The sequence below is a fragment of the Bradyrhizobium sp. JHI2711 genome (assembly GCF_056156565.1).
The window spans coordinates 340,338-451,256 of sequence record NZ_JBPZPT010000003.1 but is presented as its reverse complement, the minus strand read 5'-3'; the positions used below and the strand labels follow the sequence as shown (position 1 = coordinate 451,256).

Here is a 110,919-nt window from a genome sequence, read left to right as displayed (position 1 = left end):
GCGATGCGATTTCGTGCGGCGTGCTTAAGGCGCGGTTGCGTGCAAGCGTAAGGCTTTCGGATGATTTTAAAGCATGATCCGGAAAAGTGTGAAGCGGTTTTCCGAAAAGATCATGCTCAAACAATAACCTAAAGCGCGATGACGATTCATCCTAATCGCATCGCGCTTTAGACCATGTGCGCGCGCTGCTGCAGCGTCGGCGCATGCAGCGTCGACGTGCCCGTGCCCTTGCGCGTGCCGACGATGATCAGCAGCGAGGCCGCGACCAGGATGGCCGCAGTCAGGGTGATTGCAACGACTACCACAGGTGATTTCATCGACGTCCTGTCGCGATGCCGGTCGGCGCGGGCCGCACGGCGCCCTGAAGGCTGGTCCAGGATGAAACGGGAATCAGACCGGCAGGCCCATCGCCATGGTCGCCTTGGTCGACAACAACGTCAGGGTGACGATCAGGCACAGCGAAAGCGCGGCGACGGCGAGCGAAGCCGCGACCGCATGGGTGAGCCGGGAAGACGCGACGGTAGCGGATGGGCTCTGAAACCCCGCTGTGCCGGACGCCCGCATCATGGTCTAAATCCTTCAACACGCGAGCGAATCACCCGCGACTTTCCAGAATTTCCCAGTTTCAACCGGCAACATTGCGGCGGCGACCGCGCCGAAAGTGGCGGGATTGCGGCAAAGGCGGCCCTTATGCCCGCTATTCGCCGGAGCGGACGCGCCGTCAGGCGCTCGCGGCGATGCTGGCGGGGTCGTCGATGTCGGCCGGGCGCCAGTCCATGGTCACGAAGCCGGGCGCGGCTTCGACGCGTTTGAGCCAGTCCCGGATCGCCGGGAAGGCCTGGAGGTCGAAGTCGCAGCGGTCGGCGAGGTGGGTGTAGCCGTACAGCGCGATGTCGGCGACCGTGAGCTGGCGCGCGGCGAAATAGGAATTGGTCTTGAGGTGGTTCTCCATCACCTGGAGCGCGCCATAGCCGCGCTCCATCCAGTCCTCCAGCGAATGGGTCTGCAGGTCGCGGCCGCCCTTGACCAGCGACAGCCAGAAATAGGCCGCGCCGATGTTCGGCTCGAGCGCGTGCTGCTCGAAGAACATCCATTGCAGCGCCTCGGCGCGGTCGATGCGGTTTTCCGGCGCGAGCGGCGTGCCGACGGCAACGTACCAGAGGATGGCGTTGGACTCGGCGAGATAGCGGTCCTCGCCGACCTCGAGCAGCGGCACCTGCCCCGACGGGTTCTTGGACAGGAAATCCGGCGTGCGGCTCTCGCCGCGCAGAATGTCCACCTCCACCGCTTCGTAAGGCAGGTTGAGCAGCGCCAGCGCAAGGCGGACCTTGTAGCTGTTGCCCGAGCGTTGCATCGAATAGAGCTTGTACATTCTGGCGTTCGAAATCCGAGGACGAGAAGACGCGGCGCCCGTTGCCCCGCGAGGCGGCTAAACAATGATGCCGATGCGAATCCGCCGCAAGTGCCGGCCGATAGAAAAACTCGAAAACCCTACCGCACTGCAATGGAGAGGAAGATCATTTCGCGACGATGCAGTTCAGTTCACATGTACGTCAATCTGCGGACACATCGCTCTACGTAGGCTACCGCATAGACGATCGAGATTAGGACGCCAGTGTTTCCGCATCGTCATGGCCGGGCTTGACCCGGCCATCCACGTCTCACTTGGCGCACGAAGAACGTGGATGCCCGGGACAAGCCCGGGCATGACGACGAGCGGTTTCCTGGAGACGTGCATCATCTAGAATTGCTCCGAGGACAGGCCTTGTCGGATATGAGCAATTCCGGAGGCAAAAGTTACGGAATATTGCGGGAAACCGCGCCTCGCAGCGCTCCAACTCGTAAACTTTTCCGGGATCGGGCCGAAGTTTCTTGCGGCCCAGCGGCACACGTTTTAGGGTGGCTCATTCCCACAATTGGAGTCGTGAGGCGAAGGGCTTCACGACGCTCGCCAGGAGATGATGATGTCCTTCCTTGCCGCTGCGCTCGACCGTGTGAAGCCGTCCGCGACCATCGCGGTCACGGATAAAGCACGCGCGCTGAAAGCGGCGGGCCGCAACGTCATCGGCCTCGGTGCCGGCGAGCCCGACTTCGACACGCCCGCCAACATCAAGCTGGCGGCGATCCGCGCCATCGAGGCCGGCAAGACCAAGTACACCGCGGTCGACGGCATCCCCGAGCTGAAGGAAGCCATCATCGCGAAGTTTCAGCGCGAGAACGGCGTCGCCTACAAGCCGAACCAGATCATCGTCGGCACCGGCGGCAAGCAGGTGCTCTACAACGCGTTGATGGCGACCATCAATCCGGGCGACGAGGTGATCATTCCCGCGCCCTATTGGGTCAGCTATCCCGAGATGGTCGCGCTCGCGGGCGGCGAGCCGGTGCCGGTGGTCTGCACCGCCGCGACCGGCTTCAAGCTCCAGGCCGAGGCGCTCGAGCGCGCGATCACGCCGAAGACCAAATGGGTCATCCTGTGCTCGCCGTCGAACCCGACCGGAGCTGCCTACACGCGTTCGGAACTGAAAGCGCTCACCGACGTGCTGGTGAAGCATCCCCACGTCTGGGTGATGACCGACGACATGTACGAGCATCTCGTCTATGACGACTTCCAGTTCACCACGGTCGCGCAGGTCGAGCCGAAACTCTACGACCGCACGCTCACCGTGAACGGCGTCTCGAAGGCCTATTGCATGACCGGCTGGCGCATCGGCTACGCGGGCGGTCCCGCGCAGCTCATCAAGGCGATGTCGACGATCCAGTCGCAGTCGACCTCGAACCCGTCGTCGATCGCACAATGGGCCGCGGTCGAGGCGCTGAACGGTCCGCAGGACTTCATCCCCGCCAACAACAAGGTGTTCAAGGAGCGGCGGGACCTCGTCGTCTCCATGCTCAATCAGGCCAAGGGAATCGAGTGCCCGCGTCCCGAAGGCGCGTTCTACGTCTATCCGTCGTGCGCCGGCACGATCGGCAAGACCGCGCCGTCGGGCAAGGTGATCGCCAATGACGAGGACTTCGTCACCGAGCTCCTGGAGACCGAAGGCGTCGCCGTGGTGCAGGGGTCGGCCTTCGGCCTTGGACCGGCGTTCCGCATATCCTACGCGACCAAGACCTCGGACCTCGAAGACGCCTGCAAGCGCATCCAGCGCTTCTGCGGCAATCTGCGGTAAGACGGTCGCGACAAGAATCGGAAAGGCCCGCTTCGGCGGGCCTTTTTTGTTGTTTTTCGATAAGAGGAGTCGGATGGACTTTTTGTTTCTGGTCGGCGTTGTGCCCGGCCCCTCACCCGGATCACATCTGCGATGTGATCCGACCTCTCCCCGCGGAAGAGCGGGGAGAGGCTAAGCAAGGCCGGCGACGTTGCATTGTGAGGGACGCACGGCTCTCTCACTCCCTCGCCCCGTTCTTACGGGGAGAGGGTGGGGTGAGGGGTCTCTCCGCAAGTTCGATTCTAAACGCGCGCGAGCTGGCACGGCCGCGGCTCTTGTGGCATAGACCCGCAACACGGGTGGGGCGCTCTCTCTGCTCGCGTCACATTTTTCGCCGGAGACTTTCATGCGCCGTTCGTTCCTCTTCGCTGCACTCACCGCTGCCAGCCTCATCGCCTCCGTCGTGAACACCGGCGCGCAGCAGCGGATGGCGCGGGTCGGCGTGCTCGAATGCCGCGGCGGCGCCAGCGTCGGCTTCATCGTGGGGTCGGTGACTCATCTCGGCTGCGTGCTGCGCGCCGACGGCTTGCCCGACGACCGCTACGTCGCGACCATCCGTAAAGTGGGCCTCGACATCGGCATCACCCAGGAGACGGCTTTGGCCTGGGGCGTGTTCGCGCCGGTCGACCGGCTCGGCCCCGGCGACCTCTCCGGCAATTACGTCGGCGCGCAGGGCAGCGCCTCCGTCGGTGTCGGCTTGGGGGGCAACGTGCTGGTCGGCGGCTCCAACAATTCGATCGCGCTGCAGCCGCTGAGCGTGCAGGGCCAGGTCGGCCTCAACATCGCCGCCGGCCTCGAGAGCCTGGAACTCCGTCCGGGCCGTTGAGATATACGGGCGAAGCTCTCTCCTTACCTCTCCCTTCGGGAGGGTGGAACACCGAGCCTGCAGTCCGTGGAATTATAAGACTTGATCCAACTGACGACGCACCGCAGCGACGTTTGATGCTTGCCAAATCTCGGGGAGGGGCAGAGCATCGGCGTTTGCCGACCCAATCACGGGCCGAGCTCCACACCAAGGAGGCGGCGAAATGGGACAAGACGTCAGAAGTCCCCGAGGTCCACGGTGCATCGCGCTGGTGGGCCCTTTCCAAAGCGGTAAAACCACACTTCTGGAAGCAATATTGGCGCGAACGGGTGTAATCCCGCGCGCCGGCAGCGTCGATGCCGGAACGTGCGTCGGCGACGCCACGCCCGAGGCCCGTCATCACAAGATGACCGTCGGCCTCACTGCCGCCACCACGAGTTTCATGGGCGACAGCTACACCTTCCTCGATTGTCCCGGTTCCGTCGAGTTTGCCCACGACATGCGCGCCGCGTTGCCGGCGGTCGACGCCGCAATCGTGGTCTGCGAGGCCGACGAGAAGAAGCTGCCGCAGCTTCAGATCATCCTGCGCGAGCTGGAGGAGCTGAAGATCCCGCGTTTCCTGTTCCTCAACAAGATCGACCGCGCCAGTCAGCGCATCCGCGAGACGCTGGCGATGCTGCAGCCCGCCTCGCGCGTGCCGCTGGTGCTGCGCCAGATCCCGATCTGGAAGGGCGAGCTGATCGAGGGCTTCGTCGATCTCGCGCTGGAGCGCGCCTTCATCTATCGCGAGCACAAGGCCTCCGAGGTGATCGCGCTCGAAGGCGGCGATCTCGATCGCGAGAAGGAAGCCCGCTTCTCGATGCTGGAGAAGCTCGCCGATCACGACGATGCGCTGATGGAGCAGCTGCTCGAGGACATCCAGCCGCCGCGCGATGCCGTCTTCGACGATCTCGCCCGCGAATTGCGGGAAGGGCTGATTTGCCCGGTGCTGCTGGGCGCCGCCGTGCGCGAAAACGGCGTGTTGCGCCTGATGAAGGCGTTGCGTCACGAGGCGCCCGGCGTTGCGGAGACCGCAAAACGTCTTGGCGTACCCGAGGCTAAGGACGCGCTCGGCTATGTCTTCAAGACGCTGCATTCGCAGCACGGCGGAAAGTTGTCGCTGACGCGGCTGCTCGCTGGCCATCTCGACGACGGCGCCACGCTGCAATCCTCATCCGGCGGTGCCGGGCGCATCTCCGGCATCCTCGCCGTCAACGGCGCCTACGACACCAAGCGCGCCTCGGCCGAAGCCGGCGAGACCGTGGCCCTCGCCAAGCTTGATCCGGTCAAGACCGGTGACACGGTTTCGAGCGGCAAGACGGCGCCCGCGGCATTGATCACGATCGAGCCGACGCCGCCGGTGCTCGCGATCTCGGTCGCGGCCACCGACCGCAAGGACGACGTCAAGCTCGGCCAGGCGCTGACGCGCCTGCATGAGGAGGATCCCTCGCTCATGATCGTGCAGAACGCCAAGACTCACGACACTGTGCTGTGGGGCCAGGGCGAGATGCATCTGCGCGTCGCCAGCGAGCGCTTGCGCGACCGCTTCGGCGTCAAGATCACCTCGCATCCGCCTGCGATCGGCTATCAGGAGACCATCCGCAAGCCGATCACCCAGCGCGGCCGTCACAAGAAGCAGTCCGGCGGCCACGGCCAGTTCGGCGATGTCGTGCTCGACATCACGCCGCTGCCGCGCGGCGACGGCTTCAAGTTCGCCGAGAAGGTGGTGGGCGGCGCGGTGCCGCGCAACTACATCCCGGCGGTGGAGGAGGGCGTCGTCGATGGATTGGCGCGCGGTCCGCTCGGCTTCCCCGTCACCGACGTGCAGGTGACGCTGACCGACGGCTCCTATCACAGCGTCGATAGCTCCGATCTCGCCTTCCGCACGGCCGCGCGGGTCGGGCTCAACGAAGGCCTGCCGCAATGCCAGCCGGTGCTGCTGGAGCCGATCCACATGGTCGAGATCGTCTGCCCGACCGACGCCACCGCCAAGATCAACGCGATCCTGTCGGCGCGGCGCGGCCAGATTCTCGGCTTTGACACCCGCGAGGGCTGGACCGGCTGGGACTGTGTCCGCGCCATGATGCCGGAAGCGGAGATCGGCGAGCTGATCGTGGAGCTGCGCTCGGCCACCGCCGGCGCCGGCAGCTTCACGCGCCAGTTCGACCACATGGCCGAAGTCACCGGCCGCGCCGCCGACCAGATCATCGCCGCACATCAGCACGCGGCGTGAGGCGGCTCCCGCTGTAAGGGCCGCACGCCCTCTCACTCCCTCTCCCCGTTCTTACGGGGAGAGGGGTGAAGTGAGCGGCTGTATCCACGCGTGCGGTGAACGTTGGACTCTCGCGCTCTCCTCGCCTTCGTCATTGCGAGCGCAGCGAAGCAATCCAGGCAATCTCCGAGGAGGCGGCCTGGACTTCGTCGCAAGGGCTCCTCGCAATGACGGAGGAGCCAGACGGGCAGTCGCTTGCATTCATCCCGAGATGATGTATTTTACATCATTGTATATGTTCCAGATATCACTTATAACTGCTCGTAAGTGAGGCCAAGGTGATCACCTCGTTCCAGATGCGGGCAGCCCGCGCGTTGCTCGGCATCGACCAGAAAACCCTGGCCGAGCTCGCCGGCGTGTCGCTGCCGACCATCCAGCGGATGGAGGCCTCCACCGGCAATGTTCGTGGCGTGGTCGAGACCTTGATCAAGGTGGTCGAGGCGTTCGACCGGGCCGGCGTCGAGCTGATCGGCGAGCAGGCCCGCAGCGACAGCGGCGGACGTGGCGTTCGCTTGAAGGAGCCGGGGCCGCCGCGCCGTGTCGGAGCATGATCGCGCGTTGATCATGCCCGGGATCAAGATGGGCTAGCGCATCGTCGCACCTTAGGACGCACGATGCTTCGGAGCATTGTGGGGCCAGCGGAGCACCTTGCTGACATGAGCATCACGAGCGATCAGGCAGGACGGCTGCACCAGCTGCGTCAGCCGACCTTTGCCGAACTGTATTTGCCGAAGCTCGTCACCGTCTTTCGCGAAGGTTACGGCCTTGCGGATTTCCGCGCCGACGTCTTCGCAGGCCTGACGGTCGCGATCGTCGCGCTGCCGCTGTCGATGGCGATCGCGATTGCCTCGGGCGTGACGCCGGACCGCGGCCTCTACACCGCCGTCGCCGGCGGCTTCATCGCCTCCCTACTCGGCGGCAGCCGGTTCCAGATCGGCGGCCCTGCCGGTGCGTTCATCGTTCTGGTCGCGGCGACTGCGGAGCGGCATGGCGTCGATGGCGTCATCCTCGCCACCATGATGGCGGGCCTGTTCCTGATCGGCGCAGGGCTGCTCAGGGTCGGCACCTACATCAAGTTCATTCCCTATCCCGTCACCGTCGGCTTCACCGCCGGCATCGCCGTCATCATCTTTGCCAGCCAGCTCCGCGATCTCTCCGGCATCACGCTCGCGGGCAAGGAGCCCAGCGAGTTCGTGCCCAAGCTCGTCGCGCTCGCCGGCGGCCTCAACACGATCAATCCGTCCGCCGTCGCGGTCGCCCTCGTCAGCATCGGCATTATCGCCGCCTTGCGTCGCTGGCGGCCGTCCTGGCCCGGGATCCTGATCGCGGTCGTGTTTGCAGCCGTCGCCAGCGCGGTGCTGTCGTTGCCGGTCGAGACCATCGGCTCGCGCTTCGGCGGCATCCCGCGCGAATTGCCATCGCCGGCGCTGCCCGCGTTCTCACTGGAAAAGGCAAGGGCGGTGTTGCCGGATGCGATCGCGTTCGCGCTGCTGGCGGCGATCGAATCGCTGCTGTCGGCGGTGGTGGCCGACGGCATGACCGGCCGCCGTCATCGCTCCAATTGCGAGCTGGTGGCGCAAGGCGCGGCCAATATCGGCTCGGCGCTGTTCGGCGGCATCTGCGTCACCGGGCTGATCGCGCGCACCGCGACCAACATCCGCGCCGGCGCGCGCGGGCCGCTCGCGGGCATGCTGCATTCGGTGTTCCTGCTGCTGTTCATGCTGGTCGCGGCGCCGCTTGCAAGCTACATCCCTCTGGCCGCGCTCGCCGCGGTGCTGGTGGTGGTGGCCTGGACCATGGCGGAGAAGCATGAATTCGCAACTCTGCTGCGCTCGTCATGGGGCGATGCCGTGGTGCTGCTCGCGACCTTCCTGCTCACGATCTTCCGCGATCTCACCGAGGGCATCCTGGTCGGCTTCGCGCTGGGCGCGGTCCTGTTCATCCATCGCATGGCGGAGATGACCGGCATCGAGGAGCGGACGCCACTGGTTGCGGATGATCGCCCCGACGACGGCAACGGCGACCGTGTGCGTTACGATCCCGCGCTTGCGGTCGACCGCGACGTGCTGGTCTATCGCATCACCGGCGCGTTCTTCTTCGGCGCGGCCTCGGCGATCGGCAGCGTGCTCGACGGCATTGCCGACAGGCGTAAGGCCTTCGTGGTCGATTTCGCCGCGGTGCCGTTCCTGGATTCGACCGCGGCCAACGTGATCGGCCGCGTCGCCGCCAAGGCGCACCGCCAGGGCATCAGGCTGTTCATCACGGGGGCCTCGCCCACGGTCCGCCGCGCGCTGCTCACCCATGGCGTCACGCCGCCGCGCGCGCGCTACCGCACGAGCCTCGAGCGCGCCATCGCCGACATCAAGGGCCGGGCCGCCGACGAGACCGCTGCGAGCTGACCGCGCGCGCTTGACAGAGCGGGCGCGACGCGAAATGGATCGCCTCGGAAACGACCCGAGGGAAAGATGACCGCGCCCAAGCCCCCTGCAGCCTGTCTGATCGGATGGCCGGCCGCGCATTCGCGCTCGCCGCTGATCCACCATCACTGGCTGCGCACGCTCGGCATCGAGGGCGGCTATGTCATCGAGGCGGTGCCGCCCGAGGATCTGCGCGATTTCGTGCTGCGGCTGTCGCTGCGCGGCTTCGTCGGCGCCAACGTCACCATCCCGCACAAGGAAGCCGTGCTGGCGCTGTCAACGCCCGACGCGCGCGCCAGGGCGGTCGGCGCCGCCAACACGCTGTGGTTTGCCGACGGCGAGCTGCGCTCCACCAACACCGATGTCGAAGGCTTCATCAACAATCTCGACGCCAGCGCGCCCGGCTGGGACATGGCCGAGGAAGCGCTGGTGCTGGGGGCCGGCGGCTCCTCGCGCGCGGTCGTGTTTGGGTTGCTGGAACGCGGCATCAGCTGCGTACATGTCGCCAATCGCACCATGGCGCGGGCCGAGACGCTGGCACAACAGTTCGGATCGAACGTGCATCCGCTGCCGTGGGACGCGATCGGCGACGTGCTGCCGCGCGCAAAGCTTCTCGTGAACACGACCTCGCTCGGCATGCATGGCCAGCCTTCACTCGACGTCGACCTCGCGCGCCTGCCGCAAGATGCCGTCGTCGCCGACCTCGTCTACGTTCCCCTGGTGACGCCGCTGCTCGCTGCGGCGACGGCGCGCGGCCTGAAGACCGCCGATGGGCTCGGCATGCTGCTGCATCAGGCGGTGCGCGGCTTCGAGCTGTGGTTCGGGCGGCGGCCCGAGGTCACCGCCGAGCTGCGCGCATTGGTCGAAGCCGATCTCACGAAGACTTGAGAGGGGCGCGGCGAATAGCACACCATCTCTGGAGTTCTACGTCGTGGGACAATCGGAGACCGTCATGCCTGTTCAACGTGCAACTTTCACACGCCCCCTGATCGCCGTCGCGATGGTGGTCGTCTCGACCTACTGCGCCTTCGCCCAGAGAGCGCCGGTGCCGACGCGCGTGCGCGGCACCATCGAAAGCGTCAATGGCGACACCATGCAGGTCAAGTCGCGCAGCGGTGAAGAGGTCAAGCTTCGCCTCGCCTCCGACGTGAACGTGTCGGGCGTCACGAAGATTTCACTCGCCGACATCAAGCCGGGCTCGTTCATCGGCGCCACCACCGTGCCGGGACCGGACGGCAGCCAGAACGCCGTCGAGGTGCACGTGTTTCCGGAAAGCATGCGCGGCACCGGCGAAGGCTCGCGACCCTGGGACCTCAAGCCCAACTCCAGCATGACCAATGCGACCGTCGCGGAGAGCGTCGTCGGCAATGACGGTCACACGCTGCTGGTCAAGTACAAGGACGGCGAGAAGAAGGTGTTCGTCGCCGACGACACGCCGGTCGTGACCTTCGTGCCCGGCGACAAATCCGAGCTGAAGCCCGGCGCCAAGGTCATCGCCTTCATGAAGCAATTGCCCGACGGCTCGTTCGAGACCAACCGCGTCAGCGTCGGCCGAGACGGCCTGACGCCGCCGATGTGAGGGGCTGTGAGACGCGCACCTGCCGCCTGAAATGCCGCCGTCGTCCCGGACAAGCGTCAGCGCAGGTCCGGGACCCATAACCACAGGGAAAAGTTGTTGCGCGAAGCAGGCCACTCCGAGCCCCCATAGCCACACCCTTCTGTGGCTATGGGTCCCGGATCGGCGCGCGCTTTGGGCGCGCTTGTCCGGGACGACAGTGATTATTGCTGCGGCATCCCGGCAGACGCACTCACACCGCAATCACGTGATCGTCGATCTCGTCCACCCGGTTGACGCCGCACAGGCCCATCGTGGTGAGCAGCTCCTTCTGGATGATGTCGATCGCCTTGGCGACGCCGGCCTGGCCGCCGGCACCGAGGCCATAGGCATAGGCGCGGCCGATCATGCACGACTTTGCGCCGAGCGCCAGCGCGCGCATCACGTCCTGGCCGGAGCGGATGCCGCCGTCGAACATGATCTCCATCCTGTCGCCCACCGCGTCCGCGATCTCGGGCAGGACCTCGATCGAGGACGGCGCGCCGTCGAGCTGGCGGCCGCCGTGGTTGGAGACCACCAGCGCCTGCGCGCCGGTCTTGGCGGCTTCCTCGGCGTCCTCGACGTCGAGGATGCCCTTAATGATCAGCTTGCCCGGCCAGATGCTGCGGACCCACTCGACGTCCTTCCAGTTCAAGGAGGTGTCGAACTGCGAGGCCGTCCATTCGGCGAGGCGGTTGAGATCTTCAGTGTTCTTCACGTGGCCGGCGATATTGCCGAAGGTGCGGCGCTTGCCCTGCAGCACGCCGGAGACCCAGGCGGGCTTGCTGGCGAAGTCCAGCAGCTTCGACAGCGACCATTCCGGTGGCACCGTCATGCCGTTCTTGATGTCGGCGTGGCGCTGGCCGATCACCTGCAGGTCCACCGTGAGCACCAGCGCGCTGCACTTGGCGGCCATCGCGCGCTGGATCAATTCCTTGATGAAGCCGCGGTCCTTCATGACGTAGAGCTGGAACCAGAACGGCTTCTCGACGCTGGCGGCGATGTCCTCGATCGAGCAGATCGACATCGTCGATTGCGTGAACGGGATGCCGGCGGCCTGCGCGGCGCGGCAGGCGTGGATCTCGCCGTCGCCGTGCTGCATGCCGAGCAGGCCGACCGGCGCGAGGATCAGCGGCATCGTCGACGGCTCGCCGAGGATCGTGGTCGAGGTGTCGCGCTTGGAGACGTCGACCAGGATGCGCTGGCGGAACTTGATCGCCTGCATGTCCTCGCGGTTGGCGCGCAGCGTCTCCTCGGCGTAGGAGCCGCGGTCGCAATAGTCGAAGAATGCCTTCGGCACGCGGCGCCGATGCAGCGTGCGAAGATCGTCGATACAGGTAATATGCTTCATGTCGTTTCCCCGGCCCGTCACGTACCAAACAGTCTTGCATCGGAAGATTTCGGGGTCATCTAGCATGGTTGGATGCACAGCCAAATCGTTTGCAGAACGTTTTGGAAGGAGAGTGCCAAGGAGAGCGTCATGACGAAGCCGCACGCAGGACCTTCGCCGGAAGAGATCAAGGAGAAGCATGATCTCGAGGAGGCGCTCGAAGAGGGGCTGGAGGAGACCTTCCCGGGCTCCGATCCCGTCAATGTCACCCAGCCGGCGCCCAGCCGCGCGGACGGCCATGTGAAGCGCTCGGATTAAGGCGAGTTCCACCGCTTTTCGCTGGTCACGCCGGAATTGCAATGTTAACAATGTGTTATCGGGGGCGGTCGCGGCGCCGGTTCCGTAATGATTCATCATATTTTTTGAAGCCAAGTTAGCCGCGATAGCTTTATAAGACCTCGGCAAATCAGGGATGCGGGTCCCGTTGGGGCAGCCCGTGGTTGTAGAGGGGAGTCCCTGGTTGCTGCTTGGGGGACGATATGAGCCGCAAATATTTCGGGACGGACGGGATTAGGGGCCGCGCCAACGGACTGATCACGCCGGAGCTCGCGCTCAAGGTCGGCCAGGCCGCGGGCCTTGCGTTTCAGCGCGGCGACCACCGCCACCGCGTCGTGATCGGCAAGGACACCCGTTTGTCCGGCTACATGATCGAATACGCCATGGTCGCAGGCTTCACCTCGGTCGGTATGGACGTGCTGCTGGTCGGCCCGATGCCGACGCCGGCGGTCGCGATGCTGACCAAGTCGATGCGCGCCGATCTCGGCGTGATGATCTCGGCCTCGCACAATCTGTTCGAGGACAACGGCATCAAGCTGTTCGGCCCGCAGGGCTTCAAGCTCTCCGACGATGTCGAGCGGCAGATCGAGCAGCTGCTCGACGAATCCCTCGACAAGCGGCTCGCCCAGAGCGCGAGCCTCGGCCGCGCCCGCCGCATCGACGGCGTGCATGACCGCTACATCGAATTCGCCAAGCGCACGCTGCCGCGCGACCTTTCGCTCGAGGGCCTGCGCGTCGTGATCGATTGCGCCAACGGCGCCGCCTACAAGGTGGTGCCCGAGGCGCTGTGGGAATTGGGCGCCGACGTGGTGCCGATCGGCGTCGAGCCCGACGGCTTCAACATCAACAAGGATTGCGGCTCGACCTCGCCGGAGGCGCTGTCGAAGAAGGTGCGCGAGATGCGCGCCGACATCGGCATTGCGCTGGACGGCGACGCCGATCGCGTCATCCTGGTCGACGAGCGCGGCCATGTCGTCGACGGCGACCAGCTGCTCGCGGTGATCGCGCAGAGCTGGAAGGAGGACGGACGCCTTTCGCGTCCCGGCATCGTCGCCACCGTGATGTCCAATCTCGGGCTGGAGCGCTTCCTGCAAGGGCAGGGGCTCGAGCTGGTGCGCACGCCGGTCGGCGACCGCTACGTGCTCGAGCAGATGCTGAACGGCGGCTACAATCTCGGCGGCGAGCAGTCCGGCCACATCATCCTGTCCGACTACGCCACGACCGGCGACGGTTTCGTCGCCGCATTGCAGGTGCTCGCCGTGGTGCAGAAGCTGCGCCGCCCGGTGTCAGAAGTCTGCCACCGCTTCGATCCGCTGCCGCAGATCCTCAAGAACGTACGCCACAAGGGCGGCAAGCCGCTCGATGATTCCGACGTCAAGTCGGCGATCTCCGACGGCGAGAAGCGCCTCAACGGCCACGGCCGCCTCTTGATTCGCTCCTCCGGCACCGAGCCCGTGATCCGCGTCATGGGCGAAGGCGAGGACCGTCACCTCGTCGAGGACGTCGTCGACACCATTGTTTCGGCATTGGGGCAGGCCGCGGCTTGAGTCCTTCCTTCTCCCCTTGCGGGAGAAGGTGGCGCGAAGCGCCGGATGAGGGGTTCTATCCGCTCGCAACACAGCTCGTGAGGATAGAAACCCCTCACCCGTCTCGCCGCTAACGCGGCGAGCCACCCTCTCCCACAAGGGGAGAGGGTAAGAGGCGCATCCCAGCCATTTGCGATTGACGCTGGTCCCACCGTCGCTTGCGTCGTAATCAGCACCTCGCGGCAATCTGCCGCGCCGGATTGCCGCCTTGAACAAGCCTGTCGTCGTCTCAGAGGAAACGCTGACCGAGCCCGTCGTCGTCGCCGAATTGGCGCCGGCCGCCGCCAAGGGGCCGGCCTATATCGTGCTCGCCGGCATCAGCGTCTCGCACTTCCTCAACGACACCATGCAGTCGCTGATCGCCTCGGTGTACCCGATCCTGAAGGACGCCTACGCGCTCGACTTCGCGCAGATCGGCATGATCACGCTGGCATTCCAGTTCACGGCCTCGCTGCTGCAGCCGGTGGTCGGGCACTACACCGACAAGAAGGCGCAGCCCTATTCGCTCGCGGTCGGCATGGCCTCGACCTTCTTCGGCCTGCTGCTGCTTAGCGTCGCGCACCAATATCTCGTCATCCTCGTCGCCGCCGCGCTGGTCGGCCTCGGCTCGGCGGTGTTTCACCCGGAATCGGCGCGCATCGCGCGGCTCGCCTCGGGCGGACGCTACGGCTTTGCGCAATCGGTGTTCCAGCTCGGCGGCAGCTTCGGCACCTCGATGGGGCCGGTGCTCGCCGCGTTGATCGTGGTGCCGTTCGGGCAGGGCAGCATCGCCTGGTTCTCCTCGATCGCGTTTCTCGCCATCCTGATTCTCTGGCGCATCGGGCGCTGGTACGCGCCGCAGATCGCGACGAAGAAAGCGGCGCCCGTCCACAGCCAGCCCGGCGCGCCGAGCTCGCGCCGTGTCGCGGTAGCGCTCGCAGTGCTCGTCGTGCTGTTGTTCTCCAAACAGCTCTACGTCTCGAGCCTGTCGAGCTATTACATCTTCTACCTGATCGACCGTTTCGGCGTCTCGACGCAGGCAGCCCAGATCTATCTCTTCGTCTTTCTCGCGGCGAACGCCGTGGGTGCGTTTCTCGGCGGTCCGCTGGGCGACCGCTTCGGCCGCAAGATCGTGATCTGGATCTCGATCCTCGGCGCGCTGCCGTTCACGCTGGCGCTGCCCTATGCCGGGCTCGTTGCGAGCGCGGTGCTCAGCGTCGCCATCGGCCTGATCATCTCCTCGACGACGTCGTCGATCATCGTGTTTGCGCAGGAGCTGGTGCCGCACCGCTTCGGCTTGATCTCCGGCGTGTTCTTCGGCGTCGCCTTCGGCATCGGGGGCCTGGGCGCGGCCGTGCTCGGCAAGCTCGCCGACCACACCTCGATCGAGTTCGTCTACCAGGTCTGCGCCTATCTGCCGGCGATCGGGCTGCTCGCGGTGTTCCTGCCCAAGCTGCCGCGAAACGCGCGTTAACGCATCCTCTCTTGCCGCGTTGCGGCTTCACACATCGTTAGGGAATGCGGCGGCCGGTGTCGCATTTGGCGCGGCATTTTTGCAACGCTCGCACGGCGCGCGCGTGTAGGGTGAGAAAAAATCAACCTTAAAAATTAGGGTTAAGTGGCGCTTAAACATTTGCTGGCATCGTCCCCCCGTGAGTTTCCAGAACGTGAGGCGCTCGTATTCAGCCTCACCGGCCATAAGGACGAAGCCAATGCGTAGCGTTAAGTCTCTCCTTGCCGCGGGTGCGGCAACCCTGATCTCGTCTATGGCGTTCGCCGCCGATATGCCGATCGCCGCCCCCCCTCCGATGTACGCGCCGCCGGCTCCGCCCGCCGACTTCGGCGGCTGGTATCTGCGCGGCGACATCGGCATGACCAACCAGAGCGCGAAGCGCATCGAGAGCGCCCTGCCGGCCGGGTACTCGAAGACGACGGAAGGCCTCGGCTTCGACTCCTCGCCGCTGTTCGGCCTCGGCGTCGGCTATCGCTTCAACAACTGGTTCCGCGCCGACGTCATCGGCCAGTACCGGGGCAAGGCCAATTTGCACGGTAGCGACAATGTCGTGGGACCCGGCTTCGTCGGCGTCAACAACTACAGCGGCAGCAAGTCCGAGTGGCTCGTGATGGCCAACGCCTATGTCGACCTCGGCACCTGGTGGTGCGTCACTCCGTTCATCGGCGCGGGCGTCGGCGGCTCCTACAACAAGCTCAGCGGCTTCCGCGACGACGGCGTGTCCTACAGCCCGCTGCTCAACAACAGCGTCGCCTACTTTGCCGACAACGGAAAGTGGAACCTCGCCTGGGCCGCTCACGCCGGTCTTGCCTACAAGGTCAATCCCGGCTTCACCGTCGAACTGGCCTACAGCTACATGAACCTCGGCGATGCCGCGCCCGGCAACTACCGTTTGTTCGACAACAGCGCTTCCGGCCCGACCTCGATCAAGGTCAGGGACATCACCTCGCACGACGTCAAGCTCGGCGTGCGCTGGGATCTCAACAGCCCGCCGGCCTACGTGCCGCCGCCGCTGGTCACCAAGGGCTGATCGCAACCTGATCGGTTAGGACTCCTTAACGGCGCGGGATCATCCCGCGCCGTTTTGCTTTGCGTATTTTTCATGGCGAGGTGCGGCGAAGGCGCCCGGCGCAACCATTGGTTAAGGTTAACAGGCGATGATCATCGCAACAGTTCGAGTCCGATGGAGCGTGGTGATGCGTAGGCTGGTGTTGGCAGCGGCGATGTTGGGGACGGTGTCTGCCGCGCAAGCGGCCGACATGCCGGACCTGCCCGTGCTGCGCGGCGGCTTCGCGGACGGTCTGTCGAAGACCTCCGTCAATTGGAATGGCTTCTATGTCGGCGGTCATGGCGGTTATACCGCAGATGCCACGGATTTCAGTCAGAGCGTGGTCGGACTGACCAACTACATCTTCCGCGACAGCGTACTCCAGGGGCCGACCTCGACGTGGTCGCTGCTGAACAAGACCAACACTCAAAGCACCAATTTCGGTGGCTTCGTCGGCCGCAACTGGCAATGGTATGATGCCGTTCTCAGTCTCGAGGGCACTTACAGCTACTTCAACGATATGGCGACATTGACGTCAGGAACCAACTCGCTCGTCATCGTCAACCCGCCTGGTGAGGTGCGGGCGCCCGGCGTCACCAACAACTATGCCGTCACGCTGACGGGTGCCGCGGCGGCACAGGTCAAAGACATGGTGACGCTCCGCGGCCGCGTGGGTTGGGACGGCGGCAGCTTCATGCCTTATGCCTTCATGGGCGCTGCCGTCGGGCGAATGGACGTGTCGCGCACCGTGACCAGCAGCGTCTCGATGCGACAGGACACGACGACGACGGATTTCTTCGGCAACACCACGACGATACTTGGAACGTGGGGCCCGGTTCCTGCGCAGTCGGGCACGCAAGGTCAGCACAGGACCAACACGTACGCAGTGGGTTGGACCGCCGGCCTCGGGCTCGAATACTGCGTTTGGGACGGCTTGTTCGCCCGCATCGAATACGAATATGTGAGATTCTCGCCCGTCATGAACACGCAGGTGACGTTGAACAACGCGCGCCTCGGCGTCGGCTACAAGTTCTGAGCCGTCCGCTTCCTGTTGACAGCTGCGCTTCGTCCTGATGCTCTCTCGTTCCGAAAGCGGGGCGGCAGCGATGAAGATCTACGGCGACAGCAATTCCGGCAATTGTCTCAAGGTGAAGTGGGTCTGCGACAAGCTCGCTGTGCCCTACCAGTGGATCGAGATCGACACCCGCAAGGGCGAGACGCGCACGCCGCAATTCCTGAAGATGAACGGCGCCGGCCAGGTGCCGACCGTCGCATTCGACGACGGCCGTACGCTGGCGCAGTCCAACGCCATCGTCCGCTATGTCGCCCGCGACAGCGCGCTGGTTCCGCGCGACGCCTTCACGGCGGCCAAGATGGACGAATGGCTGTTCTGGGAGCAGTACAGCCACGAGCCCTATATCGCCGTGTGCCGCTTCCTCATGGTCTATCTCGGCAAGGATGCCTCCGAGCTCGATCCTGAAAAGGTCAAGCGCGGCCATGCGGCGCTCGACCGCATGGAGCAGCATCTCGCCGCCAGCCGCTTGTTCGCCGGCGAGGAGGTGTCGCTCGCCGACGTGTCGCTGCTCGCCTATACGCGCCTCGCGCATGAAGGCGGCTTCGACCTCGGCCGTTATGCCTCCGTCCGCCGCTGGATCGGCGACGTCGAAGCGTTTCTCGGCCTTCCGCCGGCGCGCTGAGGTGCGGAGTCGCCTGACATGAATGCCGAAGCCGTCTCTATCCGTCCCGCGCGCCGCGAGGACGTCGCCGCAATCGTGGCGATGCTCGCCGACGATCATCTCGGCCGCGCGCGCGAGCGCGTGGAGGATCCGTTGCCGGCCGCCTATTACGACGCATTCGCGCGGATCGCGCGCGATCCGAATCTGACGCTGGTGGTTGCCGAGAGTGAGGGCAGGGTGGTCGGCTGCCTGCAACTCGCGATTCTGCCGGGCCTGAGCTCGCAGGGCGGATCCCGCGGACTGCTCGAGGACGTTCGCGTTGCCACCGAGTGTCGCAGCCGCGGCATCGGCGAGCAATTGGTGCAATGGGCCGTGACGGAAGCAAAGGCGCGCGGCTGCAATCTGGTCGAGTTGCTCACGCATCAGACGCGCGTCGATGCGCAGCGCTTCTACAAGCGGCTCGGCTTCACGGCGAGTCACGTCGGCATGACTGTCCGCTTTTGAGGCAGCGCGACGCGAGCGCTGCGCAGCCGGCGAAAAGCGGGCTTTTCATTCGGTCGTGTTAAGAGCCGGTAAACTACCGCTCCGTCGTTCACATTGATGAAGGAACGAAGGGTGCTACGGGGGCATCTGACACCGGGCTCGCTCGGTTCGGGACATTTCAATGACAAGCTATTCGATGATCAAGGTCGGCAACGACTACGTCGTGCAGGCCAATGACAAATGCATTTTGAAGGTCGGAAGCCGCCGCAAGGCGGCGCAATTGATCAGCGATGCCACGGACTTGCTGAACGCGCTCACTGTTGTCGAATCCCCTGATATTGCACCGGAAGCGCCATCACTGGCGCGTGAGGCCCCGGAACTTCCTTGACGGACCTTCCCGATTCCCGTATCAGCCGCGGCGGGACACCTCCCCCCAACGGGAGGCTTACTATCTGGAAGGGTAGATCATGACTGTAGCGAAGCCCGCTTCGCGGCCGACCGTGCCGCATTTCTCCTCCGGCCCCTGCGCCAAGCGCCCCGGCTGGAACGCCCAAAATCTCAAGGACGCAGCTCTCGGCCGCTCGCATCGCGCGAAGATCGGCAAGGCCAAGCTCAAGCTCGCGATCGACCTGACGCGCGAAGTGCTCGAGGTCCCCGCCGATTACCGCATTGGCATCGTGCCGGCCTCCGATACCGGCGCGGTCGAGATGGCGCTGTGGTCGCTGCTTGGCGCACGGCCGGTCACCACGCTCGCCTGGGAATCCTTCGGCGAGGGCTGGGTCAGCGACATCGTCAAGGAATTGAAGCTCAAGGACGTCACCAAGCTCAATGCGGCCTACGGTGAGATCCCCGATCTGTCGAAGGTCGATCCCAAGAGCGACGTCGTCTTCACCTGGAACGGCACCACGTCGGGCGTGCGCGTTCCGAACGCGGACTGGATCAGCGCGAGCCGCGAAGGCCTGACCATCTGCGATGCGACCTCCGCCGCATTTGCGCAGCCGCTCGACTGGGCCAAGCTCGACGTCGTCACCTTCTCCTGGCAGAAGGCGCTCGGCGGCGAGGCCGCGCATGGCATGCTGATCCTGTCGCCCCGCGCGGTGGAGCGGCTCGAGACCTACAAGCCGGCCTGGCCGCTGCCGAAGATCTTCCGCATGACCAAGGGCGGCAAGCTCAACGAAGGCATCTTCGTCGGCGAGACCATCAACACGCCGTCGATGCTCTGCGTCGAGGATTATCTCGATGCGCTGAACTGGGCCAAGTCGATCGGCGGTCTCAAGGCGCTGATCGCGCGCGCCGATGCCAACACCAAGGTGCTGGCGGACTGGAAGGCGAAGACGCCCTGGATCGACTTCCTCGCCAAGGACGCTTCGATCCGCTCCAACACCTCGGTGTGCCTGAAGTTCACCGATCCCGCGATCACCTCGCTCTCCGAGGACGCGCAGGCGGAGTTCAGCAAGAAGCTGGTGGCCCTCGTCGAGAAGGAAGGCGCGGGCTACGACTTCGCCTATTACCGCGACGCGCCGGCCGGCCTGCGCATCTGGTGCGGCGCCACGGTGGAAGCAAAGGACGTCGAGCTGCTGACGCAGTGGATCGACTGGGCCTTCGCCGAGACCAAGGCCGCTCTGCCCAAGGCAGCGTGATGCTCTGACCCTCCCCTGGAGGGGGAGGGTCGACGCACCGCCAGGTGCGGCGGGGTGGGGTGATCTCTCCACACGACGTACCGGCGACTTTCTTTGTTGCAGCTTCACCCCACCCCGGCGCTTCGCGCCGACCCTCCCCCTCCAGGGGAGGGTGTGAAGGACAAATCCCATGACCAAACCCAAAGTTCTCATTTCCGACGCGCTCTCGCCCGCTGCCGTGCAGATCTTCAGGGATCGCGGCGTCGAGGTCGACTTCCAGCCCAATCTCGGCAAGGACAAGGACAAGCTGGCCGAGATCATCGGCAATTACGACGGCCTTGCGATCCGCTCCGCGACAAAGGCGACCGCCAAGATCCTCGAGAAGGCGGCCAGGCTGAAGGTGATCGGCCGCGCCGGCATCGGCGTCGACAATGTCGAGATCCCGGCCGCGACGGCCAAGGGCATCATCGTGATGAACACGCCGTTCGGCAATTCGATCACGACCGCCGAGCACGCCATCACCCTGATGCTCGCGCTCGCCCGCGAGATCCCGCAGGCCGATGCCTCGACGCAGGCCGGCAAGTGGGAGAAGAACCGCTTCATGGGCGTGGAGATCACCGGCAAGGTGCTGGGCGTCGTCGGCTGCGGCAATATCGGCTCGATCGTCGCCGACCGCGCGCTCGGCCTGCGCATGAAGGTGATCGCGTTCGACCCGTTCCTGTCGCCGGAGCGCGCCAAGGACATCGGCGTCGAGAAGGTCGATCTCGACGATCTGCTCAGGCGCGCCGACTTCATCACGCTGCACACGCCGCTGACCGAGAAGACCAAGAACATCATCGACGCGGCCGCGATCGCCAAGATGAAGAAGGGCGTGCGCCTGATCAATTGCGCCCGCGGCGGTCTCGTCGACGAGCAGGCGGTGGTCGATGCGCTCAACGCCAAGCACATTGCCGGCGCCGCCTTCGACGTCTTCGTCGAGGAGCCCGCGACCAAGAGCGTGCTGTTCGGCCATCCCAACGTGATCTGCACGCCGCATCTCGGCGCCTCCACCACCGAGGCTCAGGAGAACGTCGCGCTGCAGGTTGCCGAGCAGATGTCGGATTACCTGCTCACCGGCGCGATCTCGAACGCGGTCAACTTCCCCTCGATCACGGCGGAAGAAGCGCCGAAGCTGAAACCGTTCATCGCGCTCGCCGAGAAGCTCGGCTCGTTCGCCGGCCAGCTCACCGAGAGCGGCATCCTCAAGGTCGAGATCACCTATGAGGGCCACGTCGCCGAGATGAAGATCAAGGCGATCACCTCCGCGGTGCTGTCGGGCCTGCTGCGGCCCATGCTGGGCGAGGTCAACGTCGTGTCCGCGCCGGTCGTCGCCAAGGAGCGCGGCATGGTGGTGGACGAGATCGTCCGCGCCGCGCAGAGCGATTATGAGAGCCTGATCACCGTCACGGTCACCACCGAGCGGCAGGAGCGGTCGGTCTCGGGCACCGTCTATGCAGACGGCAAGCCGCGCCTCGTCGACATCAAGGGCATCCGCGTCGACGCCGAGTTCGGCAAGTCGATGATCTACGTCACCAACGAGGACAAGCCGGGCTTCATCGGCAAGTTCGCGGGGCTTCTGGGCGACGCCAAGATCAACATCGCGACCTTCCATCTCGGCCGGGTCGCTCCGGGCAGCGATGCCATTGCGCTGGTCGAGGTCGACGGTGTGGTGCCGGCCGATGTGCTCGCCAAGGTGCAGGCCCTGCCGCAGGTCAAGCAGGCCAAGGCGCTGACGTTCTGAGCGGCTCCCACCGGCGTCATGGCCGGGCATAGCTGTCCGAAGGACGGCGTCGCTTCCGCTCGCCTATGACCCGGCCATCCACGTCTTGCCGCTCGGCGCGAAGAACGTGGATGCCCGGGCCTTCGCCGCGCCGAAGCGGCTTCGGCCGCGCAGGCGGGACAAGCCCGGGCATGACGTGTGGATAGAGCGGGCGCGCACGCCCCGGAATGACGATCATCATATCATATATTCCGACACGCGGAACAACGCCGTCTCCATCGCCGGAGGCGGCGTTTTCATTTTCCCCACCCCCAATCTTTGTGTACCAATGGCGTCAGGACGCTCCGTTCCAAATCGTTCGACAAGGGAGAAAACAATGCGTGAAGCCGTCATCGTTTCCTATGCGCGCACGGGCCTGGCGAAATCCGGCCGCGGCGGGTTCAACATCACGCCGCCGATGTCGCTCGCGGCCCACGCCATTCATCACGCGGTGGACCGCGCCGGCGTCGAGAAGGACTATGTCGAGGACTGCTATCTCGGCAATTGCGCCCATGGCGCGCCGAACATCGGCCGCCAGGCCGCGCTGCTCGCGGGGCTGCCGAAGACCACCGCCGGCGTGTCGGTGAACCGCTTCTGCTCGTCGGGCCTGCAGACCATCGCGATGGCCGCGAACTCGATCCGCTCCGACGGCGCCGATTGCATCGTCGCCGGCGGCGTCGAGAGCATCTCGATTCCCGGCGGCGGCACGCCGAAGGAATCGGTCGATCCGGAACTGCTCAAGGTCGCCCCCGACATCTTCATGGCGATGATCGACACCGCCGACATCGTCGCCGAGCGCTACAAGCTCAGCCGTGAATATCAGGACGAGTTCTCGCTGGAATCGCAGCGCCGCATGGCCGCGGCCCAGCAGGCGAACAAGTTCAAGGACGAGATCGTCCCGATGAAGACCAAGATGAAGGTCGTCGACAAGCAGACCAAGGCCGAGTCGATCGTGGACTACACCGTCGATCGCGACGAATGCAATCGCCCCGAAACGACGATGGAAGGATTGGCAAAGCTCGAGCCGGTGAAGGGCCCGGGCAAGTTCGTCACCGCCGGCAATGCCAGCCAGCTCTCCGACGGCGCCGCCGCGGTGGTGCTGATGGAAGCCAAGGACGCCGAGAAGCGCGGCCTCAAGCCGCTCGGCCGCTTCGTCGCCTGGGCCACCGCCGGCTGCGAGCCGGACGAGATGGGCATCGGCCCGGTGTTCGCGATCCCGAAGCTGCTCAAGCGCACCGGCCTCAAGATCGACGACATCGATCTGTGGGAGCTCAACGAGGCCTTCGCCAGCCAGTGCCTGTATTGCCGCGACCAGCTCGGCATCGATCCCGCCAAGTACAACGTCAACGGCGGCTCGATCGCGATCGGCCATCCCTTCGGCATGACCGGCGCCCGTCTCACCGGCCACCTCTTGCAGGAAGGCGCCCGCCGCAAGGCCAAGTGGGGCGTCGTGACGATGTGCATCGGCGGCGGCCAGGGCGGCGCCGGCCTGTTCGAGATCTATCACTAAAGGCCCAAGTCTCGCGCAGACAAGGAAGCACGGCGCTGGTGAAGCGCCGTGCTTCTTTTTTGGAACTGTGCCTGTGCACGTCACCGTGCACAACGGCGAGCATTGTAGTGAAATACACGTATTAATACGTGCCCGCAAATTAACGGAAGCTTTCACCGAATATCGCTTCATTAACGGCATCGCTCACCACCAGCTTGGTTCACGATGCGGCTCCTCTCCCTGCGACTCACTCACAAGATCACCGCGATCGGCGTCATTGGCGTCATCGGCGTCGTCCTGATCGGCGGCATTCACCTCTACGGCGAGCGGAGGATGGGCGTCTATCGCGACGCGGCCGAGGATGCGCGCACCGTGTTCGAGCTGAACAACAGGATCGCGGTCGAGCTGCTCGAGGCGCGCCGCGCCGAGAAGGATTTTCTGCTGCGCAGCGATCCGGCCAGGGCGCAGCGACAGGTCGAGATCGGCCGGCAGGTGGCGCTCGACATCGAGACGCTCCGCGGCAAGATCGCAGCGCTCGGCCAGCCCGAGCTGGCGCAGAAGATCGACGCGATGAATGCGTCGCTGAAGACCTATCAGGCCCGCTTCGCCGCGGTGGTCGAGGAACGGCAGCGGCTCGGCCTCGACGAGAAATCCGGGCTCGAAGGCCGCCTGCGCGCTTCCGTCCACGGCATCGAAAGCCAGGTCGACCAGTTCCAGAATTCCGAGCTCAAGGTGATCATGCTGATGATGCGCCGGCATGAGAAGGATTTCATGCTGCGTCGGAACGCCAGATATGGCGAGGAGATGAAGAAGCGCGCGTCCGAATTTGCCGCAGGCCTCGACGCGGCAGCCATTGCCGACGGCGCCAAGGCCGAGCTGCGCCAGAAGCTCGCCGACTATCAGCGCGACTTCTCCGCCTGGATGGAGACCGCGCTGAAGCTGGCGGCCGAATCGAAGGCGATGTCCGAGGCCTTCGCGTCGGTCGAGCCGGTGATCGAGCAGGTCTCGACATCGGTCGACCGCATCCGTGCCGATGCCGACCGTCTCAACGAGGCCGAGCGCACCAGCATCCAGTTCTGGATTGCGGTGGCGATCGCGCTGATTGCGACGAGCGTGCTCGGCCTCGGCATCTTCATCGGACGTTCGGTCTCGAGGCCTTTGACCGCGATGCGCGCGGCGATGATCGAGCTTGCCAACGGCAATTTCGCCATCGTTCTTCCCGGCCTCGGCCGGCCCGACGAGATCGGCGAGATCGCGCAAGCCGTCGAGACTTTCAAGATCAACGCCGAGCGGAAGGCGCAGGAGGAGGCCGAAGAGAAGATCAGGCAGGACAAGCTCGCCGCCGAGCGCCGCCGCGCTGACATGATCAGGATGGCGGATGATTTCGAAGGCGCGATCGGCGAGATCGTCGAGACCGTGTCGTCGGCGGCCAATGAGCTCGAGGCGTCGGCGACGTCGCTGACCACGACCGCCAGCCGCTCGACCGAGCTTGCCACGCTGGTCGAGGCGGCGTCCGAGGAAGCGGCGACCAACGTGCAGTCGGTGGCGTCCGCCGCCGAGGAGCTGACCGCCTCCGTCAACGAGATCAGCCGCCAGGTGCAGGCCTCCGCGCGCATGGCGGGCGAGGCCGTCACCCAGGCCGGGCAGACCAACGATCGCGTCAGCGAATTGTCCAAGGCGGCCGCGCGTATCGGCGACGTGGTCGAGCTCATCAACGCCATCGCCGGCCAGACCAATCTCTTGGCGCTGAACGCCACCATCGAGGCCGCGCGCGCGGGCGAAGCCGGACGCGGCTTTGCCGTGGTGGCCTCGGAAGTGAAGGCCCTGGCCGAGCAGACCGCGAAGGCGACCGGTGACATCGGTCAGCAGATCTCGAGCATCCAGGTCGCGACGCAAGATTCCGTCGGTGCGATCAAGACCATCGGCGGCACCATCGAGCGCCTGTCCGAAATCTCCTCCACCATCGCGGCCGCGGTGGAAGAGCAGGGCGCCGCGACCAGCGAGATCTCGCGCAACGTCCAGAGCGCCGCCGCCGGCACCACGCAGGTCAGCGCCAACATCTCCAGCGTGCGCCAGGGCGCGACCGAGACGGGATCTGCCTCCTCGCAGGTGCTGTCCGCGGCGCAATCGCTGTCGAACGACAGCAGCCGGCTGAAGATCGAGGTGAGCAGGTTCCTGGAGACGGTGCGGGCGGCGTGAGCCCCCGCCGTTATGCCGGGGCGTCGCGAAGCGACGAGCCCGGAATCCATTGCACCACCATTGATGCGGATCGATGGATTCCGGGCTCGCGCCAAGAGGCGCGCCCCGGAATGACGGCTTGAGCGTGCCGCGCCCTACGCCCCCGCCAGCGCTGGCGCGAGCACCACCTCGATCAGCGTGCCGTGGCCGGCGCTCTTGATGTTGAACCGGGCGCGGTTGGCTTCGACCAGCGCTTTCGTCAGCGACAGGCTCAGCGCCGAGCTGTCGGCGGCATCGCCCGGCGGCGGGGTGCGGAACGGCTCCATCGCGGCGGCGACTTCGCGCTCGGAAAGGCCGTGGCCGGTGTCGCGGATGCGCAGCGCGATCTCGCCGCGGTCGGTCAGCGCGGTCGAGACGATGACCTGGCCGCCGGCGCTGGCGAGCCGGATCGAGTTCGAGATCAGGTTCATGGTGATCTGCCGCATCGCGCGCGCATCGACGCTCACCTGCGGCAGCGCATGGGCGAGCGAGGTGCGGATGATGATGCGCTCGCGGTTGGCCTGCGGCTGCATCACCGTCACGCAGGCTTCGACCAGGTCGTTGAGGTTCAAGTTCGCGAAATTCAGGTCGAGCTTGCCGGTCTCGATCCGCGACAGCTCCAGGAGGTCGTCGATGATGGCGATGACGCGCTCGCCGGAAGCGCGGATGTCCTTCATGTATTCGCCGTAGCGCTCGTTGCCGAGCGCGCCGAAGCGCTCGGAGATCATCACCTCGGCAAAGCCGATGATGGCGTTGAGCGGCGTGCGGATCTCGTGGCTGATCCGCGCCAGCATGTCGGCCTTGGCGTTGGCCGCGCCGTCGACGAGGCGGCGGGCCTTCGTCAATTCGCTCTCGCCCTTCTTGGCGTGCGAGAGATCGCGGAACACGGCGAAGAAGTTCGGCCCGTCGGGGCGGGTGCGGCCCATGATCATCGCAAGCGGAATGACGCCGCCCTTCTTCTCGCGGCCCAGCACCTCGCGGCCGTGATCGAGCAGGCTGGAGATGTCCTGGCTCTTCAGGCTTTCCAGATAATCGGCGACGATCTGCTGGCTCTCGGGGGCGAACAGCGTCAGCAAATTCTGCTGCAGCAGCGCCTCGCCGTCATAGCCGAACAGCGCCTCCGCGCTGCGGTTACAGGCGTGGATGTTGCCTTCGGCGTCGAACATCACGATGCCCTCGGCCGTGGTGTCGAGGATGGCGGCGAGATCCTCGGCATCGGCATCGCCGGCCGCGGGCTCCGCGTCCGCGGCGTCAGGCTCTGCGGCCACCACGGTCTCTGCGACGGCAGCCGCCGCGATCGGCGCCGCCTGCGGCAGCGCGCAGATCAGTGCATGCGCGCTGTCGCCGTCCCAGTCGATCGTGTGCAGATGCGCTTCCGTCGCGGCCGGCGGCGCTTCGCCATTTGGCGCCGTCGCGCTGATCGTGACGGGCGTGCCGCCTTGCGTGGTGCTGCTGGCCGCCGACACACCCGGCTCGACATAGAGCGCATCCAGCCCGCCGGCATGCTCCAGCGCGTTCAGGCCGTCATAGCCCATGCGCGCGAGGAAGGCGGGATTGGCGTAGAGCAGGCGGTCGAGCCGGTAGATCAGGATGCCCGTCGGCAACAGGTCGAGCAGCGTGCGGTCGCGCGCGCTCATCCCGCGCGGCGGCGGTGCGGGCTCGGTCAGCCATTCGGCGGCGGCCTGCGGCGGCTCCGGCTCCGGTGCTTCGGCGCTGGTCTCCGCCACTGGTCCGGCCGCGTCGGTCGTGATGGTCTCGCGCTCGCGTTCGAGCCGCTCGGACAATTGCCGCGCGAGCTCGTTGAAGGCGCTGTTCTCGACCGGCGTCAGCGTCGGAGGCCGCGTATCGCCGGCGACGCGGAATGGCACGACATTGGGAGGCGTTTCCACGGGCGTGTCCAGTTCGGTTGGGTGTGAAGTCTCGCTTGTGGGCTCTGGCAGGTCGGGTTCGGCTTGCGGCTCAGGCTCGGATGGCGCGATCGGCGGTGCCTCTGCTTCGCCCTCCGCCTCAGCTTCCGCCGCCGCTTCAGGCTCGGGCTCCGCATCGGACGCGACGGCCTCAGTGGAGCGATCCTGTGCCGGCGGCTCGACCAGCAGCTCGAAGCGCCTGAGCGCCTCGAGCCGGTTGAGCGCGTCGAGATCGCGGCAGACGCCGAAGCCGCGGAAGCCGGCGAATTCACGGTTGCGGTCGTAGACCGGCAGGCCCGCGAGCTCGACCGGAATGTGCTCGCCGCCGTCGGCCGGCCAGTTCACTGTGATGCCGGCCCAGGTATCCTTGCTTTCGAGCGCCTTCGCCACGCGCCCCTCGGGATCGAGCGAGAATTCCTCGGCGATCTCGCGCCAGGGCCGGCCGAAGCCGGCGGCCGTGTGCGTGCCCATCAGGCGGATGAAGTCATCGGAGCCGAGCACAAAGCGGCCCTCTTCATCCATCTGCCAGAGGAAGCGCAGCGGATGCTGACGCGGTGCGGGCGGCTCTTGGTGGCTAGAAGAGTCCTGGCCCGAAGTCGGCTCGACCATGCCCGCATTGATCGGCGCGGGCTGCGGCGACACAATGGCTTGCGGCTGGTTTTCAACCGGAGTTTTGGCCGCCTCGAGGATGATCGGCGCGGGCGTCGGCGCAATCGTCTCGGCGGGCGGTTCGGCCGGTTCAGTGAAAGCGTCGAACAGCGCAATCGCAGACGGTGCCTCGTCTGGCGCAGGCTGTGCGTCCTCCGGCGCCGCGGCCGGAGGCTGCGCGGGCGTGACGTCGGGCGCGGCCTCGTGCGCCGCCGTGGAGGCGGCCGGCTCGATCAGCGCGACCAGGCCGATATCGGCGCCGCTGCCGACCCGCTGCAGCACCATCTGGCCGATGCCGATCGGCGCCGCGGCGCGGCCGGTTGCCAGCGCATCGCTGCGGGCGCGATCGAGGCCGGCCTCGAGCAGATCGCGGAAGCCGAGCAGGGGGCGCGCGGCCTCGCTCGCGCCGACGAACAGCCCGTCCGGCGCGAATGCCGCCATCGGCACCTTGGCGCCGGCGACCAGCCGATGCAGCCGCTCGACCAGCGGCATGGTGCGCAGCGTCGGGTCAAGCGCGATGACCAGCACGGCATGGCCGCCATCGGCAAAGTCGAGCCGCGCGCAAGCACAGGTCATCAGCGCCCCTAACCGGGCGCCGAAGCCGCGCAGCCGCTGCAGCCGCATTGCGCCGTTCGCAGGCAGCTGGGGGGCGAGCCTGACGATTTGGCGGCGATGGCTGTCGGCGGGGCCGAACACCTTGTCCGCAAGGCCGGCGCTGTTGGCCGCGCCGAACAGCTTTGCGCCGACCGGATTGGCCCACAGCACGCGCGCGCCGTCGGTCGACCACAGCCAGACCGGCAGGGCAGAGGTCGCATGCACGGCCAGCCGCGGATCGCCCACCCCTCGCAACTGGAAATCCGAACGCGTCATCAGGCCGGCTGCATCTCACGCTTCACGAGTGGCGGCTGCCGGGAATGACAGCCTTAAGAAAGGGTTAGTATCGCCCGGAAGGCGCGACCAGGTCCACGGCCCAACGTCCGCAAGCGTCCCCCAAGCGGCGATAACCTTAATCCCGCCAACCCCGCAAGCCGAGCCGACGTTGCATCCAAGGGATTCAAGGGGTGGGGCGCTTGCGAAGAGACGCACCCGCGCGGCATCTCAGGTGCCCATCCTCCCCTGGAGGGTCCGGGACGAGGGTAGCTCGCCCGTGGATCGGTTCGCACGCAGCGAAGCGGAGAGCGAACCGAGGTGGGGTGACAGTCTCTCCCCACAGGCGGTCCCCGAGTGGAGAGCTCACCCCACCCCGGCTCGCATCGCTGACGCGTTGCGAGCCGACCCTCCCCCTGCAGGGGAGGGTTAAGAGCGCGTGTGTTGCCGGGCGCATCCCACTACCTCAACCCCCGGTTCCCCCATACCGGAACCTCATCCTCCCCGAGATTAAATTTCGCATCGCACCCCTCTGCCGCGTTGCGATGCACAATGTTGACATGATAGGCAGCCATAATTCTGGCGCTGGGCGAGCCATCACCTTTGTTTCGCGTTTCCAGTCTTCGTACCCGCTCAATGCGCAGGGCCCATGGTCGGGGCCGGCGGGCGCGCCAGAAAGGCTCACTCCATTTTTTCAATTAGCGTGAGGGACCAACATGACAGGTGCGACTGATCCGTTTTCTGCCTCGATCATCCCGTTCGAGGTTCCCGAGCAGGTGCGTGCGTTCGCCGAGAAGGGCGCGGCGCAGGCCCGCGAGAACTACGCCAAGTTCAAGGACGCCGCCGAGACCCATAACGGCACCGTCGAGGCCGTGTTCACCTCGGCCTCCAAGGGCGCGAGCGAGTACACCGCCAAGCTGGTCGAGTTCATGAAGGCCAATTCGAGCGCCCAGCTCGACTTCGCCCAGCAGCTGTTCGGCGCCAAGTCGCCGACCGAAGCGATGGAGCTGTGGACCGGCCACGCCCGCAAGCAGCTCGAGACCTACCAGGCCCAGGCCAAGGAGCTGGTCGAGCTCACCCAGCGCGTCGCCAATGAGACCGCCGAGCCGATCAAGGCCAGCGCCTCCAAGTACTATCCGTCCGCCGCCTGAGCGGTCGGATCGATGTAAGCCAGCGAAACCCGGGCCCGAAAGGCCCGGGTTTTTTCTTCGCCTCTCCCGCTTCCCCATGCGGAAATCCAAGAATGGTCGTCATGCCCGGGCTTGTCCCGCCTGCGCGGCCGAAGCCGCTTCGGCGCGGCGAAGGCCCGGGCATCCACGTTCTTGGTGCCGCGGGCATAAGCCGTGGATAGCCGGGACAAGCCCGGCCATGACGATGTGGAGGCGAAGCGCCATAACCGCGTCATATGCGGCCGCGCTAGCGGCACAGGGGAGCGCAACACTCCGAGCCCGCCACCCCGCCCGATTTCCCCGCACCGACGATGATTTCACCCGGTTTTTCACCCCATTGCGGCCTTGCCAAACCGGGCCGTTGCACCTAGTTTCCGCCCCGTCCAGCCCCCTCAGGCATCAAGCCTTTTCAGGCAGCCCAAGGCGCGGCTCGCAAGGATGCAGTTGTAGCTCAGTTGGTTAGAGCGCCTGTCTGTGGAACAGGAGGTCGGTGGTTCGAGCCCACCCAACTGTACCAGCGATCGATCGTTTAGCGCACAATGTTTGTTCGATTTAGTAGCGCGACGAGCCGGATGCGCTACAGTTCCATCGTAAAGACTCTTGAACCTTGAACTACGACTTTGAACATTCTTCCGTCCGCCTCGATCTGGAGGATATGTATTGTGGCTCCCTGAACTTGATCCAGTGGCGGGTCAATAGTTGACACGGGACTTCGATCAGCTTGCCATACTTCAGGGGAGTCGTTGACCCAATTTAGGAGCGAGTCGGTGTGATATCCGACAAGACGTACCGTGTCCGGCAATCTGCCGAGGGCCAATCGAAGTCCATCCATCGCAAGTATAGCAGCGCCCTCACGATCGAATATCGCTCCGCGGTCAATAAACGGTCCCAGTCTCTTAAAGAGCTTCTGCCAAGCCTCTATGTTCTCTTCGATCTTCTTGCCGCTGAACAAGACTGCAATGGCTGCAACAACGGGCCATGCATCGGTCAGCACGGTCCAGAAGGCCTGTTCACTAGCGCCTGTGCCGATATCGGTTTCTTCAAAAGGAAGTTGAAACTCAGCGACCAGCGTATCGCGGAACCTTGCAGATGAGTCTTCACACTCGGCGTTAGTTGGGTCAGGGATATAGACTTTCAAAGCGGGCGCTGGGTGCATAAGATTTTCTCATACTCTGCAAATGAATAAGGGCGGCAATTATGGACACGCCTTGCCGTGAATGCGTCCCCGTTGTTACGCCTGCCACCATAGCTCCTCTATCGCAACGACAAACCGAAGGTTGTGAGCTCCAATTGATTGGCAAGCTTCAAGTCTTGTAGTCCGGAGAGAACGCGCGTGACGCCGGTGAAGCGGTCCCCTTTGAATACTCGGTTACGCTGACAGTGCACGGGATTTCCACATATGTTACGGGGACAGTGCACAAATTGGCTATCGTGTAGGTCGCGGTATTCGCGACGCTAGCCACCGAGAATTAACTGCGTCACTCCGCCACTTGCGAGCTGTCCATTCTCTATTCATCGGACTTTAGTTCACCGGCCGATTGTGCAGAGGAATGCACGATGATCGCATTTGTGGTTGTTGCGCGCATAGAGACTGTGATTGTGGTCCCGATTGACGCGACGTGGCAGTCCAGCTTAAACGGAGGCTCTAGCGAGCGCTCAAAGCGCTCAATCTCCCTTTCTAAAAGGTCATAAATCGTTGCGCGCTCAGGCGGTCCCAGCTTTAGCGCGCCCCTGTCGGTTCGATCGGAGCCGAGATGCTGTATCTGCTGGTTGACTTTCTTGACTAGACCTGCGGGCACGAAATTCCCGGCCACTTTATAATCTTGCTTGGTGAAGTATCGAGGATCGAAGCCGCAATCGGTGTCATTCCTGAAGAACGCGACGAGATTTCGGGCGTGCAAGAAAAACGACTCGATAAAGGCATTCGCTTCGAGTTGGTCATGGTTGGATAGAAGCTTGCCGTAGAGTCCCCTGAGCATACTAATTTCGTAAGGTAAGTGCTCGCGTATGCACTCCTCATACTGAGTATCCGTGCCCGTACCGCTCTTGCGGATACGCTTTGCCTTCAACAATGCTTCCTTTCTAGTCATCTCCGCTTCTCGAGAAGTCAGAATTACGATGATAGTGCACTAATCTCCACAGGGCGCGCTATCTGGAAGTCCGACGCAATTTTGTGCGCCGTCACCGCAAATACGCGTAGTTTGTCACGCGATCACCGCTTTGACCTGCGCCGTATCCGCAAACTCGATCAGCTCGACGATCTTGCCATCCTGAAATCTGAACAGGTCCAAAAGCTCGGTGCTGAACGTCTTTCCAGTTGGATGGTAGCGGACGTCAACGCGGGAATGGACCGCGACGCGGTCACCGTCGACCAGCTCGGCAAGGATTTTGCGATTTTCGAAGCCGAAGTCCTCGATCAATTGACCGAAAGCCCCTCGCAGGGCTGGGTGACCCTGCACGCTTCCTGCCAGTTCGAGCGTGCTCTTGTCGCCCTTCAAAGTGAATGCGCCCTCGGGATGAAAGGTCGTCACCAAGCCCTCAACGTCATCGTCGCCGCGTGCGGCGTAGGCGTGCCGGATCGTTGCGAGCATGTCTTCGCGCTGTGCCATGTTACCCTCCCTACGACGTATCAAGGCACACTAGCGACCTTTGCGTGTAAACGCAAAACTATCGCGGGTGGTGCGAGGGCTCCAGCGCGCCGAAGCAGGATCGTTCGTTTTCGTTCCCCGATACTGCAAGAAAACGGCGGCGAGCACCGGCGAACCTTTTCACGACCCCAGGTGTTTGTAGCTGCGGCAGGACTGACAACGCTGAGGGATCTGAGCTATGAACGGTATCATCTATATCATCGGGCTGATCGTCGTGATTGCTGCGGTGCTCTCGTTCTTCGGCCTGCGCTAATGATGGACTGGGCGCAGCTAGGCCGTGAGGCGTCGCCGGCAAAGCCTTCGACGCCTCACCTCGCCACCACCCACACCATCACCGGCAGCGTCGTCGCCGCCAGCAGCGTGCCCAGCGCCACTGCGCCCAACGCCGGGTTCACCAGCCGCTGATACTGCACGCGAAGATGTACGCGTTCGCACCGGGCGGCATCGCCGCGAACAGCACGATGGCGCCGGCGGCGATCGGCGGCAGGCCCGGCAGCCTGGCCAGCATGAACGGATATTTCGGTGACAGTGCACCAACCCCCGATTCCGTAGGGGCGTCCCATTGACCACTGGTGACGACCAATTTTCTGCTGTCACCGTAACTTCCTCACGTCTGGGGCAACGTCCCGAGATCAGCCAACATCGACAACCTTTGGAGCCTGAGAAAATGATCTCAGCCGAATACTGCCGCCTTATGGCCCGCTACAATACTTGGCAGAACGCCTCTTTGGTAACGGCCGCCGACGGGCTGACCCACGAGGATCGCTGGCAAGACCGAGGGGCGTTCTTCCAGTCGATTGCAGCTACGTTGAACCATCTCTATTGGGCTGATGCCTTGATACTGGAGCGGCTGAAAGGGAACGCGCGTCCGGAGGAAACCATCAAGCATTCCCTCACAAGTCCCTCGGATTGGGATTCCTTCAAGGCGCTCCGCTTGCAACGGAACGAGGAAATCGAAGCGTGGTCAGCGCGATTGCGCGACGCGGACCTGAACGGGATGCTTTTCTGGTACCCTGGGGACGGTTCAACTCGAATCGAGAAGCCAAAGACGCTCGTTGCTATTCAACTCTTCAATCACCAGACCCACCATCGAGGTCAGGTCCACGCGATGTTGACGGCCGCGGGTGCAGCCCCGGAGCCGACTGACATTCATCTTCTGGCGTAACGCGAGGACGCTTCGATTCATCCCATTGCGCGTCAGGAGATCATCGCCTTGATCTGCGCCGTATCCGCAAACTCGACCAGCTCCGCGATCTTGCCATCCTGAAATGTGAACAGGTCCACGATCTCGGTGCTGACCGCTTTCCCGGTCGGGTGATAGCGCACGGTGACGCGGGAGTGGACGGCGACGCGATCGCCGTCGACCAGTTCGGCGAGGATCTCGCGGCCTTCGAAGCCGAAGCCTTCGGTGAATTGATGGAAAGCTTCGCGCAGGGTCGGGTGGCCCTGCATGCGTCCTGTCAATTCGAGCGCACTCTTGTCGCCCATCAGGGTGAATGCGCCCTCGGGATGAAAGGCCGTCACCAGACTATCGGTGTCGCCGCCGTCGCGCGCTGCGTAGCCGGCCCTGATCAATGCGAGCATGTCTTCGCGGTTTGCCATGTAGCCCCTCCCTGCAATATGTATCGGAGCAGCCTAGCGACCTTTGCGTGCAAAGGCAAAGTGATTGCAATCGTGCTGCGATTGCTCAGCGTGGCGCGATCCAGGCCCGTTAGCTGGCTGTACGGCGACACCGCCTCAGCGCGCGTTTCGATCCCTACGACCCCAGCCCAATGATCCTCCGCGCCATGCGCACATTGGCGTAGTCGATCATCTTGCCGTCCAGCGTCACCGCGCCCTGTCCCAGCGACTCGGCTTGCTCCATGGCTTCGACGATCCGCCGCGCCTGGGCCAGCTCTTCGGCCGAGGGCGTGAACGCGCGCAGCGTCGGCTCGATCTGGTCGGGGTGGATCACCTGCTTGCCGTCAAAGCCCATCGCCGCGGCCTTTTGCGCGCTGGCCTCGGTCAGCCCGGCATCGCGGAACGCGCCGCAGGGGCCGTCGATCGCGCGCAGGCCGCACGCGCGCGCGGCGACGAGCAGGCGCATCATCGGGTAGGCGAACAGGTCGAGCGGCGCGGAGGCGTAGCCGGTTTGCGCTGAGCCGACGTGGCGGTAGCCATCCGGCGAGATGCCGATGTCGGAGGTGCGGGCGCCGAGCGAGGCCGCGAGGTCGCCGACGCCGAGATGCAGCGCGGCCACGCTGTCGTGGCACGCGGCGAGGGCGTCGACATTGACGAGGCCGAGCGCGGTCTCGATCAGCAGCTCGAGCGTAACAGGCGCGGCCCGATCGGGCGCGGCCGCGTGCAGCTGACCGGCGATGGCGACGATGTCACTCACCCGCTCCGCCTTCGGCACGATCACGGCATCCAGCCGGGGCAGGGCCGCCAGGGTGCGGAGCTCCTCCGCGATGAACGGGCTGTCGACCGCATTGAGCCTGACCGCGACGTGCTTGTGGCCCCAGTCGAGCGAGGACAGCGCGCGGACGGCTTCCGTCAGCGCAACGCCCTTCTCCGCGGGCGGCACGGCGTCTTCGAGGTCCATGAACACCGCGTCCGCCGATGATGCCGCCGCCTTGGCGACGACACGGGCGCGATGTGCGGGGACGGCGAGATAAGCCCGCGTCGGGCGCTGCGAGGCCATTCTCACGCTCCCTCACCGAGGCCGAGTTCGCCGAGGATCTTCGCGTTGTGCTCGCCGACGTCAGGCACCGGATCCATCCGCGGCGTCACGCCGGGAATGGTGAGTGCGGGCAGGAAGCTCATCACCGGTCCGCACGGCGATCCCACGCGTCTCACCCGCGCGCGGGCGTGCAGCTGCTCATGAGCTAAGAAAGCCTCGACCGAGTTCAGGTGCGCGTTGGCAATCGCCGCTTCGTCCAGCAGCCGCAGCACTTCCTCGCTGGTCATCGATGCAAAGCGCTGCTCGATATGCGATTGCAACTCGTCACGGTTCTGCATGCGCAGCGGATTGGTGCGGAAGCGCGGGTCGTCGGCGAAGCCGGCATCATCAAGCACGATGCGGCACAGCGAGCGCCATTCCCGATCGTTCTGGATGCCGAAAAAGATCGTGTTGCCGTCGCCGACGCGGAACGGGCCGTAAGGCGCGATCGTCGCATGCTTGGCGCCGGTGCGCGGCAGCGGCCGGCCGGTACTCATCGTGTAGAACGCGGGATAGCTCATCCAGTCCGTGATGGAATCGAACAGCGAGGCCTGGAAGGCCGTGCCCTTGCCCGTGCGCTCGCGGGCGTACAGCGCCATCAGCACCCCGTTGAGGATGTACATGCCGGTGGCGATGTCGACGACGGATAGCCCGACCTTGGCCGGCTCAGCCTCGGTGCCGTTGATGGCGAGCACGCCGGCCTCGCACTGCACCAGGAGATCATAGGCCTTCTTGTCGCTGTAGGGGCCATCAGTGCCATAGCCGGAGACGTCGCAGGCGATCAGGCGCGGATATTTGCGCGTGAGCGATGCGGCATCGAGGCCGAGCCGCTCGGCCGCGCCGGGCGCGAGGTTCTGGATGAACACATCGGTGCGCGGCAGCAGGGCGTCGAGCACCTTGCGGCCCTCGGGGCTCTTGATGTCGATGGCGAGGCTTTCCTTGGAGCGGTTGGTCCAGACGAACTGGCTCGACATGCCGTTCATCACATGATCGTAGTCGCGGCAGAAATCGCCGCTGCCCGGCCGCTCGATCTTGATCACCCGCGCGCCCCAATCGGCGAGGTGCCGGCTCGCCAGCGGCGCCGCGATCGCCTGCTCCAGCGAAACCACCGTCACACCCGACAGCGGCAGCTCCGCTTCATTCCCCGTCATGTCATTGTCCTCCTCGTGTGCGCTTTTCGACCAGCGCAGGAGACAGGCCGGCCACCCCACGCGCATCTTCTTGAGGGTGACATGATGCCCCTGTTTTGCCCGACAAGTCAAATTTGGCTTCGAAAAATCCTAAAATTTGGCGACCTGAGTGTTTGCAATGACTTGGCTACTGTGCATGGGGTTGTTTTCGCACTTTTGTGTTTGGGGCCGACAGCGGCGCCTTCGTTTCGTTTCCCGGAACTGCCGAGGCCCCTGACCTGTTGCCGAGAGCGCACACGTGCCGGCTTTCGCACTTGCCCTCGGTTGCCAACGAACCGCCGTTCACCCACTATTCGCGCTGACTCGTGATGTGGGGGGATCGATGCCGGCGTTTCGCTTCAAGTCCTTTGCAAAGCCCTTGGCCGTTGCAAGCCTCGCGCTTGCCCTGGCCATCCTGGCGCTGCCGCGCGCCGGTTTCGCCTACACCCAGGAGGAGCAGCAGGCCTGCACGCCGGACGCGATGCGGCTGTGCGGCGAGTTCGTCCCGAACGTCGATGCCATCACCGCCTGCATGATCAAGAAGAAGGCGCAGCTCTCGCCGCAATGCGCGGTGTTCTTCCGCCGCGGACCGGCGCCGCGCGAGCAGCGCGCCGGCAAGCCGACCCAGATCGCGCCCAAGGCTGCGAAGAAGACCGCCAAGCCGGCGCCGAAGAAGAAATCCAGCCAAGGCTGAGCGCCCGGCGACCAAAGCCGCGCCATCGCGCGCTTTCCTCGTTCCGGCCCTGACATCGGCTTCGCGACAGATTGCGGACTCGTTTTGTTCGCACGACGCCGGAAGGCTTGCGTCGATCGACGGGCGCGCCTGAAAAGATGCGTGGGCAGGATTGCGCGGCAAGGTTGCATTCCACTTTGTCCCGCGCGTTGCTTAAAAAGCGCACAGACGCCCCGCACGGGCGGCATTTCGATGCGGCCCGTGTCTCCGTCCTGCGAAGCAGTGTGACTCAAAAGCCAACACGTCTTGTTATTTCGTGGCTGTCGCGCAGCTCCCGACAAATTTTTCTTTCACGAATCAGCGCGCTGATTCATTTTCGCGGCCTGGGGTCAATCTGGAGGCGGAAGGTATGAACGTCATTGTTTTCGCATCACGTAAAGGCGGTTCGGGCAAGAGTACCCTCGCCGCGCATCTCGCCGCGCAGATCAAGGCGAGCAAGCAGGTCATGCTGGTTGACGCCGATCCGCAGGGCTCCCTGACGCTGTGGCACAAGCTCCGCGGCACCAACGAGCCCCCGATCAAGGCTGCCGTCAACTCCGTCAGCGGCATCGTCTCCGCGGCCAAGCGCGACGGTTATGAATGGGTGTTGATCGACACGCCGCCGAACCTGTCGGCCGTCGTCGACGACGCGATCAAGAACGCCACCATGGTGGTCATCCCGGCGCGTCCCGGCGTGTTCGACGTCAACGCCGTGCAGGAAACCATCCAGATGTGCCGCGCGGCGCGCAAGCCCTACGCGGTCGTGCTCAACGGTGCCCCGGCCAAGCGCGACGAAGCCGAAAGCCCGATCGTCACCATCGCCCGCGAAGCACTGGCGAAATTCCGCGCTCCGGTGTGGGGCGGCCAGATCACCAATCGTTCGGATCTGCTGATGGCGCTCAGCCACGGCGAAGGCGCGCGCGAGTATCAGGCCGAGAGCCGTGCGGCTCAGGAAATCGCCAGGCTCTGGGCGGCGATCGAGCGTTCGGTGAAGGCTATCCGCGGCACCGCGTCGGCCTCCGGCGCAATGCACAAGCAGGCAGCTTAATTTTCATTGATCATGTCGAACGGCGAAAAACGCGCGGAAGTCCGCGCGTTTTGCGTTTCTGATTTCGCTCACGCCACCATCAGCATGTAGAACACGATGACCGGCGACAGGGTCAGGATTACCGACCAGATGCCGACGGCCCAGAGAATGTCCTCGGTGCTGAAGCCCTGCTGTTCGGCGTCGAAATGCGACGCCATTTCATTCTGACTATTCACAAACGCCCCCGCGATTTCTTCGCTTATGGACGTCAGTGATAGCAGCGATGTTTTAAGATCCGGATCGCATCTGCCCGTGCATTTTGAACACAGGTGCTACCACGGATTAACCATCCCGCGCGCGAAGCTTCAGCCGACCAGCCAGACACGAAACAGCAGCACCGGCATCAGGCCGAGCATCACGGCCCAGAACCCGAACGACGAGACGACGAGAATTCCCTTCAAGAGATCGGCGGGCGCGAACTGGCTCGCGGCGGTAGGCCGGGTGCGATACCCCATGGTCATTTCCCCTTCGGTAACTTTGGACAGAACGATAGGCGCAGTCACGTAAACGAGACGTGGATACGGATTGCGGCAGCTGCGAAGGCCGTTGGGGCGCGGTTAACCAAACGGGCACGCTTCACCCTCTCCCCTTGTGGGAGAGGGTGGCTCGCCGCGGAGCGGCGAGACGGGTGAGGGGTCTGTCTCCACACAAACAGTCTTGCGCTTGGAGAAAACCCCTCATCCGGCGCTTCGCGCCACCTTCTCCCACAAGGGGAGAAGGAAGAGCAGCGTGCACGGAGAGAAACTACGCCGCGATCGTCACCCGTCGCTCGATCTCGCGATCGATCGTTGCCGCGAGCTCGCTGCTCACTTCCACCATCGGCAGGCGCACCTCCGGGCTGTCGATCAGGCCGGATCGCCACAGCCAGTACTTCGCCGGCGCGGGGCTCGGCTCGGCGAACAACAGCCGCGTCAGCTCGGCGACCTCGTGCCAGCGCGCCAGCGCCGCATCGTGGTTGCCGCGCTTGTGCTCGCTATAGATTGCCGCGAACGTCGCGGTCTCGACATGGGCTGAGAGCACGATGCCGCCGTCAGCGCCGTCACTGAGCGCCACGAAGAAATTGGCGTCCTCGCCGGTGAGCACGCGAAAGCCCTTCGGCCGGTCGCGCAAGAGCGCGATCGATTGCTCCCGGCTCGCGCCGCAATCCTTCAGGCCGACGATGTTCTTGTGCTCGGCAAGGCGCAGCATGGTCTGGTTGGTGATGTTGACGGCGCAGCGATAGGGAATGTTGTAGAGCGCGATCGGCCATGCCGCGTGGTCGGCGAGCGCCTCGAAATGCGCCAGCAGGCCGCGCTGCGACGGCCGCACATAATAGGGGCTGGCGATCAGGTAACCGTCGATCGGCCAGTCCGCGGTCTCGTCGAGGCGCTCCTGCAGACGCGAGGTGTCCGCGCCCGACAGTCCGAGGCAGATCGGCAAGTTGCGGCCGGCGGTCGCCATCTCCTCGCGCACCACGGCGACGAGACGTTCGAGCTCGGCCGCGCGCAGTGTCATGCCTTCACCAGATGTCGCGCCCAGGATGAAGCCGTCGATGCCGTGCGCGCAATAGTGCCGGGTCAGCCGCCGCAGCGACCTCTCGTCCAGCGCGCCGTCCTGGAACGGCGTCACCAGCGGCAACCACAGCCCATGCAAGTGGTCTCGTAGTCCGGTCATGTTTCCATCTCCTTCTCGGGAAAAATGCCTGAGACGGAGGGCACATGAAAAAACCCCGTCCAGGCGGCGGGGTTTTCGGGATTGGCTCGCGATGACGAAGTCAGCTTAGCGCGCGCAATATTCCGAGGCCCCCGGATGGGGGCCTTTTTTCGAAACGATTGCGCACGACTTCGTGATCATGGGCGAATGATGCGGGGTATGCGCGGAACTGTCAACACACGCGGAGAGCGAAGCACATTTTGACGAAAAAAAGCCGGACCCGAGGGCCCGGCTTAGGTATTGGCCACGTGAGGCCGACACAATCACCTTCCAAGAGGGATTACTGAACTCCCGCGCCACTGGAGGAGGGGGACAAATGCGCAACGCGAAGGCTCAGCGTGCAAACATTATGGGCTTGCCGAGTGCCTTGCAGCAACAGCCGAGGCCGCATGTCAGTCATGCGGAAATCAGGACGGCCAGCGTTGCGCCTTGCTCACCACGAAGTCACGGAACACCTGCACGCGCGCGACCGTCTTCAACTCCTCGGGATAGACGAAGTAGGTGTCGAGCTGGATCGAGTCCGACTCGCCGAACAGCTGCACGAGCTTGCTCTGCTCCTCGACCAGGTAATCGGGCAGGGCGGCGATGCCGAGGCCCTGCGCGCAGGCGCGCACGAGACCGAGGATGTTGTTGACCTTGAAGTAGGCTTCGCGCGGACCCGAGCCGTTGCGCCCGGCTTCGATCAGCCAGTTGCGGTTTTGCAGGTGCGGCGCGAAGTTGCCGTCCGAGAGCGTGATGATGCGGTGGGAGTCGAGCTCCTCCAGCGTGCGCGGCGTGCCGAAGCGCTTGATGTATTCCGGCGAGCAATAGGCGTGGAAGCCCATCGCGAACAGCTTGCGCTGGATCAGATCCGGCTGGGTCGGCTTGCGGGTGCGGATCGCGACATCAGCCTCGCGCATCGACAGATCGAGCTCCTCGTCGGTGACGATCAGCGAGATGCGGATCTCCGGATAGAGCGCGGTGAATTCGCCGAGCCGCGGGATCAGCCAGTTGATGCCGACGCCGGGCGTGGTGGTGATCTTGAGATCGCCGCTCGGCCGCTCGCGGCTGTCGGTCAGCTTGGCGCGCGCCGCCTGCAGCTGCATGAACACGTCATGCGCCGTGCGGAACAACAGGTCGCCCTGCTCGGTAAGGATCAGGCCGCGGGCGTGGCGGTGGAACAGCGAGACCGAGAGCTCCTGCTCCAGCGCCGAGACCTGGCGCGACACCGCCGATTGCGACAGGCCAAGCTGCTCGCCCGCATGCGTGAAGCTGCCCGCTTCCGCCGCGGCGTGAAACACCTTCAGCTTGTCCCAGTCCATATCCGTAAATCCGTCGCGTGTTCGGGGCATGATTCTATTCCGCTGCCGCGCGCTCGCTGGCGCGAAGGGCCAAGAAACGTTCGGCTTCGAGTGCGGCCATGCAGCCGAGGCCGGCGGCCGTCACGGCCTGGCGATAGGTTTCGTCGGCGACGTCGCCGGCGGCGAACAGGCCGGGCACCGAGGTCGCGGTCGAGTTCGGGGCGACCTCGATATAGCCGGAGGGTTTCAGCTTGACCTGATCCTTGACCAGCTCGGTCGCGGGCGCATGCCCGATGGCGATGAAGATGCCGTCGGCCTTGACGTCCGTGAGCGCGCCGGTCTTGACGTTCTTGAGCCGGACATGAGTGACCTTGTTGGGATTCTCGGTGCCGCAGATCTCGTCGACCGCGGCGTCCCAGATCACCTTGATCTTCGGATGCTTGAACAGGCGCTCCTGCAGGATGCGCTCGGCCCGGAAATGATCGCGACGATGCACGATCGTGACCTGCGAGGCATGGTTGGTGAGGTACAGGGCTTCCTCGACTGCGGTGTTACCGCCGCCGACCACGATCACCTCCTTGCCACGGTAGAAGAAGCCGTCGCAGGTGGCGCAGGCCGACACGCCGCCGCCCTGGAACTTGGCTTCCGACGGCAGCCCGAGCCAGCGCGCCTGCGCGCCGGTGGCCAGGATCACGGTCTCGGCGAGATAGACGTCGCCAGAGTCGCAGGTGAGGCGGAACGGCCGCTGCGCCGTCTCCAGCTTGGTCACCAGGTCGGAGACGATCTTGGTGCCGACATGGACCGCCTGCTTCTCCATCTGCTCCATCAGCCAAGGGCCCTGGATCACGTCGGCGAAGCCTGGATAGTTCTCGACGTCGGTCGTGATGGTGAGCTGGCCGCCGGGCTGGATGCCCTGGATCAGGATCGGCTCAAGCATCGCGCGCGCGGCGTAGATCGCGGCGGTGTAGCCAGCGGGGCCGGAGCCGATGATGACGACCTTTGCATGAACAGGAGCGGACATTTCGATGGACGCCTTTCACGGGGGATTTGCAGCGCGGGCGCGGAATGTGCCGGGAGGCCTAGCGGAGGCGCTGAAATATCAGAGCTAATCTAAGCAATCTGGCGAGCCATGCAAGAATTGCATTCCCTATCGGCGGATTTTTCCAACAGGGAACAAAAGTCGATTGCGCTGCACGCGCAATAAAATTGCGCCGGCGGTGCGGATTGGGCTATGAGGATTTCGACAAGTCACCCAATACCGCCGCAAAGGCCAGGAGTTCCAATCACGTGTCGCGGAACCTAGACGAGATCGACCTGAAAATTCTCACCGAGATTCAGGCCGACGGTCGAATCACCAATGTCGAGCTGGCCAAGCGCGTCGGCATCTCGCCGCCCCCCTGTCTGCGCCGCGTCCGGGCGCTGGAGGAGGAGGGTTACATCCACGGCTATCGCGGCCTCCTGGACGCACGCAAGCTGGGCTTCGACGTGACCGTTTTCGCCGCCGTGCACCTGTCCAGCCAGGCCGAAGCGGATTTGCGCGCGTTCGAGGAGTTCGTCCGCGCCGAGCCCCTGGTGCGGGAATGCTGGATGCTGTCCGGCGAGGTCGATTTCATCCTGAAATGCGTCGCACCCGACATGGCGACTTTCCAGGATTTCGTCACGCATCTGACGGCGGCACCGCATGTCCGCAACGTGCGCACGTCATTGGTGCTGCACAATTCGAAGTACGAGGCGGCCGTGCCGCTCGAGGTGAAGGGACGACGGTAGGGTCTTCTCCCTCTCCCCGTTCTTACGGGGAGAGGTGAAGACCAGTCCACGGTCCTCTCCGTCATTGCGAGCGGAGCGAAGCAATCCAGTGTCTTTCCGCAGAGGCAGTCTGGATTGCTTCGCTCCGCTCGCAATGACGTGTGGTGAGAACGTGTGTCCGCCACAACTCCAGCAACACGCCAAAAAGGCCGCGCACTGCGCGGCCTTTTCGAAACGTCAGCAGACGCAGCAGCAAGTCCTTACCGCCACTCCACTTTGGTGATCTCGTACGCCTTGGCGCCGCCCGGCGTGTTGACCTCGACCGTGGCGCCCTTCTTCTTGCCGATCAATGCGCGCGCGAGCGGCGAGGTGATCGAGATCCGGCCCTTCTTGGCGTCCGCCTCGACCTCGCCGACGATCTGCCACACCGTCTTCTTCTCGGTATCCTCATCGACCAGCGTCACGGTGGCGCCGAACTTGATGGTGTCGCCGGAGAGCTTGGAGATGTCGATGATGTCGGCGCGCGCGAGCTTGTCCTCGAGCTCGGCGATGCGACCCTCATTGTGCGACTGCTCTTCCTTCGCGGCATGATATTCCGCGTTCTCCGACAGGTCTCCGTGCGAGCGCGCCTCCGCGATATGCTCGATGATCCGCGGACGGTCCACGGACTGGCGCTGCTTCAATTCTTCCCCGAGCGCGACAAAGCCGGCCTGGGTCATCGGAACCTTTTCCATCGTCTCTCTCGTCCTTCGATCGTGCGCCCCAGAATGCGGATGGGCGCCGCAACCTTGATTCGTCAGTCCTCCAGAGCCCAAAGAGGGGCTACCGGACCTTGACAGATATGGGCTTTAGCGCCGGAACAGAACTGCCACCTGGCCGGATCGGTTCCTCCGGCCATTGTGGCTTCATTGCCAATCACTTAGCGGAAGCTTCGCTGCCGCTAGCGATCAGGTTTCCGAAAAGTAGCTCTGCAGGGTACGAACCTCAAGGTCCCCACCCAAATAGGCGCGGATGCCCTGCGCGGCCGCCACGGCCCCGGAAAGAGTGGTGTAATATGGCACTTTATGCAAGAGGGCCGCGCGCCGCAGCGAGCGGCTGTCGGCCAGCGCCTGCGGGCCTTCGGTGGTGTTGAAGACGAGCTGGACGTCGCCATTGGTGATGGCATCGACGATGTGCGGCCGCCCTTCCAGCACCTTGTTCACCTTCTCGGTCGGGATGCCCTGGTCGGTCAGGAAGCGCGCCGTGCCCGAGGTCGCCAGCACCTTGAAGCCGAGCGAATGCAATTCGCGCACGGCATCCGCGATGCGCGTCTTGTCGCTTTCGCGCACCGAGACGAACACAGTGCCCTTGCGCGGCACCCGCGTGCCGCCGCCGAGCTGACTCTTGGCGAAGGCGACCGCAAACGAGCGGTCGATCCCCATGACCTCGCCGGTCGAGCGCATCTCGGGGCCGAGCACGGTATCGACGCCGGGGAAGCGTGCGAACGGGAAGACCGATTCCTTGACGCCGACGTGCTTGAGCGCCGCCTTCTTCAGCTTGAAATCGGCAAGCTTCTCGCCGGCCATGATGCGCGCGGCGATCTTGGCGACCGGCGTGCCGACCACCTTGGCGACGAACGGCACCGTGCGCGAGGCGCGCGGATTGACCTCGAGCACGTAGATCTCGCCGTCCTTGATGGCGTATTGCACGTTCATCAGGCCAATGACGTCGAGGCCGAGCGCGAGCTCGCGGGTCTGCCGCTCCAGCTCCTCGATCATTTCCGCATCGAGCGAGTGCGGCGGCAGCGAGCAGGCGCTGTCGCCGGAATGGATGCCGGCTTCCTCGATGTGCTCCATGATGCCGACGATGAAGGTGTCCTTGCCGTCGCACAGGCAGTCGACGTCGATTTCCGTGGCATCCGACAGATAGCGGTCGAACAGCAGCGGGTTCTTGCCGAGCACGGTGTTGATCTGGCCGGTCTTGTCGTTCGGATAGCGCGCCTTGACGTCGGCCGGCACCAGCTCCGGCAGCGTGCCGAGCAGATAATCGTTGAGCTGGTTCTCCTCGCGGATGATCTGCATCGCGCGGCCGCCGAGCACGTAGGACGGGCGCACCACCAGCGGCAGGCCGAGATCGGCGGAGACGAGGCGGGCCTGCTCGACCGAATAGGCGATGCCGTTCTTCGGTTGCTTGAGGCGCAGCTTGTCGAGCACGCGCTTGAAGCGGTCGCGGTCCTCGGCGAGGTCGATGGCGTCGGGTGAGGTGCCGAGAATCGGCACTTCGGCGGCTTCCAGCGCACGCGCCAGCTTCAGCGGGGTCTGGCCGCCGAACTGCACGATCACGCCGTGCAGGGTGCCGTTGCTGCGCTCCTTGGCGATGATCTCCAGCACGTCCTCGGCGGTGAGCGGCTCGAAATAGAGCCGGTCGGCGGTGTCGTAGTCGGTCGACACCGTCTCCGGATTGCAGTTGACCATGATGGATTCGTAGCCGGCGTCGTGCAGCGCGAAGCAGGCGTGACAGCAGCAATAGTCGAACTCGATGCCCTGGCCGATGCGGTTGGGACCGCCGCCGAGAATGATGACCTTCTTCTTGTCGGACGGCGCGCTCTCGTCCGCGGGCAGGCCGGCGAACGGCGCCTCATAGGTCGAGTACATGTAGGCGGTGGGCGAAGCGAACTCGGCCGCGCAGGTGTCGATGCGCTTGTACACCGGGTGGACGCCGAGCGCGTGGCGCTTGGCCTTGACCTCGGCCTCCGTCGTCTCGGCGAGCACGGCGAGCCGCGCGTCGGAGAAGCCCATGGCCTTCAGCGTGCGCATGCCGAAGGCGTTGCCAGGCAGGCCGTTCTTCCTGACCTTCTCCTCCATCTCGACGATGCCGCGCATCTCGGCGAGGAACCACGGATCGATCTTGCAGGAGTTGAAGATGTCCTCGTTTGACCAGCCGAGCCGCATGGCCTGGGCGACCTGGAGGATGCGGTTCGGCGTCGGAGTGCCGAGCGCGGCGCGGATCGCGTTCTTGTCGTCGTCGCGGCCGAGGCCCTCGATCTCGATCTCGTCGAGGCCGGTCAATCCCGTCTCGAGCCCGCGCAGCGCCTTTTGCAGGCTTTCCTGGAAGGTGCGGCCGATCGCCATGACCTCGCCGACCGATTTCATCGAGGTGGTCAGCGTGGTCGAGGCGCCCGGGAATTTCTCGAAGGCAAAACGCGGCACCTTGGTGACGACGTAGTCGATGGTCGGCTCGAATGACGCCGGCGTGGCACCGCCGGTGATGTCATTGGCGATCTCGTCGAGCGTGTAGCCGACCGCGAGCTTGGCGGCGACCTTGGCGATCGGAAAGCCGGTGGCTTTCGAAGCCAGCGCGGAGGAGCGCGACACGCGCGGATTCATCTCGATGACGACCATGCGGCCGTCTTCGGGATTGACGCCGAACTGAACGTTGGAGCCGCCGGTCTCGACCCCGATCTCGCGCAGCACCGCCAGCGAGGCGTCGCGCATGATCTGATATTCCTTGTCGGTCAGCGTCAGCGCCGGCGCCACCGTGATGGAATCGCCGGTGTGCACGCCCATCGGATCGAGGTTCTCGATCGAGCAGACGATGATGCAATTGTCTTTCTTGTCGCGCACCACCTCCATCTCGTACTCTTTCCAGCCGAGCACGGACTCCTCGATCAGCACTTCGTTGGTGGGAGACGCGTCAAGGCCGCGCTCGATGATGTCGAGGAACTCTTCCTTGTTGTAGGCGATGCCGCCGCCGGTGCCACCCATCGTGAAGGAGGGGCGGATGATCGCGGGCAGGCCGATCTCGGACAGCGCCATCATGGCCTGGCCGAAAGCGTATTCCTGGTAGCGCTTGCGACGCTCGCTCTCGCCGAGCGTCCACTGCCGATCGAGCTCTTCGAGCGCGGCGCCCGACAGCTTCTCGCGTTCAGCCTGGTATTTCTCGCGGAACGACTTCTTCAGCTCGGAGGCGTTGGCGAGCCGAGACTTCGGCGTCTCGAGCCCGATCTTGGTCATGGCCTCGCGGAAGAGCTGGCGGTCTTCCGCCTTGTCGATGGCGTCGGCGGTGGCGCCGATCATCTCGACGTCGAACTTCTCCAGCGTGCCCTGGCGGCGCAGCGACAGCGCGCAGTTCAGCGCGGTCTGGCCGCCCATGGTCGGGAGCAGCGCGAAGCCGCCGGGAATGACGTGACGTTCCTTCTCGATGATCTTGGCAACGATCTCGGGCGTGATCGGCTCGATATAGGTCGCATCCGCCAATTCCGGGTCGGTCATGATGGTGGCCGGGTTGGAATTGACGAGGACGATGCGATAGCCCTCTTCCTTCAGCGTCTTCACCGCCTGCGTGCCCGAATAGTCGAACTCGCAGGCCTGGCCGATCACGATGGGACCGGCGCCGATGATCAGGATGGTCGAGATGTCGGTTCGTTTGGGCATCACCGCTCACGGGCTGGGATCTGGGCACAAAAAAAGGGCGCGCTTGCCGCGCGTCCCCATTTGGCGAGAGCGCGGGGTCTCCCTCGCGCGCGGGTGGGTCTTAAACCAGTTTTTGGAGCGGCGAAACCCCGAAAAACGCCCATCAACCGCCAATTTTCAGGGGTTTGACGGTGCGTTGCCGGCATCGTCGGGGCGGGCGGGCAGTCCGTCTCCGCTTCCGCTATGCTCCAGCTACGCCGGACACGCTTCGCCCCTTCGGGTCTTGCGTGGCTGCGCCACGCGTAGCCCCGCAGGGGCGAAGCGTGGAGACCCGGCCTGGATTTGAACCAGGATGAAGAGCGATGCACCGCCCCCGCGTAGACATTTCCGCCACCGGGCCATCAGGATTATTCCCGATCGGCGTGCGCCAGGCCACCTCAGCTGATCGTTATGCTTAACGGACCAGAGGCGGCCTCGCGATGAAGGTCATGCGCCAGCGGTTGTGCCCGATATTGCTGTGGGCGCGCTGGACCGCGAAGCCCGCCGCCTTCAGCTTGGCCGTGATCTCGTCCTCGCTGTAGCGCTGCAGTCCGATCTTCGAGCGCAGCTGGCGATAATCCGACAGCGCGGTGCTGATCAGCCCGATCAGCGCGTCCTTCAGAAATCCGTGACGCAGGCCGAACCCGAGCAGCGCCATCACATCCCTGACCATGCCGACATTGGGCTGTAGGATGTCGCCCAGCACCAGCTTGCCGGAGGGTTTCAGGATGCGGCGGATGTTCAATAGCGCCGCATCGAGCTCGTCCGGCGTCATGTATTGTGCGACCGAGTTCATCACGACGAGATCGATCGACTGATCCTGCATCTTGCGGACGTCCTCGAGCGAGCGGACGCGGATCTTGGTGTTTGGGGCAAACCGCGCGATCAGCCGGCCGCGCACGCCCGGCGCGGGCTCGGCCAGGATCAGCATGCCGCAGGCGGCTGCCACCTGGCTCGCCGACAGCGCTTCGCCGCAGGCATAGTCCAGCACCGTCGCATCGGGCGAGGGGATGTAGCCGATGATGTCCCGCGCAATGATCTGGAAGTGCAAGTTGCGATGCAGCTTGCTGACATAGATCGTATGCGTCGAGTCGTAATAATCGATCCAATCGTCCATTGGTATCCCGCCCAGGGGTTCCTATTTAGGAACCGCGCTGCCCACCTTGCGTTAGGGGTGCGGCGGCGCGCCGTCAATGTCCGCGTCCTAACAGGAAGGTCTCCCGTGAGCAAAACCAACAACAAGGTCTCGCCCGAACTCGATACCCCCACGGATCTGTCGCCCGACGGGGTCAAGAAAGTCTCTGAGGCGCTCAACGTGCTTCTGGCCGACGCGTTCGCGCTTTATCTGAAGACCAAGAATTTCCACTGGCACATCAGCGGGCGCCACTTCCGCGATTACCACCTGCTGCTCGACGAGCAGTCCGACCAGATCTTCGCCACCACCGACCAGCTCGCCGAGCGCGTCCGCAAGATCGGCGGCACCACGCTGAAGTCGATCGGCCAGGTCGCAAAGCTCCAGACCATCAAGGACAACAACGAGGACTACGTTCCGCCGCGCGAGATGCTGCGCGAGCTGATGCAGGACAACAAGCACGTCGCAGCCGCGATGCGCAAGGCGCACGACGTCTGCGACGAGGCCGGCGACGTCGCCAGCGCCAGCATTTTGGAGAACTTCATCGACGAGACCGAGCGCCGGACCTGGTTCCTGTTTGAAGCGACGAGGCAGGAGGGCGGCAACGAGGCGTAACGGGATGCGTAGGGTGGGTTAGCCTCGCAGAAGCGCGAAGCGCATCTGCAAGGCGTAACCCACCACTGTCTCTGTCCGCGGAAACAGAAGAGGTGGGTTACGCCTTTGGCTAACCCACCCTACTGCACCACGCGTGTGGCTACCGCCACAACCGCATCAGCGCGCCGTCCTTCCCCGTCACGGGATCAGCCGGCGGCAGCGCCACTTGCGGAATCGTCTTCAGCGCTTTCGCATGGTTCTCCGGCGTTGCGCGCGTGATCTCCATTTTTGCGCCTGGCGGATAGGCGCCGATCACGCAAAAATCATCGCTCGCCTTGACGCATTGATGTCCGGTGCCGGCGGGCAGGATCGCAACGTCGCCGGCCTTGATCTGAAGCTCCTGGCCGTGATCGCCGCCGAAACGCACGCGGGCGCTGCCGCGCGCGACGCCGAGCACCTCATGCACCGTCGCATGATAATGCAGATAATCGTAGACGCCGTTGCGCCACGTCCCGCCCCAGCCGTTCGCTTCGAACAGATTCTCGATGGTCTCTTCCGGGCGCTTTGGGTCGAGCTTCACCGCGCCCTGGTAGACCAGGAACGGAAGGATGTTGTTCGGCACGAGCCCGTCATCCTCGAAAACAATGGCGAGCGGCTCGGCCTTGTCGCGGAGGACGGACATGGCTGTGCTCCTGCGCAAGAATAGCAGGGATCAACCAAACGCGTGCGGCGACGTTCCTCGTTCCACCGTCATTCCGGGGCGACGCGCAGCGTCGAGCTATGATGCGCAATTGCGCATCAGAGAATCCATGACACTGCAAGTCTGTTGCCAGATGGATTCCGGGCTCGCGCTACGCGCGCCCCGGAGTGACGAAAAGCCCGGGGCGAGCCCGGGCTTCTGTCGTGAAGTATCCGTGGAGAACGCGCCTTACGCCCTCTTCCTCTGCCGCATCAGGTCGGCGAAGCGCTGGAACAGGTAATGCGAGTCGCGCGGGCCGGGTGAGGCCTCGGGATGGTATTGCACGGAGAATACCGGCTTGCCGTCGAGCTGGATGCCGCAGTTGGACCCATCAAACAAGGAAATGTGGGTCTGCGTCGCGCCCTTCGGCAGCGTCGTCTCGTCAACGGCAAAACCGTGGTTCATCGAGGTGATCTCGACCTTGCCGGTGGTCTCGTCCTTCACGGGGTGATTGGCCCCGTGATGGCCCTGATGCATCTTCTTGGTCTTGGCGCCGACGGCAAGGCCCAGCATCTGGTGGCCGAGGCAGATGCCGAAGGTCGGCGTGCCCGACTTGATCACGTCGCGGATCACGGGCACGGCATATTTGCCGGTCGCAGCCGGATCGCCCGGACCGTTGGACAGGAACACGCCGTCCGGCTTCAACGCCAGGATGTCTTCGGCGGGGGTCGTCGCCGGCACCACCGTCACCTTGCAGCCGACACCGGCGAGCAGGCGCAGGATGTTGCGCTTGATGCCGTAGTCGATGGCGACGACGTTGAACTCGGGCTTGTCCTGGCGGCCGAAGCCCTTGTCCCAGGCCCAGGGCATCTCGTCCCAGGTGAAGCGCTGGCCGCTCGTCACCATCGGCACGAGGTCCATGCCTTCGAGCCCCGGCCACTCGCGCGCTTCCTCCTTGAGGCCGTGCAGGTCGAACTCGCCAGACTTCGAGTGCGCGATCACGGCGTTCGGCATGCCCTTGGAGCGGATCAGCGCGGTCAGCGCGCGGGTGTCGATGCCGGAGAGCCCGATGATGCCGCGCGCCTTGAGCCAGGCGTCGAGATGCTTGGTGGCGCGGTAGTTCGAGGGATTGGTGATCGCGGTGCGCAGGATCACGCCGCGCGCGCCGGGCGTCGCGGCCATGTTCACCGTCTCGATATCCTCGTCGTTGGTGCCGACATTGCCGATATGCGGGAAGGTGAAGGTGATGAGCTGGCCGGCATAGGAGGGATCGGTCAGAATCTCCTCATAGCCGGTCATTGCGGTGTTGAAGCAGACCTCGCCGACGGCGTGGCCCTCGGCGCCGAGACCAAAGCCCTCCAGCACCGTGCCGTCGGCAAGCACGAGGAGCGCGGTCGGTTTGTGGTCCGGCCAGGCGGGATCGTTGTCATGTTGTGTCATGAGCCCGCTTCATAAGCCCCCCGCGTGTGCACGTCAAAGCGAGAGAGGGCCGATTCACATGCGTTTTTGCATATTTGACAGGCCTCCTCCCACCCTTAAAGCTCGGACGCACAATTTCCGGCAATTTCCTGGGCTTGCGAGGCAATAATGGACCAGACCACCCCCATTGTGCTGGTTCCGGGGCTGGCGTCCTCGGCCCGGATCTATGCGCCCGTGATCCCTGCGCTCTGGCGTTTCGGGCCGGTGACGGTCGCCAACCACATCCGCGACGACAGCATGGTTGCGATCGCCCGCCGCATCCTCGCCGAGGCGCCGCCGTGCTTTGCCCTCGTCGGCCATTCCATGGGTGGCTACATCGCCTTCGAGATCATGCGCCAGGCCAGCGAGCGCGTGACAAAACTCGCGCTGATCAACACGCAGGCGCGGCCCGACTCGCCGGAGGCCACCGCGCGCCGCCGTGCCCAGATGGAGCGCGCCAGACGCGGTGAGCTCCGTGCCGTGCGCGAGGAGAGTTTTCCGGAGCTCGTGCATCCGTCGCGGCGCGACGATGCCGAGATTCTCAGGCTCGTGCATGCGCAGGACGAGGACGTCGGCGTCGAGGGCTATCTGCGGCAGCAGGCCGCGATCATCGCGCGGGCGGATTCGCGGCCGACCTTAGCGACAATCAAATGCCCGACGCTGGTGCTGACGGGCGATGCCGACAACACCATCCCCAACGCCTTCTCCAAGGAGATGGCCGAGGGGATCGCCGGCGCCAGGCTCGTGATCCTCGATCGCTGTGGGCACCTGCCGCAAGCCGAGCGGCCGGAAGCGACCGTTCAAGCGCTGACCGAATGGCTCCGAACCGAGGTTGTCTGAAGGCCACGAACGGCCTAGATCAAGCGTTGGATATTCGAAGGGATCACGATCATGCTGCGCGACGACATCAACAATGCGGTCAAGGAGGCCATGAAGGCCAAGGACGAGCGCAAGCTGTCCACGCTGCGCATGGTCAACTCGACCATCAAGAACGCCGACATCGACGCGCGCGGCAGCGGCAAGCCGCCGCTGTCGGACGCCGACATCCTGGCAGTGCTGCAGAAGATGATCAAGCAGCGTCAGGAGGCGGTCGAGCTCTATGACAAGGGCGGCCGCGCCGAGCTTGCCGCACAGGAGCGCGAGGAGATCGCGGTGATCTCGGCGTATCTGCCGAAGCAGATGTCCGATGACGACGTGAAGAAGGCGATTGCGGATGCGATCGCCGAGACGGGTGCGGGCGGCATGAAGGACATGGGCAAGGTGATCGCCATGCTGCGCGCGAAATACGCGGGCCAGATGGATTTTGGCAAGGCGTCTGGTCTCGTGAAGGCAGCGCTGTCGGGCTAGCTTCTTCCCCTCTCCCCTTGTGGGAGAGGGTGGCTCGCCGCGTAGCGGCGAGACGGGTGAGGGGTGCGATACTCTCCCAGTAGTTCACGCGGATAGAGACCCCTCATCCGGCGCTTCGCGCCCCCTTCTCCCACAAGGGGAGAAGGGGCACCTTTGATGCCGCATAGGTTCGGTCTACTCTCCCGGCAGAAACAAATCGGGAGCAACCGATGACCGCCATCAATCCATTTCGCATCGCCATCAGCGACGACGTCCTCGCCGACCTGAAGTCACGCCTCGCCCGCACGCGCTGGCCGGAGCGCGAGCTGGTCGACGACTGGAGCCAGGGCGCGCCGCTGAAATGGATCCAGGAGATCTGCACCTATTGGGCCAACGAGTATGACTGGCGCTCGCGCGAGACAAAGCTCAATCGCTTCGAGCAGTTCACCACGGAGATCGACGGCCTCGACATCCACTTCATTCATGCGCGCTCGAAGGAGTCTTCGGCGCTTCCGTTGATCATGACCCATGGCTGGCCCGGGTCGATCGTCGAGTTCCAGAAGGTGATCGCGCCGCTCACCGATCCCGCCGCGCATGGCGGCAATCCCGCCGACGCCTTTCACGTGATCTGCCCCTCGCTGCCGGGCTTCGGCTTCTCGGCCAAGCCAAGGACCACGGGCTGGGGCGTCGATCGCATTGCCGCGACCTGGGCCAAGCTGATGGACCGCCTGGGCTACGCGCGTTATGGCGCGCAAGGCGGCGACTGGGGCTCGGCGGTGACGACCTCGCTCGGAGCGCAGGACCCCACTCATTGCGCCGGCATCCACATCACGCTCGCCTTCAACACGGCACCGAAGGTCGAGGGCGAGCCGACGCCAGAGGAGAAGCGGGCGCTCGCCGGCCTCAAGCACTACGCCGATCTCGACTCCGGCTATTCCAAGCAGCAGTCGACGCGGCCGCAGACGCTCGGCTATGGCCTGACGGATTCGCCGAGCGGCCAGGCGGCCTGGATCCTGGAAAAATTCTGGGCCTGGACCGATTGCAATGGCCACCCCGAAAACATCTTCAGCAAGGACGAGCTGCTCGACAACGTCATGCTCTATTGGGCGACGCAGACGGCGACCTCGTCGGCGCGGCTCTATTGGGAGAGCTTTGGCAAGCGCCGCACCACGCCGGTGGTGAAGGTGCCGACGGGTGTCGCGGTGTTCCCCAAGGAGATCGTCACGCCGGTGCGGCGCTGGATGGAGCCGAACTTCCATGACATCACGCATTGGAGCGAGATGGAGAAGGGCGGTCACTTCGCCGCCTTCGAGCAGCCGGAGCTGTTCGTGCAGGATGTCCGGAAGTTCTTCGCGACGGTGAGGTAACTCTCTCGCTGTCATTCCGGGGCGACGCGTCAGCGTCGAACCCGGAATCCATCAGGCAGTGTTTTCCGGTGCTCCGATGGATTCCGGGCTCGCCCTGCGGGCGCCCCGGAATGACGGCGAGGGACTTGTCCCGTGCGCCCGCGGCCCTAGACTGAACGATAATAACAAGACACCGGAAACGACCATACCATGCTGACCGAAGCCGCAACCTACGACGAACTCGTCCGCAACTTCCGTTGGGATATCCCCGCGCGCTTCAACATCGCGGAAGCGTGCTGCGATCGCCATGCCGACGGCACCGGCCGGCTTGCGCTGATCTATGTCGACGACACCGGCGCCACCAGCCGCACCACCTTCGATGAGATCGCGGAGATGTCGCGCCGCTTCGCCAGTGTGCTGAAGGCGGACGGGCTAGTCCGCGGCGACCGCGTCGCGGTGTTCCTGTCGCAGTCACTGGAATTGCCGATCGTGCACATGGCGGCGTTTCGCTCGGCCCTGATCTCGATCCCGCTGTTCGCCCTGTTCGGCGAGGACGCGCTGGAATTCCGTCTGTCGAACTCCGAGGCCAAGGCGATCGTCACCGACGAAGCTGGCTGGGAAAAGCTGTCCAAGATCCGCGACCGCCTGCCGGAGCTGAGGAGCGTCTACATCGTCGGCGCGCGCGTGCCCGCCGGCACGACATCGTTCTGGGATGCGGTGAAGGCCGCTTCGCCCGACTTTACGCGCGCGGACACCTCGGTCGACGATCCCGCCCTGATCATCTACACATCGGGCACGACGGGTAACCCGAAGGGCGCGCTGCATGCGCATCGTGTCGTGCTCGGCCATCTGCCGAACGTGGAGATGTGCCACAACTTCTTGCCCAAGCCCGGCGATCTCATGTGGACGCCGGCGGATTGGGCCTGGATCGGCGGGCTCATCAACGGCCTGCTCGCGTTCTGGTACCACGGCATTCCCCTGGTCGGCCATCGCGCGCGGAAATTCGAGCCGCAAGCGGCGATGCAGATGATGGCCGATCTTGCCGTCCGCAACGTATTCCTGCCGCCGACGGCGTTGAAGCTGATGCGGCAGGCCGGCGTCAAGCATTCCGGCGTCAAGCTGCGCAGCATCTTCACCGGCGGCGAATCGCTCGGGGGTGAATTGCTCGGCTGGGTGCGCGAGACGTTTGGTGTCGACGCGCATGAGGTGTTCGGCCAGACCGAGTGCAACCTCGTGATCGGCAGCAACGCGAACCTGTTTCCGATCCGCCCGGGTTCGATGGGCAAGGCGACGCCGGGCTTCGATGTCCGCATCGTCAACGGCAAGGGCGAGGAATTGCCGCGGGGTCAGCGCGGCATCATCGGCGTGCGCCAGCCGTGCCCCGTCACCATGCTTGAATATTGGCGCAATCCGGAGGCGACCGCGAAGAAATATGCCGGCGACTTCCTGCTCACCGGCGATCTCGGAGTGCAGGACGAGGACGGCTATTTCTGGTACGTCAGTCGCGAGGACGACGTCATCACCACCGCCGGCTACCGCGTCGGCCCTTCCGAGATCGAGCACACGCTGATGAAACATCCGTCGGTGGCCATGGCTGCGGTGGTCGGCATTCCGGATCCGATCCGTACCGAATCGATCAAGGCCTGGATCGTGCTGCGTCCGGGCTTTGCCGGCAGCGACGCGCTCGCGCGCGAGATTCAGGACTTCGTCAAGGTGCAGCTCGCCGCGCACGAATATCCGCGCTTCGTCGAATTCACGGAGACGCTGCCGATGACGGCGACCGGCAAGGTGCTGCGCCGCGAGCTGCGGGCGAGAGGCTAGCTTCCAATCATGGCAAAGACGTCTCAAGCCGCGGGGCTTCACCGCGCTTCGCTTGCAAAGCTGCACGAGCTCGATACGGCGCTGGAGCTCATGTATTACGGCTGGCGCGGCATGACGCTTGAGGCCGACGCATATCTGGCCAAGCAGGGCCTGTCGCGTCCGCACCATCGCATCCTCTACGTTGTGGCGCGCCGGCCCGACATCGCCATCGGCGCGCTGATCGAGATCCTCGGCATTTCCAAGCAGGCCCTCAACCGGCCGCTCAATCTGCTGCTGGAGCGCAAGCTCCTGACCTCGAAGCGGGCGCCGGAGCAGCACCGCTCGAAATTGCTGCGCCTGACGGAAGCGGGGCGGCGCATCGAGCAACGGGCCTCGGACCACGAGCGCCAGGTCCTGCGCGAAGCGTTCGCGCGCGCCGGGGCGAGCGGTGCGGCGGGATGGATCGGCGTGATGGAGGCGATCGCCGACAACAACTGACCGAAATCTCAAGTCAACATAGTTGACATGAGGCGCGCGCTTTGCCACCTTCCTGGCCACAAGCCGAAGGGAGGATCCGTGTCGTGAGCGGACAGGCAATGGACCGCGCGGCCGCCGCAAGCTTCGTCGCGGCATGGTGCGCGAACTGGCGCAAAGTGGACATCGACGCGGTCGTCGCCCATTTCGCCGACGATGCACAGATGCGCAGCCCTCTCGCGCTCACCCTGACGGGGTCTACGACCGTCACCGGCGCCGAGAACATTCGCGCCTACTGGCGGAAAGCCTACGGCCACATCGAAAGCGCCGACCTGAAGATCCTGGACTGGAGCTGGGACGAGGCGATCGCGCGACTGACGGTGTGGTGGCAATTGGGCGATACGCGCGCCAGCGAATTCATGGACTTCGACGATGCGGGCCGTGTGGTGCGCAGTGAAGCCTTTTACGGAAAATGACCATGCGATTTTCGGATATCGTCCTGCTTCTCAACACGCTCTGGTTCGTGGGCGCGTTCATCCAGTTCAGCATCGCGCAAACCAACACGTTGAAGATCCTGCTGCCGCGGGAGGAGCGCAGCAATCCGATCGCGCCGACCCTTGCGGCGAGCGTTGCGTTCCTCGGCGGCATGAATCTGCCGATCGGGCTCTTGTCGCTCTATCTTCTGGCCGCCCGTCCGTCCTTCTTCCAACCGGTCGAAGCGCAGCTCGCGCTGTTCCTGTTCTTTGCCGCCTGCCATTTCAGCCAGTTCGCCTATAACGTCCCGGTGCTGATGCGCGGCGGCCGCGTCGGGGTGGCCTATTGGCCGGTGTTGAAGGGCCCGATGCTCCGGATCTTCGTGATCGATGCGGCTCTGTTCGCCGCCAATCTCGCAGTGGCGCTGCAGCTCACGATCGCGTCCTGATCTAGCGCGGCGGCTCCGAGAGGGCCGCGCGCAGCATTGCGGCGAGCTCCTTGCGCCGGAACGGCTTGGTCAGAATGCGCGCGTCGATCCCGTCGGGCGTCTTGACCGGATCCTGGCTGTAGCCGGACGTGAAGAGCACCTTGAGGCCAGGCCGCAGTTGAACGGCCTGCCTCGCCAGCTCCGGCCCGAACATGCCGCCGGGCATCACGACGTCGGTGAACAGCAGCTGGATGTCCGCGGACTGGCGCAGCACGTCCAGCGCCGCGGGTCCGTTTGCCGTCGTGATGACGCGGTAGCCGAGCGCCTTCAGCTCGTTCTCGACATAGGCGCGCACCATGTCGTCGTCCTCGACGACGAGGATCGTCTCGTACCCCTCGGGTGCGGCGACACGCGCTGCCGGTGACGGCTCCTCGCTCGACGACGTTGGCAGGCGAGGAAAGAACAGCCTGACCACGCTGCCTTGACCCGGTTCGGACTGCATCTGCACGAGTCCGCCGGATTGTTGCGCAAATCCGTAGACCATGCTGAGGCCAAGGCCGGTGCCCTTGCCGACCTCCTTGGTGGTGAAGAACGGCTCGAACGCGCGCTGCAACACCTCGCTGCTCATGCCGGACCCGGTATCCTTCACGGCCAGCATGACGTAGTCGCCGGGCCGCGGCTCGCCGTTGACGTCGAGGTCGGATTCACCGAGCGATGCATTCCGCACCTCGACCATCAGCTTGCCGCCGTCAGGCATCGCGTCGCGCGCGTTGAGCACGAGGTTGAGCACGGCCGTCGCCAATTGGCCGGGATCGACGCTGGCGAGCCAGAGATCCGGCGCGAATGTGAAGCTGGATTCGATGTGCTCGCCCAGGGTCCGCTGCAGAAGCTGCTTCATGCCGGTCACCTGCTCGGCGATGTCGATCTCGCGCGGCCGCAGCGGCTGCTTGCGCGCGAAGGCGAGCAGGCTCCGCGTCAGGTCGGAACCCCGCTCGGCGGCGGTCGCAATGTCGTCGGCGATCCGGTGCAATTCCTTGTTACCTGCAAGCCTGTCGGCGAGGTGTTCGGAATTGCCGAGAATGACAGTCAGGAGATTGTTGAAATCGTGCGCCACGCCGCCCGTGAGCTGGCCCATGGCTTCCATCTTCTGCGACTGGCTGAGCTTGTGGCTGAGATCGGCGATGGCGGCGCGCTGCTGCTCGAGCGATTCGGCCGTGCTGTTGAGCAGCGTCATCAACCCGCCGAGCTCGCCCCCCGGGTGGGGCTCCGGAATGCGCGCGCTGAGATCGCCGTGCCCCAGGCTCTTCGCCATGGCGGCGAGCCGCCCGACCTGCCGTCCGATGCTCACCGTCGTGAGGATCCAGAGGCCGGCGAGGAGCAGCAGCGAGGCCACCGCCAGGATCGCCATGTCCTCGTAAAGCCGGCGGTTCGCTGCCGCGATCAGTCCGTCCTTGGACCGCCCTACCAAGATATAGAGTCCGGCCTTGCGGATCGCGGGCGAGCGGGCAACGCCCCAGATCTGCGTGCGGCCGTCGCGATCGGCGATCTCCCGGAATGGTTCGCCGTCGGGATCTGCCGCGAAACGGAACAGGTCGGAGCCCGCAATGGAGCCGCCGATGGGTACGCTCCAGCCGCCGCGCTTGGGGGCGGCCAGGACCGTGCCCTTGGCGTCGACGAGCAGGATGTCCTTCTCGGCGAGCAGCCGCTTGTCGTGAAACTCCGCGAATTTGTTCAGGTTGAAGGAGGCCAGCAGCACGAATTTCAGCGCGCCTGTATCCGATCGCACCGGATAGGCGATCTGCAGCACCGACAGTCCGGTGAGGCGGCCGAACACCGGTTCCACCGCGACGAGGCCGTGAAGAGTCTGGACCTCTTTGAAATAGCCGCGGTCGTTCAGGTCGAGCGTGCGGTTGGTCCGCAGCGAGTCGCAGAACAGCCTGCCGTCGGGATCGATGGTCAGGATACCCGTGAACTGCGGATATTCCTCGCGGACATCCGACAGAAACGCCGAGCATGCCGCCTTGTCGCGCGTGTCGAGGTCGCGGGCGCGGGCGAGCCCGTAATGAAGCTGGGCAGTCCCCTGGATCTTCTCGCCGAGATCGCTGGCGATGTCGTCGGCGGATGCGGCGAGATTGGCCAGCGCCGCGTCGATCTCGCTCGTCCGGTTCTGCACGAAGCGCAGCCCGACCAGAATCGCCGGCACGAGCATGGCCGCGATGACGAGGATAAGTAACCGGGTACGCAGGCTCATCGGTGGGCGATCGGCTCTCGGGCGACGGTATTCGGAGGTGCAATTTGCGGCACGATCATCTGCCCCGTCCATAGCGGTCGGTGCAAAAATCGCGCGAAAGGCTAACGATTTCGCCGTGCGAGCATCGTCGTTTCGCTGCTACCCTTCGCGCCGGCCGGCATCAAGTTGCGCCGCCGCGCGGCGGCGCTAATATCGCGGCATGCGCGCGACGAAGATCGCGCCGATGTGCGGAGGAAGCTGATGTCCATCTCGGGCAAGGTCGATCCGGTGGTGCGTCCCGTGGCGGCGGTCGACATCGCCGAGGCGCTGGTCGAGGGCCTGCGCGATTTCCAGGCGCTGCCGCTCTACGGTCTCTGCTTCGGCGCGCTCTATGCCGCCGGCGGCATCGTCATCATGCTCTGTCTCACTGCCTTCGGCATGGTCTACCTGGTCTATCCCCTCGCTGCCGGTTTTGCGCTGATCGGACCGTTCGTTGCGATCGGCCTCTACGAAGTCAGCCGGCGCCGCGAGCGCGGCGAGCCGGTCTCGTTCGCTGCGATCTGGTCCGCGATCCGCTCGCGCAGCGAGATCGGTTGGATGGCCTTCGTGACGTTGTTCGTCTTCGTGGTCTGGATGTACCAGGTGCGGCTCCTGATCGCGCTGCTGCTCGGCCTCAACGCCTCGTTCTCGAGCTTGCAGGAATTCATGACGGTGGTGCTGACGACCAGCGAGGGCCTGCTGTTCCTGGCCATCGGCAATGCGGTCGGGGCCGTGCTGTCGCTGATCCTGTTCTCGCTGACCGTGGTGTCGTTCCCGCTGCTGCTCGATCGCGAGGTCGATTTCGTCACGGCCATGGTGACGAGCGTGCGCGCGGTGGTGACGAGCCCGCTGCCGATGATCGGTTGGGCCGCATTGATCGTGATGCTGCTGATCGTCTCGGCGCTGCCCTATTTTCTCGGGCTGGTGGTCACGCTGCCGGTGCTCGGGCATGCGACATGGCACCTGTACCGCCGGTTGGTGGCGCCGGTGTAGGCCGTCGCCCCCGCCTAGTGCGCGGCTGCGCACGGGGGCGGGGGCCCATAACCCCAGGGAGAAGTTGGGGCGCGAAGTCGTAACCACGAGTCTTCGCCAAACTTCATCCTGTGGTTATGGGTCCCGGGCTCGCGCTTCGCGCGCCCCGGGACGACAGCGGAGATTGCCTCGCTCAAGGCACCTTGATCCCCATCGCCTTCAGCGCCTCCAGCAACCGCACCGGCGGGGACATCTCGATATGCGGCGCCTTGCCGGTCTCCAGCAGGCTCTTCAATCCGGAGAGGATCGCGGGCCAGCCGGTGCGGCCGCCGGAAAGGATGTCGTCGCTGAGCTCGCGGTCGTGGCGTTGGCTCAGGGTGAGGCGGACGGCTTCGCCGGCCTGCTCGATCTCGTAGGTGACGATGGTGGTGCCGAGCTTTTCCAAGAGGTCCGGCCAATTGACGTTCCAGCTCACCGTGAGCCTCCTCGGCGGATCGTATTCGAACACTTCGCCGCGGATGTGCTCGGAGCCGTCGGGCGCGTGCACGACGAAACTGCCGCCGAGCTTCGGCTCCATCTCCACCGCAAAGCCGGAAAAATATTTCCGGCTGAACTCGGCGGACGTCAGCGCCTCCCATACCTTCTCGGGCGTCGAGGCGATGTAGATGGTGTAGACGGTCAGCGGCTTGAATTGATCGAGGTTCATCGTGCATCAAATCCTTCGTTGAGCGGACTCACTCGTCGCCGTTCTCCAACTGACGTTTCAGCTCGTTGAGCGCGGCGAGCTTGCTGCGCTCGAACTTCCTGATCCAGCGTTCGCCGATCTGATGGATCGGCACCGGGTTGAGGTAGTGCAGCTTCTCGCGTCCATGCCTGATGGTGGTGATGAGGTTCGCTTCCTCCAGGATGGCAAGGTGCTTGGTGACGGCCTGTCGCGTCATCGCAAGCCCCTCGCAGAGCTCGTTCAGTGTCTGGCCGTTTCTGGCGTGAAGCCTGTCGAGCAGCGAACGTCGCGAGCTATCCGCGAGCGCCTTGAAGACCTCATCCATGGCGGCGATAATAGGCAACTAAATGGTTGCATGTCAAGGGATCGGCTTGGAGCGACTGACGCGTCTTCCGTTCCAGCGCTCGCCATGCATTAATGCGGCGAAACCGTCTTCAGCGAGTCCCTCCCATGATGTCCATGCAAGCCTACCTCGCCTTCGTCGCCGCCTGCATTGCGCTGGCGCTGCTGCCGGGGCCGATCGTCACCCTCGTCATCGCCAATGGCCTGCGCCACGGCACGCGTGCGGCGCTCATTAACGTGGCCGGCGCGCAGGCCGGGCTTGCCATCGTCATCGGCATCGTTGCGATCGGCCTGACCTCGCTGATGGCGACCATGGGCTATTGGTTCGATTGGGTGCGCTTTGCCGGCGCCGCATATCTGATCTGGCTCGGCATCAAGCTGATCTGGGAGCCGGTCGAAGGCGTCGATGTCGATGCGCCGCCTCCGCCGCCGCGCGGCGGCTTCTTCCTGCAGGGATTCCTGGTGCTGCTGTCGAACCCCAAGGTGCTGGTTTTCTTCGGCGCTTTCATCCCGCAATTCATGGACATGAGCCAACCGCATTTCCCGCAGGTCGCGCTGCTGGGTGCCACCTTCATGGTGACGGCGGTGATGACCGATGCGCTCTACGCGATTGCCGCCGGGCGCGCCCGAAAATTCTTCTCGGCGCGGCGCACGCGGATGGTGTCGCGCATCTCAGGCGGCTTCATGATCGGCGGCGGCATCTGGCTGGCACTGACGCGGGCGAAGTGACCGCTTAACTCATTCCCTGCTCGCGCAGCGTGGCCTCGATCTCGCGCAGGATCCGCGCCAGCCGCTCGGCCCATTGCTGCTGGCCGCTCTCCTCGGCGATCAGATCCTGGCGGATCTCGATGCCGGTGTTGACGAGCCCGCGCGCCTCGCCGTGGACTGGAATCGTGTAGTCGGTGATGTCGCTCACCGCATAAGGCTGGTTGTCGCCGACGACGAGCGCGCTCTCGGCCCGCAAATGCTGCAGCATCAGCCGCGGCAGCACCGTGTCGCGGTGATAGAGCGTGCCGATGTGCCAGGGCCGCGGCTCGCCGTAAAAGACCGGCGTGAAGCTGTGCAGCGCCACCAGCACCGTCGGCCTGCCCGCCCTGATGCGCGCATCGATCGCCGCGCCAATCCGGCGGTGATAGGGATCGAAGATCTCGCGCCGGCGCATTTCCTTGGCCGCGGCCGAGAGCTCCTCATTGCCGGGGATGGCGGTCGCCTCGGAGATCACGGGAATCGAGCTTGCGACGCCCGGCGGGCGGTTGCAGTCGATCACCAGGCGCGAATAGCGCTGCGCGATCAGATGCGCATCGAGCATCGCGGCGAGCCGCTCGGCGACGCCGGCGATGCCGATATCCCAGGCGATGTGCCTGACGAGATCGGTGTCCGCGACGCCGAGATCGCCGAGCGCGCGCGGCAGCACCCGTCCGTAATGGTCCGCGGTGAGCAGGAACGGCGATGTCCCTGCCGTATTCACCTCATGCACGGGCGGAATGTCGCGCTCGCCGAGCAGCTGGTCGGTTGCGTCGGCTATATCCAAAGCCATCCTGATTTGCCTATGGAATGACAAACTGTGTAAACGGAGTAGCGGTATCGCACCGATGCCGCAACGTTGGAACGGCATGAGCTCGGATAGACTTTTCGTTTACGGCACCCTGATGCGCGGCTTCGACCACCCCATGGCGCGGCTGCTCGCGGCCCATGCGGAATTCATCAGTGAAGCCACCTGCCGCGGCCGGCTCGTTCTGGTGAAGCACTATCCGGGATTGCTGCTCTCCGAGGCGCCGTCGGACATCGTCCATGGCGAGTTGTTTCAGCTGCGCGTGTCGGACGAACTCTTGCGCGAGCTCGACATGTACGAGGCCTGCGGCGAGGGCTTTCCGGAGCCGACGGAATATCTGCGGCAGATGATCGAGGTGACGCTGCCCGACGGCACCACCGGGAAGGCCTGGACCTACGTCTACAATTGGCCGGTTACCGATCTGCCGCGCATCGAGTCCGGGCGCTTCCTTGATCGCTAGATATTCTCGAGCGTGATCTTCTCGGAAAACCGCTGCGCACTTTTCCGGATCATGCTCTATGCCGACAGCACTTCCTTCACCACGCGCACGTCGACCTCGCGCTCGACATAGCTCCACTCCTCGGTCCGCCGCAGCATCGCCACCAGCTCCTCGAACAGCGAGGCGTGCACGGGGGCGAATTCGAACCAGGTCAGGAAATCGAAGGGGCCGCCGAGATCGCGGCAATGATAGAGCTGGCGCGCGATCGCGGGCAGAAAACGAAGACTGCTGGCAATGTGGTGCGACTTGTCCTCAAAAATCTTGCGGCGCTCTTCCTGGGTCAGCTCCCACCAGGCCTGCGATTTGCGGATCGGGATCAGTGCCGCGCTGGTGGCCTCCAGCCGGCCGAGGCCGGCCTGCACGGCGACGAGCTGCTGCTTCTCGGCCCGCTCGGTGTAGCGCAGGCTGCTGGCAACGCCGACCAGCCGCCAGGCATTGCGCGAGGGCACCAGCGGCAACGAGACGGCCTCGCTGTCGGTCACCGACAGCGCCGGCACGAAGGGCAGGGACTCGCCCCTCACAGGCGAGAGCGAGGTCACCCGCCAACCCCCGGTCTGGCCGCCCCGAAAGGTCCTGAACATGGCGGTATGGAAGCGTGGAACCGGGCGCGGTTCAAGTGGCTCGTCATTCCGGGGCGCGCGCAGCGCGAGCCCGGAATCCATTTCTCCCAGCATTCCAGTGGCTCGATGGATTCCGGGCTCGCCCCTTCGGGGCGCCCCGAATGACGGAGGGCTGTGAACAGCGCGGATAAGCCCGACAAACCTGGCCTTTGACCGGGCCGTCCCTATATCCCTGATCCTTCGCCCGACTCAAACGCTCGGCTAAACTCGCCCCATGCGCTTCACGCCCCAGTTCCTCGACGAGCTTCGTGCCCGGCTTTCGGTCTCCGAAGTCGTGGGCAAGCGCGTCAAGCTGAAGAAGGCCGGGCGCGAGTGGAAGGGGCTGTCGCCGTTCCAGCAGGAGAAGACGCCGTCCTTCTACGTCAACGACCAGAAGGGTTTTTATCACGACTTCTCCTCGGGCAAGCACGGCGACATCATCACCTTCGTGATGGAGACCGACGGCCTGCCGTTCGCGGAAGCCGTGGAGCGGCTCGCCAATATGGCGGGCCTGCCGCTGCCGGCGGTGACGCCCAACGCCGCGCGCGAGGAGCAGCGGCGGCGCTCGCTGCATGACGTGATGGATCTCGCGGCGAAATTCTTCGCCGAGACGCTGGCCTCGCGCGTGGGCGCGAAAGCGCGCGGCTATCTCGCCGATCGCGCCATTTCGCCGGCGACGCAATTGCAGTTCCGCCTCGGCTATGCGCCGGGTGAAAAATTCGCACTGAAGGAGCATCTCGGCAAGCTCGGCATCTCCGTCGAGGACATGGTCGAGACCGGTCTGTTGATCGGCGGCGACGACATCCCCGTTCCCTACGATCGCTTCCGCGATCGCGTGATGTTTCCGATCACCGATCTGCGCGGCCGCGTCATCGCCTTCGGCGGGCGCGCGCTGGAGAAGGACGTTCCGGCCAAATACCTGAATTCGCCGGAGACGCCGCTCTTCCACAAGGGCGACAATCTCTACAACCACCAGACCGCGCGCAAAGCCACCCATGACGGCAGTCCGCTGATCGTGGTCGAAGGCTATGTCGACGTCATCGCCATGGTCACCGCGGGCTTTGCCGGCAGCGTCGCGCCGCTCGGCACCGCGCTCACCGAGAGCCAGCTCGCGCTGCTCTGGAAGATGGCGGACGAGCCGATCCTCTGCTTCGACGGCGACCGCGCCGGACAGAAGGCGGCCTATCGTGCTGCGGACCTTGCCTTGCCGTTCCTCGCGCCCGGCAAGAGTCTTCGCTTTGCGCTGCTGCCGGAAGGGCAGGACCCCGATGATCTCGTGCGCTCGGGCGGGCGCGGCGCGATCGAGGAGGTCATCGCCGCCGCCCGTCCGCTCGCCGACATGATCTGGTCGCGCGAGCTCGAGGGCGGCAATTTCGCCACGCCCGAGCGGCGCGCCGCGCTGGAGGCGCGCATCAGGGAGCTCACGAACGGCATCCGCGATGAGGTGGTGCGGCGCTATTATCGCGACGAATTCGTCGAGCGGCTGCAGCGCGCCTTCGCGCCCGAAGGCGGCCGCGGCTTTGGCGGCCGGGGCAATTTCCGCCCCGGTGGCGGCCGCCCGTTCCAGCCGCGAGGCGGGGCGAATCGATTCGGTGGACAAGGCTTCGGCGGCGGTCGCCGCGGCGCCCCGGGTCCGACCCCGCTACCGTCCGGCCCCTACCAGGCGGCGAGCCCGCAGCTGGCGGCAAGCCCGATCCTGCGAGGCCAGCGCAGCGCCATCTCCCGCCGGGAGGCGCTGATCCTGCAATGCCTGATCAACCACCCCTGGCTGCTGCACGAGCATCTGGAGGAGGTCGCCGCCCTGGAGCTGGCCCATCCCGAGGCCCACAAGCTCAGGGCCGGCATCATCGCCGCCTTCGCCAACGACCATCACCACTCGCCGGACCCCGGCGAGCAGGCAGAAAAGATGCGCGGCGACCTCGCAAAGGGCGGATTTTCTCAAACTCTTCAAAGGGTTGAGAATGTCATCACGACCCAGGCGGTGTGGGCCGCCCGCGAGGGCGCGGCGAGGGACGACGTTCTTGCCACCTGGCACCAGCTGGTTGCCTTGCATCGGCAATGGCATTCACTACTTAGAGAGCTGAAAGACGCCGAGCTGGCCTTGGGGGAGGATCCCAGCGAGGCCAATTTGGCGTGGCTGCGTGACGTCAAGGCTCGGATAGGTGAAGTCGACGGTACCGAGGCCCTGATCGAGGGTTTTGGCGAGCTGTCGGGCCGGCTCCAGAAGAGCATGTGATGAAAGAAACATGCGGACGGCCACGGCTGGAACCGCTAAAAGACTCGCCAAATCCTAGGTTTGGCGGCAAAAACAGGGTTAATCGAGGCTTAACGGTCTTGTAGCACTTTGGCCCAGAGGCGGCCGCAGGCATAACAGACGCGTCAGGAATGAATCCGCGCAATCGCTGTTGGCACTACACCTGCATCCGCCGCGACAAAGAGGCTGACGAAGCGTTAGGCAATTCCGGCGAGAGAGAGTTGGGGGTGGCGAGAGGTTTGTGCGCCGCCCTTTCCGTGTCGAGAGCTGCCGAAGCGAGAGCGTCGAGCAACAGGTTCATGTGAATTCACGCGAAGGCGCGGCGCGTCTCGCATGAAGCGCGTTTAGGAGCAATGGATGGCCACCAAGGCAAAGACGCTGCAGGCGAAGGACAAGGAAAAAGACGACAAGGCAGCGGATGCGCCGGAGAAGGATTCCCAGGACGCGCCCTCGCCCTTGCTCGACCTGTCCGACGCCGCCGTGAAGAAGATGATCAAGCAGGCCAAGAAGCGCGGCTTCGTGACCTTCGATCAGCTCAACGAAGTCTTGCCGTCCGACCAGACCTCGCCCGAACAGATCGAGGACATCATGTCGATGCTCTCGGACATGGGCATCAACGTCACCGAAGCCGACGACACCGAAGGCGAGGAAGAGAAGGACGAGGGCGACGACGAGACGGATAACGAGCTCGTCGAGGTCACTCAGAAGGCCGTCACCGAGGTCAAGAAGAGCGAGCCGGGCGAGCGCACCGACGATCCCGTGCGCATGTATCTGCGCGAGATGGGCACGGTCGAGCTGCTCTCGCGCGAGGGCGAAATCGCGATTGCGAAGCGCATCGAGGCCGGCCGCGAGGCGATGATCGCGGGCCTCTGCGAAAGCCCGCTGACCTTCCAGGCCATCATCATCTGGCGCGACGAGCTCAACGAGGGCAAGATCTTCCTCCGCGACATCATCGATCTCGAAGCCACCTATGCCGGCCCGGATGCCAAGGGCGGCATGAACGCCGCGATGATCGCAGGACCCAATGGCGAGGGCGGCGAAGCCTCGGCCGAGGGCGGCGAAGCCACCGCGTCCGCCGCTGCGCCCGCGCATGTCGCGCCGCCTGCCGCGCCCCCGTCGCCGACGCCGTTCCGCGCCGCGCCTGCGGCTGCCCCCGAGGGCGAGGAGAAGGATCCGGGCGAGGCCGCCGCCGAGTCCGACATGGACGACGACGAGTTCGAGAACCAGATGTCGCTCGCGGCGATCGAGGCCGAGCTCAAGCCGAAGGTGGTCGAGATCTTCGATCGCATCGCCGACAGCTACAAGAAGCTGCGCAAGCTTCAGGAGCAGGACATCCAGAACCAGCTCCAGAACGAGTCGCTCTCGCCGCATCAGGAGCGCAAGTACAAGAAGCTGAAGGACGAGATCATCGTCGAGGTGAAGTCGCTGCGCCTCAACCAGGCGCGCATCGATAGCCTCGTCGAGCAGCTCTACGACATCAACAAGCGCCTCGTCTCGCATGAGGGCCGCCTGATGCGCCTTGCCGACAGCCACGGTGTCGCCCGCGAGGATTTTCTGCGCAACTACACCGGCTCGGAGCTCGATCCGCGCTGGCTCAACCGCGTCTCGAAGCTGTCGGCCAAGGGCTGGAAGAACTTCGTCCACCACGAGAAGGACCGCATCAAGGACCTCCGCCACGAGGTCCATCAGCTCGCCGCGCTGACCGGCCTCGAGATCGTCGAGTTCCGCAAGATCGTGCACTCCGTGCAGAAGGGCGAGCGCGAGGCACGCCAGGCCAAGAAGGAGATGGTGGAAGCCAACCTCCGCCTCGTGATCTCGATCGCCAAGAAGTACACCAACCGCGGCCTGCAGTTCCTCGACCTGATCCAGGAAGGCAACATCGGCCTGATGAAGGCGGTCGACAAGTTCGAGTACCGCCGCGGCTACAAGTTCTCGACCTACGCCACCTGGTGGATCCGGCAGGCGATCACCCGCTCGATCGCCGACCAGGCCCGCACCATCCGCATCCCCGTGCACATGATCGAGACGATCAACAAGATCGTGCGCACCTCCCGCCAGATGCTCAACGAGATCGGCCGCGAGCCGACCCCGGAGGAGCTCGCCGAAAAGCTCGGCATGCCCTTGGAGAAGGTCCGCAAGGTCCTCAAGATCGCCAAGGAGCCGCTCTCGCTTGAGACGCCGGTCGGTGACGAGGAGGATTCGCATCTCGGCGATTTCATCGAGGACAAGAACGCGATCCTCCCCATCGACGCCGCGATCCAGTCCAACCTGCGCGAGACCACCACGCGCGTCCTCGCCTCTCTCACCCCGCGCGAAGAGCGCGTGCTGCGCATGCGCTTCGGCATCGGCATGAACACCGATCACACGCTGGAAGAGGTGGGTCAGCAGTTCTCGGTGACGCGCGAGCGTATCCGCCAGATCGAAGCGAAGGCGCTGCGGAAGCTGAAGCATCCGTCAAGGAGCCGGAAGCTGCGGAGCTTTTTGGATAATTGATCCGATTTCAATCAGAACGAAAACGGCGGGCCAACAGCCCGCCGTTTTTCTTTGACTCGGCTCTCGCCCCGTCATTGCGAGGAGCGCTTGCGACGAAGCAATCCACCAGGCGATTGCCCTACCCATGTCCGATTCCATTCCAACAGCAACAAAAGTGCGGACGGTGCCCGACTTCCGAGATGGGCCGAAAGCGGAAGTGCGGGTCCGGGGGGCGACTTTCCTTCTTCAAAGTGCGGGATTTCGATGCAGGTAGATCTTCTCGACTACCTTCACGCCAGCTTTGTTCAGCAGGTGGAAGGTTCGAGGCTACGCAGATAACCAGCTCAGTTCGATATGTTCACGTGAGACGTTCGACCGACCCATGGTGTGTCGGCGAGATCGGCTAAGCGGCCACGCTGCTATTTTGTGATCCGCCGGGTTGATGCGACAGTTCTGGTCGGCGCTATCGGCGATATTGAGAACGTCAGCCAAGTGTTCCAGCCAGCCGGCCGATTCTCCGCAGCGAACTCGCCATATCCCTTCAGATTCAAATACCCCTGCATATCGCCTACCGGAAATAGAAAGCCAATCTGCGGACCAACTGCGAAGACTCGGGACCGAAAGCCGCCTAGGGCGGGATGCTGGCCAACGTCATCAGTTATCTGCTGATAGGCATAACCAACGAGGCCGACGAAAGTTTGCTTTGACAGAAACTGCGAGGCTCCCCAGTCAACGTGAAGATCGATGCCGTTCTGGTACTGCGTATCCGGATTCTTGAAATTGTAGGTGAGGCCCGCCACCGCGGAAAACTCGTGGCCAGTTTGCGGATTGAAGTAGGTGTAGCCGGCGCCGCCGTCGATGGCGCCATGCCCGATGCCGAGATTGGCGAGACGGGACGAACTGTAAGCGCCGACGGGAACATCTCCGGTTACGTAGGTCATGAAGTTATGGACGCCTGCATTCCACTTGAGCGTCGCCTGCGGGTAGAGATCCCCGACTGACGTGATCGAGTCGCCGAACCTGCCCGTGCGCGTCACGGCCAGGGGGCCGACAGTTGCGGTGAGCGTTCCTGCTAGATCAGCGCTCGATCGTCCGAACAGTCCTGTCACTCCGATGGCCAGTTGCCCGCCCAGCACGGGGGTTGCGAACGTGTATGTAGGATTGAGCAGGACGAGATCCCCCCGCCCATTCAGACGCAAGTTCAGATCGACGTTTACTGTTGCGGGGATTCTGCCGACGTGAATTTCCCTTGCGGCAGCCGCGGTGCCGAATGCACTTACGCTGGTGTGGTAGTAGACCGCTGCCATTGACCAGCCGGGGGCTTGAGGGGTGGCGGCAAGGCTGCTGAAGCGGCCAGGGAGCCAGTAGGAAACGCCACCTTCGTCGGCGTAAGCCGTGGCAGCAGGCACCGACAGCGTCATGACTGCCGAGGCAATGGCTGCATTCCTGAACGCAGAAGAGAGAGACGGCTTTGTCGCGCTCCTTCCAACGCGCTGTTTTCCTTTTCCAAGGTGAAGTGCCGACATCATGGCCTCCTGCATCGCGAATACCGTGTCATTCGCCCCAGAAAACCCAAAGCGAGTACAGCGTGCTGTGGGGCATCTGGGAGCGGCCTAGCAATCATGCCGGCGCATGCGCGCCGGCATGATTGCCTGCTCTAGGCTCCGACTTTTCTGGCGGCCGGGACCGTCCATGTGCCGTTGATGATCGAGGGGTCCGTCTCCTGGGGCCAGTACATACGCAACATGAGGATGAAATCTCCCTCAGGCGCAGGTAGCCAGTTCGACTCCTTCTCTTTGCCGGGAGAGTCCTTCTGGATGTACAGATCAGTTGATCCGTCCGGATTCTCCTTCAAGTCTTCCCGAGCGCTGACGGAGTACCTGTTGAGCGGGTTCTTCACGAAGAAATAGCCGCTGTCGTACATCGTAAGCGACCAGAATCCCTCCGCTGGAGGCAAGTGACCTTTCGGAAATCGCATCACGTACTTGTTCGCGCCGCTGTACTTGTGACCGTCGGCGTCTTTTTGCGAGGTCGGATAGACGGCATCCTGCGGCCGGTTGGCACCAAGCCCGATCGCGGTTACCAAAGCCCGCATCAAATAGTCGGTGCCGTAGATGCCGGTCTTGGTCGTGAACGCGAACCCATTCTCGTCTTTGATGGCCTTGTTGATTTTGAACTGCAGCATGATCCGGTCGAACGACACCTCCGGCAGGCGCCTCAGAAAGTCTGCCTTCAGCTTACTCTCATCAAAATCCTGCCCTGGGACGATGCCGATGCGGGCAAACTTCGCAAGTTGAGGCGCGTCCGCGGCGTATGGCGGATTAGTCTTCATCAACTCGCAAAGCAGCTTGAAGTATGAGACCGCGTCCATGCGATTGACCTGCTCGCGGACCGCCGCCTTCATATCGATTGTTGGATCCACCTTCCCGGGGGCGGGCGTGTAGGCTTTGCCATAAGCGCTGAGCGGAACGAGCTTGCATTCGTCTTGCAACTTGTGCACCGCAGCGTAATCGTCCGCCGTGCCGGTGCAATAGATGCGGCCGAGCAGCCACACGATATTGGTGGCAGACTTGTACTCCTTGACACCCGCCGGCAGCGTGCCCTTCCAACCCGGCCCCGTGATCGCGTAGGTCTGCGCCCCGGTGCCGGTGGTGCGCTTACCTGGCACGTGAAACACGGTGGTCCAGCCGTCCAGCATCGGCATCAGGAAATAGCGGCCCTTCATGTCCGGAATGCTGAGTATCCACGGCTCCTTTCCGACGTCGAAGAAGGATGTCGTGTACAAGGTGTCGGCATTCGGTGCCGTCACATCCCTGAAGGAGGCATCGGGATACTGGCGCAGCTTGATGATGTGTCCCATCGGACCGCGCGTGCCGACGGGCTCGGCGACATTCGTGATGATCCGCCGGGTCATCTCCATCGTCACCAGCGGGTAGCCAAAGATGTAGGCGTCGCTGGCCAGCCAGAAATCCTCCAGGCCTTGTCCCACTCCGAAAAATGAATCCTGGGCAAGAGCCGGTCGTGTGGCGGCGGCTCCCGCGAGCAGCCCCATTCCGCCAAATGCAAGGGATCGACGGGTGATGTTCATCGCTAATCTCCTTCCTATAGAAAACCAGTCACGTGGATTCGCAGTTCACGCCTTTGTAACGGAGCCACTCGGGCGAACGGTTCAATAGCAGGGCGGATAGGGGTAGTAGCCGCAGCGCGGTGAGTAATAGGGATACGCCGCAGCCCCGGCCACAGCAGCGGCTCCTGCCACGGCAGCGCCGCGGTAGAACGCTCCGCGCCAGGCGGTGCGGCGAGCGACGCCGGCGAAAGACAACGGCGTCAACGGACGGCCAATGATATCGATAAAGACAGATGCCGGCCCGTCCGCCCCGGCGAGATCACCTTCGAGGAGATCGACGTCGAACGTCAGCTTATCACCCTCAAGCTTGGGGGATTTCAACACGACGACGGCATCCAACACCGACGATCCGTCTTTCTTGAATCCTGACACCGTGGCGTTGGGCGGGTCTTTAGCGAAGTTGTCGCTGCCATTGCCCCAGTCCTCGATAATCCGGGAGGTCAGATCATGCCCGGCGGCACGAACCGGCCGGTCGGCAAACACGATCGCATTCGGAGAAATTGCACTCAGCACCAGCTTACCCTCCTTCAGGCTCACCCCGCGTGAGTTGAGTACAAAAAGCGATGGGACCACTTCCGGCTTGGCCTGACCAATCGATTTCTCAAGCGGAATGTGCGGCTTGGGTTCGGCCTGAGATTGAGCAAGAAGCTTGTGCGGAATTGCAACTAAGCCAGCGGCGCAGACCGCAATCAAGGCAACGCGGATTGTCATGATGATCCTCTCCTTTGCAGGCTGGTCGTTCTTCCTCGAACAGCACGTGAGCAATTCGGAAGCGACAAGAGCGTCGCTAGTGGCGGCGGCATCTCTGCATTTCGCGCCAAATCACGCGGCGCGTCTTGCCATTTCGCGCCAATCGTCAGGAATCATTCAACGGGTTGGTGGGGTGAGAACGTCGGCGGACGAGCGACCGATCATGCTTGCGGCCGCGTTGCTGCCGCCGATAAACGATGGGTTGAATTTTCATCAAACGCACGAAAGCGCGGCTGAAGCTGCTGGCGTTCGTGTATCCTAGAAATTCTGCAATATCCGACAAGCGCTTACTCGTATCGGCCAGCAGGCGGCACGCAATCTCCAATCGGACTTCGTCGAGGATCTTGCTGTGGCTTGTGCCCATGCGTTCTAGATGACGCTGTAATGTGCGCCCGCTAATTCTGAGCGCATGCGCTGTGCTATCGAGGGTTGCGTCACCGTGCCGCAGTGATGCAACGATGGCGGTGCGGACCGCCGTGGATGAAGGCAAGCGGACGGCTCTCATCGTTTGACGTCAGGCCTGAAGCCTATGCTCCTACAGCGGAAAATCGATCCATAGGATTAGGGAAGCTGAGAGGCGCATCTGGCCATTGGGCGCCAAAATGTTCGTCGAATGGAATGAGCTGAGACTGCGATCCTCTGGAGGCATAGCCAGGCGACAAAAAGCACGCAAAGAGCCTTGCAGTCCTGATAATCTAAGCGTGTGACAGGCGTCGGCGCTCCCTGTTTAGGGAGTTGTCGTCCTGCGACGCCGCTCGTGCGCTGAATTAAGTGATCGAGACGCACCAATGCCAAAGATTCATTTGACGCGTTGTCAGCACCTCAGTCCCTTCGCTGACATTCTGGATAATCTCGGCGCGCCAACCGCTTCTTTACTGGAAAAGTATCTGCTGCCCGCTTCTCTGGAGGAAAAAGCCGATCATTACGTCCCGATTTTGCCTGCTATCGAATTTGCGGAGTTTGCCAGCCGGTCGCAAGGTATTGAAGATTTTGGATTCCACGCTGCTAAGTCGCTCAATTTCGGACACCTTAGTGAGAAGACCAGGTATCTAATCAGTCATTCTCCGACTTTGCTCGTCGCGCTGCACCAGGCCTGTAGATTAGCTTCGCTCGAAGATTCAAACTTGAGCAACTGGGTCGAGCGCCACGGCGACCATGTTCGCTATTGCAGCAAGCTAGCCGGCACTGCCGGACTTCAGCATCTCGAGCATTCACAATGGCTTCAGAACGTTTTCCCGATTTACATCGTCCGCCAATTCGCCGGACCGGACTGGGCTCCGGCAACTATCGCCTTTGAGGCGCGGTACACGCCGGGTCCGGCATGTCGGTCTTTCTGGCCGACGTCTCAATTCCTGTCTGGTCAAGAAGCTTCGTGGATCGACGTACCTGTTTCATTGCTGGGCCTTCCTAACAGATTGAAGCAAGCTCCTTCTCATCCGAAGAGCGACTTTGTCGAACATTCGAACTTTGACTTTATCCACGCACTTAAGCTGATGCTGCCATCCTACATGGACGAGCGGCCTCCGGCGCTGGCGGAAGTCGCGGAGATGGCGGGGGTCAGCGCACGCAGCCTTCAACGCAAGCTATCTCGCGCCGGGATGACATATTCGCGGCTGTTGGATACCGTGAGGTTTGAAAATGCCAGAAAGCTTTTGCGAGATACGGATTCCAAGATCATCGAGATTGCGTTTGCTTCGGGCTACGCAGATCCCGCCCATTTTACCCGTGCATTCCGCCGGGTTGCAGGCGTGACGCCCGGGCAATTCCGCGAGCAATGGAGGGCTCGATAGTCGAGTTGTCATTCGCTGCATCATGTCCGCTTCGGGGGCACAATGCGAAGAACTCAAGTTGAGCAAATCAGGTCTGCTCTGCCGCCCATCCCCACAGACGCATCTCTGGATTGCTTCGCTGCGCTCGCAATGACGGGGATAGGGCCGAACCCTGCTTCTTCTTCGCCTCCTTTCAATCCGCTCGATCTCCAGCGCCGACCTCCCACTCTTTTACGCGACTCTCGATGCTGCTCCCAATGAGGTTGCGCGCGGCTCGCCGCCGTCGAGGCTGCCGCGCAATTCGGCGGGCCGAGGTCGGGTCGTCCTTCTTTGTGCCTTTGTATCGGCAGCTTCAGCCGAAGGCGTTTATCTGGCTTTCTCTCGGACTATAATTCCGACGAGAAAGGCTCATTGATGCCACCCCACCTCACCGTCTACTACAACACCCGCTGCCCCGTCTGCGACGCCGGCATTGACTGGCAGCGCAACAAGCTGCTGGCGCTGGTGCGCGCGGGCACCGTCGAGTTCAGGGACATCAACGAGCAGCCTGATGCACTGGCGCACTTTGGCGCTTCGCTCGACGACATCAGGCGGCGCCTACACGCGACGGATGAGGCCGGGCGGCTCGTCGTCGGCGCTGATGTCGCGATTGCGCTGTGGCGGTTGACGCCGGGGCAGGGGTGGCTTGCGGTGCTATCAGGCAATCGCGTGGCGCTGCCGATCACGCGGTTTGCCTATGACCGGTTTGCCGATCTGCTATTTGCCTCGAATAAATGGAGCGGGCGCTGGTGAACGCCCCGCTGTGCCCGCCTACTTCTTCTTCGCTCCCACCCGCTCGATCCGCTTGATCTCCAGCGCCGGGCGGCCGCTCTTTTCCGCGATCTCGCGGTCCTGTTCCATGATGAAGTTGCGGGCGGGTTCGTCGCCGTCGAGGCCGCCGAGCAGTTCGGAAGGGACGCGGCGGTTGGAGCGTTGGGAATCGTCTTCGTAGACGACGTTGAAGAAGGCGAATTCGCCTTTGGGGTTGGTTCCGGGTTTTTTGGCCATGGCGGCTTGTCCTCGATCAGGACGCCGCAGTCAAATGACTTTCGGGATTGTGACCTTCGCGATCGTCGCCACGCCCTTCAATAAACGGCGGGCCGAAGCCCGCCGTTTATCTTTTCAGCGTCGCCCGGGGCTGGCAGGGCGACAACCTAAAATAGAAGGCTATAGAAGGCGCGCCGCGATGGCAAGGTAAATCGTCGCGCGACGATGTCGCAGCAGGCGCATCAGATATGCAGCTGATGGATATCGCGATTTCCCACAATCTCGAAAATCAGATGCTTTGGATCCTCGAAGTACTTTGTTCATCTTGCTGCGCTCTCGGAACGCAACGAGAGCGCGCGGGCGTCAGCGTCTGGAGTCTTGCGATGTTGGTAGAATACCACTGTTTCGCCCGACGGTCAACGTTGATTCGGAAAAATAGCAAAGATCATAGCTATCGCTTGACTCCTACTGTGCATGGGGTTGTTTTGCGGTTTTTGTTTAGGCGCCAACGCGCAGGCTTCGCGCTGCGCGCCTCAATCTCGCCGCCGCTGCGCCACCTCCTGCACGGCGAGGCGCGAGCCGTGTCCGCCGCCTTTGTCGCCAGGCTCTTTGCGTCCCTGCGCCATGATCGCGCTGCCCATTGCGGCCGAGCCGAAGGTGATGAGGAAGGAAGCGAGCAGCAGCACGAGCGCAATGCCAGGTGCGCGGTCGGCGAAGATCAGCTCGCGCAAATGCCCGGGATTGAGCCAGAGCAGGCCGCCGACCAATAGCACGGCGGCGCAGGCGCCGATCGCGAGATTGATGGCGAGCAGGCGAAACAGCGGGATGCGGAGGAGGGAGCGGGCTGATTGCGGCTGCTGGCGATTGGGCATGGCGATGACGTTCCCCTCACGCCGCCGGCGCGGCGCGCGCGGCCTGCTGTCGCTCCATCATGGTCTGCCACAACGTCGCGATGCTCTGTTGCGTCTGCGGCGCGATCAGGCAATGGCCCTCATTGTCGAAGCCGCAGAACCGCACGGAAGCGTCCTTCTTCACCTCGGTTAGCGCCTGGTTGATCATCTCGAGACACGTCATGACCTCGCTGACGTCCGAGAGGCGCGTGTGATGCAGGAGGTCCATCAGGCGGAACGTCATCACCGCGGGGCGGCCGAAGCTGATGCCGGGGCGGCCGAGCTCGAACAGCACGTTCACGGCCGGAAGCACGCCGCGGATGTGCTCGAGCACGCCGGCCATGTCTTCCACGCTGCAGGCGACGAGGTGGGGGACTTGCGGCGGCGCGGCCGCCGGCGTCCGTGGCGCAAGGCCGAGCGCGGCGATCACCTCCTGCTCGATCCATTGCCGCACTGGTGCTGGCGCATTGCGGATCTGCTCGGCGCTCAAGGTTATTCCGGTCATGTGTGGTTCTCCTGCTCGGCTCAGTCTAGAAAGCACGGCGTGAGACGGTTTGATGCGGATCAAGCCTTGTGCTTTGACGCTCACGGCGTTCCCGGGCATGATCCGCGCGCTGCTTCGCACTGGAATTCTCTGGGGGATTGCTCCACATGCCGAGACTGCTTCTCGCTGCCGCCTTCGTCTTGTCTTTGGCCGGCGGATCGGCGCAGGCCGCCCGCTGCGGCGGCGACTTCAACGGCTTCATCGCCAGCATGGCGCAGGAGGCTCAGGCCGCCGGCGTCTCGGCGAGCGTGACCAATGCGGCGCTCGGCGGCGTTGCGCCCGACCCTGCGGTTCTCGCCTTCGACCGGCGCCAGCGCTACACCTTCAACAAGACCTTCGAGCAGTACGTCTCGACCCGGGTCGGCCCCGGCCGCATCAATGGCGGGCGCGCGATGCTGCAGCGGCATGCCGCGCTGCTCTCGCGCGTCGAGCAGAAGTTCGGCGTGCCCCGTTATATCCTGGTCGCGATCTGGGGGCTGGAGAGCGATTTCGGCAAGGGCGACACCGGCAAGCTGCCGGTGGTCCGCACGCTGGCGACGCTCGCGCATGATTGCCGCCGCACCGATCTGTTCCAGGGCGAGCTGCTCGCGGCGCTCAAGATCGTGCAGCGCGGCGACCTGCAGCTGCGCGACATGATCGGCGCCTATGCCGGCGAGATCGGCCAGACCCAGTTCCTGCCATCGTCCTACATCAAGTACGGCGTCGATTTCGACGGCGACGGCCATGTCGACCTCCGCCACAGCATCCCCGACGTGCTCGCCTCGACCGCGAACCTCTTGCACACGAGCGGCTTCAAGATGGGCCAGCCCTATGGCGAGGGAACGCCGAACTTCGAGGCGATGCGCGAGTGGAACAGGGCGGTGGTGTACCGCAAGACCATCGGCTATTTCGCCGATCGGCTGATGGGGCAGTGACCACATCATCGGTGTCATCACCCGCGAAGGCGGGTGATCCAGTATTCCAGAGACGGCGCGGCTAGAGCCGAGAAGCCACGGCGTACTGGATTCCCCGCCTTCGCGGGGAATGACAGCGGTGGGTGTGGAGGCCGTTGCGCTCCTGGCTACTTTTCTATCCCCTTCGCCATCTTCTCCAGCCGCCGCTGCAGCGGCGCCCAATACGTGCCCGGGCGGAAGCGCTGCAGCAGGTCCATGAAGCGAGCGTCGTTGCCGATCAGGATGCGCGGCTCGTTGCGCTCGATGCCCCTGATGATGCGCAGTGCCGCGTCCTTCGGCGAGGTCTTCGCCGCGTTCTCGAACCGTTCGATCGATTGCGCGCGCCGGGCATTGTCGGTGACGCCGACGCCGGTGCGGGCGTTGCGCGCGATCGCGGTGGCGATGCCGCCGGGATGCACGACCGACAGCTTCACCGGGCTGCCCGCGACGCTGAGCTCGTGCCGGACGCTCTCCGAGAAGCCGCGCACCGCGAACTTCGCCGCGGCATAGGCCGATTGGCCCGGCGGGGCGATGATGCCGAAGATCGAGGAGAGGTTGACGATGTGGGCCTCGCTCATCGTCTTCAGGTGCGGCAGGAAGGCGCGTGTGCCGTGCACCACGCCCCAAAAATTGATGTCGAACAGCCAGTCCATCTGGGCCTGGTCGATCTCCTCGAACGTGCCCATCAGCGCAACGCCGGCATTGTTGACGACGATGCCGAGGGAAGGATGCGCGGCGACCGCCTCGCTTGCGAACTGCGCGATGTCGCTCGGCTGGCCGACGTCGACGCGATGCAGGCTGACCTTGCGCGCTGTTCCGATCTCCGCCGCGAGCGCCTTCAATCCACCCTCGTCGCGATCGGCCAGTGCGAGGTCGCAGCCGCGTTGCGCGAGCTCGATCGCCAGCGCCCGGCCGATGCCGCTCGCGGCTCCCGTGATGGCGGCGGCGCCCCGAATCGTCGTCATGAGTTCCCCCGTCAAGTCCCCGATGATGGAACTATGAATTACTTTTTTTTGAAATGAAACCGAACCCACGTCCGCCTGGGTTTTTAACATCCGTTATGAGGGCATGCATTGGGAGCCGCCGATGGGACAAGCGACGCCATTACGCGCGACAGCGCTGATCGTTGAAGACGACGCCATGCAGCGGGAGATGCTTTGCGTCCTCCTGGAGGAGAGCGGCTACCAGGTGATCCAGTGCGAAAGCGCGGAGGCCGCCGAGCGCGTCCTCGACAAGAACGCCGGCGCGCTCTGCCTGATGCTGACCGACGTCCAGCTGGCCGGCCGCATGAACGGCGTCGAGCTCGCGCATGTCGCCAAGGACCGCAATCCGAAGCTCGACGTCGTCGTCACCTCGGGCCGGCCCTTGAAGCAGGCCTTGCCCGACGGCGCCAAGTTCTGGGCCAAGCCCTGGGCGCCGCTCGACGTGCTGCGCGAGGCAGAGATCGCTCAGCTGTCCTGACGCGCCCGCTTTCTCGCAGCGCCCTGCGGTGATAAGGTCGGACCATGACCTGGTCCTTCCTGCTCACCTCGCTCATCGTCGTCGCTTCCCCCGGCACCGGCGTGCTCTACACGCTCGCTGCGGCGCTGACCCGCGGTTCGCGCGCCAGCGTGGCGGCCGCCTTCGGCTGCACGCTCGGCATCGTGCCGCACATGGCGGCGGCGATGCTCGGTCTTGCCGCCGTGCTCCACACCAGCGCGCTCGCCTTCGCCGCGCTGAAATGGTGCGGCGTCGCCTATCTGCTCTACATGTCCTGGCAGGCGCTGCGCGAGACCGGGGCGCTGGCGGTTGGCGGCGACATCCGCGAGCGGTCGAGCAGCCGCGTCATCGTCACCGGCTTCCTGATCAACATCCTCAATCCAAAACTGTCGATCTTCTTCCTCGCCTTCCTGCCGCAATTCGTCGCGGCGGACGAGGCCCATGTGCTGGCGCGCATGCTGGAATTGAGCGGCGCCTTCATGGCGATGACGTTCGCGGTGTTCGTCCTCTACGGCCTCTGCGCCGCCGCGGTGCGCGAGCGCGTCATCTCCCGCCCGGCCGTCATGGCCTGGCTGCGCCGCTCCTTTGCCGCCGGCTTCGCCGCGCTCGGCGCCAAGCTGGCGTTGTCGGAGCGATAGCTTCTTCGTCACCTCTCGAAAGGTCTCGTCATGCCCGGGCTTGTCCCGGGCATCCACGCTCTTCGGACTGTGCGGCACAGTGGATGGCCGGGACAAGCCCGGCCATGACGCTGTTAGAGCGGGTACACTTCGAACTCTCGCACAATAAAAAAGCGGGCCTTGCGCCCGCCACCTTCGATCGACCCGACGCCCGGGCGGAGCTCACTCCACCCGGGCAAAGAAACAGAAGCCTCGTTACTTCTTCTTCGCCTTCTTGGCCTTTTTCGCCTTCTTCTTCGCCGCCTTCTTCGCTTTCTTAGCCATAGTATCCTCTCAAGGGTTAATGGTGGAACGCGACACGAGGGTGCTCGGCGGAGGGCCAGCCTCGCAACATCCTCGACGACAAACTCAGCAGATTCGGAGCCGGCTGCCCCGCGTCGTCACATCCGTGTCATCCTGTTATCCACAGCTCAGATGCATTTTCGGGTGAGTTTTGGCGCGAATCCGCCCTCACGCGTCAGCACGGCCATCGCCGCCGACAGCCTTAACGATCCGGCAACAGCCGCGCGCCGTTCATGAATCCAAAACCAAGGGCGCGCTTTCGCGAGCCGCAGTGAGACTCCATTAAGCGCAACCGTCGCATTGTCTTCCGCAAGAAAACGGGGATGGGTCATGGACGGACGGCTGCCGGGATCGGGGGGCGAGACGCTGCGCGTGCTGCACGTGCCATGCTGAACGTACCGACATTGTGGACGGTCTTCGTCGTCAACTTCCTGGCGCTCGGCGTGATCTGGGCCTACGTGACGCGTTCCTATCCGAATTTTGCGGCTGCGCGTTTCTGGATGGCATCGGCCTTCGTCGGTGCCGCCGGCGCGATGACGGCCTTGATCCGTCTGTTCGTTGCCTCTCCCCTGCCGCTGCTGCTCGGCGCTGGCGGCGTCATCGCTGCGAGCTGCCTCGCCGCCATGGGCATTCAGCGCTTTTACGACCGACCGGTCTCGTGGCGCCTGATGACCGCGACGGGGTGCTTGAGCCTTGTCGGCGTCGTGCTCTTCATGGTGGGATTCGAGCACATGCAGCTGCGCATGCTGAGCTACACGCTCGGTCAGGCCCTGCCGCTGGTGCTGGCGCTGGGTCTGTTGTTGTCGCCGGAAGGCCGCGTCAGTCCGGGCGCCAAGCTGTCCGGCATCGTCATCCTCAGCATCATCGCGATCCTGCTCGCGCGCACCGCGGGCAATATGCTTGGCTATGATCTCTCGGCGCGCGCCGGCGGCCAGGCCCATGCGATCATGGTGCTCGGGCTGCTATTCCTGTCGATGACCCTCAATTTCGGCTTCCTGCTGATGGCGATGGACAGCTTGCGGGGGGAGGTCGCCGACCTCGCGCTGCTCGACGATCTCACCGGCGTTGCCAACCGGCGGCATCTGCTGCAGCGCCTGACCGAGGAATGCGCACGGTCGGAGCGCAGCGGCGAGCCCTTCTCGCTGCTGGTGATCGACCTCGACGGCTTCAAGACCATCAACGACACCCATGGCCATGCCGCCGGCGATGCCTGCCTCAAGCACTTCACCCTGATGGCGCAGACGCGGCTGCGGCCCGGCGACATGCTCGCCCGCACCGGCGGCGACGAGTTCTGCGTCGTGCTGCCGTCCTCGTCCCTGCGCGAGGCGGCCGCGATCGCTCGCCGCGTGCTCGAGGCCTGCCGTCAGGATGCCGCCAGTTGCAGCGGCCGCGACATTCCGATCGCGATCTCGATCGGGGTTGCGGAGTGGGATCGCGGCATCGGCGAATTCCCGGACCGCCTGATGGCCAATGCCGACCACGCCCTCTATGCCGCCAAGAAGAACGGCAAGAACGATTTTGCGGTCTATGACCCCGCCCCGCCGCTATCGCCCGAGTCTGTCGGGACGGTGAGGACATTCGCGTAAAGCCTGTTAGGCTTGGGTCACATTGGACCCCGCATGATGATATTTCGCCTGCTCGCGGCCGCGTTGGCCGCTCTCCTTCCGATCGTCCCCGCCGCTGCTGCGGATGCCGAACTCGCCAGGCTCGCGCGCGCCTCCGGCACGCCCGACATCCCCGGCTTGAAGATCGTCTGGCTGGCGCCGTGGGGCGAGGTCCGCAACGCAAAACCCTGGCGCAACATCATCGTGCACCAGACCGAGGGACCGGCGGGCTCGGCCCGCGGCGGCGCGCAGGCGCAGGCGAAGAACCCGACGCGGCGCGGCGTCACGGTCTGGGTCGAGACCGACGGCACGGTCTATTGGGCGGTCGCCGAGAACCTCGTGCCGACCCACGGCGACGGCGCCAACCGCAACGACAACAAGTACATCGACAACCGTCCGACCTACCGCCAGGTGGTGCGCGACAATTCGATCGGCGTCGAGTTCGCCGGCAATTATCCCGACGTGACGGCGGGGCCGACCGAGGCACAGGTCGCGGCGTGGAGGATCCTCGTGAAAGTGCTGCGCGCGCGCTACGACATCCCGCTCGAGCGGGTCTACGCGCACAACTGGATCGACTACAAGGACGCCCGCTATTGCGAAGGCTGCACGCTCGCGACGATGGCAAGGCAATGGGGGGAGTAGGCGGTGTGCCCACACGCACCGCTATCGGGCGCAGTTCGCATCAGACCAACAAAAAAGCCGGCGTTGCCGCCGGCTTTTCGTCTCTTTCGATCCGCCAATCTCTGGCGCTGAGCCGCCGCGCTTAATGCGCGGCTTCCAGCGCGGCCTGTTCGGCCTTTGCGATCGTGCCCTTGACCGCGGACTGCACCTTCTCGAAGGCGCGGACCTCGATCTGGCGGACGCGCTCGCGCGACACGCCGAACTCGGCAGCAAGGTCTTCCAGCGTCATCGGCTCATCGGCGAGGCGGCGGGCCTCGAAGATGCGGCGTTCGCGCGGGTTGAGCACGCCCATGGCGCCGTTCAGCGCGTCACGGCGGTGATCATACTCCTCGTGCTCCGCCATCATGGCTTCCTGGTTGGGCGTGTTGTCGACCAGCCAGTCCTGCCATTCGCCGGCTTCGCCATCGTCGCGGATCGGTGCGTTGAGCGACGCATCGCCGCCGAGGCGGCGGTTCATGTCGATCACGTCCTGATCGGTGACGCCGAGGCGCTTGGCGATCAACTTGACCTGGTCGGGGCGGAGATCGCCTTCGTCCAGCGCGTTGATCTTGCTCTTCGCCTTGCGCAGGTTGAAGAACAGCTTCTTCTGGTTCGCGGTGGTGCCCATCTTCACGAGCGACCACGAACGGAGGATGTACTCTTGAATCGACGCCTTGATCCACCACATGGCGTAGGTGGCGAGACGGAATCCCTTCTCGGGTTCGAATCGCTTCACCGCCTGCATCAGGCCGACATTGCCTTCCGAGACGACCTCGGAGATCGGCAGGCCGTAGCCGCGATAGCCCATGGCGATCTTGGCCACGAGGCGGAGATGGCTGGTGACGAGTTGGTGTGCCGCGTCGCGATCGTCATGCTCACGCCAACGCTTGGCGAGCATGTACTCCTCCTGCGGTTCCAGCATCGGGAATTTGCGGATCTCGGCGAGGTAGCGAGAAAGGCCGGATTCTCCATTGAGGACCGGCAAAGCAGCGGTACGGGCCATAGTGCGCCCTCCAAAAGGTTCAGGCCCCCGATAGCGGCGGGCCAGGCAGACGACCGCTGTGTTAAAGCCGGCCGTAGCTGCGATGTTCCGCGTTGGTCATTTCAACGCAGACGCAATATACCCCATCGGGGGTCAAAAAGGGAAGGATTGCTGACGTCACGTCCCCGTGTGGCAGCTATAACTTTTTGTAATGTAAAGGCTTTCTGAAGCGGCCTGCGTCATAGCGCCGCCTTGAGCGCACGTTCCAAGAGAAGCAAATCCTCCGGCAAAGGCGCCTCCCAGTGCAGTAATTCTCCCGTCCTCGGGTGCTCCAATACCAGCAGGTAAGCATGTAAGGCCTGCCGCCCCAGCGCCGCCAAAGCTGCCTGCGACTCGGGGCCGAGCTGGTTGGCCTTGGTCTTGAAATGCGGGCCATAGACGGCATCGCCCATCAGCGAGTGGCCGATATGGGCGAGATGAACGCGGATCTGATGGGTGCGGCCGGTCTCGAGCTCGCAGGCGAGCAGGGCGGCGACGCCCTTGCCGTCGCGTCCATGAAAGCTCTCCAGGATTTCCCAATGCGTCACCGCCTCGCGGCCACCCTGGCGCACGGCCATCTTCTCGCGTGCATGCGGATGCCGGTCGATCGGCGCATCGACGGTGCCGCGGTGCCGGTTCGGCACGCCCCAGGCGAATGCCATGTAGCCGCGCCGCATCGCGCCGGTGCGGCCGTGATCGGCGAATTGCGCCGTCAATGAAGCGTGGGCGAGATCGTTCTTGGCAACCACCATCAGCCCCGTCGTGTCCTTGTCGAGCCGGTGCACGATCCCGGGCCGGCGCACTCCGCCGATGCCGGAGAGCGAGGCGCCGCAATGGGCGATCAGCGCATTCACCAAGGTGCCGGTCTCGTGGCCGGCCGCGGGGTGCACGACGAGGCCCTTGGGCTTGTTGAGGACGACGATGTCGTCGTCCTCGAACACGATATCGAGGGCGATGTCCTCCCCCTTGGGCTCGGCGGGCGCCGCTTCCGGCACGTCGATTATGATCGTATCGCCGGATGCGACGTGATAAGCGGGGTCGCGGACCGCGGAGGCCTTCAGGTGCACTGCGCCCGCCAGGATCAGGGCTTTCAGCCTCGATCGCGACAGCTCCGGCAGGCGCGCCGCCAGCACGCGGTCGAGCCGGGCCGAGCCCTCGGAGCCTTCGACCACAACCTCCAACCTTTGCGCTGACCCAGGGCTTTCCATGACGACGTCTGATACCGCTGTTCCCGAACCGACCCCCGAGCAGGCCGCGCTGTTCGCGCGGGTGCGGCGGATGATGCTGATCGCGGGGTTGACCACGGCGCTGGCGTTCTGCGCCGTGCTGATCGCGGTGGGCTACCGCCTTTTCAAGTCTGAGGGAAGGGCGGTCGAAGCGGCAAGCGATGTCACTGCCACCCTGCCCAAGGGCGCCAGAATCGTCTCGACCGGGGTCGCCGGCGACCGCCTCGTAGTGACGCTGGATCTCGGCGGAATCATCGAGATCCGCACCTTCGATGCCCATACCCTGAAGTCGGCCGGACGGCTGAAATTCGCCAATGAGCCGTAAAACGCCCCTCGGGGTCCTTGCGGCGGACAAATTTCGAGGCTATTGGCTAGCCCTCACGCTCCCTTCGTCTAGCGGTTAGGACGCGGCCCTCTCAAGGCTGAAACAGGGGTTCGATTCCCCTAGGGAGCGCCAGCTGATCCTAAGCCATCTGCTGCCCGAAGATGCGGGTCGGCAGGGACTGGAGCCGGATGTGCGGCGGTGCGTGAGCATCGACGCAGAAGCTCACTGCGTTGCCGAGTGGTTTCTCGACCGTAAGAAAGCAGGCTACGAGTGGTCGCAGATGGCGTGTCTCTACCCGGAGCACTGGATCGGCGGACGGGTCGCGCAGATTCTCGCCGGGCATTGTGCGCCGATCGACATCGCCAAGGACAATCGCAACCGGGTTTCGGTCAAGCGGGTCGCCGTGCGATTCCTGAGCATGCACAGCGCGAAAGGGCTGGAGTTTCCCTGCGTCGCCATCGCCGGCTTGGGCCTGCTCGGCCGCCACGGCGAGACCGTCGAGGAATGTGTCCGGCTGACCTATGTCGGGGTGACCCGGGCAACTCACGAGGCGCTCCTGACGTATTCGAGCGAGTCGGCATTGGTGCAGCGCTTGATCGCGTAGCCCGACGCCGCGCAGGCGCTCTTTCACGCGGTAGTGCAGTCGATCGAGCGGAGGATCGCCCGCTGCACGTCCGCATTCGAAAGAAACACATCTTGGTAGGTTGCGCGTCGCAGCGTCATCGATGATGACGTGATCGAGTGAACGGGCCTTGCATCCATTCCGGCGCAACTTGCATTCCCTCCGGCGCAAAATGAGCCGCATCGCGTCGTCGCTTCTGCGCCGCGCGATAGTTGCACCACGAGCGCATGACTCGGGCTCCCACTCAACCCTATTCGGGGGGATCGCGAGAGGAGCCCTGGCCATACGTTTTGGCGGTAACTTCAGTGATGCGCCGAAACGCTTCTGACGGTCTCGGTGAGCATGTCACCCGATGAGGAATGGCTGACGTCACCCAGGCTGATGATGCCGACCATCCGCTTGCTCTTGTTGATCACCGGCAGCCTGCGGACCTGCAGCTTCTCCATATGATGCATCGCCTTGGCGAGGTCATCGTCCTCGCGGCAGCAATGGATGCCCTCGGTCATCACGTCACGTGCCGTCGCGCGGCCGGCATCGAAGCTGTGGCTCGCGAGTCCTTTGCAGACGATGTCGCGGTCGGTCACCATTCCGACCAGCTTGTCATCCTCGCCAATCGGAATGCAGCCGATGTCATGCGCCCGCATCAGTTTGGCAATCTCGGTGATTGGGGTGTCGGGGCTGACCCAGTCGACACCCTTGTGCATCACGTCTTTGACTTTCATGGCGAGCCTCCGTTCGTGGGTTTCAAGTGCGTTGATGCAATGCAGCGGCACCCCCATCTTCCGAACTCCGACCAGACAAAGCGCAGACACTTTCGCCGCCACCCTGCGGAACGGTATGACGGCGAACTTGCGCTAGAGTTCCCGCCCAGGGCCGCAAGGACAATGGGCGGCGCACAGGTCCTCAGTCATGCGCGCTGAAGCGGCCGTGCGGTGCGTTGGCCGTCAGGCGCGCAAACTGCGCGTGACCCATGTGAAGCAGCGTCTCATGATCGCCGGCTTCCATATAGATGTCCGGCTGTGCCTCGAGGCTGTCGTCGACGATGATATCCAATCCGTAGCATTTGCCGACGGCAGGAACTGCACCGTGTGCACAGTCGCTGAACAGCCGATTGATCTCGGTTTCATTGGCCATGTGGACATTGTCGCCGAGGCTTGTCCTCAGGTCCGACAGGCGGAAGTGATGCGATGCGGGCAAGACGGCCAGCATGTATCCGCCGTCGCGCCGCAACACGATGCCCTTGGCGAGGCGGTCGCCGGAGATATGGCATGCCTGCGCCGTTCGGGCGGACGTCATGCTGAGTTCGTGCGGGATCACCTCGTACTGGATGTTCTCAGCGGCGAGGTATTTCTGGAGGGTGGGAGCAATGGCCATGGCATCACCTCCGATGCGGAATGGAAACCATCCACCGTGAGGCGATCCTGCAGACTCTCGCCATACGATGGGCGGCTGCCTGACTAGCTACCCAACATAGGTCTTCCATCCGCAAGCTGCAATGCAATTCCCCTCGGAGCCGCAACGGGTGTGGGCAGGAGCAGGCTTTTCGCGTGGCTCGGCGCTCTCCTACGCCGTCGTGCCGTCGATCGAGCGGCGGATCACCCGCTGCACTTCCGTATTCGACAGGAACAAATCGTGGTTGATGATGCCCCAGCCTTCCTGGGAGGCATCGACCACGCGCACACCGAGCCCTGCGATGGCGGCCTTCTCGGCCGCGCCGACGCGGGTCATGCCGCCGGCGAGCTGCCCCGACAGCGCCAGTGCACGATCGTTGGTCGAGGCGATCACCGTGATCTTGCCGGCGAGAGGGCCGATGCGCTGGATCGCCGACGAGAACACGTCCATGTCGATGTCGGGCGCGGCAAACACCACCGCGCCAATCTTGCTCGTCAGCGTGTCGCCGTATCTTCCATGGAGCTGGCGCAGGCTTTCGAGCGTCAGCATGGTTCCCATGCTGTGGGCGACGATGTGCACGCGCCCCGCCCCCGGCGCCGACACCAGCGCAGAGAGCACGCGCTCGAAATTGTCGCGCGACCACATCGCGCTGTCGCGGTCATAGGCGTAGTCGAACAGTCCTGCCTTGGAAGGCCAGGAGAACGCCATGGTCCGGCCGCGGAACTTGATCCCATCGGAAAGGTGGGCTGCATCCAGCACCGCCGTCTCGAACGTCTGCTTGAAACCGTGCACATAGATCAGCACGTCCCCGCCGCCGGCCTGGCCAGCTAGATCGCCGGCGTCGGCCGGGACCGGCTCGATCCGGTCGAGACGCCAATTCTCGAGTCCGACCGAGGCGAGGGAAAGCCGGCTCTCGTCCGGCGCCGTCAGCTTCGCCCGCGCGACCGTCATGCTCGTCGCACGCTCCGGCCCGAACCAGGGTTTTGCGCGGCCGCCGTTCACTGGCTTGCGTGTGGTGACGACAAGCAACGTCGGATCGACGGAGAGCGAGGAGGCGTCGAAGCGCGCGCCGGTCGCACCGAGGCCAGCGCATCCGCCAAGCGCCAGCGCGCTCCCCGTCGACAGGAGACCGCCGAGGAGAGCGCGGCGCGACATGGAATGATTTGTTTGAGGAAGACGTCGGCCTATCACTGGGAACCCATGGGAACTTTGCCCCCGACAGCATCGCCCCATCTGCTCTCTGAATGACAATGGGGGCGAGATCGCGGCGGAGCCGCCTCGCGCATGTCGTGGCCTTCAAGTGAATGGCGGGTCAGTCGGTGATCTCGATTGCCTGGATCTCGCACCAATCGCGCAATGCCCGCTCCCTCGCCTTGTTGCGGTAGTCATGCCAAGCATCGATCGCTCCCCGTCGGGAGAGCAGGCCCTTGAACTTCTGATAGGCGCCGCGTTTGCTGAAAATATAGCGAACGTCGTCCAGATCGTTCGGCAGGAACTCGCGGACGAAGGCAATCACGAGAGGCTTGCCGAGGTCGAGGTCTCGTGAGTTCGGGATCTGCAAGTATTTGGTCTCGTCCTCGATATCGTCAGGCAGTCGTCGTCCTCGAGCTCCTGGAGGTCGTCCTGATCGAACTGGTAGTAGATCTTTCCTGTCTGCCTGCAGACGAAGGTGCGGCACTCCACAACGCCGCTGATGTCGGCGAACTCAAAAGCCTGGAGGATGTCTCCGAATTTCACGCGCATTGGACACCTTGCCAATGGACCGACGCCGCAATGTCTGCAATCGGCCCGAACAGTATAAGCGGATCGTCCTTCGAGGCAATGAACCCTCGCCGTGTCCAGAAGGCAACTGCCCCGGCGTCGACGGCAGAACACACCGATCCGCTGTCAACCCCTCCCGCCGAAAATATTCCACTTTACCGAAATTCGGATTTGTCGTATGTATCGACCATTCCAGCCCACCAAGGGGCGGTCGTACGTCGTTTCGAGCGCGGGCTGGAAGTTGCGGTGGACGCGGGCGGCGTTAAAGGCGGAGCTTGCGCGTGCAGGGCGAGATGAACCTCGTGAGCATGCGGGACCCGCGAAGACGAACGGCGCCCCTGCGTACGGCGAAACCGTGTGGTCCTGGCCGTCGTTGCTACGGTCAAGCCTTGGCGAAGACGTCATCGCGTCAACCGGCGCGGTGCGGTGACTTTTGCGGAGGCGAGGGAGGCCAGAAGGAACTCGGCTCCCGGGAGAGCGCGGCATAGGCCGTCAAACCATCGCGCAGGGAAGGCCTGGTTTCGGCTGCCCTGTGTCTCCCCTGTGCACTGCGTGTGCATTCGTTCAGCGCAGGGGTCTTATGGGTGCCAGCTGGCGCCCGGTCTTCCCTGCGCCCTTTCCTTGAGGGGTGTGTGAAGCGGAGCATAGCTCGGGCGGATCAAGCCGCGAGAACGCGAGGGTATGCCGATTGGATCGGCGGATTGACGCAGCGGCATTGTTGGGCTCCGGTCCGATACACTTCCTGCGTTCACCGGCCTCACTTGCAAGCATGCTGCATCGGCATCAGTGGTGGTGGTCGTTCTCACGAGAATATGCACTATGCGCGCCGATGCGCCTCCGAAGCTGCTGCCGGGCCTTCGGAAATTCTGGCAATTTGCTTTTCGGAGTGACGAGATGAGCGGTTTGGTGGTCTCTGGCGGCCGGGTGGTGGATCCCGCGAGCGGGATGGACGCCGTTGGGGATGTGGCGGTCGTGGACGGCAAGATCGCCGCCGTCGGCACGGGCCTCGGCGGCGCCGAACGGGTGATCGACGCCACCGGCCTCGTGGTGGCGCCCGGCTTCATCGATCTGCATGCCCATGGCCAGTCGATCCCGGCCGATCGCATGCAGGCGTTCGACGGCGTCACGACCACCCTCGATCTCGAGGCCGGCGTGCTGCCGGTCGGGTCCTGGTATGAGCGCCAGGCGCGAAAGGGCCGCGTGCTGAATTATGGCGCGGCCACCAACTGGGCCTTTGCCCGCATCGGCGCGATGACGGGCTCCAACGCGGAGAGCTCGCTGGAAGCGTTCGGCAACGCCATGCGCGACCGCCGTTGGATGGACAATGTCGCAACCGATGCGGAGGTCTCGGGCATTCTCGAGCGTCTGGCCCGCGGCCTCAACGAAGGCGGTATCGGCATCGGCATCCTCAACGCCTATGCGCCCGGCGCCGGCGTGCAGGAGCTGACCGCAGTGTGCCAGCTGGCCGCGAAGCAGGACGTCCCCACCTTCACCCATGTCGCCTTCATGTCGCGCATCGATCCCGAGAGCGCAGTGGAAGCCTATATCCGCCTGATCGGCTATGCCGGCGCCACCGGCGCGCACATGCACATCTGCCATTTCAACTCGTCGAGCAAGACCGACGTCGAGCGTTGCCGCGTGCTGATCGAGAAGGCGCAAGGACAGGGCCTGCCGATCACGGTCGAGGCTTATCCTTACGGCACCGGCTCGACCGTGCTGGCCGCGGCCTTCTTCAGTGATCCCCAGTTCGTCGAGCGCAACGGCACCGGTTACGATTCCGTGCAGCGCGTCACCGACGGCTACCGCTTCCACGACCGCGAGGAGCTCTTGAAGGCGCAGGCCGAGGAGCCGTCCTCGCTGGTGCTCTGGCACATTCTCGACACCGAGAACAATGCGCACCACCGCGACCTGCTCGATATGTCGGTGCTGTATCCCGGCGGCGCGATCGCCTCCGACGCGATGCCGTGGACGCTGTCGGACGGCTCAACCTACACCGGCGATGCCTGGCCGCTGCCGGATGATGCGACCTCGCATCCGCGCTCGGCCGGCTGCTTCACGAAGTTCATCCGTGAATGGGTGCGCGAGCGTAAAGCCCTGTCGTTGCTGGAAGGCGTGCGCAAATGCGCGCTGATCCCGGCGGAGATCCTCTCGCAGAGCACGCCGGCGATGCGGAGCAAGGGCCGGCTCGCCAAGGACGCGGATGCTGACATCGTCGTGTTCGACTACGAGAAGCTCTCGGACCGTGCGACCTTCACCGCGATGAACCGGCCCTCTGAGGGCGTCCGGCATCTTGTCGTCAGCGGCCAGGTGCTGATCAGCGACGGCATGCTCGATGTGACCGCGCGGCCGGGCAGGCCCGTGCGCCGCCCAATCGTCGAGGGCTGATCCATGGCGGTCCCCATTCTCCTGGTGACGGGCTTCTTGGGGGCCGGCAAGACCACGGTCGTCAACCATCTGCTGGCGCATGCGGAGGGGCGGCGGATCGCTGCCGTCGTCAACGATTTCGGCGCCATCAACATCGATGCGGAGCTGATCGCGGGCGCGAGCGACGGCGTGGTCAGCCTTGCCAATGGCTGCATCTGCTGCTCGCTCGAGGGCGATCTGCTCCGCACGCTTTCGACGCTGCTGCGGCGTGATCCCAAGCCCGATTGTATCGTCATCGAGACCAGTGGCGTTGCCGATCCCGCCGACATCGTGCGCAACCTAATGGACCCCGTGATCCTGCGCGAGGCGCAGCTGGAGACGGTGCTTTGCGTGTTGGACGCAGGGACACCGCCTTCGGCTCTGGACGACGCGCTGATGCGGTCGCAGCTGCGCGTCGCCGATATCGTGGCATTGAGCAAGCTGGATCTGGCGGGCGCGGGCGCGGGGGTGCGGATGCGTGACGCCATCCGCGCCCAGCGCGTGCCCGCGGTGGTGGTCGAGGCACAGCACGGCGAGATTCCGCCCGCGCTGCTGTTTCCCGCCGGTGCCGACCGCGCTCCGGCGCCGCGCGAGGTGGGACCGAAACGGCCGGCGGAGGAGCGCTTCGAGGCACTGAGCTGGACCTCGGATAAGCCGGTCTCGCTGCCGCGCCTGCAGCAGGCCATCAGCCGCCTTGCGCCGAAGCTGGCGCGCGCCAAGGGCCTGTTCGAAACCATCGAGCAGCCCGGCCGCACGATGGTGTTTCAGTTCGCCGCCGGCCGGGCGACCCTGGCGCCTGGCGATGCGCCGACACCGGGCGCGGCGCGGACGCGCATCGTCTTCATTGCCGAGCTTGGCATGCTCTCGAAGGCGGAGCTCGATGAAGTCATGGAGGCGTGCGTTGCCGGCGGCTGAGGTGAGGGGGTAGGGTCAACCGCTTCCGCCATTAGCCACCACCTCTCCTTTTGCCGAGTCGATCCGAGGCCGAACTATGCCGCCAAATATGCCACTCGCCCCCGCTGATGCCGCCTCGCGCCGCGCTGCCAAGCCGGCCATCGTCTATCCGGCCGGGACGATGCCCGGGCCGGATATGGCTACGCTCGAAGCAGCCCGCCGTGCTGCGGTCAAGACGCACGAGCTTATCGTGCCGCCACGCGATGCCCGTGCCTTTCGCGTGGCGCGCGGCCAGTTCTTCCGCATCGTGAGCATCGAAGGCCCTCAGGTCGGTGACCTCAATCTCTGGAATGCAGACGATCTCTCCGAGCGCTTCTTCAGCGGCAAGACGCGGGCGCTCCATGGCACGCATGTCGGCATCGGTGACCGGCTCTGGAGTAATATGCCCTATCTTCGGCCGATGGTGACCATCAGCCACGATACGCTTGGCTGGTACGGCTTCGACGCGGACGGTGCCGGCATTCACGATGTGATCGGCACGCGCTGCGATCCCTACACAAATCTCCTGCTGAACGGCACGGCTTACGATTTTTGCTGTCACTCCAACCTGTCCCGCGCCCTCGCCACCGAATTGAAGGCGGATCCGGCCGCAGTGGAGCATCATGTCCACGACGTGCTCAACGTCTTCATGTGCACCGGCTTCACTGGGGATACGCACCAATATTTCATGAAGGCAAGTCCGGTCCGCCCCGGCGACTTCATCGAGCTCTTCGCGGAGATCGACCTGCTCGGCGCGCTGTCGGCCTGTCCAGGTGGAGACTGCAGCGCAACCCATTCCAGCGATGCCGCGGCATGCCATCCGCTCAAGATCGAAATCTTCGAGCCGGATCGAACGGCCCTGAAAGGCTGGACCTGGCCTACCCCGAGCGCGTATCACCGTCACCACGGTGCGCATGCGGGACGCTGAATCTCAGTCTTCGACCGGCAATCCGTCGCCGTGCACCTCACGCGAACTGCGCGATGCCGTGACCGACGGACCAGTTCTCCTTGGGCGCGTCGAGCACGTTGACGAACACGTCCTCGGGCCTGATCCCCGGGTTCTCGCCGAGCAGGTCGGCGATCCGACGATACAGCGCTTTCTTCTGCTCGGCCGTGCGCGAGGCGAACACGGTGATCTGGATCAGCAGGGCGTCTTCGCTGCGCTCGACGCCGTAAGCATTGCCGCAGCGGAAGTTGGCCGGCTCATGCTCGGTGATGGCCATGAACGCATCGCCTTCGGGCACGTTCAGGGCCTCGCGCATCGCGCGGTAAAGTCCGTCCAGAATCGCCTGCCGGTAGCTTTGCGGCTTACCGGCGCGCATCGAAATGTGGAGGAGAGGCATCACGCGGCCCTTTGCATGCGGTCCCGGCTGACACGGCGATGTGAACGCCGCCGGCTCGGCCAATTCAGAAAAACGGACTATCAATCTCGATCGGTTTTTGACACGATGTCGAGAAAGCATATTCTTGACGGCATGTCAAATACTTTGCGGAGCCAAGCTTGAGACCGCGCGAGTTCGATCATGACGAGGTTCTGCGCATCGCGTTCGACCAGTTCTGGCGCAAGGGCGTGCGCGGCACCTCGCTGTCCGACATTGCGCGCGATGCGGCGGTCCAGCGCGGGAGTCTCTACAATGCCTTCGGCAGCAAGGAGGCGCTATTCCTGCAGGCCTATGAACGCTACGCGGGGGATTATCTCGCCAAGCTGCAAAAGGCGCTCGGGGCAGGTTCCTTGCGCAAGCGCCTCACCGCGTTCTTCGATCTGACCATCACCAATTTCCGCTCGGGCACGCCGCCGCGCGGCTGTCCGACGACGCGCGGGCTGATGGAGCTCGGCGGCGCCGAAGGCGAGGGGCTCGACGACAACGCGCGCCAGGCTTTTGCGAACCTGATCTCGCGCATCACCGCACTGCTTCAGGACACGTTGGCCGCTGGCGCGGCGCGGGGCGAGTTCGACGGCAATCCCGCGGCTGCGGCGCTGCAGATCGTCACCGTGACGCGCGGCCTCGCCGTGCTCGAGCGTGCCTTCGGGGACGAGCCCCAATTGCGCAAGATCGCCGCGCACACGATCGATCTCGTGCTCGGCAGGAATGGCGGATAGGTGTCAGCACAGCGCGAGCGCGTTGACCGCGCGTGTCGCAGCATCCTCCTTGCCGGAGCCAACGACCTGGCCAACGGTGGATTCGAGCTCGCCCGGCTGCTTGCGGCGCGCGACCGCCAGCAGTCGCATCAATTCCGCCTCGTCCTTGGAAAGCCGCCTGCAGGACGGCGGCATGAAGCACAGCTCGCAGGGCCGCTCCTTGCGCAGGATCCTGACGAGCGCGGCCGCGCGCGCGACCAGCAGCGGGCTGTCGGCAATGCCGGGCGCTTCCTCGGCAAAGCGATAGGCCGCTTCCCAGCAATCCGATGCGCCGGTCGCATAGGCCGCTCCGATGAAGCGGAGCAGCGCCAGCGCGAGGCGGGAAAAATCATCGTAGCTGTCGATGTCCGGCCGGGTCGCAAGCGCGGCCTGGAGTGGACAGAGCAGCGGCTCACCAGCGTCCGACGTCGGCTCGGAATCGCAACTGGCCCGCATCGTGAACGATCTCGTCAATGCAACGTCGCGCTGCCCACGAACCAGCTCTTCATCGCCAATATCCCGTCATGCTCGACAGGCTGCACGTGCCGGTCGGGCAGGGCGAGGCCGGCCATGCGGAAGATCGTCGCAAGCCCCAGGACCGGCGCGAGCGCCCAATCGGCGCCGATCGGCGGCAGCCAGCGCTCGAACTGCTCGCGCGCGACATCGACGCGGTCCTGCTGGGCCGCGGCAATCGCGCGCAAGATTCCGCGCTCGCTGTCGGACATGCGCGGACAGGTGGGGCAGTGCACTTCGATCGCGGTATGCGCGGTGCAGGCAAAGATCTCGATGATGGAATCCAGCGACAGCACGGCATCGCCGACGCGAAAATGGTCGTACACCTGCTGGATATCGGCCGCCGTCGGGACGGCGCCTCCGCTACGCGCCTTCGCCCGAAATCCCCAGATGAAGAGACGCTCCGCTGCGCTCAGCGCAGGAAGATCGACGGGCCTGGTGTATGTCGATCGATGCATTGTGCTTCTGGCCTCCGGCTGCGCTCACGCCAGCGCTGGCGCGGATGATCTGCGCCGATCGTTCTGCCAAAGAGCTCTCCAAGTCAACGCGCGGAGAGGCGATGTCGAGGTGTTCTAGATTGGAAGAATTCGTATCTCGGGTGACGTCGGTCTCGCTTGTCTCGTGGCCATACGAGCGTGCCGGTAACGTCCCCGCAAAATTTCGGAGTGTCGGGAACCCGAATGCTTAAAGCTTTGCTAAGAGAAGCGGGATAATCTGGCATATCAGCCCTTCCAATTCCTGTGAGCACCGATGATTTTCTCCCGCATCAGTTTCAAGCTGGTCCTGATTGTCGGCATCAGCCTCCTCGGCATGATCGCGTTGGCGCCGGTCGCCCTCTCGACCCTGCGCACGCAGATGGTCGCCGACCGTCAGGCCAAGACGCAGCAGATGGTCGATGTTGGCTACGGCATCCTGGCGCACTACCAGAAGCTCGAGAACGAAGGAAAGCTCTCGCGCGAGCAGGCGCAGGCCGGCGCGATGGCCGAGATCAAAAGTCTGCGCTACGACAAGGTCGAGTATTTCTGGATCAACGACATGACCCCCAAGATGGTCATGCATCCGATCAGGGCCGAGCTTGACGGCAAGGATCTCTCCGGGATGAAGGATCCCGCCGGCAATGCGCTGTTCATGGGCTTCGTTGACGTCGTCAACAAGAAGGGTGCGGGCTTCTACGGCTACCTCTGGCCGAAGCCCGGCTTCGACCAGCCGGTCGGGAAAATCTCCTATGTGAAGGGCTTTGCGCCCTGGGGCTGGATCATCGGCACCGGCATCTATCTGGACGACGTCGATGCCGCCTTCCGCCAGAACGCGATGACCTTCGCCTATATTTGTCTCGCTGTGCTGGTCGTGGTGCTCGGCGCCTCCTTCCTGATCGGCCGCAGCGTCACCCGGCCGCTGGCCCGGATCACCGCGCTGACCGAGCGCCTTGCCGCCGGCGACAGCGCCTTCGACGTGCCCTACACCGACCGCCGCGACGAGGTCGGCGGCCTCGCCAAGGCGCTCGCCGTGTTCAAGGACAATGCATCGGCGGTGAGCCGGATGCATGCCGAGCAGCAGGAGCTGAAGCAGAAGGCCGACGAGGAGAAGCGCAAGACCATGACCGATCTCGCCGGCAAGTTCGAGGCGAGCGTCCAGGCCGTCGTTCGAGACGTCTTCGACGAGGCCCGCGCGATGCAGCAGGCCGCGCAGGGCATGTCGGAAACCGCCAACAAGGCGAGCGACCGTGCGAGCTTCGTCGCCACCGCGTGCCAGCAGGCCTCGAGCAACGTGCAGACGGTGGCCTCGGCCGCGGGCGAATTGTCGGCCTCGATCGCCGAGATCAGCCAGCGCGTCGCGCAGGCCGCGACAGTGGCCGACAAGGCCGCCGCCGACGGCCAGCGCACCAACGACACCGTGCAGGGCCTTGCCGCCGCCGCGCACAAGATCGGCGAGGTCATCGACCTCATCAACCAGATCGCCTCGCAGACCAATCTGCTCGCGCTCAACGCCACCATCGAGGCGGCGCGCGCGGGCGAGGCCGGCAAGGGCTTTGCGGTGGTCGCGAGCGAAGTGAAGTCGCTGGCGAGCCAGACCGCGAAGGCGACCGACGAGATCGGCGCGCAGATCACCGCGATCCAGGCCGAGACCAATCAGGTCGTCGGCAACATCGAGAGCATCCGCGCCACCATCATGGAGGTCAACGAGATCTCCTCGTCGATCGCCGCCGCGGTCGAGGAGCAGGGCGCCGCGACGAAGGCGATCGCGCACAGCGTGCAGGAGGCGGCCTCCGGTACCGATCAGGTCTCGCACAACATCTCCGGTGTCACCGACGCGACGGCCGAGACCGGACAGGCCGCCGGCCTCGTGCTGCAATCGAGCGGCCGGCTGACGCACAAGCTGCAATCGCTGCAGGACGAGGTCAGCGCCTTCGTTGCGGGCGTGCGGGCGGCTTAGTATAGCGGGAGGATGGGCCAAAACTCCGATCGACGCGCGCGCATCCTCCTGATCAATCCGAACAGCAACGATGCGACCACCACGATGATGGTGGCGATCGCAAGGTCCGCTGCCACCGATGGTTTCGACATCGTCGGCGCCACGGCAACGCGTGCGCCCACGATGATCGTCTCGGCGGACGCGCTGGAGGCGGCTGCGCTGGAGGTCGAGGAGATCGCGCGTCTCCGTGACGGCGAGTGCGACGGCGTCATCGTGTCGGCTTTCGGTGATCCTGGCCTCGCCGGGATCAAGGCGGCGATGAAGCTGCCCGCCGTCGGCATCGGCGAATCCGCGATGCTGGAAGCCGCCGGGAACGGTCGCCGGTTCGGCGTGGCGACCACGACGCCGTTGCTGAAAGCGAAGATCGATGCATTGCCTGATACGCTGGGCTTGCGCGCGAGCTACACCGGCACGCGCTTCGCCGATGGTGATCCGCAACAGCTGATGCGCGATCCGGCGCAGCTGCGCGCAGCGCTCGCCGGCGCGGTTGAGGCCTGCATTGTGCGAGACAGAGCGGAAGCGGTCATCATCGGCGGCGGGCCGCTGGGTGAAGCGGCGCGCGAGCTTCAGCCGATGTTCGCGGCGCCAATCATCGCCCCGATCCCATCTGCCGTGCGACGGATCATTCGTCTCGTCGCGGCGTAGCCCCGGTTTTTCCGCGCCGCGGCATCGGCCGTGCTGCGGAAAACTGTTTTCCTTGACATGAACTCTGCGGTGCTCGACGTGTAACGAGGTCGAGCGATGCTGCCTTGCGTCCCTCGCGAAAAGAAAAGCAACACGGGAAGGACGTCATGAACACGGGCCTCGACGAGAATGACTACCTCGCCACCTTGCGCGGCCTGTGGGACAAGGCCTGGCCGAAGAGCCTGCCGCGCTCGCCCAACTATCTGCACGGCGAAGTTCCCCTGACGGAATATCTGCGCACCTGGGCAAAGCGGAGTCCGGAGCGGCCCGCGGTGATCTTCTACGGGCATGTGACCACCTATGCCGATCTCGATCAGAAGAGCGATCGCTTTGCGGCGCTGTTGCAGGCAAAGGGCGTTCGCAAGGACGATCGCGTCGCCGTCTTCCTGCCGAACTGCCCGCAATTCCACGTCGTGTTCTTCGGTATCCTGAAGCTCGGCGCGATCCACGTTCCCATCAGCCCGCTGTCGCGCGCGTTCGAATTGTCCTACCAGCTCAACGACACCCAGGCCGAGGTGATCGTCGCGCTCGACCAGCTCATGCCTATCGTTGATCAGGTCCGCGGCGAGGTGCGCCTGCGCGAGATCATCGTCACCAGCTTCGCCGATGTCGTGCCGGCGGCGCCTGCGTTTCCCGCGCCGGACTCGATCCGCACGCCGCGCGTTGCGGTCTCCGGCGCAACTGATCTCCTGCCGGCGCTAGCGGCACTGCCCGCACCGACCCCGCTGCCGCCGCCCCACCTCGATGATGTCGCCGCGCTCAATTACACCGGCGGCACCACCGGCATGCCCAAGGGCTGCGTCCATACCCATCGCGATATGGTCTACACGGCCGCCGCCAATTACGGCATCTCGTTTCCCTCGGATGAGAGCAGCGTGTTCCTGTCGTTCTTTCCGGAGTTCTGGATTGCGGGCGAGAATTCCGGTCTGATCTTCCCGCTGTTCTCGGGCGGCACGCTGGTTCTGCTCGCGCGCTGGGACGCTGTCGGCGCGATGGCGGCGATCGACAAGTACAAGGTCACGATGACGGCGATGCCGGTCGACAGCGCGGTCGAGATGATGGACCATCCGCGCTGGAGCGAGTTCGACCTGTCGTCGCTGCAACAGGTGCGCGTGGTCTCCTTCGTCAAGAAGCTCAACGCCGGCTATCGCAGGCGCTGGAAGGACCTCACCGGCACGATCCTGATGGAGGCGGCCTGGGGCATGACCGAGACCCACACCTCCAATACTTTCACCGCTGGCTTTCAGGACGGGGATTTCGACCTCAACAGCCAGCCGATCTTCGTCGGCCTGCCGGTCCCCGGCGCCGAGTTCAAGATCACCGATTTCGAGACCGGTGCGCTGCTGCCGCTGGGAGCCGAAGGCGAGATCCGCGTGCGTACGCCGTCGCTGCTCAAGAGCTACTGGAACAAGCCCGAGGCGACGGCGGAATCGCTCGTCGACGGCTGGTTGCGCACCGGCGATATCGGCACCATCGACAAAGACGGCTTTCTGCACTTCCTCGGCCGGCGCAAGGAGATGCTGAAGGTCAAGGGCATGAGCGTGTTTCCGCCGGAGATCGAGGCGTTGCTGGGGCAGCATCCGAAGGTGCTGGGCTCGGGCGTGGTCGGCCGTGATGATCCGGACAAGGGCCAGGTGCCGGTCGCTTATATCCAGCTCAAGCCGGAAGCGATCGGCACGGTCTCAGAACAGGAACTGCGCGCCTGGTGCGCCGAGCGCATGGCCGTCTACAAGGTTCCGGAAGTCCGCGTTATCGATGCGCTGCCGTTGACGGCAACGGGCAAGGTCAGGAAGCAGGACCTCATTCCAAATCCTCCTGCCGTCCAGTGAGAGAGACGATGTCGTTCAAGAAGCTCCTGATCGCCAATCGCGGCGAGATCGCCATCCGCATCGCACGCGCGGCGGCCGATGCCGGCATTGCGACGGTCGCGATCCATCCCGCCGACGATGCGCTGTCGCTGCACGGGCGCGTTGCGGACGAGGCGATCGAGATCCCCGGCCGCGGCGCACGGGCCTATCTCGACATCGAGGCCGTGGTGATGGCGGCCAAGAGCGCAGCTTGCGATGCCGTGCATCCCGGCTATGGCTTCCTCAGCGAGAACGCGGCATTCGCGAAAGCCTGCGCCGACGCCGGAATCACCTTCGTTGGGCCGAAACCGGCTGCGCTCGAGCTGTTCGGCGACAAGGTTGCGGCACGTCAGCTGGCCAAACGCTGCGGCGTGCCGATCATTGCCGGCACCAGCGGGCCGTCGAGCCTCGAGGAGATCACGGCATTCTTTACCTCGCTCGGCAGCAATGCTGCGATCGTGATCAAGGCGATGGCGGGCGGTGGCGGCCGCGGCATGCGCGTGGTGGAGAACGCGTCCGATCTTGCGGAAGCCTATGCGCGCTGCCAGTCCGAGGCCAAGGCGGCGTTCGGCTTCGAGGGCGTCTATGCCGAACGGCTGATCCGGCAGGCGCGCCACATCGAGGTCCAGATCATCGGTGACCGCCATGGTGCGATCTCCCATCTCTGGGAACGCGAATGCACCATCCAGCGCCGGCACCAGAAGCTGATCGAGGTGGCGCCGAGCCCGTCATTGAGCGATGCCCTGCGCGGCCGCATCATCGAAGCGGCAAAGCAGCTGGCGGGCGCCGCGTCTTACGACAATCTCGGCACGTTCGAGTTTCTGGTCGACGGAACCGCCGAGGACAGCTTCGCCTTCATCGAGGCCAACCCGCGGCTCCAGGTCGAGCACACCGTGACCGAAGAGGTGCTCGGCGTCGATCTCGTCCGCGCTCAGCTCGCTGTCGCTGCAGGCAGCACGCTGGCCTCGCTTGGTCTCGCGCAGGCATCGATCCCGAAGCCGCGCGGCCATGCCATGCAGCTTCGCGTCAACATGGAGACGCTGGACGAGACCGGCGCCACGCATCCGACCGGTGGCGTCCTCGCCGTGTTCGAGCCGCCGTCGGGCCCCGGCGTGCGCGTCGATAGTTTCGGCTATGCCGGCTACAAGATCAGCGCGGCCTTCGACTCGCTGCTTGCCAAGGTGATCGTGCACACGCCGAGCGAGGCCTGGCATGACGTCGTCGCGAAAGCCTTGCGTGCGCTACGCGAGTTCCGGATAGATGGCGTCGTCACCAATATTGCCTTCCTCCAGTCGGTGCTCGCGCATCCCGATTTCAGGACCAACCGCATCGCGACTGATTTCATCGACCGCAACATTGCCAGGCTCGTGGAAGCATCGGATGGTGCCGCCAAGCCGCTTTACTTCGCCGCGGCAGAGCGCGGCGCCGGTCACAGCGCGGAGGTGCACGTCGCGCCAGCCGTACCCGAAGGCACGGTGATGGTCGCGGCCCCCTTGCAGGGAACCATCGTCACCATCCAGGTGAAGAAAGGCGAGATCGTCCGCCCCGGCCAGCAACTCGCCGTGATCGAGTCCATGAAGATGGAGCACCTCGTCATGGCCGAGCAGGGCGGGCGGGTGACAAAACTCGTCGCAGGTGACGGCGTCACGCTGATGCATGGCGAGCCGATCCTCTATCTCGAGCCGCTCGATGTCGCCGCCGACAGCACAACGGCAGAAGCCGACATCGATCTCGACCATATCCGTCCCGATCTTGCCGAGCTGATCGCCCGCCAGGCCAACACGCTCGACGAGAACCGCCCCGCTGCGGTCGAGCGCCGCCGCAACACCAACCAGCGCACCGCTCGCGAGAACGTCGCCCAGCTCGTCGACGACGGCTCGTTCATGGAGTACGGCAGCCTTGCGATCGCGGCGCAGCGCCGCCGGCGCAAGCTCGACGATCTCATCAAGAACACGCCGGCGGACGGCCTCGTCATGGGCGTCGCCACTGTCAATGCCGAGAAGTTCGGGCCAGAAGGCGCGCGCTGCATCGTCGTGGCCTACGACTACACCGTGCTCGCGGGCACGCAGGGCCACATGAACCACAAGAAGATCGATCGCATGCTGACGCTGGCGGAAGACTGGCGCGTGCCGCTGGTGTTCTATGCCGAAGGCGGCGGCGGCCGGCCCGGCGACACCGACCGGCTCGGCATGACCGGCCTCGACGGGCCGTCCTTCGTGCAGTTCGCGCGGCTCTCGGGCCTCGTGCCTGTCGTCGGCGTTGTTTCCGGCTATTGCTTCGCCGGCAACGCCGCGATGCTCGGTTGCTGCGATGTCATCATCGCCACCAAGAACGCTTCGATCGGCATGGGCGGTCCTGCCATGATCGAGGGCGGCGGCCTCGGCGTCTATCATCCGGCTGAGGTCGGCCCTGTATCATTCCAGTCGCCGAACGGCGTCATCGACATCCTGGTCGAGGACGAGGAGGAAGCGACCCGCGTCGCGCAAAAATATCTGTCCTATTTCCAGGGTGCGGTGGCGGATTGGGAGGCTGCTGACCAGCGCCTGCTCCGCCGCGCCATCCCCGAGAACCGCCTGCGCGTCTATGACATCCGCAGCGTGATCGACCTCGTCGCCGACAAGGATTCCGTGCTGGAGCTGCGCCGCGACTACGGCGTCGGCATGATCACCGCGCTGATCCGAATCGAAGGCAAGCCGTTCGGCCTGATTGCCAACAATCCGCGCCATCTCGGCGGCGCAATCGATGCCGATGCCGGCGACAAGGCTGCGCGTTTCCTCCAGCTCTGCGACGCCTTCGATCTGCCTGTTGTCTCGCTGTGCGACACGCCCGGCTTCATGGTCGGCCCCGAGGCGGAGAAGACCGCGATCGTGCGCCACGTCTCACGCATGTTCGTGACCGGCGCCAGCCTCACCGTGCCGCTGTTCGGCATCGTGCTGCGCAAGGGCTATGGTCTCGGCGCACAATCGATGATCGGCGGCGGCTTCCACGCCTCGTTCTTCACCGCGGCTTGGCCGACCGGGGAGTTCGGCGGCATGGGCCTGGAGGGCTACGTCCGCCTCGGCTTCCGCAAGGAGATGGAGGCGATCGCCGATCCCGAGGAGCGCGAGACCTATTACCGCAACAAGGTCGCCGAGCTCTATGCCAACGGCAAGGCGGTCTCGATCGCCTCCGTGTTCGAGATCGACAACGTCATCGACCCGGCCGAGACGCGGCGCTGGATCATGGCGGGCTTGCGCACGGTGCCGAAGCCCGAGCCGAGGACGGCGAAGAAGCGGCCGTGCATCGACACGTGGTGAGGGCGGTGCAGCAATAGCTGCTTTCCCGGTTCCCGATTGACATCCCCGCCTTTGCTGCCAGACTTTGCACAATAATACAGGGTGGAGACGTCCGCGATGGCCAGCCTCTCGGCCTCGAACCATGTCGCCCGTGTCTTGTCCGTCGCCAATCATGTGGCCGACGTCGACGCCTCCTCGCGGATTGCGAGTTCCTGGCGGCGCTGCCTCGTGAACCACAAGCTCGATCCCGCCCGCCAGGGCCCACCCCAGACGCTCACCGAAGCCGAAATCCGCCATGTCGCCGAGCCGATGGAGGAGACGATCCGGCTCGTCACGCCCGAGCTCGACGATCTCGCCCGTGTGCTGCACGACGCCGGCTACTGCGTCAATCTCGCCGATGTCAACGCGACCATGCTGTTCAGCCGTCTGCCGGGCGAAGCCGATGCAAGGATGTTTCTGGATTGGAAGATCTACACCGGCTCGAACTTCGCCGAGGCTTGCGAGGGCACCAATGGGCTCGGCACCGCGCTGGCCGAGCAGAAGCCGATCCTGGTGCATCGCGACGAGCATTTTCGGGCGCAATGGCACATGTTCTCCTGCGCGGTGGCGCCGCTGTTCGATCCGGTCGGCCGGCTCGCCGGTGCCGTCAACATCACCTCCTGCCGTGAGGATCTGGAGCGCGCCGCGCATCAGCTTGCACTTGCGGTGACGATGGAGGCGACGCGGCGGATGGAGGGTGCGATCTTCCGCGGGCATTTCCGCAATGCCTGGATCGCCACCGTGCCCGGTGACGGCGGCAGCGGCCTCGTCGCCTATGATGACGACCGCCGCATCGTCGGCGCCTGCCGCTCGGCGCGTGCGCTGCTCGGCCTCACCGACGGCATGATCGCCTCCGGCATCGACCTGTCGCGCTACCTCAAGTTCGACCATCACGCTGCGCGTGGCAGCGGCGAGATCGTCGAGCTGCGCCATGGCGACGGCCGTCCGTTGGGGCAGGGGCATGTTGCTCCGCCCCTGCGTGCGAGATCGCATGCGCCGCGCCGCGATGCGCAAGTCGATCGCTTTGATGCGTTGCACCGGCTCGCCGGCCGCGACCCCGGCCTGATCCGAAGCGTCAAACGGCTGCGGAGCATCGGCGATCACAATCTGCCGGTGCTGCTGCATGGCGAGACCGGCGTCGGCAAGGATGTGTTCGCGCGGGCTATTCACGGTGCGAGCAACCGCGCGCGCAACAATTATGTCGCGCTCAATTGTGCGGCGATGCCCGAGAGCCTGATCGACGCCGAGCTGTTCGGCTACGAGGCGGGCGCCTTCACCGGCGCGCGGCGCGAGGGTTCGAAGGGCCTGATCGTGCAGGCCGACGGCGGCACGCTGTTCCTCGACGAGATCGGCGACATGCCGATCGGCTTGCAGACGCGCCTGTTGCGCGTTCTGGAAAACCGCGAGGTCTGGCCGCTCGGCGCGCTCAAGCCCGTCACCGTCGATATTCGCCTGATCAGCGCCACGCATCGCGATCTCGGCCGCATGGCGGAAGCGGGGGCCTTCCGCGCCGACCTCTATTTTCGCCTGCGCGGCATCGAAGTGCGCCTGCCCGCCTTGCGCGAGCGCGCCGACCGCGCCGACATCATCCGCCAGATCGCGCGGGAGGAGGCGCCGAGCTGCCGGCTCTCGGAGGAGGCCTGGTCGCAGCTCGCGGCCTACCCGTTTCCCGGCAACATGCGCCAGCTCCGCCACGTGCTGCGGCTCGCCGGCTGCACGGCGGAAGATGGCGTCATCACCGATGCCGATCTCGATCTGCCGCCGTTTGGCGGACGGACGGAGCCTGATCTCGAAGCAGCCGAGCGTGCGACGATTGTCGCGGCGCTACGTAAGCATGATGGCCGCGTGACGGAAGCCGCACGTGCACTGAAGCTCAGCCGCGCGACGCTGTATCGCAAGATCAAGCAGTTGAAGATCGAGACGGCGCAGTAGCTCTTTCTTCCCCTCTCCCCTTGTGGGAGAGGGTGGCTCGCCGCGCCGCGGCGAGACGGGTGAGGGGTCTCTCTCCGCGTATGACTCTGGTGAGTTTGCAGAGAGATACCCCTCATCCGGCGCTTCGCGCCACCTTCTCCCACAAGGGGAGAAGGAAGAAAGCGAGCACTCGTCCTACGAAAAATCCGTCCAGCTCAGATGCCGTGCGTCGAGATCGCCGATCGTCACGTTCTCGCGGAGTTCTCGTGGCGTGTGGAAATTGCTGCGCAAGTACACCAGCGGCGTGACGGCAGCGGAATGCGAGGCGCTGCGGACCTCGCCGACGAAGATCGAATGCGTCGTCGTCTCGAACTCCTGCGCCAGCACGCAGTCGAACGCGGCCACCGCGTCCGCCAGCACCGGTGCGCCGGTCACGCCACGCGTCCATTGCCCGAAGGCGAAGCGATCGTCGCCGTCGACGCCCTTCTGGCCGCTGAAGGTGAGGGCGAGCAGCGCGTGATCCTCGTGCAAGAAGTTGATGGCGAAAGCACCTTCCTCCCGGATGCGGGCATGGGCGCTGGCGTTGCGGTTGACGCAGACGATCAGCGAGGGCGGCTTGTCCGACAACGAGCAGGCTGAGGTCACCGTCAGCCCCGTGCGCCTGCCGTGCTCGGCGCCCACCGTGACCAGCGCTACCGCACCGGCACATTGGCGCATCGCCTGCTTGAAGTCCTTCGCGTCCACCGTCACGCGGAAATCTCCCAGAATAGAAGCGGGTGCGGCACGATCGCGCCGCACCCGGCGCCAAGAGTCTAGCATGATCTCTTCGGAAAACCGCTATGCACTTTTCCGGATCATGCTTGCGTCAAGCCGCCTTCTTCGCGGAGCCGAGATGCCCAAGGCGCGGCATCACCTCGTTCTTCAGCAGCGAGAGCGAGTGGTGCCAGGCCTCGGCCTTGTGCTTGTAGTCGAAGCCGAACACGAGCAGCACGCCGAAGCCGCCGACCTCGTCGTAGATCTTCTCGATCTTCTCGGCGACCGTCGCGGGCGAGCCGACGATCCAGTTCCGCTTGGCGCAATATTCGACAGTGACGTCGCTGTCTGGCACATCGGGCGCGTGCTTCAGATAATCCTTGAAGCCGAAATGCCCGAGCAACGGCAGGAAGTACTCGCTCATCATTCGGCCCATCATGTCGCCGGTCGAGAGTTTCCAGGCCTCTTCGTCGGTGTCGGCGACGAATACCTCGCGCACCAGGCGCCAGTCCTGGCGGTTCGGCTTGCGGCCGGTCTTCGCGGCCCCGATCTCGACCGAGTCCCAATGGCTCGAGACATAGGCCGGGTTGAGGTTGAGGCTCATCGGGATGAAGCCGCGCTCGCCGGCGAGCTTGAGCGTGTCCGAGTTCTTGGACAGACCGGCAACGCCGATCGGCGGATGCGGCGCCTGCAGCGGCTTGATATGGGGCTTGAGGAAATCGAACATCGTGTCCGGCTTGGTTACCGTCCAGTACTTGCCCTTGTGGGTGAAGGGCGCCGGCTCGGTCCACAGCTTCAGGATGATCTCCAGCGCCTCGCGCGTCATGTCGCGGTTCTGCCCGCTCATGCCATCGACGTTGAACATCGCCCAGTCGCTCGGCAGCCCGCTCGCCGCCACGCCGAAATTGAGCCGGCCTTCGGAGAGATGGTCGAGCATGGCGACGCGGTTGGCGAGTTCGGCCGGGTGATGGTAGGGCAGCAGGAAGCCGCCCGGACCGATGCGCAGCTTCTTGGTCTGCATCAAGGCCTGCGCGATCAGGAGGTCCGGCGTGGGATTGGGTTCCCAGGGCGCGGTGTGGTGCTCGCCGACCCAGGCCTCCTGATAGCCGAGCTCGTCGAGCCAGCGCATGACCTGCAGATCCCAGTCGTTCCCTTCCTTCAGGCCGCACTCCGGCGGATGCGAAGGCATCGTGAAATAGCCGATCTCCATGGGTTTCCTCATCTGATGTTGACGCGTCTTGTCGCGCGTTGACGGAGTTGAGTGACGAAGTGTCAGCAAGCGTTGTGCCAGCGCGGCGGAGCCTCAAAATGAAGAGAAAGGGCTGGTTTGCCCGCGCAATAGCCGGTATCTCGACGGGGGCCTGCTGGACATCGTCTCATGTGTCGCGAGACGGCGTCTTGGCCATGAGACGAGGACGAGACCTGACATGACCGAACCCGCCTATGTCGCGGTGGACTGGGGCACCAGCAGCTTCCGGCTCTGGCTAGTCGATCCCGCCGGTCAGGTGCTGGCCGAGCGCCGCAGCGGTGAGGGCATGCTGGCGGCGGCTAGGACCGGCTTTCCTGCCGTGCTGCAAGCGCATCTGGCCGCGGTCGAAGCGCCCGCGCATCTGCCGGTTCTGGTCTGCGGCATGGCCGGTGCCAAGACCGGCTGGGTCGAGGCCGGCTACGTCGACACGCCGGCAAAGCTCTCAGCCGTCCTGAAACAGGCCGTGCGCGTGCCGGGCGAGACGCGCGACATTCGCATCCTGCCGGGCATCGCCCAGCGCGATGCCAAGGCGCCGGACGTCATGCGCGGCGAGGAGACGCAATTGCTCGGCGCGCTCGGCCTCGATGCCGCGGGCGAGGCGCTGGTCTGCATGCCCGGCACGCATTCGAAATGGGTGCGGGTGAAAGACGGCACGGTCGAGCGCTTCTCCACCTTCATGACCGGCGAGCTGTTCAGCGCCGTCTCGCGCGAGACGATCCTGTCGCTCGCGGTCGCCGGCGCTGATGACGCCGAAGATTTCGCGAGCTTCAAGGCAGCCGTAAAGGCCGCATTCGATGCTCCGGCCTTCGCCGCCAACCTGCTGTTCACTGCACGGTCGCGACAGCTCTTGTTCGGCGGCACGCCGGCAGCGGCACGTGAGACGCTGTCGGGCACGTTGATCGGTGTGGAGCTCGCGGCAGGGCTCTCCGGCACGGTGCCGCAAGCGGGCGTCCAGCTGATTGCCGCGGGGCGGCTTGCGGTGCTGTATCGGCTGGCATTCGAGGCGCTCTCGGTAACCGCAAATCCGGTCGATGCGGATGAAGCCGTCCGCCGCGGCCTGTCGATGGCGGCAGCCGCGATCTGGACAAAGTAGAAGGACTGCGAGAGATGAGCGTTCCCTTTCCGCCGATGCAGCGGCCGCTGGTCGCGATCCTGCGCGGCATCAAGCCTGAGGAGACCGAAGCGATCGTCGGCGTCTTGGTCGAGGCCGGCATGACCGCGATCGAGATCCCCCTGAATTCACCCGATCCGTTCCACTCGATCGCGGTTGCCGTGAAGCTCGCGCCATCAGGCGTGTTGATCGGCGCCGGCACGGTGCTGACGACGGCAGATGTCGATCGTCTCAACGATGTCGGCGGCAGGCTGATGGTCTCGCCCAATGTCGACACCGAAGTGCTGGCGCGCGCGCATCAGCATCGCATGGTGACCATGCCCGGCGTGTTCTCGCCGACCGAGGCGCTGCTGGCGGCGCGCGCGGGCGCGTCGAGCCTGAAATTCTTTCCGGCGAGCGTGCTCGGCGCTGCCGGCATCGCCGCGATCCGTGCCGTGCTGCCGGCAGGCGTGATGATCGCCGCCGTCGGCGGCGTCTCCGACCAGAATTTTGCCGAGTACATCAAGGGCGGGGTGACCGCCTTCGGGCTCGGCTCCAGCCTCTACAAGCCAGGTATGACGGCAGCAGATGTCGCAGCCCGCGCAGAGGTGACAATTGCCGCTTACGATCGGGCAATTGAGAAAGATTGAGCCGACAATAAACTAGCCGTAATCCTGACTTGGTCTATTCTGCCATATGGTGGCGCGATGCCGACATGCGCGCATCGTGTTATGCGACTGGGTGAATCAGGAGACCGACATGGCGATCAACAACGTGGCCGATCTGTTCGTGGCAACGCTCGAACAGGCCGGGGTCAAGCGCATCTACGGCATCGTCGGCGACAGCCTGAACGCGCTCACCGAGGCGCTGCGTCGCCGCGGCACGATCGAATGGATCCATGTCCGCCACGAGGAGGTCGCGGCCTTCGCAGCGGCCGGCGAAGCCGAGATGACCGGGAGCCTCGCGGTCTGCGCGGGCTCCTGCGGCCCCGGCAATCTGCATCTGATCAACGGCCTGTTCGATGCGCATCGCAGCCGCGTTCCCGTGCTGGCGATCGCGGCGCAGATCCCGACCGCCGAGATCGGCGGCGGCTATTTCCAGGAGACGCATCCGCAAAACCTGTTCCGCGAATGCAGCCATTATTGCGAGCTGGTGTCGGACCCGAGCCAGCTGCCTTTCGTGCTGGAGAATGCAATTCGCGCGGCGGTCGGCTTGCGCGGCGTTGCCGTCGTCGCGATGCCCGGCGATGTCGCGTTCCGCAGTCCTCCGAAGCGCGCGCTGTCGACGACGCGCGGCCTTGCGCTGGCTCCGCCGAAAGTCGTGCCGCAAGCGGATGAGCTGCAGGCGCTCGCGGATCTCCTCAACGGCGCCGAGCGCATCACGCTGTTCTGCGGCCGCGGCTGCGCCGGCGCGCATGCGCCTTTGATGCAACTCGCTGAAGCGCTGAAGAGCCCGATCGTGCACGCGCTCGGCGGCAAGGAGCATGTCGAATACGACAACCCCTATGACGTCGGCATGACCGGCTTCATCGGCTTCTCCTCGGGCTACGCCGCGATGCACGCCTGCGATGCGCTGGTGATGCTCGGCACCGACTTCCCCTACAAGCAGTTCTTCCCTGATGATGCGAAAATCGCGCAGATCGACATCCGCCCGGAAAATCTGGGGCGGCGCTGCAGGATCGATCTCGGCCTCGTCGGCGACGTCAAGCTCACCATCGAGGCGCTGCTGCCGCTGCTCACGGCCAAGACGCAGCGCAAGCATCTCGACGACGCCGTCGCGCACTACAAGAGAGCCCGCGAGGGCCTCGATTCGCTCGCCAGGGGCACGCCCGGAGCCAAGCCGATCCATCCGCAATATCTCGCCAAGGTCATCAGCGACCATGCCTCCGACGATGCCGTCTTCACCGCCGATGTCGGCACCCCGACGGTGTGGGCGGCGCGCTATCTCGACATGAACGGCCGCCGCCGGCTGATCGGCTCCTTCGTTCACGGCTCGATGGCCAATGCCATGCCGCAGGCGATCGGGGCGCAAGCGGCGCAGCCCGGACGCCAGGTCATCTCGCTCTCCGGCGACGGCGGCTTCACCATGCTGATGGGCGACCTGATCACGCTGACGCAGGAGAAGCTGCCGGTGAAGGTGGTCGTCTTCAACAACGGCGTGCTCGGCTTCGTCGCGCTCGAGATGAAGGCGGCGGGCTTCGTCGACACAAATGTCGACCTGGAGAACCCGGATTTCGCCGCGATGGCGCGCGCGATGGGCATCTTTGCCAAGCGCGTCGAGGATCCCGGCGAGCTTCCGGGCGCGATGAAAGAGATGCTGGCGCACAATGGGCCGGCGCTGCTCGACGTCGTCACCGCCAAGCAGGAGCTGTCGATGCCGCCGACCATCACGGCCGAGCAGATCAAGGGCTTCAGCCTCTGGGTGCTCCGCGCGGTGATGAACGGCCGCGGCGACGAGGTGCTGGACCTCGCGAAGACGAATCTCTTGCCGCGGTGATATCAGCCGGCGCGGTGGTTCACCTCTCCCCGCCGAGGAGAGGTGAACGTCTGCCAGTGCAGCACGACGCCGATCAGCATCGCCGGCACGAAGCCGAGCGCGATCAGGAAATGCGGCAGCTGCTTCGGCGAGATTAAGGCGATCGCGATATCGGAGATCAGCCACAGCGCTGCGAACATCACCGCAAAATCCGTT

Annotated in this window: 106 protein-coding genes and 2 tRNA genes (1 of these 108 cut by a window edge); 60 read left to right on the top strand and 48 right to left on the bottom strand. The window is 64.5% G+C overall.

Going from position 1 to position 110,919, the window contains the following annotated elements:
* Nucleotides 1–167: 167 nt before the first annotated feature.
* The 3 genes from ACTEK7_RS24360 to ACTEK7_RS24350 all read right to left on the bottom strand — a co-directional run bounded on the left by ACTEK7_RS24360 (nt 168) and on the right by ACTEK7_RS24350 (nt 1,372).
* Nucleotides 168–317: a hypothetical protein gene (locus tag ACTEK7_RS24360; RefSeq protein ID WP_036009463.1), complete on the bottom strand. Its 150-nt coding sequence runs from the start codon at nt 315–317 to the stop codon at nt 168–170.
* Between the two features lie 73 nt (nt 318–390).
* On the bottom strand, nt 391–567 hold the full coding sequence (locus tag ACTEK7_RS24355; protein WP_225148080.1) for a hypothetical protein: 177 nt from the start codon (nt 565–567) through the stop codon (nt 391–393).
* 154 nt (nt 568–721) lie between these two features.
* On the bottom strand, nt 722–1,372 hold the full coding sequence (locus ACTEK7_RS24350) for a glutathione S-transferase family protein (RefSeq protein ID WP_025032208.1): 651 nt from the start codon (nt 1,370–1,372) through the stop codon (nt 722–724).
* Nucleotides 1,373–1,964: 592 nt separating this feature from the next.
* Between ACTEK7_RS24350 and ACTEK7_RS24345 the strand changes: the two genes are divergently transcribed.
* The 7 genes from ACTEK7_RS24345 to ACTEK7_RS24315 all read left to right on the top strand — a co-directional run bounded on the left by ACTEK7_RS24345 (nt 1,965) and on the right by ACTEK7_RS24315 (nt 10,318).
* A complete protein-coding gene (locus ACTEK7_RS24345) occupies nt 1,965–3,167 on the top strand; it encodes a pyridoxal phosphate-dependent aminotransferase (protein WP_036009490.1) in 1,203 nt (400 codons plus the stop codon).
* Nucleotides 3,168–3,552: 385 nt separating this feature from the next.
* Complete coding sequence (locus ACTEK7_RS24340) at nt 3,553–4,032, top strand: DUF992 domain-containing protein (protein WP_109145297.1); 480 nt, start codon at nt 3,553–3,555, stop codon at nt 4,030–4,032.
* A 202-nt stretch (nt 4,033–4,234) separates the two neighbouring features.
* Nucleotides 4,235–6,283 (top strand): elongation factor G, encoded by a 2,049-nt coding sequence (locus ACTEK7_RS24335; RefSeq protein ID WP_225148079.1) that lies wholly within the window; start codon nt 4,235–4,237, stop codon nt 6,281–6,283.
* Between the two features lie 317 nt (nt 6,284–6,600).
* On the top strand, nt 6,601–6,873 hold the full coding sequence (locus tag ACTEK7_RS24330; protein WP_008566993.1) for a helix-turn-helix domain-containing protein: 273 nt from the start codon (nt 6,601–6,603) through the stop codon (nt 6,871–6,873).
* 105 nt (nt 6,874–6,978) lie between these two features.
* Entirely contained in the window at nt 6,979–8,721 is a 1,743-nt protein-coding gene (locus ACTEK7_RS24325) for a SulP family inorganic anion transporter (protein WP_036040100.1), read from the top strand.
* A gap of 66 nt (nt 8,722–8,787) precedes the next feature.
* Nucleotides 8,788–9,627 (top strand): shikimate dehydrogenase, encoded by an 840-nt coding sequence (locus ACTEK7_RS24320; RefSeq protein ID WP_225114093.1) that lies wholly within the window; start codon nt 8,788–8,790, stop codon nt 9,625–9,627.
* A gap of 64 nt (nt 9,628–9,691) precedes the next feature.
* The gene (locus ACTEK7_RS24315; protein ID WP_225148078.1) at nt 9,692–10,318 is read left to right on the top strand and encodes a hypothetical protein; all 627 of its coding nucleotides are present in this window, start codon (nt 9,692–9,694) and stop codon (nt 10,316–10,318) included.
* Between the two features lie 229 nt (nt 10,319–10,547).
* Here the strand turns inward: ACTEK7_RS24315 and ACTEK7_RS24310 are convergent, their stop codons facing one another.
* Nucleotides 10,548–11,684 carry an alpha-hydroxy acid oxidase gene (locus ACTEK7_RS24310; protein WP_036009502.1) on the bottom strand — a complete coding sequence of 379 codons (1,137 nt, stop codon included), beginning with the start codon at nt 11,682–11,684 and terminating at the stop codon, nt 10,548–10,550.
* 129 nt (nt 11,685–11,813) lie between these two features.
* Here ACTEK7_RS24310 and ACTEK7_RS24305 point away from each other — a divergent pair, with 129 nt between their 5' ends.
* From ACTEK7_RS24305 to ACTEK7_RS24250, 12 genes are all read left to right on the top strand, one after another.
* Entirely contained in the window at nt 11,814–11,981 is a 168-nt protein-coding gene (locus ACTEK7_RS24305) for a hypothetical protein (RefSeq protein WP_167361667.1), read from the top strand.
* A gap of 221 nt (nt 11,982–12,202) precedes the next feature.
* Nucleotides 12,203–13,546, top strand: a complete 1,344-nt coding sequence (gene glmM / locus ACTEK7_RS24300; protein WP_036009507.1) for a phosphoglucosamine mutase — start codon at nt 12,203–12,205, stop codon at nt 13,544–13,546.
* Nucleotides 13,547–13,793: 247 nt separating this feature from the next.
* Nucleotides 13,794–15,038 (top strand): MFS transporter, encoded by a 1,245-nt coding sequence (locus ACTEK7_RS24295; protein WP_275945335.1) that lies wholly within the window; start codon nt 13,794–13,796, stop codon nt 15,036–15,038.
* Between the two features lie 238 nt (nt 15,039–15,276).
* The gene (locus ACTEK7_RS24290; RefSeq protein WP_036009511.1) at nt 15,277–16,107 is read left to right on the top strand and encodes an outer membrane protein; all 831 of its coding nucleotides are present in this window, start codon (nt 15,277–15,279) and stop codon (nt 16,105–16,107) included.
* Nucleotides 16,108–16,273: 166 nt separating this feature from the next.
* A complete protein-coding gene (locus ACTEK7_RS24285; RefSeq protein WP_036009512.1) occupies nt 16,274–17,161 on the top strand; it encodes an outer membrane protein in 888 nt (295 codons plus the stop codon).
* A gap of 70 nt (nt 17,162–17,231) precedes the next feature.
* Nucleotides 17,232–17,822 carry a glutathione S-transferase family protein gene (locus ACTEK7_RS24280; protein WP_225148077.1) on the top strand — a complete coding sequence of 197 codons (591 nt, stop codon included), beginning with the start codon at nt 17,232–17,234 and terminating at the stop codon, nt 17,820–17,822.
* Between the two features lie 18 nt (nt 17,823–17,840).
* The gene (locus ACTEK7_RS24275; RefSeq protein ID WP_225148076.1) at nt 17,841–18,305 is read left to right on the top strand and encodes a GNAT family N-acetyltransferase; all 465 of its coding nucleotides are present in this window, start codon (nt 17,841–17,843) and stop codon (nt 18,303–18,305) included.
* A gap of 160 nt (nt 18,306–18,465) precedes the next feature.
* On the top strand, nt 18,466–18,672 hold the full coding sequence (locus tag ACTEK7_RS24270) for a hypothetical protein (protein WP_036009515.1): 207 nt from the start codon (nt 18,466–18,468) through the stop codon (nt 18,670–18,672).
* A 79-nt stretch (nt 18,673–18,751) separates the two neighbouring features.
* Nucleotides 18,752–19,924 carry a phosphoserine transaminase gene (locus ACTEK7_RS24265; protein ID WP_225148075.1) on the top strand — a complete coding sequence of 391 codons (1,173 nt, stop codon included), beginning with the start codon at nt 18,752–18,754 and terminating at the stop codon, nt 19,922–19,924.
* A gap of 169 nt (nt 19,925–20,093) precedes the next feature.
* Nucleotides 20,094–21,683 carry a phosphoglycerate dehydrogenase gene (gene serA, locus ACTEK7_RS24260; protein ID WP_036030940.1) on the top strand — a complete coding sequence of 530 codons (1,590 nt, stop codon included), beginning with the start codon at nt 20,094–20,096 and terminating at the stop codon, nt 21,681–21,683.
* A 355-nt stretch (nt 21,684–22,038) separates the two neighbouring features.
* A complete protein-coding gene (locus tag ACTEK7_RS24255; RefSeq protein ID WP_036030944.1) occupies nt 22,039–23,211 on the top strand; it encodes a thiolase family protein in 1,173 nt (390 codons plus the stop codon).
* 204 nt (nt 23,212–23,415) lie between these two features.
* Nucleotides 23,416–25,389 (top strand): methyl-accepting chemotaxis protein, encoded by a 1,974-nt coding sequence (locus tag ACTEK7_RS24250; RefSeq protein WP_225148074.1) that lies wholly within the window; start codon nt 23,416–23,418, stop codon nt 25,387–25,389.
* A gap of 134 nt (nt 25,390–25,523) precedes the next feature.
* Here the strand turns inward: ACTEK7_RS24250 and ACTEK7_RS24245 are convergent, their stop codons facing one another.
* Nucleotides 25,524–28,832 carry a PAS domain S-box protein gene (locus ACTEK7_RS24245; RefSeq protein ID WP_225148073.1) on the bottom strand — a complete coding sequence of 1,103 codons (3,309 nt, stop codon included), beginning with the start codon at nt 28,830–28,832 and terminating at the stop codon, nt 25,524–25,526.
* Between the two features lie 713 nt (nt 28,833–29,545).
* On the opposite strand from ACTEK7_RS24245, the gene ACTEK7_RS24240 reads away from it, so the two are divergent.
* Together ACTEK7_RS24240 and ACTEK7_RS24235 are read left to right on the top strand one after the other, a co-directional pair.
* Complete coding sequence (locus ACTEK7_RS24240; RefSeq protein ID WP_036030951.1) at nt 29,546–29,980, top strand: phasin; 435 nt, start codon at nt 29,546–29,548, stop codon at nt 29,978–29,980.
* 458 nt (nt 29,981–30,438) lie between these two features.
* Nucleotides 30,439–30,515: transfer RNA gene (locus tag ACTEK7_RS24235), tRNA-His, on the top strand.
* Between the two features lie 60 nt (nt 30,516–30,575).
* On the opposite strand, the gene ACTEK7_RS24230 is transcribed toward ACTEK7_RS24235, so the two are convergent.
* From ACTEK7_RS24230 to ACTEK7_RS24220, 3 genes are all read right to left on the bottom strand, one after another.
* On the bottom strand, nt 30,576–31,154 hold the full coding sequence (locus ACTEK7_RS24230; protein ID WP_225148072.1) for a hypothetical protein: 579 nt from the start codon (nt 31,152–31,154) through the stop codon (nt 30,576–30,578).
* A gap of 352 nt (nt 31,155–31,506) precedes the next feature.
* Complete coding sequence (locus ACTEK7_RS24225) at nt 31,507–32,088, bottom strand: hypothetical protein (protein ID WP_225148071.1); 582 nt, start codon at nt 32,086–32,088, stop codon at nt 31,507–31,509.
* A 114-nt stretch (nt 32,089–32,202) separates the two neighbouring features.
* Nucleotides 32,203–32,607 (bottom strand): nuclear transport factor 2 family protein, encoded by a 405-nt coding sequence (locus ACTEK7_RS24220; RefSeq protein ID WP_225148070.1) that lies wholly within the window; start codon nt 32,605–32,607, stop codon nt 32,203–32,205.
* A 706-nt stretch (nt 32,608–33,313) separates the two neighbouring features.
* Here ACTEK7_RS24220 and ACTEK7_RS24215 point away from each other — a divergent pair.
* Complete coding sequence (locus ACTEK7_RS24215; protein WP_225148069.1) at nt 33,314–33,811, top strand: DinB family protein; 498 nt, start codon at nt 33,314–33,316, stop codon at nt 33,809–33,811.
* Nucleotides 33,812–33,843: 32 nt separating this feature from the next.
* On the opposite strand, the gene ACTEK7_RS24210 is transcribed toward ACTEK7_RS24215, so the two are convergent.
* The 3 genes from ACTEK7_RS24210 to ACTEK7_RS24200 all read right to left on the bottom strand — a co-directional run bounded on the left by ACTEK7_RS24210 (nt 33,844) and on the right by ACTEK7_RS24200 (nt 36,495).
* Nucleotides 33,844–34,248, bottom strand: a complete 405-nt coding sequence (locus tag ACTEK7_RS24210; RefSeq protein ID WP_225148068.1) for a nuclear transport factor 2 family protein — start codon at nt 34,246–34,248, stop codon at nt 33,844–33,846.
* Between the two features lie 154 nt (nt 34,249–34,402).
* Complete coding sequence (locus ACTEK7_RS24205) at nt 34,403–35,326, bottom strand: HpcH/HpaI aldolase/citrate lyase family protein (protein ID WP_225148067.1); 924 nt, start codon at nt 35,324–35,326, stop codon at nt 34,403–34,405.
* Nucleotides 35,327–35,328: 2 nt separating this feature from the next.
* Nucleotides 35,329–36,495, bottom strand: a complete 1,167-nt coding sequence (locus tag ACTEK7_RS24200; protein ID WP_225148066.1) for a CaiB/BaiF CoA transferase family protein — start codon at nt 36,493–36,495, stop codon at nt 35,329–35,331.
* A gap of 361 nt (nt 36,496–36,856) precedes the next feature.
* On the opposite strand from ACTEK7_RS24200, the gene ACTEK7_RS24195 reads away from it, so the two are divergent.
* Nucleotides 36,857–37,207: a hypothetical protein gene (locus ACTEK7_RS24195; RefSeq protein ID WP_036009533.1), complete on the top strand. Its 351-nt coding sequence runs from the start codon at nt 36,857–36,859 to the stop codon at nt 37,205–37,207.
* A gap of 388 nt (nt 37,208–37,595) precedes the next feature.
* The gene (locus tag ACTEK7_RS24190; protein ID WP_025032179.1) at nt 37,596–38,273 is read left to right on the top strand and encodes a ParA family protein; all 678 of its coding nucleotides are present in this window, start codon (nt 37,596–37,598) and stop codon (nt 38,271–38,273) included.
* Nucleotides 38,274–38,341: 68 nt separating this feature from the next.
* Here the strand turns inward: ACTEK7_RS24190 and ACTEK7_RS24185 are convergent, their stop codons facing one another.
* The 5 genes from ACTEK7_RS24185 to trxB all read right to left on the bottom strand — a co-directional run bounded on the left by ACTEK7_RS24185 (nt 38,342) and on the right by trxB (nt 42,305).
* Nucleotides 38,342–38,470, bottom strand: a complete 129-nt coding sequence (locus ACTEK7_RS24185; protein ID WP_260345777.1) for a hypothetical protein — start codon at nt 38,468–38,470, stop codon at nt 38,342–38,344.
* 147 nt (nt 38,471–38,617) lie between these two features.
* The gene (locus ACTEK7_RS24180; protein WP_167361666.1) at nt 38,618–38,767 is read right to left on the bottom strand and encodes a hypothetical protein; all 150 of its coding nucleotides are present in this window, start codon (nt 38,765–38,767) and stop codon (nt 38,618–38,620) included.
* A 289-nt stretch (nt 38,768–39,056) separates the two neighbouring features.
* Nucleotides 39,057–39,965: a 4-hydroxy-tetrahydrodipicolinate synthase family protein gene (locus ACTEK7_RS24175; RefSeq protein WP_225148065.1), complete on the bottom strand. Its 909-nt coding sequence runs from the start codon at nt 39,963–39,965 to the stop codon at nt 39,057–39,059.
* A gap of 446 nt (nt 39,966–40,411) precedes the next feature.
* Nucleotides 40,412–41,335 (bottom strand): LysR family transcriptional regulator, encoded by a 924-nt coding sequence (locus tag ACTEK7_RS24170; RefSeq protein ID WP_025032176.1) that lies wholly within the window; start codon nt 41,333–41,335, stop codon nt 40,412–40,414.
* 4 nt (nt 41,336–41,339) lie between these two features.
* On the bottom strand, nt 41,340–42,305 hold the full coding sequence (trxB, locus tag ACTEK7_RS24165) for a thioredoxin-disulfide reductase (protein WP_036009535.1): 966 nt from the start codon (nt 42,303–42,305) through the stop codon (nt 41,340–41,342).
* Between the two features lie 266 nt (nt 42,306–42,571).
* Between trxB and ACTEK7_RS24160 the strand changes: the two genes are divergently transcribed.
* On the top strand, nt 42,572–43,051 hold the full coding sequence (locus ACTEK7_RS24160; RefSeq protein ID WP_008135853.1) for an Lrp/AsnC family transcriptional regulator: 480 nt from the start codon (nt 42,572–42,574) through the stop codon (nt 43,049–43,051).
* 239 nt (nt 43,052–43,290) lie between these two features.
* Here ACTEK7_RS24160 and greA read toward each other — a convergent pair whose 3' ends face one another.
* From greA to ACTEK7_RS24145, 3 genes are all read right to left on the bottom strand, one after another.
* Nucleotides 43,291–43,764, bottom strand: coding sequence for a transcription elongation factor GreA (greA, locus tag ACTEK7_RS24155; protein ID WP_036009537.1), 474 nt, complete (start codon nt 43,762–43,764; stop codon nt 43,291–43,293).
* Between the two features lie 213 nt (nt 43,765–43,977).
* A complete protein-coding gene (gene carB / locus ACTEK7_RS24150) occupies nt 43,978–47,442 on the bottom strand; it encodes a carbamoyl-phosphate synthase large subunit (protein ID WP_225148064.1) in 3,465 nt (1,154 codons plus the stop codon).
* A 433-nt stretch (nt 47,443–47,875) separates the two neighbouring features.
* Complete coding sequence (locus tag ACTEK7_RS24145; RefSeq protein WP_036030319.1) at nt 47,876–48,577, bottom strand: class I SAM-dependent methyltransferase; 702 nt, start codon at nt 48,575–48,577, stop codon at nt 47,876–47,878.
* Between the two features lie 105 nt (nt 48,578–48,682).
* Here ACTEK7_RS24145 and ACTEK7_RS24140 point away from each other — a divergent pair, with 105 nt between their 5' ends.
* On the top strand, nt 48,683–49,207 hold the full coding sequence (locus ACTEK7_RS24140; RefSeq protein ID WP_036009542.1) for a Dps family protein: 525 nt from the start codon (nt 48,683–48,685) through the stop codon (nt 49,205–49,207).
* A 139-nt stretch (nt 49,208–49,346) separates the two neighbouring features.
* Here ACTEK7_RS24140 and ACTEK7_RS24135 read toward each other — a convergent pair whose 3' ends face one another.
* Together ACTEK7_RS24135 and carA are read right to left on the bottom strand one after the other, a co-directional pair.
* Entirely contained in the window at nt 49,347–49,868 is a 522-nt protein-coding gene (locus ACTEK7_RS24135) for a cupin domain-containing protein (RefSeq protein WP_225148063.1), read from the bottom strand.
* A 246-nt stretch (nt 49,869–50,114) separates the two neighbouring features.
* On the bottom strand, nt 50,115–51,305 hold the full coding sequence (gene carA / locus ACTEK7_RS24130; RefSeq protein ID WP_225114076.1) for a glutamine-hydrolyzing carbamoyl-phosphate synthase small subunit: 1,191 nt from the start codon (nt 51,303–51,305) through the stop codon (nt 50,115–50,117).
* Nucleotides 51,306–51,452: 147 nt separating this feature from the next.
* On the opposite strand from carA, the gene ACTEK7_RS24125 reads away from it, so the two are divergent.
* The 7 genes from ACTEK7_RS24125 to ACTEK7_RS24095 all read left to right on the top strand — a co-directional run bounded on the left by ACTEK7_RS24125 (nt 51,453) and on the right by ACTEK7_RS24095 (nt 57,191).
* On the top strand, nt 51,453–52,163 hold the full coding sequence (locus ACTEK7_RS24125; RefSeq protein ID WP_225148062.1) for an alpha/beta fold hydrolase: 711 nt from the start codon (nt 51,453–51,455) through the stop codon (nt 52,161–52,163).
* Nucleotides 52,164–52,214: 51 nt separating this feature from the next.
* On the top strand, nt 52,215–52,670 hold the full coding sequence (locus tag ACTEK7_RS24120) for a GatB/YqeY domain-containing protein (protein ID WP_225148061.1): 456 nt from the start codon (nt 52,215–52,217) through the stop codon (nt 52,668–52,670).
* A gap of 209 nt (nt 52,671–52,879) precedes the next feature.
* Nucleotides 52,880–54,016, top strand: a complete 1,137-nt coding sequence (locus tag ACTEK7_RS24115; protein WP_225148060.1) for an epoxide hydrolase family protein — start codon at nt 52,880–52,882, stop codon at nt 54,014–54,016.
* Between the two features lie 189 nt (nt 54,017–54,205).
* Nucleotides 54,206–55,816, top strand: a complete 1,611-nt coding sequence (locus ACTEK7_RS24110) for an acyl-CoA synthetase (RefSeq protein WP_225148059.1) — start codon at nt 54,206–54,208, stop codon at nt 55,814–55,816.
* A 9-nt stretch (nt 55,817–55,825) separates the two neighbouring features.
* Nucleotides 55,826–56,293 (top strand): MarR family transcriptional regulator, encoded by a 468-nt coding sequence (locus ACTEK7_RS24105; RefSeq protein ID WP_057027726.1) that lies wholly within the window; start codon nt 55,826–55,828, stop codon nt 56,291–56,293.
* A 98-nt stretch (nt 56,294–56,391) separates the two neighbouring features.
* Nucleotides 56,392–56,745 carry a nuclear transport factor 2 family protein gene (locus ACTEK7_RS24100; protein WP_249786552.1) on the top strand — a complete coding sequence of 118 codons (354 nt, stop codon included), beginning with the start codon at nt 56,392–56,394 and terminating at the stop codon, nt 56,743–56,745.
* Between the two features lie 2 nt (nt 56,746–56,747).
* The gene (locus ACTEK7_RS24095) at nt 56,748–57,191 is read left to right on the top strand and encodes a hypothetical protein (RefSeq protein WP_036030342.1); all 444 of its coding nucleotides are present in this window, start codon (nt 56,748–56,750) and stop codon (nt 57,189–57,191) included.
* Between the two features lies 1 nt (nt 57,192).
* Here ACTEK7_RS24095 and ACTEK7_RS24090 read toward each other — a convergent pair whose 3' ends face one another.
* Nucleotides 57,193–59,421: an ATP-binding protein gene (locus ACTEK7_RS24090; RefSeq protein ID WP_225148057.1), complete on the bottom strand. Its 2,229-nt coding sequence runs from the start codon at nt 59,419–59,421 to the stop codon at nt 57,193–57,195.
* A gap of 240 nt (nt 59,422–59,661) precedes the next feature.
* Between ACTEK7_RS24090 and ACTEK7_RS24085 the strand changes: the two genes are divergently transcribed.
* Entirely contained in the window at nt 59,662–60,432 is a 771-nt protein-coding gene (locus tag ACTEK7_RS24085) for a DUF2189 domain-containing protein (RefSeq protein ID WP_128264068.1), read from the top strand.
* A 172-nt stretch (nt 60,433–60,604) separates the two neighbouring features.
* On the opposite strand, the gene ACTEK7_RS24080 is transcribed toward ACTEK7_RS24085, so the two are convergent.
* Both ACTEK7_RS24080 and ACTEK7_RS24075 read right to left on the bottom strand, forming a co-directional pair.
* A complete protein-coding gene (locus ACTEK7_RS24080; protein WP_225148056.1) occupies nt 60,605–61,117 on the bottom strand; it encodes an SRPBCC family protein in 513 nt (170 codons plus the stop codon).
* A gap of 28 nt (nt 61,118–61,145) precedes the next feature.
* Nucleotides 61,146–61,460 (bottom strand): ArsR/SmtB family transcription factor, encoded by a 315-nt coding sequence (locus tag ACTEK7_RS24075; RefSeq protein ID WP_036009566.1) that lies wholly within the window; start codon nt 61,458–61,460, stop codon nt 61,146–61,148.
* 125 nt (nt 61,461–61,585) lie between these two features.
* Between ACTEK7_RS24075 and ACTEK7_RS24070 the strand changes: the two genes are divergently transcribed.
* The gene (locus ACTEK7_RS24070) at nt 61,586–62,206 is read left to right on the top strand and encodes a LysE family translocator (RefSeq protein ID WP_081494564.1); all 621 of its coding nucleotides are present in this window, start codon (nt 61,586–61,588) and stop codon (nt 62,204–62,206) included.
* A gap of 4 nt (nt 62,207–62,210) precedes the next feature.
* On the opposite strand, the gene ACTEK7_RS24065 is transcribed toward ACTEK7_RS24070, so the two are convergent.
* The gene (locus ACTEK7_RS24065) at nt 62,211–63,014 is read right to left on the bottom strand and encodes an N-formylglutamate amidohydrolase (protein ID WP_225148055.1); all 804 of its coding nucleotides are present in this window, start codon (nt 63,012–63,014) and stop codon (nt 62,211–62,213) included.
* A gap of 76 nt (nt 63,015–63,090) precedes the next feature.
* On the opposite strand from ACTEK7_RS24065, the gene ACTEK7_RS24060 reads away from it, so the two are divergent.
* Entirely contained in the window at nt 63,091–63,489 is a 399-nt protein-coding gene (locus ACTEK7_RS24060) for a gamma-glutamylcyclotransferase family protein (protein ID WP_225148054.1), read from the top strand.
* Nucleotides 63,490–63,545: 56 nt separating this feature from the next.
* Here the strand turns inward: ACTEK7_RS24060 and ACTEK7_RS24055 are convergent, their stop codons facing one another.
* Nucleotides 63,546–64,109 (bottom strand): chlorite dismutase family protein, encoded by a 564-nt coding sequence (locus tag ACTEK7_RS24055; RefSeq protein ID WP_225148053.1) that lies wholly within the window; start codon nt 64,107–64,109, stop codon nt 63,546–63,548.
* Between the two features lie 253 nt (nt 64,110–64,362).
* On the opposite strand from ACTEK7_RS24055, the gene dnaG reads away from it, so the two are divergent.
* A complete protein-coding gene (dnaG, locus tag ACTEK7_RS24050; RefSeq protein ID WP_225148052.1) occupies nt 64,363–66,363 on the top strand; it encodes a DNA primase in 2,001 nt (666 codons plus the stop codon).
* A 375-nt stretch (nt 66,364–66,738) separates the two neighbouring features.
* Nucleotides 66,739–68,874 (top strand): RNA polymerase sigma factor RpoD, encoded by a 2,136-nt coding sequence (rpoD, locus tag ACTEK7_RS24045; RefSeq protein WP_036009578.1) that lies wholly within the window; start codon nt 66,739–66,741, stop codon nt 68,872–68,874.
* A gap of 398 nt (nt 68,875–69,272) precedes the next feature.
* Here the strand turns inward: rpoD and ACTEK7_RS24040 are convergent, their stop codons facing one another.
* From ACTEK7_RS24040 to ACTEK7_RS24025, 4 genes are all read right to left on the bottom strand, one after another.
* A complete protein-coding gene (locus ACTEK7_RS24040; protein ID WP_225144326.1) occupies nt 69,273–70,274 on the bottom strand; it encodes a SphA family protein in 1,002 nt (333 codons plus the stop codon).
* A gap of 236 nt (nt 70,275–70,510) precedes the next feature.
* Nucleotides 70,511–71,941 carry a DUF1254 domain-containing protein gene (locus tag ACTEK7_RS24035; protein WP_036030373.1) on the bottom strand — a complete coding sequence of 477 codons (1,431 nt, stop codon included), beginning with the start codon at nt 71,939–71,941 and terminating at the stop codon, nt 70,511–70,513.
* An 81-nt stretch (nt 71,942–72,022) separates the two neighbouring features.
* Entirely contained in the window at nt 72,023–72,691 is a 669-nt protein-coding gene (locus tag ACTEK7_RS24030) for a hypothetical protein (protein ID WP_225144267.1), read from the bottom strand.
* Between the two features lie 145 nt (nt 72,692–72,836).
* Entirely contained in the window at nt 72,837–73,094 is a 258-nt protein-coding gene (locus ACTEK7_RS24025) for a helix-turn-helix domain-containing protein (RefSeq protein ID WP_244429400.1), read from the bottom strand.
* Nucleotides 73,095–73,518: 424 nt separating this feature from the next.
* On the opposite strand from ACTEK7_RS24025, the gene ACTEK7_RS24020 reads away from it, so the two are divergent.
* Complete coding sequence (locus ACTEK7_RS24020) at nt 73,519–74,520, top strand: helix-turn-helix transcriptional regulator (RefSeq protein WP_074448034.1); 1,002 nt, start codon at nt 73,519–73,521, stop codon at nt 74,518–74,520.
* Between the two features lie 393 nt (nt 74,521–74,913).
* Entirely contained in the window at nt 74,914–75,291 is a 378-nt protein-coding gene (locus ACTEK7_RS24015) for a thiol-disulfide oxidoreductase DCC family protein (protein ID WP_225148051.1), read from the top strand.
* A gap of 18 nt (nt 75,292–75,309) precedes the next feature.
* On the opposite strand, the gene ACTEK7_RS24010 is transcribed toward ACTEK7_RS24015, so the two are convergent.
* From ACTEK7_RS24010 to ACTEK7_RS24000, 3 genes are all read right to left on the bottom strand, one after another.
* Nucleotides 75,310–75,546 (bottom strand): hypothetical protein, encoded by a 237-nt coding sequence (locus ACTEK7_RS24010; protein WP_036009587.1) that lies wholly within the window; start codon nt 75,544–75,546, stop codon nt 75,310–75,312.
* A 512-nt stretch (nt 75,547–76,058) separates the two neighbouring features.
* Nucleotides 76,059–76,397, bottom strand: coding sequence for a hypothetical protein (locus ACTEK7_RS24005; RefSeq protein WP_225148050.1), 339 nt, complete (start codon nt 76,395–76,397; stop codon nt 76,059–76,061).
* A 16-nt stretch (nt 76,398–76,413) separates the two neighbouring features.
* Complete coding sequence (locus tag ACTEK7_RS24000) at nt 76,414–76,920, bottom strand: hypothetical protein (RefSeq protein ID WP_036009591.1); 507 nt, start codon at nt 76,918–76,920, stop codon at nt 76,414–76,416.
* Nucleotides 76,921–77,066: 146 nt separating this feature from the next.
* On the opposite strand from ACTEK7_RS24000, the gene ACTEK7_RS23995 reads away from it, so the two are divergent.
* Nucleotides 77,067–77,873, top strand: coding sequence for a lytic murein transglycosylase (locus ACTEK7_RS23995; protein ID WP_225114062.1), 807 nt, complete (start codon nt 77,067–77,069; stop codon nt 77,871–77,873).
* A 146-nt stretch (nt 77,874–78,019) separates the two neighbouring features.
* On the opposite strand, the gene ACTEK7_RS23990 is transcribed toward ACTEK7_RS23995, so the two are convergent.
* Entirely contained in the window at nt 78,020–78,856 is an 837-nt protein-coding gene (locus tag ACTEK7_RS23990; RefSeq protein ID WP_225148049.1) for an SDR family NAD(P)-dependent oxidoreductase, read from the bottom strand.
* Between the two features lie 121 nt (nt 78,857–78,977).
* Between ACTEK7_RS23990 and ACTEK7_RS23985 the strand changes: the two genes are divergently transcribed.
* Both ACTEK7_RS23985 and ACTEK7_RS23980 read left to right on the top strand, forming a co-directional pair.
* On the top strand, nt 78,978–79,352 hold the full coding sequence (locus ACTEK7_RS23985; protein WP_036009616.1) for a response regulator: 375 nt from the start codon (nt 78,978–78,980) through the stop codon (nt 79,350–79,352).
* Between the two features lie 44 nt (nt 79,353–79,396).
* Nucleotides 79,397–80,008, top strand: coding sequence for a LysE family translocator (locus ACTEK7_RS23980; RefSeq protein ID WP_225144262.1), 612 nt, complete (start codon nt 79,397–79,399; stop codon nt 80,006–80,008).
* A gap of 449 nt (nt 80,009–80,457) precedes the next feature.
* Here the strand turns inward: ACTEK7_RS23980 and ACTEK7_RS23975 are convergent, their stop codons facing one another.
* A complete protein-coding gene (locus ACTEK7_RS23975) occupies nt 80,458–80,661 on the bottom strand; it encodes a hypothetical protein (RefSeq protein ID WP_474809653.1) in 204 nt (67 codons plus the stop codon).
* 54 nt (nt 80,662–80,715) lie between these two features.
* On the opposite strand from ACTEK7_RS23975, the gene ACTEK7_RS23970 reads away from it, so the two are divergent.
* Nucleotides 80,716–81,915, top strand: a complete 1,200-nt coding sequence (locus tag ACTEK7_RS23970) for a GGDEF domain-containing protein (RefSeq protein WP_225148048.1) — start codon at nt 80,716–80,718, stop codon at nt 81,913–81,915.
* Between the two features lie 33 nt (nt 81,916–81,948).
* Nucleotides 81,949–82,575 carry a peptidoglycan recognition protein family protein gene (locus ACTEK7_RS23965; RefSeq protein WP_225114060.1) on the top strand — a complete coding sequence of 209 codons (627 nt, stop codon included), beginning with the start codon at nt 81,949–81,951 and terminating at the stop codon, nt 82,573–82,575.
* A 121-nt stretch (nt 82,576–82,696) separates the two neighbouring features.
* On the opposite strand, the gene rpoH is transcribed toward ACTEK7_RS23965, so the two are convergent.
* Complete coding sequence (gene rpoH, locus ACTEK7_RS23960) at nt 82,697–83,596, bottom strand: RNA polymerase sigma factor RpoH (protein ID WP_036009602.1); 900 nt, start codon at nt 83,594–83,596, stop codon at nt 82,697–82,699.
* A gap of 218 nt (nt 83,597–83,814) precedes the next feature.
* Nucleotides 83,815–84,822, bottom strand: coding sequence for an RluA family pseudouridine synthase (locus ACTEK7_RS23955; protein WP_225148047.1), 1,008 nt, complete (start codon nt 84,820–84,822; stop codon nt 83,815–83,817).
* On the opposite strand from ACTEK7_RS23955, the gene ACTEK7_RS23950 reads away from it, so the two are divergent.
* From ACTEK7_RS23950 to ACTEK7_RS23940, 3 genes are all read left to right on the top strand, one after another.
* Nucleotides 84,821–85,165, top strand: a complete 345-nt coding sequence (locus ACTEK7_RS23950) for a hypothetical protein (protein ID WP_036009606.1) — start codon at nt 84,821–84,823, stop codon at nt 85,163–85,165. The two genes, ACTEK7_RS23955 and ACTEK7_RS23950, sit on opposite strands and share 2 nt — an antisense overlap.
* Nucleotides 85,166–85,222: 57 nt before the next feature.
* Nucleotides 85,223–85,297, top strand: a tRNA-Glu gene (locus ACTEK7_RS23945).
* Between the two features lie 70 nt (nt 85,298–85,367).
* Nucleotides 85,368–85,769, top strand: coding sequence for a 3'-5' exonuclease (locus ACTEK7_RS23940; protein ID WP_225148046.1), 402 nt, complete (start codon nt 85,368–85,370; stop codon nt 85,767–85,769).
* Between the two features lie 320 nt (nt 85,770–86,089).
* Here the strand turns inward: ACTEK7_RS23940 and ACTEK7_RS23935 are convergent, their stop codons facing one another.
* From ACTEK7_RS23935 to ACTEK7_RS23915, 5 genes are all read right to left on the bottom strand, one after another.
* Nucleotides 86,090–86,509 (bottom strand): CBS domain-containing protein, encoded by a 420-nt coding sequence (locus tag ACTEK7_RS23935; protein WP_036009620.1) that lies wholly within the window; start codon nt 86,507–86,509, stop codon nt 86,090–86,092.
* A gap of 181 nt (nt 86,510–86,690) precedes the next feature.
* Nucleotides 86,691–87,161, bottom strand: a complete 471-nt coding sequence (locus ACTEK7_RS23930; protein ID WP_225148045.1) for an aminoacyl-tRNA deacylase — start codon at nt 87,159–87,161, stop codon at nt 86,691–86,693.
* 189 nt (nt 87,162–87,350) lie between these two features.
* Nucleotides 87,351–88,334: an alpha/beta hydrolase gene (locus ACTEK7_RS23925; RefSeq protein ID WP_225148044.1), complete on the bottom strand. Its 984-nt coding sequence runs from the start codon at nt 88,332–88,334 to the stop codon at nt 87,351–87,353.
* 157 nt (nt 88,335–88,491) lie between these two features.
* Entirely contained in the window at nt 88,492–88,695 is a 204-nt protein-coding gene (locus ACTEK7_RS23920) for a hypothetical protein (RefSeq protein ID WP_050991995.1), read from the bottom strand.
* On the bottom strand, nt 88,692–88,922 hold the full coding sequence (locus ACTEK7_RS23915) for a hypothetical protein (protein WP_474809648.1): 231 nt from the start codon (nt 88,920–88,922) through the stop codon (nt 88,692–88,694). The genes ACTEK7_RS23920 and ACTEK7_RS23915 overlap by 4 nt, the downstream gene beginning before the upstream one ends.
* Before the next feature lie 837 nt (nt 88,923–89,759).
* Here ACTEK7_RS23915 and ACTEK7_RS23910 point away from each other — a divergent pair.
* The 3 genes from ACTEK7_RS23910 (at nt 89,760) to ACTEK7_RS23900 (ending at nt 93,204) form a co-directional block, all read left to right on the top strand.
* Entirely contained in the window at nt 89,760–91,325 is a 1,566-nt protein-coding gene (locus ACTEK7_RS23910; protein ID WP_275945334.1) for an amidohydrolase family protein, read from the top strand.
* Nucleotides 91,326–91,328: 3 nt separating this feature from the next.
* Nucleotides 91,329–92,258 (top strand): CobW family GTP-binding protein, encoded by a 930-nt coding sequence (locus ACTEK7_RS23905; RefSeq protein ID WP_109145257.1) that lies wholly within the window; start codon nt 91,329–91,331, stop codon nt 92,256–92,258.
* 88 nt (nt 92,259–92,346) lie between these two features.
* Nucleotides 92,347–93,204 (top strand): urea carboxylase-associated family protein, encoded by an 858-nt coding sequence (locus ACTEK7_RS23900; RefSeq protein ID WP_463671676.1) that lies wholly within the window; start codon nt 92,347–92,349, stop codon nt 93,202–93,204.
* A 37-nt stretch (nt 93,205–93,241) separates the two neighbouring features.
* On the opposite strand, the gene ACTEK7_RS23895 is transcribed toward ACTEK7_RS23900, so the two are convergent.
* Complete coding sequence (locus tag ACTEK7_RS23895) at nt 93,242–93,619, bottom strand: tautomerase family protein (protein WP_109145972.1); 378 nt, start codon at nt 93,617–93,619, stop codon at nt 93,242–93,244.
* Between the two features lie 158 nt (nt 93,620–93,777).
* Here ACTEK7_RS23895 and ACTEK7_RS23890 point away from each other — a divergent pair, with 158 nt between their 5' ends.
* Complete coding sequence (locus ACTEK7_RS23890) at nt 93,778–94,377, top strand: TetR/AcrR family transcriptional regulator (RefSeq protein ID WP_036009632.1); 600 nt, start codon at nt 93,778–93,780, stop codon at nt 94,375–94,377.
* A 3-nt stretch (nt 94,378–94,380) separates the two neighbouring features.
* Here ACTEK7_RS23890 and ACTEK7_RS23885 read toward each other — a convergent pair whose 3' ends face one another.
* Nucleotides 94,381–94,851 (bottom strand): hypothetical protein, encoded by a 471-nt coding sequence (locus ACTEK7_RS23885; protein ID WP_109145255.1) that lies wholly within the window; start codon nt 94,849–94,851, stop codon nt 94,381–94,383.
* A 14-nt stretch (nt 94,852–94,865) separates the two neighbouring features.
* A complete protein-coding gene (locus tag ACTEK7_RS23880) occupies nt 94,866–95,366 on the bottom strand; it encodes a hypothetical protein (RefSeq protein ID WP_109145254.1) in 501 nt (166 codons plus the stop codon).
* A 292-nt stretch (nt 95,367–95,658) separates the two neighbouring features.
* Here ACTEK7_RS23880 and ACTEK7_RS23875 point away from each other — a divergent pair, with 292 nt between their 5' ends.
* The 5 genes from ACTEK7_RS23875 to ACTEK7_RS23855 all read left to right on the top strand — a co-directional run bounded on the left by ACTEK7_RS23875 (nt 95,659) and on the right by ACTEK7_RS23855 (nt 105,157).
* On the top strand, nt 95,659–97,341 hold the full coding sequence (locus ACTEK7_RS23875) for a methyl-accepting chemotaxis protein (protein ID WP_225148041.1): 1,683 nt from the start codon (nt 95,659–95,661) through the stop codon (nt 97,339–97,341).
* A 12-nt stretch (nt 97,342–97,353) separates the two neighbouring features.
* Nucleotides 97,354–98,025 carry an aspartate/glutamate racemase family protein gene (locus ACTEK7_RS23870; RefSeq protein WP_225148040.1) on the top strand — a complete coding sequence of 224 codons (672 nt, stop codon included), beginning with the start codon at nt 97,354–97,356 and terminating at the stop codon, nt 98,023–98,025.
* Nucleotides 98,026–98,171: 146 nt separating this feature from the next.
* Nucleotides 98,172–99,893, top strand: a complete 1,722-nt coding sequence (locus ACTEK7_RS23865; protein ID WP_225148039.1) for an AMP-binding protein — start codon at nt 98,172–98,174, stop codon at nt 99,891–99,893.
* Between the two features lie 8 nt (nt 99,894–99,901).
* On the top strand, nt 99,902–103,207 hold the full coding sequence (locus ACTEK7_RS23860; protein ID WP_225148038.1) for an acetyl-CoA carboxylase family protein: 3,306 nt from the start codon (nt 99,902–99,904) through the stop codon (nt 103,205–103,207).
* A 96-nt stretch (nt 103,208–103,303) separates the two neighbouring features.
* Nucleotides 103,304–105,157, top strand: a complete 1,854-nt coding sequence (locus ACTEK7_RS23855; RefSeq protein WP_225148037.1) for a sigma-54-dependent Fis family transcriptional regulator — start codon at nt 103,304–103,306, stop codon at nt 105,155–105,157.
* Between the two features lie 174 nt (nt 105,158–105,331).
* Here ACTEK7_RS23855 and ACTEK7_RS23850 read toward each other — a convergent pair whose 3' ends face one another.
* Together ACTEK7_RS23850 and ACTEK7_RS23845 are read right to left on the bottom strand one after the other, a co-directional pair.
* Nucleotides 105,332–105,886 carry a flavin reductase family protein gene (locus tag ACTEK7_RS23850; RefSeq protein ID WP_036009648.1) on the bottom strand — a complete coding sequence of 185 codons (555 nt, stop codon included), beginning with the start codon at nt 105,884–105,886 and terminating at the stop codon, nt 105,332–105,334.
* Nucleotides 105,887–106,001: 115 nt separating this feature from the next.
* On the bottom strand, nt 106,002–107,099 hold the full coding sequence (locus ACTEK7_RS23845) for an LLM class flavin-dependent oxidoreductase (protein WP_036028702.1): 1,098 nt from the start codon (nt 107,097–107,099) through the stop codon (nt 106,002–106,004).
* A 217-nt stretch (nt 107,100–107,316) separates the two neighbouring features.
* Between ACTEK7_RS23845 and ACTEK7_RS23840 the strand changes: the two genes are divergently transcribed.
* The 3 genes from ACTEK7_RS23840 (at nt 107,317) to poxB (ending at nt 110,724) form a co-directional block, all read left to right on the top strand.
* On the top strand, nt 107,317–108,231 hold the full coding sequence (locus ACTEK7_RS23840; RefSeq protein ID WP_225148036.1) for a 2-dehydro-3-deoxygalactonokinase: 915 nt from the start codon (nt 107,317–107,319) through the stop codon (nt 108,229–108,231).
* Between the two features lie 14 nt (nt 108,232–108,245).
* Nucleotides 108,246–108,878 (top strand): 2-dehydro-3-deoxy-6-phosphogalactonate aldolase, encoded by a 633-nt coding sequence (locus ACTEK7_RS23835; protein WP_225148035.1) that lies wholly within the window; start codon nt 108,246–108,248, stop codon nt 108,876–108,878.
* A 109-nt stretch (nt 108,879–108,987) separates the two neighbouring features.
* Nucleotides 108,988–110,724, top strand: coding sequence for a ubiquinone-dependent pyruvate dehydrogenase (poxB, locus tag ACTEK7_RS23830; RefSeq protein WP_225148034.1), 1,737 nt, complete (start codon nt 108,988–108,990; stop codon nt 110,722–110,724).
* A gap of 2 nt (nt 110,725–110,726) precedes the next feature.
* Here poxB and ACTEK7_RS23825 read toward each other — a convergent pair whose 3' ends face one another.
* Nucleotides 110,727–110,919: the 3' portion of a hypothetical protein gene (locus ACTEK7_RS23825; protein WP_225113897.1), read on the bottom strand. 167 nt of this gene lie beyond the right edge of the window; the window shows 193 of its 360 coding nt (coding positions 168–360); its start codon lies off the right edge, out of view; the stop codon is at nt 110,727–110,729.

Coding starts and splice junctions, on each gene's coding strand:
- ACTEK7_RS23900 (WP_463671676.1), top strand. CDS start 92,347: ATGCCACTCGCCCCCGCTGATGCCGCCTCGCGCCGCGCTGCCAAGCCG.
- ACTEK7_RS24335 (WP_225148079.1), top strand. CDS start 4,235: ATGGGACAAGACGTCAGAAGTCCCCGAGGTCCACGGTGCATCGCGCTG.
- ACTEK7_RS24220 (WP_225148070.1), bottom strand. CDS start 32,607: ATGGCACAGCGCGAAGACATGCTCGCAACGATCCGGCACGCCTACGCC.
- ACTEK7_RS23895 (WP_109145972.1), bottom strand. CDS start 93,619: ATGCCTCTCCTCCACATTTCGATGCGCGCCGGTAAGCCGCAAAGCTAC.
- greA (WP_036009537.1), bottom strand. CDS start 43,764: ATGGAAAAGGTTCCGATGACCCAGGCCGGCTTTGTCGCGCTCGGGGAA.
- ACTEK7_RS24355 (WP_225148080.1), bottom strand. CDS start 567: ATGATGCGGGCGTCCGGCACAGCGGGGTTTCAGAGCCCATCCGCTACC.
- ACTEK7_RS24310 (WP_036009502.1), bottom strand. CDS start 11,684: ATGAAGCATATTACCTGTATCGACGATCTTCGCACGCTGCATCGGCGC.
- ACTEK7_RS23950 (WP_036009606.1), top strand. CDS start 84,821: ATGACGACGTCTGATACCGCTGTTCCCGAACCGACCCCCGAGCAGGCC.
- ACTEK7_RS24030 (WP_225144267.1), bottom strand. CDS start 72,691: ATGACAATCCGCGTTGCCTTGATTGCGGTCTGCGCCGCTGGCTTAGTT.
- ACTEK7_RS24230 (WP_225148072.1), bottom strand. CDS start 31,154: ATGCACCCAGCGCCCGCTTTGAAAGTCTATATCCCTGACCCAACTAAC.
- ACTEK7_RS24240 (WP_036030951.1), top strand. CDS start 29,546: ATGACAGGTGCGACTGATCCGTTTTCTGCCTCGATCATCCCGTTCGAG.
- ACTEK7_RS23845 (WP_036028702.1), bottom strand. CDS start 107,099: ATGGAGATCGGCTATTTCACGATGCCTTCGCATCCGCCGGAGTGCGGC.
- ACTEK7_RS24315 (WP_225148078.1), top strand. CDS start 9,692: ATGCCTGTTCAACGTGCAACTTTCACACGCCCCCTGATCGCCGTCGCG.
- ACTEK7_RS23985 (WP_036009616.1), top strand. CDS start 78,978: ATGGGACAAGCGACGCCATTACGCGCGACAGCGCTGATCGTTGAAGAC.
- ACTEK7_RS24040 (WP_225144326.1), bottom strand. CDS start 70,274: ATGACGCTGTCGGTGCCTGCTGCCACGGCTTACGCCGACGAAGGTGGC.
- ACTEK7_RS23880 (WP_109145254.1), bottom strand. CDS start 95,366: ATGCATCGATCGACATACACCAGGCCCGTCGATCTTCCTGCGCTGAGC.
- ACTEK7_RS24210 (WP_225148068.1), bottom strand. CDS start 34,248: ATGGCAAACCGCGAAGACATGCTCGCATTGATCAGGGCCGGCTACGCA.
- ACTEK7_RS24225 (WP_225148071.1), bottom strand. CDS start 32,088: ATGACTAGAAAGGAAGCATTGTTGAAGGCAAAGCGTATCCGCAAGAGC.
- ACTEK7_RS24010 (WP_036009587.1), bottom strand. CDS start 75,546: ATGGCCAAAAAACCCGGAACCAACCCCAAAGGCGAATTCGCCTTCTTC.
- ACTEK7_RS24175 (WP_225148065.1), bottom strand. CDS start 39,965: ATGACCGGACTACGAGACCACTTGCATGGGCTGTGGTTGCCGCTGGTG.
- ACTEK7_RS23930 (WP_225148045.1), bottom strand. CDS start 87,161: ATGGCCATTGCTCCCACCCTCCAGAAATACCTCGCCGCTGAGAACATC.
- ACTEK7_RS23995 (WP_225114062.1), top strand. CDS start 77,067: ATGCCGAGACTGCTTCTCGCTGCCGCCTTCGTCTTGTCTTTGGCCGGC.
- ACTEK7_RS23975 (WP_474809653.1), bottom strand. CDS start 80,661: ATGACCCATCCCCGTTTTCTTGCGGAAGACAATGCGACGGTTGCGCTT.
- ACTEK7_RS24125 (WP_225148062.1), top strand. CDS start 51,453: ATGGACCAGACCACCCCCATTGTGCTGGTTCCGGGGCTGGCGTCCTCG.
- ACTEK7_RS24095 (WP_036030342.1), top strand. CDS start 56,748: ATGCGATTTTCGGATATCGTCCTGCTTCTCAACACGCTCTGGTTCGTG.
- ACTEK7_RS24090 (WP_225148057.1), bottom strand. CDS start 59,421: ATGAGCCTGCGTACCCGGTTACTTATCCTCGTCATCGCGGCCATGCTC.
- ACTEK7_RS23915 (WP_474809648.1), bottom strand. CDS start 88,922: ATGCGCGTGAAATTCGGAGACATCCTCCAGGCTTTTGAGTTCGCCGAC.
- ACTEK7_RS24005 (WP_225148050.1), bottom strand. CDS start 76,397: ATGCCCAATCGCCAGCAGCCGCAATCAGCCCGCTCCCTCCTCCGCATC.
- ACTEK7_RS24255 (WP_036030944.1), top strand. CDS start 22,039: ATGCGTGAAGCCGTCATCGTTTCCTATGCGCGCACGGGCCTGGCGAAA.
- ACTEK7_RS23865 (WP_225148039.1), top strand. CDS start 98,172: ATGAACACGGGCCTCGACGAGAATGACTACCTCGCCACCTTGCGCGGC.
- ACTEK7_RS24180 (WP_167361666.1), bottom strand. CDS start 38,767: ATGGGGTATCGCACCCGGCCTACCGCCGCGAGCCAGTTCGCGCCCGCC.
- ACTEK7_RS24100 (WP_249786552.1), top strand. CDS start 56,392: ATGGACCGCGCGGCCGCCGCAAGCTTCGTCGCGGCATGGTGCGCGAAC.
- ACTEK7_RS23990 (WP_225148049.1), bottom strand. CDS start 78,856: ATGACGACGATTCGGGGCGCCGCCGCCATCACGGGAGCCGCGAGCGGC.
- ACTEK7_RS24070 (WP_081494564.1), top strand. CDS start 61,586: ATGATGTCCATGCAAGCCTACCTCGCCTTCGTCGCCGCCTGCATTGCG.
- ACTEK7_RS24205 (WP_225148067.1), bottom strand. CDS start 35,326: ATGGCCTCGCAGCGCCCGACGCGGGCTTATCTCGCCGTCCCCGCACAT.
- trxB (WP_036009535.1), bottom strand. CDS start 42,305: ATGTCCGCTCCTGTTCATGCAAAGGTCGTCATCATCGGCTCCGGCCCC.
- ACTEK7_RS23970 (WP_225148048.1), top strand. CDS start 80,716: ATGCTGAACGTACCGACATTGTGGACGGTCTTCGTCGTCAACTTCCTG.
- rpoD (WP_036009578.1), top strand. CDS start 66,739: ATGGCCACCAAGGCAAAGACGCTGCAGGCGAAGGACAAGGAAAAAGAC.
- carA (WP_225114076.1), bottom strand. CDS start 51,305: ATGACACAACATGACAACGATCCCGCCTGGCCGGACCACAAACCGACC.
- ACTEK7_RS24275 (WP_225148076.1), top strand. CDS start 17,841: ATGAATGCCGAAGCCGTCTCTATCCGTCCCGCGCGCCGCGAGGACGTC.
- glmM (WP_036009507.1), top strand. CDS start 12,203: ATGAGCCGCAAATATTTCGGGACGGACGGGATTAGGGGCCGCGCCAAC.
- carB (WP_225148064.1), bottom strand. CDS start 47,442: ATGCCCAAACGAACCGACATCTCGACCATCCTGATCATCGGCGCCGGT.
- ACTEK7_RS24080 (WP_225148056.1), bottom strand. CDS start 61,117: ATGAACCTCGATCAATTCAAGCCGCTGACCGTCTACACCATCTACATC.
- ACTEK7_RS24020 (WP_074448034.1), top strand. CDS start 73,519: ATGCCAAAGATTCATTTGACGCGTTGTCAGCACCTCAGTCCCTTCGCT.
- serA (WP_036030940.1), top strand. CDS start 20,094: ATGACCAAACCCAAAGTTCTCATTTCCGACGCGCTCTCGCCCGCTGCC.
- ACTEK7_RS24035 (WP_036030373.1), bottom strand. CDS start 71,941: ATGAACATCACCCGTCGATCCCTTGCATTTGGCGGAATGGGGCTGCTC.
- ACTEK7_RS24135 (WP_225148063.1), bottom strand. CDS start 49,868: ATGTCCGTCCTCCGCGACAAGGCCGAGCCGCTCGCCATTGTTTTCGAG.
- ACTEK7_RS23875 (WP_225148041.1), top strand. CDS start 95,659: ATGATTTTCTCCCGCATCAGTTTCAAGCTGGTCCTGATTGTCGGCATC.
- ACTEK7_RS24015 (WP_225148051.1), top strand. CDS start 74,914: ATGCCACCCCACCTCACCGTCTACTACAACACCCGCTGCCCCGTCTGC.
- ACTEK7_RS24055 (WP_225148053.1), bottom strand. CDS start 64,109: ATGTTCAGGACCTTTCGGGGCGGCCAGACCGGGGGTTGGCGGGTGACC.
- ACTEK7_RS23980 (WP_225144262.1), top strand. CDS start 79,397: ATGACCTGGTCCTTCCTGCTCACCTCGCTCATCGTCGTCGCTTCCCCC.
- ACTEK7_RS23835 (WP_225148035.1), top strand. CDS start 108,246: ATGAGCGTTCCCTTTCCGCCGATGCAGCGGCCGCTGGTCGCGATCCTG.
- ACTEK7_RS24170 (WP_025032176.1), bottom strand. CDS start 41,335: ATGCCCCGAACACGCGACGGATTTACGGATATGGACTGGGACAAGCTG.
- ACTEK7_RS24285 (WP_036009512.1), top strand. CDS start 16,274: ATGCGTAGGCTGGTGTTGGCAGCGGCGATGTTGGGGACGGTGTCTGCC.
- ACTEK7_RS24280 (WP_225148077.1), top strand. CDS start 17,232: ATGAAGATCTACGGCGACAGCAATTCCGGCAATTGTCTCAAGGTGAAG.
- ACTEK7_RS24120 (WP_225148061.1), top strand. CDS start 52,215: ATGCTGCGCGACGACATCAACAATGCGGTCAAGGAGGCCATGAAGGCC.
- rpoH (WP_036009602.1), bottom strand. CDS start 83,596: ATGGCCCGTACCGCTGCTTTGCCGGTCCTCAATGGAGAATCCGGCCTT.
- ACTEK7_RS24325 (WP_036040100.1), top strand. CDS start 6,979: ATGAGCATCACGAGCGATCAGGCAGGACGGCTGCACCAGCTGCGTCAG.
- ACTEK7_RS24270 (WP_036009515.1), top strand. CDS start 18,466: ATGACAAGCTATTCGATGATCAAGGTCGGCAACGACTACGTCGTGCAG.
- poxB (WP_225148034.1), top strand. CDS start 108,988: ATGGCGATCAACAACGTGGCCGATCTGTTCGTGGCAACGCTCGAACAG.
- ACTEK7_RS24265 (WP_225148075.1), top strand. CDS start 18,752: ATGACTGTAGCGAAGCCCGCTTCGCGGCCGACCGTGCCGCATTTCTCC.
- dnaG (WP_225148052.1), top strand. CDS start 64,363: ATGCGCTTCACGCCCCAGTTCCTCGACGAGCTTCGTGCCCGGCTTTCG.
- ACTEK7_RS23965 (WP_225114060.1), top strand. CDS start 81,949: ATGATGATATTTCGCCTGCTCGCGGCCGCGTTGGCCGCTCTCCTTCCG.
- ACTEK7_RS24350 (WP_025032208.1), bottom strand. CDS start 1,372: ATGTACAAGCTCTATTCGATGCAACGCTCGGGCAACAGCTACAAGGTC.
- ACTEK7_RS23935 (WP_036009620.1), bottom strand. CDS start 86,509: ATGAAAGTCAAAGACGTGATGCACAAGGGTGTCGACTGGGTCAGCCCC.
- ACTEK7_RS24340 (WP_109145297.1), top strand. CDS start 3,553: ATGCGCCGTTCGTTCCTCTTCGCTGCACTCACCGCTGCCAGCCTCATC.
- ACTEK7_RS24360 (WP_036009463.1), bottom strand. CDS start 317: ATGAAATCACCTGTGGTAGTCGTTGCAATCACCCTGACTGCGGCCATC.
- ACTEK7_RS24065 (WP_225148055.1), bottom strand. CDS start 63,014: ATGGCTTTGGATATAGCCGACGCAACCGACCAGCTGCTCGGCGAGCGC.
- ACTEK7_RS24025 (WP_244429400.1), bottom strand. CDS start 73,094: ATGGGCACAAGCCACAGCAAGATCCTCGACGAAGTCCGATTGGAGATT.
- ACTEK7_RS24110 (WP_225148059.1), top strand. CDS start 54,206: ATGCTGACCGAAGCCGCAACCTACGACGAACTCGTCCGCAACTTCCGT.
- ACTEK7_RS24105 (WP_057027726.1), top strand. CDS start 55,826: ATGGCAAAGACGTCTCAAGCCGCGGGGCTTCACCGCGCTTCGCTTGCA.
- ACTEK7_RS23840 (WP_225148036.1), top strand. CDS start 107,317: ATGACCGAACCCGCCTATGTCGCGGTGGACTGGGGCACCAGCAGCTTC.
- ACTEK7_RS24075 (WP_036009566.1), bottom strand. CDS start 61,460: ATGGATGAGGTCTTCAAGGCGCTCGCGGATAGCTCGCGACGTTCGCTG.
- ACTEK7_RS23925 (WP_225148044.1), bottom strand. CDS start 88,334: ATGTCGCGCCGCGCTCTCCTCGGCGGTCTCCTGTCGACGGGGAGCGCG.
- ACTEK7_RS23955 (WP_225148047.1), bottom strand. CDS start 84,822: ATGGAAAGCCCTGGGTCAGCGCAAAGGTTGGAGGTTGTGGTCGAAGGC.
- ACTEK7_RS23910 (WP_275945334.1), top strand. CDS start 89,760: ATGCGCGCCGATGCGCCTCCGAAGCTGCTGCCGGGCCTTCGGAAATTC.
- ACTEK7_RS24200 (WP_225148066.1), bottom strand. CDS start 36,495: ATGACGGGGAATGAAGCGGAGCTGCCGCTGTCGGGTGTGACGGTGGTT.
- ACTEK7_RS23870 (WP_225148040.1), top strand. CDS start 97,354: ATGGGCCAAAACTCCGATCGACGCGCGCGCATCCTCCTGATCAATCCG.
- ACTEK7_RS24320 (WP_225114093.1), top strand. CDS start 8,788: ATGACCGCGCCCAAGCCCCCTGCAGCCTGTCTGATCGGATGGCCGGCC.
- ACTEK7_RS24305 (WP_167361667.1), top strand. CDS start 11,814: ATGACGAAGCCGCACGCAGGACCTTCGCCGGAAGAGATCAAGGAGAAG.
- ACTEK7_RS24085 (WP_128264068.1), top strand. CDS start 59,662: ATGTCCATCTCGGGCAAGGTCGATCCGGTGGTGCGTCCCGTGGCGGCG.
- ACTEK7_RS24290 (WP_036009511.1), top strand. CDS start 15,277: ATGCGTAGCGTTAAGTCTCTCCTTGCCGCGGGTGCGGCAACCCTGATC.
- ACTEK7_RS24060 (WP_225148054.1), top strand. CDS start 63,091: ATGAGCTCGGATAGACTTTTCGTTTACGGCACCCTGATGCGCGGCTTC.
- ACTEK7_RS24145 (WP_036030319.1), bottom strand. CDS start 48,577: ATGGACGATTGGATCGATTATTACGACTCGACGCATACGATCTATGTC.
- ACTEK7_RS23885 (WP_109145255.1), bottom strand. CDS start 94,851: ATGCGGGCCAGTTGCGATTCCGAGCCGACGTCGGACGCTGGTGAGCCG.
- ACTEK7_RS23860 (WP_225148038.1), top strand. CDS start 99,902: ATGTCGTTCAAGAAGCTCCTGATCGCCAATCGCGGCGAGATCGCCATC.
- ACTEK7_RS23855 (WP_225148037.1), top strand. CDS start 103,304: ATGGCCAGCCTCTCGGCCTCGAACCATGTCGCCCGTGTCTTGTCCGTC.
- ACTEK7_RS24215 (WP_225148069.1), top strand. CDS start 33,314: ATGATCTCAGCCGAATACTGCCGCCTTATGGCCCGCTACAATACTTGG.
- ACTEK7_RS24190 (WP_025032179.1), top strand. CDS start 37,596: ATGAACGTCATTGTTTTCGCATCACGTAAAGGCGGTTCGGGCAAGAGT.
- ACTEK7_RS24115 (WP_225148060.1), top strand. CDS start 52,880: ATGACCGCCATCAATCCATTTCGCATCGCCATCAGCGACGACGTCCTC.
- ACTEK7_RS24345 (WP_036009490.1), top strand. CDS start 1,965: ATGTCCTTCCTTGCCGCTGCGCTCGACCGTGTGAAGCCGTCCGCGACC.
- ACTEK7_RS24000 (WP_036009591.1), bottom strand. CDS start 76,920: ATGACCGGAATAACCTTGAGCGCCGAGCAGATCCGCAATGCGCCAGCA.
- ACTEK7_RS24185 (WP_260345777.1), bottom strand. CDS start 38,470: ATGGCGTCGCATTTCGACGCCGAACAGCAGGGCTTCAGCACCGAGGAC.
- ACTEK7_RS24245 (WP_225148073.1), bottom strand. CDS start 28,832: ATGACGCGTTCGGATTTCCAGTTGCGAGGGGTGGGCGATCCGCGGCTG.
- ACTEK7_RS23905 (WP_109145257.1), top strand. CDS start 91,329: ATGGCGGTCCCCATTCTCCTGGTGACGGGCTTCTTGGGGGCCGGCAAG.
- ACTEK7_RS24250 (WP_225148074.1), top strand. CDS start 23,416: ATGCGGCTCCTCTCCCTGCGACTCACTCACAAGATCACCGCGATCGGC.
- ACTEK7_RS24195 (WP_036009533.1), top strand. CDS start 36,857: ATGCCGGCGTTTCGCTTCAAGTCCTTTGCAAAGCCCTTGGCCGTTGCA.